General features: G+C 59.6%; 96 protein-coding genes and 1 rRNA gene (1 of these 97 running past the window's edge). 54 read left to right on the top strand and 43 right to left on the bottom strand.

Features of this window, described 5'->3' with window-relative positions:
- Positions 1-349: 349 nt before the first annotated feature.
- From DVK01_RS22275 to DVK01_RS13355, 8 genes are all read left to right on the top strand, one after another.
- Complete coding sequence (locus tag DVK01_RS22275) at positions 350-1738, top strand: DUF6498-containing protein (protein WP_199722344.1); 1389 nt, start codon at positions 350-352, stop codon at positions 1736-1738.
- Positions 1739-3277: 1539 nt separating this feature from the next.
- On the top strand, positions 3278-3616 hold the full coding sequence (locus DVK01_RS13390) for a hypothetical protein (protein WP_121537103.1): 339 nt from the start codon (positions 3278-3280) through the stop codon (positions 3614-3616).
- Positions 3617-3880: 264 nt separating this feature from the next.
- Positions 3881-5110, top strand: a complete 1230-nt coding sequence (locus DVK01_RS13385) for a hypothetical protein (protein ID WP_199722343.1) — start codon at positions 3881-3883, stop codon at positions 5108-5110.
- A 364-nt stretch (positions 5111-5474) separates the two neighbouring features.
- Entirely contained in the window at positions 5475-5639 is a 165-nt protein-coding gene (locus DVK01_RS21860; protein ID WP_158598767.1) for a hypothetical protein, read from the top strand.
- 492 nt (positions 5640-6131) lie between these two features.
- A complete protein-coding gene (locus tag DVK01_RS13375; RefSeq protein ID WP_121537099.1) occupies positions 6132-7067 on the top strand; it encodes an ABC transporter substrate-binding protein in 936 nt (311 codons plus the stop codon).
- A 1-nt stretch (position 7068) separates the two neighbouring features.
- Positions 7069-7893: an ABC transporter permease gene (locus DVK01_RS13370; protein WP_101351870.1), complete on the top strand. Its 825-nt coding sequence runs from the start codon at positions 7069-7071 to the stop codon at positions 7891-7893.
- Positions 7890-8654, top strand: a complete 765-nt coding sequence (locus DVK01_RS13365) for an ABC transporter ATP-binding protein (protein ID WP_121537097.1) — start codon at positions 7890-7892, stop codon at positions 8652-8654. The genes DVK01_RS13370 and DVK01_RS13365 overlap by 4 nt, the downstream gene beginning before the upstream one ends.
- Before the next feature lie 1076 nt (positions 8655-9730).
- Positions 9731-10174: a MaoC family dehydratase gene (locus DVK01_RS13355; protein ID WP_101351867.1), complete on the top strand. Its 444-nt coding sequence runs from the start codon at positions 9731-9733 to the stop codon at positions 10172-10174.
- Here the strand turns inward: DVK01_RS13355 and DVK01_RS13350 are convergent.
- From DVK01_RS13350 to DVK01_RS13330, 5 genes are all read right to left on the bottom strand, one after another.
- Positions 10125-11063, bottom strand: a complete 939-nt coding sequence (locus DVK01_RS13350) for a class I SAM-dependent methyltransferase (protein ID WP_101351866.1) — start codon at positions 11061-11063, stop codon at positions 10125-10127. The two genes, DVK01_RS13355 and DVK01_RS13350, sit on opposite strands and share 50 nt — an antisense overlap.
- Positions 11060-12127 carry a glycosyltransferase family 4 protein gene (locus tag DVK01_RS13345; RefSeq protein WP_121537095.1) on the bottom strand — a complete coding sequence of 356 codons (1068 nt, stop codon included), beginning with the start codon at positions 12125-12127 and terminating at the stop codon, positions 11060-11062. Before DVK01_RS13345 ends, DVK01_RS13350 begins: the two co-directional genes overlap by 4 nt.
- A complete protein-coding gene (locus tag DVK01_RS13340) occupies positions 12124-12501 on the bottom strand; it encodes a 6-carboxytetrahydropterin synthase (RefSeq protein ID WP_101351864.1) in 378 nt (125 codons plus the stop codon). Before DVK01_RS13340 ends, DVK01_RS13345 begins: the two co-directional genes overlap by 4 nt.
- A 39-nt stretch (positions 12502-12540) precedes the next feature.
- A complete protein-coding gene (locus tag DVK01_RS13335; RefSeq protein WP_101351863.1) occupies positions 12541-13521 on the bottom strand; it encodes a zinc-binding alcohol dehydrogenase in 981 nt (326 codons plus the stop codon).
- 131 nt (positions 13522-13652) lie between these two features.
- On the bottom strand, positions 13653-14522 hold the full coding sequence (locus tag DVK01_RS13330; protein WP_101351940.1) for a hypothetical protein: 870 nt from the start codon (positions 14520-14522) through the stop codon (positions 13653-13655).
- An 89-nt stretch (positions 14523-14611) separates the two neighbouring features.
- On the opposite strand from DVK01_RS13330, the gene DVK01_RS13325 reads away from it, so the two are divergent.
- From DVK01_RS13325 to DVK01_RS13310, 4 genes are read left to right on the top strand one after another with little or no spacing between them, the layout of a single operon-like run.
- Complete coding sequence (locus tag DVK01_RS13325) at positions 14612-16582, top strand: aldo/keto reductase (protein ID WP_101351862.1); 1971 nt, start codon at positions 14612-14614, stop codon at positions 16580-16582.
- Positions 16583-16631: 49 nt separating this feature from the next.
- A complete protein-coding gene (locus tag DVK01_RS13320; RefSeq protein ID WP_101351861.1) occupies positions 16632-17015 on the top strand; it encodes a hypothetical protein in 384 nt (127 codons plus the stop codon).
- Positions 17016-17060: 45 nt separating this feature from the next.
- Positions 17061-17834 carry a CDP-alcohol phosphatidyltransferase family protein gene (locus tag DVK01_RS13315; RefSeq protein ID WP_101351860.1) on the top strand — a complete coding sequence of 258 codons (774 nt, stop codon included), beginning with the start codon at positions 17061-17063 and terminating at the stop codon, positions 17832-17834.
- A gap of 25 nt (positions 17835-17859) precedes the next feature.
- A complete protein-coding gene (locus DVK01_RS13310) occupies positions 17860-18339 on the top strand; it encodes a metal-dependent hydrolase (RefSeq protein ID WP_101351859.1) in 480 nt (159 codons plus the stop codon).
- Between the two features lie 479 nt (positions 18340-18818).
- On the opposite strand, the gene DVK01_RS13305 is transcribed toward DVK01_RS13310, so the two are convergent.
- On the bottom strand, positions 18819-19271 hold the full coding sequence (locus DVK01_RS13305) for a pyridoxamine 5'-phosphate oxidase family protein (protein ID WP_101351858.1): 453 nt from the start codon (positions 19269-19271) through the stop codon (positions 18819-18821).
- A gap of 192 nt (positions 19272-19463) precedes the next feature.
- On the opposite strand from DVK01_RS13305, the gene DVK01_RS13300 reads away from it, so the two are divergent.
- Positions 19464-19688, top strand: a complete 225-nt coding sequence (locus DVK01_RS13300) for a hypothetical protein (RefSeq protein WP_101351939.1) — start codon at positions 19464-19466, stop codon at positions 19686-19688.
- A gap of 35 nt (positions 19689-19723) precedes the next feature.
- Here the strand turns inward: DVK01_RS13300 and DVK01_RS13295 are convergent, their stop codons facing one another.
- On the bottom strand, positions 19724-20155 hold the full coding sequence (locus DVK01_RS13295; RefSeq protein ID WP_121537093.1) for a DCC1-like thiol-disulfide oxidoreductase family protein: 432 nt from the start codon (positions 20153-20155) through the stop codon (positions 19724-19726).
- A 209-nt stretch (positions 20156-20364) separates the two neighbouring features.
- Here DVK01_RS13295 and DVK01_RS13290 point away from each other — a divergent pair, with 209 nt between their 5' ends.
- On the top strand, positions 20365-21663 hold the full coding sequence (locus tag DVK01_RS13290; RefSeq protein WP_121537091.1) for a DUF6498-containing protein: 1299 nt from the start codon (positions 20365-20367) through the stop codon (positions 21661-21663).
- 28 nt (positions 21664-21691) lie between these two features.
- Here DVK01_RS13290 and DVK01_RS22565 read toward each other — a convergent pair whose 3' ends face one another.
- Positions 21692-22318 carry a hypothetical protein gene (locus DVK01_RS22565; protein WP_233560798.1) on the bottom strand — a complete coding sequence of 209 codons (627 nt, stop codon included), beginning with the start codon at positions 22316-22318 and terminating at the stop codon, positions 21692-21694.
- A 6-nt stretch (positions 22319-22324) separates the two neighbouring features.
- Positions 22325-23515, bottom strand: coding sequence for a PQQ-binding-like beta-propeller repeat protein (locus tag DVK01_RS13280; protein WP_101351937.1), 1191 nt, complete (start codon positions 23513-23515; stop codon positions 22325-22327).
- Between the two features lie 230 nt (positions 23516-23745).
- On the opposite strand from DVK01_RS13280, the gene DVK01_RS13275 reads away from it, so the two are divergent.
- Together DVK01_RS13275 and DVK01_RS13270 are read left to right on the top strand one after the other, a co-directional pair.
- Complete coding sequence (locus DVK01_RS13275) at positions 23746-23958, top strand: hypothetical protein (protein WP_101351855.1); 213 nt, start codon at positions 23746-23748, stop codon at positions 23956-23958.
- Positions 23959-24019: 61 nt separating this feature from the next.
- Positions 24020-24283, top strand: coding sequence for an MTH865 family protein (locus tag DVK01_RS13270; RefSeq protein ID WP_101351854.1), 264 nt, complete (start codon positions 24020-24022; stop codon positions 24281-24283).
- 108 nt (positions 24284-24391) lie between these two features.
- Here the strand turns inward: DVK01_RS13270 and DVK01_RS13265 are convergent, their stop codons facing one another.
- Positions 24392-24589 carry a heavy-metal-associated domain-containing protein gene (locus DVK01_RS13265; protein WP_101351853.1) on the bottom strand — a complete coding sequence of 66 codons (198 nt, stop codon included), beginning with the start codon at positions 24587-24589 and terminating at the stop codon, positions 24392-24394.
- 189 nt (positions 24590-24778) lie between these two features.
- Here DVK01_RS13265 and DVK01_RS13260 point away from each other — a divergent pair, with 189 nt between their 5' ends.
- A complete protein-coding gene (locus DVK01_RS13260) occupies positions 24779-26692 on the top strand; it encodes a methyl-accepting chemotaxis protein (protein ID WP_101351852.1) in 1914 nt (637 codons plus the stop codon).
- Positions 26693-26766: 74 nt separating this feature from the next.
- Here DVK01_RS13260 and DVK01_RS13255 read toward each other — a convergent pair whose 3' ends face one another.
- Together DVK01_RS13255 and DVK01_RS13250 are read right to left on the bottom strand one after the other, a co-directional pair.
- The gene (locus DVK01_RS13255) at positions 26767-27201 is read right to left on the bottom strand and encodes a universal stress protein (RefSeq protein ID WP_101351851.1); all 435 of its coding nucleotides are present in this window, start codon (positions 27199-27201) and stop codon (positions 26767-26769) included.
- Positions 27202-27320: 119 nt separating this feature from the next.
- Positions 27321-28676 (bottom strand): sulfatase, encoded by a 1356-nt coding sequence (locus DVK01_RS13250; protein ID WP_121537087.1) that lies wholly within the window; start codon positions 28674-28676, stop codon positions 27321-27323.
- A gap of 320 nt (positions 28677-28996) precedes the next feature.
- Between DVK01_RS13250 and DVK01_RS13245 the strand changes: the two genes are divergently transcribed.
- Complete coding sequence (locus DVK01_RS13245; RefSeq protein ID WP_101351849.1) at positions 28997-29395, top strand: transcriptional regulator; 399 nt, start codon at positions 28997-28999, stop codon at positions 29393-29395.
- Positions 29396-29453: 58 nt separating this feature from the next.
- Here DVK01_RS13245 and DVK01_RS13240 read toward each other — a convergent pair whose 3' ends face one another.
- The gene (locus DVK01_RS13240; RefSeq protein ID WP_121537085.1) at positions 29454-30521 is read right to left on the bottom strand and encodes an NAD(P)/FAD-dependent oxidoreductase; all 1068 of its coding nucleotides are present in this window, start codon (positions 30519-30521) and stop codon (positions 29454-29456) included.
- 118 nt (positions 30522-30639) lie between these two features.
- Entirely contained in the window at positions 30640-31314 is a 675-nt protein-coding gene (locus DVK01_RS13235) for a ribonuclease HI family protein (RefSeq protein WP_121512742.1), read from the bottom strand.
- 158 nt (positions 31315-31472) lie between these two features.
- Here DVK01_RS13235 and DVK01_RS13230 point away from each other — a divergent pair, with 158 nt between their 5' ends.
- Both DVK01_RS13230 and DVK01_RS22270 read left to right on the top strand, forming a co-directional pair.
- Positions 31473-32681: a PQQ-dependent sugar dehydrogenase gene (locus DVK01_RS13230; RefSeq protein ID WP_101351846.1), complete on the top strand. Its 1209-nt coding sequence runs from the start codon at positions 31473-31475 to the stop codon at positions 32679-32681.
- 130 nt (positions 32682-32811) lie between these two features.
- On the top strand, positions 32812-32985 hold the full coding sequence (locus DVK01_RS22270) for a hypothetical protein (protein ID WP_199722341.1): 174 nt from the start codon (positions 32812-32814) through the stop codon (positions 32983-32985).
- Positions 32986-33085: 100 nt separating this feature from the next.
- Here DVK01_RS22270 and DVK01_RS13225 read toward each other — a convergent pair whose 3' ends face one another.
- Complete coding sequence (locus tag DVK01_RS13225; RefSeq protein ID WP_255410219.1) at positions 33086-33784, bottom strand: SDR family NAD(P)-dependent oxidoreductase; 699 nt, start codon at positions 33782-33784, stop codon at positions 33086-33088.
- 334 nt (positions 33785-34118) lie between these two features.
- Between DVK01_RS13225 and DVK01_RS13220 the strand changes: the two genes are divergently transcribed.
- Entirely contained in the window at positions 34119-35549 is a 1431-nt protein-coding gene (locus DVK01_RS13220) for an APC family permease (protein ID WP_101351844.1), read from the top strand.
- Positions 35550-35551: 2 nt separating this feature from the next.
- Complete coding sequence (locus DVK01_RS13215) at positions 35552-36286, top strand: universal stress protein (RefSeq protein ID WP_121512744.1); 735 nt, start codon at positions 35552-35554, stop codon at positions 36284-36286.
- 61 nt (positions 36287-36347) lie between these two features.
- On the opposite strand, the gene DVK01_RS13210 is transcribed toward DVK01_RS13215, so the two are convergent.
- Both DVK01_RS13210 and fmdA read right to left on the bottom strand, forming a co-directional pair.
- On the bottom strand, positions 36348-38018 hold the full coding sequence (locus tag DVK01_RS13210; RefSeq protein ID WP_233560797.1) for a TCP-1/cpn60 chaperonin family protein: 1671 nt from the start codon (positions 38016-38018) through the stop codon (positions 36348-36350).
- On the bottom strand, positions 37993-39267 hold the full coding sequence (fmdA, locus tag DVK01_RS13205; RefSeq protein ID WP_121512746.1) for a formamidase: 1275 nt from the start codon (positions 39265-39267) through the stop codon (positions 37993-37995). Before fmdA ends, DVK01_RS13210 begins: the two co-directional genes overlap by 26 nt.
- A 441-nt stretch (positions 39268-39708) precedes the next feature.
- Between fmdA and DVK01_RS13200 the strand changes: the two genes are divergently transcribed.
- Genes DVK01_RS13200 through DVK01_RS13190 form a run of 3 tightly spaced genes read left to right on the top strand, consistent with a single transcriptional unit; the run spans position 39709 to position 41577 of the window.
- Positions 39709-40386: an SCO family protein gene (locus DVK01_RS13200; protein WP_121537081.1), complete on the top strand. Its 678-nt coding sequence runs from the start codon at positions 39709-39711 to the stop codon at positions 40384-40386.
- Complete coding sequence (locus DVK01_RS13195) at positions 40383-40910, top strand: TlpA disulfide reductase family protein (protein WP_121512747.1); 528 nt, start codon at positions 40383-40385, stop codon at positions 40908-40910. Before DVK01_RS13200 ends, DVK01_RS13195 begins: the two co-directional genes overlap by 4 nt.
- A 1-nt stretch (position 40911) precedes the next feature.
- On the top strand, positions 40912-41577 hold the full coding sequence (locus DVK01_RS13190; protein ID WP_101351838.1) for a cytochrome c biogenesis CcdA family protein: 666 nt from the start codon (positions 40912-40914) through the stop codon (positions 41575-41577).
- Between the two features lie 187 nt (positions 41578-41764).
- On the opposite strand, the gene rrf is transcribed toward DVK01_RS13190, so the two are convergent.
- Positions 41765-41887 (bottom strand): 5S ribosomal RNA (gene rrf / locus DVK01_RS13185).
- A gap of 414 nt (positions 41888-42301) precedes the next feature.
- Complete coding sequence (locus tag DVK01_RS13180; protein WP_101351837.1) at positions 42302-43627, bottom strand: hypothetical protein; 1326 nt, start codon at positions 43625-43627, stop codon at positions 42302-42304.
- 446 nt (positions 43628-44073) lie between these two features.
- Here DVK01_RS13180 and DVK01_RS13175 point away from each other — a divergent pair, with 446 nt between their 5' ends.
- From DVK01_RS13175 to DVK01_RS13160, 4 genes are all read left to right on the top strand, one after another.
- Complete coding sequence (locus DVK01_RS13175; protein ID WP_121537079.1) at positions 44074-44820, top strand: ABC transporter ATP-binding protein; 747 nt, start codon at positions 44074-44076, stop codon at positions 44818-44820.
- Positions 44817-46250: a hypothetical protein gene (locus DVK01_RS13170; RefSeq protein WP_121537077.1), complete on the top strand. Its 1434-nt coding sequence runs from the start codon at positions 44817-44819 to the stop codon at positions 46248-46250. The genes DVK01_RS13175 and DVK01_RS13170 overlap by 4 nt, the downstream gene beginning before the upstream one ends.
- Before the next feature lie 163 nt (positions 46251-46413).
- Positions 46414-47232, top strand: a complete 819-nt coding sequence (locus DVK01_RS13165; RefSeq protein ID WP_121537075.1) for a hypothetical protein — start codon at positions 46414-46416, stop codon at positions 47230-47232.
- A 196-nt stretch (positions 47233-47428) separates the two neighbouring features.
- A complete protein-coding gene (locus DVK01_RS13160) occupies positions 47429-47980 on the top strand; it encodes a hypothetical protein (RefSeq protein ID WP_101351833.1) in 552 nt (183 codons plus the stop codon).
- A gap of 6 nt (positions 47981-47986) precedes the next feature.
- Here DVK01_RS13160 and DVK01_RS13155 read toward each other — a convergent pair whose 3' ends face one another.
- Positions 47987-48490, bottom strand: a complete 504-nt coding sequence (locus DVK01_RS13155) for a GbsR/MarR family transcriptional regulator (protein WP_101351832.1) — start codon at positions 48488-48490, stop codon at positions 47987-47989.
- 143 nt (positions 48491-48633) lie between these two features.
- On the opposite strand from DVK01_RS13155, the gene DVK01_RS13150 reads away from it, so the two are divergent.
- Positions 48634-48987 carry a transcriptional regulator gene (locus DVK01_RS13150; RefSeq protein ID WP_101351831.1) on the top strand — a complete coding sequence of 118 codons (354 nt, stop codon included), beginning with the start codon at positions 48634-48636 and terminating at the stop codon, positions 48985-48987.
- A gap of 119 nt (positions 48988-49106) precedes the next feature.
- Complete coding sequence (locus tag DVK01_RS13145; RefSeq protein WP_121537073.1) at positions 49107-49982, top strand: fructosamine kinase family protein; 876 nt, start codon at positions 49107-49109, stop codon at positions 49980-49982.
- Between the two features lie 42 nt (positions 49983-50024).
- Here the strand turns inward: DVK01_RS13145 and DVK01_RS13140 are convergent, their stop codons facing one another.
- The 3 genes from DVK01_RS13140 to DVK01_RS13130 form a co-directional block, all read right to left on the bottom strand.
- A complete protein-coding gene (locus DVK01_RS13140; RefSeq protein ID WP_101351829.1) occupies positions 50025-51404 on the bottom strand; it encodes a sugar porter family MFS transporter in 1380 nt (459 codons plus the stop codon).
- A gap of 149 nt (positions 51405-51553) precedes the next feature.
- A complete protein-coding gene (locus DVK01_RS13135) occupies positions 51554-52726 on the bottom strand; it encodes an ABC transporter substrate-binding protein (protein WP_121537071.1) in 1173 nt (390 codons plus the stop codon).
- Positions 52723-53763, bottom strand: a complete 1041-nt coding sequence (locus tag DVK01_RS13130; protein WP_342764905.1) for an ABC transporter substrate-binding protein — start codon at positions 53761-53763, stop codon at positions 52723-52725. Before DVK01_RS13130 ends, DVK01_RS13135 begins: the two co-directional genes overlap by 4 nt.
- Positions 53764-54349: 586 nt before the next feature.
- On the opposite strand from DVK01_RS13130, the gene DVK01_RS13125 reads away from it, so the two are divergent.
- The 3 genes from DVK01_RS13125 to DVK01_RS13115 all read left to right on the top strand — a co-directional run bounded on the left by DVK01_RS13125 (position 54350) and on the right by DVK01_RS13115 (position 59116).
- A complete protein-coding gene (locus DVK01_RS13125) occupies positions 54350-54823 on the top strand; it encodes an Lrp/AsnC family transcriptional regulator (protein ID WP_101351827.1) in 474 nt (157 codons plus the stop codon).
- Between the two features lie 410 nt (positions 54824-55233).
- Positions 55234-56721 (top strand): proton-conducting transporter membrane subunit, encoded by a 1488-nt coding sequence (locus DVK01_RS13120; RefSeq protein ID WP_101351826.1) that lies wholly within the window; start codon positions 55234-55236, stop codon positions 56719-56721.
- Positions 56711-59116 carry a DUF2309 domain-containing protein gene (locus DVK01_RS13115; RefSeq protein ID WP_121537067.1) on the top strand — a complete coding sequence of 802 codons (2406 nt, stop codon included), beginning with the start codon at positions 56711-56713 and terminating at the stop codon, positions 59114-59116. The genes DVK01_RS13120 and DVK01_RS13115 overlap by 11 nt, the downstream gene beginning before the upstream one ends.
- A gap of 226 nt (positions 59117-59342) precedes the next feature.
- Here DVK01_RS13115 and DVK01_RS13110 read toward each other — a convergent pair whose 3' ends face one another.
- Positions 59343-60347, bottom strand: coding sequence for a HEAT repeat domain-containing protein (locus DVK01_RS13110; RefSeq protein ID WP_121512760.1), 1005 nt, complete (start codon positions 60345-60347; stop codon positions 59343-59345).
- Between the two features lie 361 nt (positions 60348-60708).
- On the opposite strand from DVK01_RS13110, the gene DVK01_RS13105 reads away from it, so the two are divergent.
- Positions 60709-61230: an LUD domain-containing protein gene (locus DVK01_RS13105; RefSeq protein WP_101351823.1), complete on the top strand. Its 522-nt coding sequence runs from the start codon at positions 60709-60711 to the stop codon at positions 61228-61230.
- Between the two features lie 2 nt (positions 61231-61232).
- Positions 61233-63413, top strand: a complete 2181-nt coding sequence (locus tag DVK01_RS13100) for an LUD domain-containing protein (protein WP_101351822.1) — start codon at positions 61233-61235, stop codon at positions 63411-63413.
- A 209-nt stretch (positions 63414-63622) separates the two neighbouring features.
- Here the strand turns inward: DVK01_RS13100 and DVK01_RS13095 are convergent, their stop codons facing one another.
- From DVK01_RS13095 to DVK01_RS13085, 3 genes are all read right to left on the bottom strand, one after another.
- Entirely contained in the window at positions 63623-64972 is a 1350-nt protein-coding gene (locus DVK01_RS13095; protein ID WP_101351821.1) for a DUF362 domain-containing protein, read from the bottom strand.
- 126 nt (positions 64973-65098) lie between these two features.
- Complete coding sequence (locus DVK01_RS13090) at positions 65099-66433, bottom strand: glycerate kinase (protein ID WP_121512762.1); 1335 nt, start codon at positions 66431-66433, stop codon at positions 65099-65101.
- A 388-nt stretch (positions 66434-66821) separates the two neighbouring features.
- Positions 66822-67751, bottom strand: a complete 930-nt coding sequence (locus DVK01_RS13085; RefSeq protein WP_121537065.1) for an NAD-dependent epimerase/dehydratase family protein — start codon at positions 67749-67751, stop codon at positions 66822-66824.
- A gap of 349 nt (positions 67752-68100) precedes the next feature.
- On the opposite strand from DVK01_RS13085, the gene DVK01_RS13080 reads away from it, so the two are divergent.
- The 5 genes from DVK01_RS13080 to DVK01_RS13060 all read left to right on the top strand — a co-directional run bounded on the left by DVK01_RS13080 (position 68101) and on the right by DVK01_RS13060 (position 75114).
- Positions 68101-69420, top strand: coding sequence for a glycosyltransferase family 2 protein (locus DVK01_RS13080; protein ID WP_101351818.1), 1320 nt, complete (start codon positions 68101-68103; stop codon positions 69418-69420).
- Positions 69421-69639: 219 nt separating this feature from the next.
- Positions 69640-70920 (top strand): nucleotide sugar dehydrogenase, encoded by a 1281-nt coding sequence (locus DVK01_RS13075; protein ID WP_101351817.1) that lies wholly within the window; start codon positions 69640-69642, stop codon positions 70918-70920.
- A 163-nt stretch (positions 70921-71083) separates the two neighbouring features.
- Entirely contained in the window at positions 71084-72199 is a 1116-nt protein-coding gene (wecB, locus tag DVK01_RS13070) for a non-hydrolyzing UDP-N-acetylglucosamine 2-epimerase (RefSeq protein WP_121537063.1), read from the top strand.
- A gap of 292 nt (positions 72200-72491) precedes the next feature.
- On the top strand, positions 72492-73469 hold the full coding sequence (locus DVK01_RS13065) for a DUF1616 domain-containing protein (RefSeq protein WP_101351815.1): 978 nt from the start codon (positions 72492-72494) through the stop codon (positions 73467-73469).
- 436 nt (positions 73470-73905) lie between these two features.
- A complete protein-coding gene (locus DVK01_RS13060) occupies positions 73906-75114 on the top strand; it encodes a glycosyltransferase (RefSeq protein WP_121537061.1) in 1209 nt (402 codons plus the stop codon).
- A gap of 19 nt (positions 75115-75133) precedes the next feature.
- On the opposite strand, the gene DVK01_RS13055 is transcribed toward DVK01_RS13060, so the two are convergent.
- Both DVK01_RS13055 and DVK01_RS13045 read right to left on the bottom strand, forming a co-directional pair.
- Complete coding sequence (locus DVK01_RS13055; protein ID WP_121537059.1) at positions 75134-76351, bottom strand: glycosyltransferase family 4 protein; 1218 nt, start codon at positions 76349-76351, stop codon at positions 75134-75136.
- A gap of 901 nt (positions 76352-77252) precedes the next feature.
- Entirely contained in the window at positions 77253-78740 is a 1488-nt protein-coding gene (locus DVK01_RS13045) for a right-handed parallel beta-helix repeat-containing protein (RefSeq protein ID WP_121537057.1), read from the bottom strand.
- A gap of 384 nt (positions 78741-79124) precedes the next feature.
- Here DVK01_RS13045 and DVK01_RS13040 point away from each other — a divergent pair, with 384 nt between their 5' ends.
- The 3 genes from DVK01_RS13040 to DVK01_RS13030 all read left to right on the top strand — a co-directional run bounded on the left by DVK01_RS13040 (position 79125) and on the right by DVK01_RS13030 (position 83882).
- The gene (locus tag DVK01_RS13040; RefSeq protein ID WP_101351810.1) at positions 79125-80102 is read left to right on the top strand and encodes a glycosyltransferase; all 978 of its coding nucleotides are present in this window, start codon (positions 79125-79127) and stop codon (positions 80100-80102) included.
- 359 nt (positions 80103-80461) lie between these two features.
- Entirely contained in the window at positions 80462-82261 is a 1800-nt protein-coding gene (locus DVK01_RS13035; RefSeq protein WP_101351809.1) for a hypothetical protein, read from the top strand.
- A 250-nt stretch (positions 82262-82511) separates the two neighbouring features.
- Positions 82512-83882, top strand: coding sequence for a sulfatase (locus DVK01_RS13030; RefSeq protein ID WP_233562787.1), 1371 nt, complete (start codon positions 82512-82514; stop codon positions 83880-83882).
- Between the two features lie 68 nt (positions 83883-83950).
- Here the strand turns inward: DVK01_RS13030 and DVK01_RS13025 are convergent, their stop codons facing one another.
- Positions 83951-86437, bottom strand: a complete 2487-nt coding sequence (locus tag DVK01_RS13025) for a right-handed parallel beta-helix repeat-containing protein (RefSeq protein WP_101351808.1) — start codon at positions 86435-86437, stop codon at positions 83951-83953.
- Positions 86438-87441: 1004 nt separating this feature from the next.
- Between DVK01_RS13025 and DVK01_RS13015 the strand changes: the two genes are divergently transcribed.
- Both DVK01_RS13015 and DVK01_RS13010 read left to right on the top strand, forming a co-directional pair.
- The gene (locus DVK01_RS13015) at positions 87442-88692 is read left to right on the top strand and encodes a glycosyltransferase family 4 protein (RefSeq protein WP_121512776.1); all 1251 of its coding nucleotides are present in this window, start codon (positions 87442-87444) and stop codon (positions 88690-88692) included.
- Positions 88685-90568, top strand: coding sequence for a heparinase II/III family protein (locus tag DVK01_RS13010; protein ID WP_121537055.1), 1884 nt, complete (start codon positions 88685-88687; stop codon positions 90566-90568). The genes DVK01_RS13015 and DVK01_RS13010 overlap by 8 nt, the downstream gene beginning before the upstream one ends.
- Positions 90569-90748: 180 nt before the next feature.
- Here the strand turns inward: DVK01_RS13010 and DVK01_RS13005 are convergent, their stop codons facing one another.
- The 5 genes from DVK01_RS13005 to DVK01_RS12985 are packed head-to-tail and all read right to left on the bottom strand — an operon-like array spanning position 90749 to position 94766.
- The gene (locus tag DVK01_RS13005; RefSeq protein ID WP_121537053.1) at positions 90749-91183 is read right to left on the bottom strand and encodes a PTS fructose transporter subunit IIB; all 435 of its coding nucleotides are present in this window, start codon (positions 91181-91183) and stop codon (positions 90749-90751) included.
- Complete coding sequence (ptsP, locus tag DVK01_RS13000) at positions 91180-92859, bottom strand: phosphoenolpyruvate--protein phosphotransferase (RefSeq protein WP_121537051.1); 1680 nt, start codon at positions 92857-92859, stop codon at positions 91180-91182. Before ptsP ends, DVK01_RS13005 begins: the two co-directional genes overlap by 4 nt.
- On the bottom strand, positions 92852-93139 hold the full coding sequence (locus DVK01_RS12995) for an HPr family phosphocarrier protein (protein WP_101351802.1): 288 nt from the start codon (positions 93137-93139) through the stop codon (positions 92852-92854). The genes ptsP and DVK01_RS12995 overlap by 8 nt, the downstream gene beginning before the upstream one ends.
- Positions 93136-93612: a PTS sugar transporter subunit IIA gene (locus tag DVK01_RS12990; protein WP_101351801.1), complete on the bottom strand. Its 477-nt coding sequence runs from the start codon at positions 93610-93612 to the stop codon at positions 93136-93138. Before DVK01_RS12990 ends, DVK01_RS12995 begins: the two co-directional genes overlap by 4 nt.
- A gap of 14 nt (positions 93613-93626) precedes the next feature.
- The gene (locus DVK01_RS12985) at positions 93627-94766 is read right to left on the bottom strand and encodes a PTS fructose transporter subunit IIC (RefSeq protein WP_394337672.1); all 1140 of its coding nucleotides are present in this window, start codon (positions 94764-94766) and stop codon (positions 93627-93629) included.
- A gap of 244 nt (positions 94767-95010) precedes the next feature.
- On the opposite strand from DVK01_RS12985, the gene DVK01_RS12980 reads away from it, so the two are divergent.
- Entirely contained in the window at positions 95011-96969 is a 1959-nt protein-coding gene (locus DVK01_RS12980; protein WP_121537047.1) for an archaea-specific SMC-related protein, read from the top strand.
- A 23-nt stretch (positions 96970-96992) separates the two neighbouring features.
- On the opposite strand, the gene rdfA is transcribed toward DVK01_RS12980, so the two are convergent.
- On the bottom strand, positions 96993-97589 hold the full coding sequence (gene rdfA / locus DVK01_RS12975; RefSeq protein ID WP_101351798.1) for a rod-determining factor RdfA: 597 nt from the start codon (positions 97587-97589) through the stop codon (positions 96993-96995).
- Between the two features lie 296 nt (positions 97590-97885).
- Between rdfA and DVK01_RS12970 the strand changes: the two genes are divergently transcribed.
- From DVK01_RS12970 to DVK01_RS12960, 3 genes are all read left to right on the top strand, one after another.
- The gene (locus tag DVK01_RS12970) at positions 97886-98566 is read left to right on the top strand and encodes a hypothetical protein (RefSeq protein WP_232794562.1); all 681 of its coding nucleotides are present in this window, start codon (positions 97886-97888) and stop codon (positions 98564-98566) included.
- A complete protein-coding gene (locus tag DVK01_RS12965; protein WP_198560253.1) occupies positions 98559-99863 on the top strand; it encodes a hypothetical protein in 1305 nt (434 codons plus the stop codon). The genes DVK01_RS12970 and DVK01_RS12965 overlap by 8 nt, the downstream gene beginning before the upstream one ends.
- Before the next feature lie 327 nt (positions 99864-100190).
- Complete coding sequence (locus DVK01_RS12960) at positions 100191-100775, top strand: cyclodeaminase/cyclohydrolase family protein (protein WP_121537045.1); 585 nt, start codon at positions 100191-100193, stop codon at positions 100773-100775.
- On the opposite strand, the gene DVK01_RS12955 is transcribed toward DVK01_RS12960, so the two are convergent.
- A complete protein-coding gene (locus DVK01_RS12955) occupies positions 100776-102521 on the bottom strand; it encodes a formate--tetrahydrofolate ligase (protein ID WP_121537043.1) in 1746 nt (581 codons plus the stop codon).
- A gap of 200 nt (positions 102522-102721) precedes the next feature.
- Between DVK01_RS12955 and folP the strand changes: the two genes are divergently transcribed.
- Both folP and DVK01_RS12945 read left to right on the top strand, forming a co-directional pair.
- Complete coding sequence (gene folP / locus DVK01_RS12950; RefSeq protein ID WP_121537041.1) at positions 102722-105121, top strand: dihydropteroate synthase; 2400 nt, start codon at positions 102722-102724, stop codon at positions 105119-105121.
- A gap of 25 nt (positions 105122-105146) precedes the next feature.
- Complete coding sequence (locus DVK01_RS12945) at positions 105147-105380, top strand: hypothetical protein (RefSeq protein WP_101351794.1); 234 nt, start codon at positions 105147-105149, stop codon at positions 105378-105380.
- Between the two features lie 164 nt (positions 105381-105544).
- Here the strand turns inward: DVK01_RS12945 and DVK01_RS12940 are convergent, their stop codons facing one another.
- A complete protein-coding gene (locus tag DVK01_RS12940; RefSeq protein WP_232794561.1) occupies positions 105545-105976 on the bottom strand; it encodes a hypothetical protein in 432 nt (143 codons plus the stop codon).
- Positions 105977-106082: 106 nt separating this feature from the next.
- Here DVK01_RS12940 and DVK01_RS12935 point away from each other — a divergent pair, with 106 nt between their 5' ends.
- Entirely contained in the window at positions 106083-106691 is a 609-nt protein-coding gene (locus DVK01_RS12935) for a hypothetical protein (RefSeq protein WP_121537039.1), read from the top strand.
- A 58-nt stretch (positions 106692-106749) separates the two neighbouring features.
- Here the strand turns inward: DVK01_RS12935 and DVK01_RS12930 are convergent, their stop codons facing one another.
- Positions 106750-108510, bottom strand: coding sequence for a BCCT family transporter (locus tag DVK01_RS12930; RefSeq protein ID WP_101351792.1), 1761 nt, complete (start codon positions 108508-108510; stop codon positions 106750-106752).
- Between the two features lie 411 nt (positions 108511-108921).
- Between DVK01_RS12930 and DVK01_RS21855 the strand changes: the two genes are divergently transcribed.
- Complete coding sequence (locus DVK01_RS21855) at positions 108922-109083, top strand: hypothetical protein (protein ID WP_157829452.1); 162 nt, start codon at positions 108922-108924, stop codon at positions 109081-109083.
- A gap of 6 nt (positions 109084-109089) precedes the next feature.
- On the opposite strand, the gene DVK01_RS12925 is transcribed toward DVK01_RS21855, so the two are convergent.
- The 4 genes from DVK01_RS12925 to DVK01_RS12910 form a co-directional block, all read right to left on the bottom strand.
- Positions 109090-109533: a universal stress protein gene (locus tag DVK01_RS12925; protein ID WP_101351791.1), complete on the bottom strand. Its 444-nt coding sequence runs from the start codon at positions 109531-109533 to the stop codon at positions 109090-109092.
- Between the two features lie 90 nt (positions 109534-109623).
- Entirely contained in the window at positions 109624-110886 is a 1263-nt protein-coding gene (gene ilvA / locus DVK01_RS12920) for a threonine ammonia-lyase (protein ID WP_121537037.1), read from the bottom strand.
- Positions 110887-110940: 54 nt separating this feature from the next.
- Complete coding sequence (locus tag DVK01_RS12915) at positions 110941-113493, bottom strand: FAD-dependent oxidoreductase (protein WP_121537035.1); 2553 nt, start codon at positions 113491-113493, stop codon at positions 110941-110943.
- Between the two features lie 216 nt (positions 113494-113709).
- Positions 113710-115343 carry the 3' portion of an FAD-dependent oxidoreductase gene (locus tag DVK01_RS12910; protein ID WP_121537033.1) on the bottom strand. Its footprint extends 937 nt past the window's final position, so the window shows 1634 of its 2571 coding nt (coding positions 938-2571); its start codon lies off the right edge, out of view — the gene reads right to left on this strand; its stop codon occupies positions 113710-113712.

Below are 115343 nucleotides of genomic sequence, written 5' to 3'. Positions count from 1 at the left end.
AGCCGAACAGCACAAGAGGCACACCCGTGTATGAAATGGGGCTACACACGCGGCCCGCAGCTTACGAAAAGCAGTCAGCGATTCGGGTGTGCAATTCTGAAAAGTCGCCATAGCCACGCCGATGCTGAAACCCAGCAGGGAACGCCCAGAGGGTATGCGTGTTGAAACCACAGGGTCACACTTGGCCTGAAATCCTGTGGCGGGAGTGGTGTGGCTTCTGGCGATACCTTTTGTTCTCGACGGCCTCTCCGTACCGTACTGGCAGCGACCATACGGGTTCAGTTCAGCCGTGCTATCGAATTCGAAGTATGTTTGTTGTTCAGGTGTAACGATTTGAGTGCCACCAATCATGACCCAGCGGTTCCCGATTTTCGTCCGCGGTCTCGGTGTAATCGCTGCGAACTGTATTCCGCTGGTCGGAGTCACTGCCTGGGGCTGGGACCTCTGGCTATTACTCGTTGTCTACACAGCTGAGGCCGCCTTTTCAGTCCTCATCGCAGCGACGAAGGCCCTGTTCGCTGAGCAGGGATCTCCGGGACGTCCCGGACAGCACGAGCCGTTACATGAACTCCGGGAGAAACGCGGTAGTTTTCAGCTCTATTCGAATTTGCCACCGATTTATCCACGGAACATTCCTTTCGCGCTCACGGTGTTGGGGGTCTGGTTCGGATTCATCGGGCCGATCAGCCTTGTCTACCTCGTGACGCTCGGGCCGGCGATTCAGGTCTCAGTGGGCCTCGCTGTGAGCATCGCGGCGTTGCTGTTCTCACAGATCGAGGAGTTCGTGGTTGAGTACATCGGCACCGGTGAGTATCGCGACGTGTCTGCGCAGGAACTGATCCGGACACCGGCACAGTTGACCTTGGTACTGCTCTTTGTCGGGCTTCTCACGCTGGGTGGGTCCCGTGCCGGTCGTATAACGCTGCTAACGGGACTTGTCATCGGAAAAACACTCAGTTCGGTCTACCGGTTCTACGTGGAGCATTTCGGAGGGTCGCTTCTCGATGTGAATATAGACCTTTCAGATGACTTGCCCAGAAGCGAACCGCCACCGGAGCCAAAGATGCCTGAAGAGCCGGTCGAAGCCAGTGTTGTCGTCGACAAGAAGTCCGTAATACTGGGAAGTCTCAGCGCCGTCGGGTTCGCACTGGTCTCGCGGTTCACACTTCTCACTGTCGCGGCGCTTGTCGTCGCGCTACAGATCGGTCACCCGGTCTGGATCGGGCTGCTTTCGGTCGTACTTCTCTGTATTATCGGTGCTCGTATGCTGAGTTTCTACCTCCGCTACGGAACGATCGAGTACCAACGCCGGGGTGAGTTTCTGGTCGCTTACGACCGACTGTTGGAGTCACCGCAGTGGATTGCCACGGTCGGTCCGGGAACCGACTTTTCCGTTATTAACGCTATCGTCGACCGGCTTCGTGACACGGGCCGGTTACGGATCACTGGCGTTGATTCGGTCGACGGAGGTAGCGTGCAGTTCGGCCCGCTGTCTGATCTCGACGAAGCAATCAACACGCTACAGCTTCCAGTACACCAAACGGAACGGCCAGAGCGGGATCCAACGATCATCGCAGCTGCCGGCGGCCTGTTGCTCTTTTTTCTCGCAGTGCCAGCCGGGCTGTTTCTCGCCCCCGGAATCGACTCGGGAACAGCCTACGCTTCACTGGTTGTTATCGGACCGTTCGCCGTGATTCACGCTGGTATCTTGTTGTACGTCGCGCTGTCTCGGATCTGAGTGAGCGCCTTCGGCGAGCCATTGATCGACCGCTTTTCATGGCTACATTGACGTGGAGTCGTCGAAGCGAATTCGGTCGGAGTCAGCGGTTCGGGTACCAGACAGCTTGTCCGGGCGTATGATGCACCCATGTATCGTCGTCAAGCAGTTGTGGATCCCGCCATCGAAATCGCCCGTTAGAGTCATACGATATCGGTGGTTCAGTCTTCCGCGTCCGGAACTGCGTCCGCGCACAGGCTGCAAAAGCTCCCTGGTATCTTTTCCCTCGTGGTGTGAACGTATACTGTGTGAGAGTCGTCTCGGGACCGGTATTACTGGTGGCCTCAACAGTGAGACTATCTAACCCAGCGTCTTGGGGACTCATTCCGCTTATCTTCCCCGGGAAATCCGAAACGAAACGGATCCGGTCCGGTTTGTACGAGCTGGTATCGCTCTGGGTGGACCCGCCGTACACTGTGGCCTGCATATCGACAGAGACTACCGCTGGGTCAACATTAGCAGCCATCCGAAGGGTATCCCAGCGATCAAAGCCGCCGACATCGTTCACTCCGCGAATTCGTGACCGGCCGATGGTCGTGGCACCGTCAGGACCCTCCAACTCCAATGGCGCGGGACACTCCGGCAACGATGGTTCGAGCACTTCACTGACAGCCCACGGAAGGTCCCGCGGTAGCTCTGCACCGACGAATTTGTGTGTGTCCAGTCGGCCCTGTTTCGGGACAGCAGCGGCGATCCGGTCCGTTGGCCCCCACCCGTTCTGAGTGAAGCCGTACCGACGCTCACTGTCGGCGCACGCCTGCATAACGGTCCACTGCGCATCCGCGCCTGCCACGACAGCAGGGCGGCCGTCAGTGAGACAGTCGCGGACTTGCTGGACTTGGTCGTCCCCGGACGGGTACACACTCACGTCAGCACTGGCACCATCAGTGACAGATGAAACCGGCCCAGGGCCCGGGAAGTCGACTTCTTCAGCGACAAAAACGCGATATCCATCAAGCTCTCCAGCGGGCGGAGCCTCTGCTGCCGGTGAATTGTTCACAAGAGACCCACAACCAGCGAGGGAGACTCCCAGTCCAGTTCCAGCAACTGCGAGGAGAGCGCGGCGGGTACACGGGGGCATAGGTGTTAGTTCGGTTGTAGCTATGTTGATTTTTTCATACAGGCGGACGGGGCTTTCCCCCAGCCGGTCAGAGGCCACCTGTTTCGGATAATTCAGGGTGACTCGTTCGGCGTACTATGGTTCCGTTAGGACACTCTGTTCACCGTTCCTGACGGGTATGCTTCTTTTTGAAACGATCCGACGAAGGGTTCGGACTGAAGGCATTGAGGCGGTACGAATGTCACTGTCGCCTCACTGTCTAGGATATGTGAGTTGTCAGTGGCGGGCCACCGGGCTGAGAGCTATGGCGATGGTGCGGCGGATTTAATTCTCAGTGTGACTGTCTCACTATGAACGCTTAGCAAGAACTGGTCAGCCTGTCTGTGGCTGTTGTATACAGATTTCGTACCGTACTTGGTCCGGTAGCTGTAACTTGATGTATGCGCACCGCCCTCCGATACGCCATTTCAGCAGGCGTTGGACTGCTAATCACCGTTTTTGCAGTAGCGTTCGCCGCATCGGACCACCTGGTCATGCTTTCGCTTCTCCCACTGTACGGTGTGGTAACATCACTGATTTTGGCACATAAACAGCAGTGGCTCTCTCTTTCTCGTGGGCAGTCGAATCGGTCGGCGAGGAAACGCGGGGGTATTATCGGCGGCATTGGAGCATTTACTGGGTATTTGCTTCTCCAGGCATCAATCCCCGCCGGCCTCGCCGGGTACGGATTACTGCTTCTTGGGATGGCTGGGGCTATTGGCGACATGGACGGGGCCTGAGTCTGCTGTACTGACCGACTCGCCTGAACTACGCCTCCAAGATGGGCTGCTTTTCGCAGCCTACTACTGGGTCAGCTATGAGTGTGACGGGCCTGTCCTTTGGGCCGATTGAGACGCCGACAAGGTTGTATTTCGCCGCCACTGTTCGAAACACTTGCGAGTGATGTAACTGTCTTCCCGGCGAGCGTATTATTCGAAACAAGAACACAATCAGGCCGTGAAACCGTATTTTATATTCATCCAAGCAGTATCATATCCTAACAGATGTATCGGCTTACGAGAAAGCTATTCAGTTTGCGAGAGGTTGTGCGTGTAGTTGTTGTGGTGATACTAGTCACAGCGAGCGGCTGTAGTGCAATCGGGAGTTCATCCAGTGGGAGTGCGGAGCTACCATCAGAAGCTGAGGCAACAGAGCGCTACGCGTCGCTTGATACCGTCAACGCAACGGTAACGACAGTCCGAACCCGGAACGACAAAACAACAACAATCGTCACGCAAAAGCGAGAACGAGTTCGCTCATTTGCGTATTTTGAGCGGGTGATATCGGTTACTAAAACGAAGGAAACAAGACCACCCCGGGTTGGTGAAGGCGGATTTATTATTGCAAACGGGTCAAGGCTTGTGTCCTATGACCCGGAGTCGAATGAGCTCCACCGAATGTCGTTCCAGACCACTGATAGCGCTACGGAGACGACGTATCCAGAGCTTCTCGCCGCGGCCAAAAGTAACCGCCCTGTCTCGCAGCCGACGTCGACCCCGGGCATTTCGCCCCTGCCAGTAGTGCCACGCGAAGACGAGTCCGGAGAAAACAGTTCAGCTGCGTATCGTGGCGGGAACGTGACGGTCGTATATAATGGCACAGAAACGATTGCTGGGCGAGAAACCTATCGGTTAGAGATCGCGCCGGCCAATGAAGATATGTCGTTACGGTCACAGACGCTGTGGCTAGATACTGAGTTCCTGTTTCCGATCAAGCGCCAGACGTCGTTCGTTGCCAACGGTGATGACTACGAATACCTAGTCACGTATCGGAATGTAACGTTCAATCCGACGTTCGAGCCTGGAACGTTCCAGCTCGACCCGCAAGAGGTTCCGGATGATGCACAACAGGTCCAGTTCAATACGTACGAGTCACGAGCGGCGCTGGCCGACGCTGCGTCACTTCCAGTGCCGAACCCGAACATGCCGGCAGAATTCGAGTTAGACGTCGCGTCGCACCGCTCAACTGATCCAGAGGTAGCGATGCTCAGATATGAGTCTACGAGCACTGACACACACTACAGGATTGGAATTCTCAACGGGACACGGAACACGACTACAGGGACGCCCGTGCAAGTGGGTGAGTACGAAGCAAGGCAAACGCAGACAAACAGAACGGTCCGGATTAGTTGGTCGGTGAATCGCACCACCTATTATGTGAGCAGGTTCCCTGCCGACACGGCCGACGACAGCACGTTACTCCGTGTTGCACGCTCAGTTGCGAGGACTACATGACAGCCAATACCATCAGCCATGGTGCTCTGTCGGGCTTCTATTCTATTCACAATCCACAGCCAGCCGCTTGTATAGGACGGGGCACAGGTGTAGCTGAACGAGATGCCACTGAACGCGAGGTCAGAGGATCGTCGGTAACAGCAGTAACAGCTTTCCATAACTCGCGTGAAAAGCCCGTAGCTTTGAGGCCAACAGTTGTTCCGCACTGTGGGTTGAGTTGGTGCACGGCGTTCAAACAGTGTAGCCGGTGGCGCGTTTCTGGCTGATAAGATACATACTACTTGGAATCGAAGAGCGTCGCATGGGCAGTGTCGCGCGACAATTTTGGCTCATGGTTGTTCCCTCGCTGACTAGTCTTTCGACCATGGGCCTGCTCATTGTGCTTGCGCTCTTTCCAGACCGGCTGTTTACTATCAGCACTGCCGGGTACATCGCTACGGCTGCCGTTGCGTTCGTCTCACTCGGGATTCTCGTGTGGCAACTCAGCAGCAGTGAGCCCCAGAATGCTATCGAGCGGCCAGAGGAGTAAGAGAAGCGGAGACACTCTGTCCACCGGCCGGTCGACGATTTCGCCACGGACCTGTTAAGATCGGTGGGCAGCCGATCGACCGCGTCTTTCTGCAGCGTACTTCGGCAACTGGACTGCGATCCTGCGACGGAGCCCGTTAGTGGCGGGTCCCGCGAATACGCGGGTATATCGCCATCGCTGGTGACCGATTTGCACTCACCCGTGCCATAGAGTTCTGGGTGTAGCTAGAGGGGAATCACCGCTGCACACTCACAGAAATACGTCTACACTTGGTGTGGTTGTCTGTTATTCTCGGTTGGAAGGAAAGATTATATTAACTACTGTCCATTCATTTTAGGCATGCCTAATTTAGGCTGCCCTAATAATTCGAATCGGTCCGACGGGACACGTATCCAGAGTAGACGACGTTTCCTCACGGAAACCGGTGCAGCAGTCGGCGCAAGTACACTTACCGCCCTCTCTGGGTGTACGTCTCTGCTCAGTGGCAACTCCATGGACACCCTCAGCGTGGCATTCAAGCCACCGTTCCCGTTCCTCCAGTACCACGTAATGAAGCATCAGGGGTACTTTGAAGCGCTAGCTCCCGATATCGAGGCGACGAACTTCGCTAATGAGGGTCTCACCATCGTTTCAGCGTACTCTGACGGGGACATTGACCTCGCCTTCATGGGCATCACCCCTGCGATCAAGATGAAGAGTAAGGATGTCCCGGGGAAAGTCACAGCGGCCAATCACAAGAACGGGTTTGTCGTATTCGCTCACGAGGACTTTGCTGCTCTCTGGGATGAACACGGTGCCGACGCTTTCCGGGTCTTCCGTGAGGAAAACGGGCGGAAATTCAAATTCAGCACCTTCCCCAGGGGCAGTGTCGCGTTTATCCTTCTCCACTATTGGCTCCGCGAGGAACTTGGACTCTCCCCGGACCTTGTTGACATTGAACCGATGGCAGGTGGTAGCCCCGTCAAACGCTCGCTGCTCTCTGGGAACGTCGATGGCACTGTCATTATGGAGCCCATCCCGACTGCGCTTGAACAGAGAGGCGCACCCTTCGAGCGCATTACGTGGGCTGGCTCATTCATGTCCGGCCAGCCTGGCGGCATCATGTTCATGCACGACCGCCTCTGGAACGATCACCCGGACATCGCGAAGTCTGTTATTACCCAACATTCGCGTGCTACTGAAACCATCCAGGAACAGCCGGGCGTCGCTGCGAAGGCTGTGAGTAAGGCCAAAGGCGACAAACTCCCGACGAAGATTGCCCGGAAAGCCCTCACGTCGAAGGCCTCGAACTACATCAGCGACCCGGCACAGATTACAGAGAGTACGCAGCTTTTCGCTGCGCAGATGGAGGACCTCGGCCAGATCAATAGCGGAGTGTCTACCGACGAGATCTTCGAGCAGTCACTCTACGACGATATCGCCGAATAGGATGGCCACAGAATTTGACCCAGTAGCGGACTCATCCGGCATCCGCTCCCAGCCGACAACCACGATTGCGTTCGGCCGAGAATGGAATCTGACACGTCTGTGGTATGGATTCGTGGGAGCGGCTGGATTTCTGGCAGTCTGGTGGGCAGGGGGTCGTGAAGTTCCGTCGTACCTGTTGCCGACACCCAGCGAGGTGGCGGGCGCGCTGTGGACCGAGCTGGTTAGCGGCGAATTACTTGTTCATCTCGGAGAGAGTCTCCTCCACTACGTTCCCGGTGTCGCCGGTGGCGTTGTGGCTGGCGGTTTACTCGGCATCGGCATGGGCTGGAGTCTGGTCATTGACGCCGTCCTCACACCCATCGTGCGGGTGCTCCGGCCGATTCCACCATTGGCGTGGATCGTGTTCGCCATCATCTGGCTTGGACTTGGTCACACCGGTGCGGCCTTTATTGTGTTCATCGGTGCATTTTGGATTACGTTCTATAATGCGTACGAGGGGGTCGAGAACGCCTCGAACGAGCTAGTCGAGGTCGCTACGACACTGGGTGTCGATAGCAATCGTCGGCTGCTGTGGCGGGTCGTCATCCCGGATGCATTACCGGGGATTCTGACCGGAGTCCGTACGAGCGTTGGCCAGTGCTGGATGATGGTGATCGCAGCCGAATTGTTCGGTGCGCCCGGTGTCGGATACGAAATTATTACGAGCGCGAACAACCTCGCGATGGCGCGTAGCATCGCGTATATGCTGGTGATTAGTGTGGTGTTCCTGCTCAGCGACTGGGCCGTCCGGCGAGTTCGTGCCCACCTCCTCGACTGGCAACAATGAAAGACAGTACGGATACCGAAATCGCCATCCGCGGGGTCTCCAAGCAATACGAAAGGGAAGGCAGAGTTACGACAGCCCTCCGTGACGTGTCGCTGCGTGTCTCATCTGGCGAGTTCGTCACCGTGGTTGGCCCGTCAGGCTGCGGGAAGACCACACTTCTCAGGCTTGTAAGTGGACTGGAGCCACCAACAGACGGTGATATCACAGTTTCGGGGAAGCCGGTTCAAGGCCCTGACCCGAATCGGGGAACGGTGTTTCAGGAGTACCACCTGTTTCCGTGGCTGACAGTCCGAGAAAACGTCGCCTTCGGATTAGTGGAGCGGGGAGTGCCGGCTGCTGAGCGGCAGGAGCGAGTCCGAGAAATGCTAGCTATTATTGGATTGTCTGACTTTGCTGATGCATACCCGAAGGAACTCTCAGGTGGTATGAAACAGCGCGTCGGTCTTGCGCGCGCACTCGCTGTGGACCCAGCTATCCTCTTGTTGGACGAGCCCTTTGGCAGCGTGGATATGCAGACACGCCGACAACTCCAACGCGAACTGCTCGACATCTGGCGTGGCACCGATAAAACCGTGTTGTTCGTAACCCATGACATCGAGGAGGCCGTTGCGCTCTCGGACAGGATTGTCATCATGTCCGGCACGCCGGGGCGCGTTCGAGCAACGGTTTCAGTGGCGGAATCTCGGCCCCGTAACCGCAGTGCGCAGTGGTTCGTTGACCTCGTGGAAACACTGTTCGAGCGAATTGAATCGCAGACGTAGTTACTGACTGTGCCTTCTGCAGATGTCACGGTGGGGTTGGTAAACTCCCTGCTGACTGACCGTCTCAGTATCGCTGTATCATATCTCGGCGCCTCTCCCCGCTGGGACGATGTGTCTGCCCGGACCAGCGATGAGTAGTGCGCAGAACGATGCGATCTAATGTAGTTTGTCTGTCGCTGACGACACCACTCGACTAGTTCGGTTTGCGCTACACCGTTGGAGGACTGCTAAGAGCCGTTGTGTTGGCTTCCTTCCGTCCACGTGAGAGTGGCTTGCAGTTCCTCAACGGAGATCTCGTCGAGATGATGCACTGTCACTCACGACATTGAGCAAAAAGTTCTAGCAGTGACAATCGTCGCTGACAGCGACCGGACGCAACTGAGAATTTGCGACAGACGGGAACTCCGAATACCGCACCGAAGTAGAGTAGCTCACTGCCCAGCAAACCCTCTCTCCGCCTGTTCGGCAGATCCACGGGCAGAGAATGCCCGCAGTAACAGGTCGTGTTTGAACGCTACTGTCCCAGCGTGGGAATCCCCGCTTCAGCGCGGGAGGCTCTCAAGCAGGACGAGACGGCACATTCGTTCAGGGACGCGATGGAGTTACTCCCTCGTCAATCGTTATCCTGTCGTTTTGAACCTGGATGAAGATGGTTTGTTCAGGCTCATCAGAGACTGTGACAGCAGCGGTGGACTCCTGCTGTCTGTCGAGAACAGCCTTCACTTTGTAGCAGCCATTCCGTAGTAAGTTGACCGAACAACCCGACTGGCCCGACAGAAGCTGATAGTGTGCTGTATGACAACATTCTCCGTCATCGTATATCTCTATGTGGACATCACGCTTGGTGTCAGAGGCATTTCTGATGTGGAGGTCTTCGTGTGCTAAGCGCCACTCTTCACTGGTCGCCGAGAGGAGTGTACGACTGCTGGAGGGCATGTCGACATTGTATCTATGTTACAACTACAATATATATCTTATCTACATGTACCTCGCGCCATCTGTTCACACGCACAAACTCGGACTTTGCTAGTGCCGTCCACGTCGGATTTTTATTTGTGCATCATCTCCATAGTCATATGCAGTTTTACGAGGATATTTCGGTCGGTGACGTGCGAGAATCGGACGGATACACAGTGTCGAAATCTGAGATTGTGGACTTCGGCGAGAAGTACGACCCACAGCCGTTCCACACTGACGAGGAGGCAGCGAAGGACTCAGTATTCGGTGGGCTAGTCGCGTCTGGGTGGCAGACTGCCGCAATCTGTATGCGTCTTAACGTTGAGACCAGCGAGGACATCGCAACACAGGCTGGCGTCGGCGTCGACAATCTCCGCTGGCATCTACCGCTCCAACCCGGTGATACGCTCCGATTACGAACCGAAATCATCGACAAGCGACCCTCCGACAGTGATCCGAGTCGAGGATACCTCACCACTCGCCACGAAGGGCGCAATCAGGACGACGAACTGGTTATTTCATACGAGGCGACGGCCACGATTCGCCGGAAGACCGACGGGTGACGGCACGGCCCAGGAAGTCCAATTGGTGTGTGTGATACAGCAACTCAGCAGCAGCGACCTGCTCACGCCGGCCGGCCAGCCAGTCGGCGAGTCCCTCGAAGTCGCGACCGGCCACCTCGCCGACTGCATCCTCGATAGTGTCGAGAATGTATCGGAGGAAGTAGGCTTCGTCGGCCGGATAACTCCCGTCGATAGGTCGGACAACCCAGTCCGACCCGGCAACAGCTGAAAGCGTTGTGCCGTCGAGGCGCTGGAGGCGACCGAGCACGTCGCTGCCGGCGCGGCTGTCACCGCCCTGCTTCCCGTCCATGTGCTCGTGATAGAGTCGTTCGACCGTCCGGTCGGCCGGATGGCTCGGCTGGAAGCGGGTTGCCCCGTCGAATGTGAGCGGGAAGTAATACAGGCCACCCGGTGCGAGCGGATCGAGCAATGTCGGCAGCTCCCGCCGGTCGAGAATATCGAGCAGGGCTGCCCCAACGAGGAGGTCGTATTCGCCGTCAGTACCCGTCGCGTGCGCCACAGCATCGGCTTGCACCGCCTCAATCTCGACTCGCCGGTTTTCGCTGTCCAAGACGAGCGGCCCGTCTCTCACAGACATCTGCCGGTCAGCGGCCCAGTTCCGGATGTGGTCTGGCAAGCGAGCCACGTTCTCCGACTGGAGATCGACTGCGGTGTAGTGGACTTCGCCGGCAGGAAGCACGTCCCAGTCGAGGAAGCGGGCGAGCATCGTGCCGATACCAGCCCCGATTTCGAGGATGCGTAGCGGCCCGTCGCTGTCGGTCGCCCGGTCAGCCAACTGCTCGCGGAGCAGCTTGACCAGCCGGCGGTCCAGCGCGCGGTCGTCGACTGTCCGTTTTGCCCGGAGATATCGCTGGAACGATTTCGTCATGCTGGTCCCTCCGCAGGCTGAACGATAGCAGACAGCAGGCCGCGTACCCGTCCGACCGTCTCTTCCCAGTCCGGGTGTGCCTCGTAGCTCTGTCTCGCGGCCCACCCCATCTCGGCCAGGCGGTCGCGGTCGGTGGCGAACCGCTCCAGCTCACGAGCGACGGCTGCAGAGTCGTCCGGGTCGACGAGTGCCCCCGTTTCGCCGTCGGTTACGATGTCGGTCGCCCCGCCAGCCCGGGTGGCCAGCGCCGGGAGACCAAAGCTCATTCCCTCCAGATAGACGATGCCGAACCCCTCGTACCGGGATGGCACTGCCAAGACGTGGCTCGACCGGAGCGTGTGCTTTAGCTTGTCGTCCGCCAGTCGGCCCGTGAACGCTACGCAGTCATCCAGACCGTGTTCCTGGATGCGGTCTCGGACTGCATCGACGTGCCCGTCGTCGACGGCCCGACCGACCACCGTGATGTCGATGTCGGCGGCAGCGTCCGCCACACCCTCGACGAGCGTATCCAACCCCTTTCGAGGCGTGATGTTTCCGACGAAAACCACTCGCAGCGGCTCAGTAGTGGCCCGCTCCGCAACCGTGGCCCGGTCGATGTCCGGGGCGAAGCGGTCGCCGGCCGGCGGTGCGACGACGGTGTCGGCGGGGTTGACGCCGAGGTCCGAAACGACACGTCGGGTCGTGGCGCTGTTACAGACGACACCGTGGACCGTCCCGAGGTAGCGACGCTCTACCGCGCGATACAGCGGGGCGAGTCGGCTCGGCTCGCTTGCCCGCAGGTGGTGGACGATGCTGACAACCGGATATGGGAGGGTGCGGTTCGTGTGAACAAGCGATGGATGAGCGAGTTCGTCCTGTAACATAATGTCGACATCTACGTCCAGTTGTCGTCGGAGCTTGCGCGACCCGTTGTCGAGCAACCCACGGTGGTAGTTCCGCCAGGGAAGCTGGATACATTCGACGGTGTCGCCGGCCGCTCGAAGTCCCTTGACGAGTTTTCTATCGTATCGAAACCCGCCCGACTGCTCGTCGAGGCTCCCGTACAGGGTCAGGCCGACTCTCATACGGCGGCGTCGTAACTCGCAGCGGCGTCTTCGTCCTCCCAGACGGTGACCGATAGTTCAGTGACCGTCTCGTCGGTGACACGCGCGATGACGCGTTCGAAGATGACACGGGCAAACCGTTCCACGCTGGGATTATACTCCTCGAACTCTGGGAGGTCGTTGAGCAGTGTGTCCTGATACCGGTCAGCGAGTGACGACAAGGCTGTCTCGGCATTGTCGATGTCGACGATGTAGTCGAACTCGTTGAGCTCGGGGCCGCGGAAACACAGTTCCACCCGGTAGTGATGTGAATGCGGGTCTCCCTCTGGGCCCGGGTCCGGGACAGTGAGGTAGTGCTGTGCCACGAACTCGGTCCGGACCGTCGTCGCGTACATGCCCGAACAGACGGCCGGGACACACCTAAATCACGGGTGTCAGTTGTACGTCAACACCACCTGCACGGCGTCGTCTGGCCGGTTCGCCAGCAGTTGATATGCCTCGCCTGCACGTTCGATGTCGATTTCGTGTGTCAACAGCGCCGAGAGGTCAGTGTCGCTCAGCCACGACCGGACAACGTCCAGTCGGCGGTCCTTGTCCCAGCGGTCAGCGTGGTCCGGATCGATTCGGCTCACCTGACTGCTGCGTACGCGGATGTGGCTCCGATGGAAGTGGTGTCCGAGGTCCAGTGACACACCCTTCGAGCCGTACCACGACCCGACGATGACCTGACCCGCGTAGCCAGTGGCGTCGATAGCCCTGTCGAGGGCGGGTGGGTTTCCCGAGAGTTCGAACGTGATGTCGGCGTCAACATCACCGAGATTTCCGGGGGTGACCGAACGGTCTGCCCCGAGTGCTTCCGAGAGCCGACGACGGCTTGCACAGGGGTCGACTGTCACAAGTGACGCCAACGGAAAATCAGCCAGAAGTCCAGTGGTCAACAGTCCGACCGGCCCCTGGCCGAAGACGACCACCCGAGCGCCGATGCGCGGTCGAGCGTCCATCACGAAGTTAACGGCCGCCTCGACGTTCGGCATGAACACCGCCTGTTCCGGGGGTAACGTCGTGGGAATGAGCGACGACGGTTCTGCGAGAAAGTGGCTCTCGTGTGGATTAAACGCAAACACACGACGGTCGAGCCAGTTGTCGTCGACTTCAGCACCGATGGCGGTGACACGGCCGACTGCGGCGTAGCCGTACTGCAGTGGATACGAAAACGTCCCATCTAAGGCGTCGATTGTCTCGTCGGTCGCAAGTTCCGAATCGACCTCACCGCGGTACACTAACAGCTCCGTTCCGGGACTGATTCCTGAGAGTTCTGTTCGGACGCGGACCTGTGATGGTCCGGGGTCAGGCACTGCCTCCTCGTCGACCCTGACTGATTCCGCGCCGGTAAAGTACAGCGTTCTGGCAGACATTACACTGTCTCTTGGAAACGTGGATGGCCGGTGCCGATGTTTCGATGCCAACTCTTCTGGACGTGGCGACGGCTCCGGGAAGACACGTCTCCTATCCAGGCCTTCTCTGACTAAAAAGTATCTCCGATTGACTACAAATACCCCAGTGACTTCAGCCGGCAGCTGTCGCTCTCGGAACCATAGACGCGCGACACTGGAAGCGGTTCGGGTGGACGCAGGTCGGGCTCGCGCCCCCCGCCGTCGACGCCGTCGGTCTCGGCCCACGGCACCGCCAGTAAGGCAGGGACCGGCGTGTACATCGGATGGCCGTACAGCCCCCACTCCCCGAAGAGATTACCGTGATCGGCGGTGACGGCGAGGTGACCGTCGACGTTTTCGGCCAGTGCTTCTACTTCGCGGAGGACGTATCGGAGGTTCGCCTCGTATGCGTCCCAGACGCGGCCCGGCGAAATATCGCCACGGCGGAGCGCAACCCACGGATTTGCCGTGTTGCTGTGGTGGCCAGTGCGGGCCAGACCGCCGTCGCTGTCAAGCGGGTCGGGGACAAACGGGTGGTGTGGTTGCATGTAGTGGACGACCAGCCGCTCGGGGTTCAGCCGCCGGGCCAGTGCGATTGCCCGGTCGGTTACGGCTTCAGCCGGGACGGTGTTCAGATCCTCGTCCCACGCGTACTTCCAGACCTCGTCCAGTACGGCGAAGGCGTCGGCATCGAGGTACCTGTCGGTCCACGTATTGCCGGTGACCATGACGGTGTGAGATGTCTCTGGATGCCCGGGGAACGTGTTTTCGAGCCACTCCGAGGACGAACTCCCGACAGAGCGGACCGTCGAAACAGCGTTGAACAACTCGGTATCGGAGGCAACCGTCTGCAACAGGTCCGCGCGACAGGCGTCGAGGACGATGAGCACGTCCCAGTTGCGTTCATAGATGGTCGTTCCGTACGGAATCCACTGGCCCAGCGCCTGCAACGTTCGCAAGTACGCCGTGCCTAGCCGGCTCATCCCCGGTTCTGTCACGTCCGCTATTCGGTGGCGGCGACTAAAGTCCCACCGGCGGTATGATATATATGCGAGGACGCCTCCATTGGAGTGTGCAGTGTCTGTTCGTCGGTGCGGGCAGTATCGCGGCGGAGTACGCGGCCGAGCTGGCAGATAGCCCACTCTCGCTGGCGGGAGTCTGCGACCTCGACGGAGACCGGGCTGCGTCACTCGCCGGCGCGCACGGCTGTCCAGCGTTTACTGACCTCGATACCGCGCTCAGCGGCGTTGACGCGCCGCTGGTGGTGAACCTGACGAACCACGCCGCCCACGCACCGGTGACCCGAACGGCGCTGGAAGCAGGGCGACACGTTTACTCGCAGAAGCCGCTGGCGCTGGAAGAGACGGTGGCCGCGGAGCTACTGTCGCTAGCCGGTGATAAGGACTTGGCACTGGGCTGTGCCCCGGGGACGCCTGACGCGCCGTCGCAGCGTCGTGCTGGACGATTGCTTGCCGACGGTCGCATGGGGCCCGTTCAGCTGGGGTATGCCCACGCCCACGTCGGCCGTGTGACCGAATGGCACGACCGCCCCGATTCGTTTCTCTCTATCGGGCCGCTGTACGACGGCGGCGTCTACCCGCTCGCGCTGCTGGTCTCGTGGTTCGGCCCCGTCAAATCTGTTCAGTCCGCGACTGCACTCGATAGCTGGCCTGACCGGGAGCCAAAGCGGCCATCGGTCCCGAGCCATGTCGAGGCGATGCTTTCCTTTGCCGGCGGATTGACAGTCCGGCTGACCGCGAGCTTCTACGCGCCACACCGGAGCCGGGAGTTCTACGGACTCGAACTTCACGGCGACGACGGGTCAGTATACCTCCGTGGGACCGGCGCAATGGCCGACAGCCCCGAAGCCGTTCGCTACGGCCGATCTGGTCGCGAATACATCGACGCTCCCGCCCAGCACCCTACGCAACCGTACCGCTATCTCGACCCTGTGGAGTCGCTTGCGGCCAGTGTCAACCGTGGGTCTCCGTCCCGGAAGACTGGTCGCCGTGGTGCCCACATCGTCGCGGTCTGTAATGCGATTGAAACGGCTGCGGAGACGGGTGAGCCGGAAGTCGTGTCCGGACATGGGGTGTCGGCCGCCCCGCCGCCAGCGCCGACCGTCACTCCAGACAGCGCCCGAAGCAGTGGACGGGCGGGGGCGATTCGGCTACCCCCCGTCGGCTTTGGCTGTTCCCGCTACCGTGACGGAACGTACGTCGAGCGCGCGGACTCCATCGCGACGGCCCTCGACGCTGGCTATCGACTGCTCGACAGCGCCGAACTATACGGCAATGAACACCGTATCGGCCGCATTCTCGCCGCCCCGGGCGCACCCGACCGGCGTCGGGTGTTCCTGCTCGGGAAAGTCTGGCGCACGAACCACCGCCGGGAGCACATGGTGACGGCCTGTCGGGGCAGTCTCGACGAGCTCGGTGTCGACGCCTTCGACTGCTACGCGCTCCACTGGCCCGAGGCGTGGGCGCACCGCGGACCACTGGAACGCCTGGCCGAGAAACCGGTCGCGCGTCAGGAAGCGTTGACCTTCCCCGAGGATGATGGGGGCGACATCGAGACGGACTCGATTCCGCTCCAGCGCGCCTGGGAGAATCTGGAGGCACTCCACGAACGGGGCTGGGCGCGCACGCTCGGCCTCTGTAACGTCTCACAGACGCAACTGGAGACCGTTATCGAAACTGGGACTATCAGGCCGGCACTCGTCCAAATCGAACGCCATCCGTACCAGCCACGGACAGACATCGTCGAGTACTGCCACGAGCGCGGCATCAGAGTCGTGGCCCACTCGCCGCTGTCGGCTCCCGGATTGCTCGACGAGCCTGTCCTGACGGATATCGCAGAGGAGTACGGCCTTTCCTCGGCCGGTGTGGTGCTGGCGTGGAACGTCACACAGGGGGTCATTCCGATTCCGTCCAGTACGACACCGTCTCATATCGTCGAAAACCTCGTCGCAGCTGGGCAGCGACTCGACACAGAGACGTCTGCCCGCATCGAGGCACTTCAGCAACCGGATTTCGAGCGGTGAGCGGTGCAATTGGCAGTATGATTATGTGACTGAAACCCGAATCCAAAACATGACCGCGACGGAAACACAGGGACGTTCACTCGACGTAGCTTCGCTGGACAGCCGACACTGGCTCGGTATCGTGGCGGCACTGGTCTCGGCGGCGGTACACCTCCTGCTCGGTATCAGGCTGGCCCCCTCCGCTCTGGGTATCAGTTTCATCCTCGCGGGGCTTGGGTTTCTGGGTGGTGTCGCGCTGGTCGGCCTGGGGATTCGCCGTCGCCTCGTCTACGCCGCCGGTGTCCCGTTCACGGCCGTCCAGATCCTGCTGTGGTACTACGTCAATTTCGCCGCCGGACCGAAATCATTCCCGGCTGATGTCGGGACACTGGGTGCGGTCGACAAGGTCGCACAGCTTGTCCTGCTGGCAGTCCTCGTTGCGCTGTTGCGATGAGCTGTGCTACTGTGACGGCAGACAGACGGTACCGGGGAGGTGTCGATGGCCGAGCAACACGGTGACGGCGCAATCCCTGTCGAACTTTCGGTGATCGGCGGGTTCGTTATCGCTGGGATTGTCGGCGTGCTGTTCCCCGCAGACGCGATGACCCACTGGCTGTTCCACCCGGCGGTCGTCGCAGGCTGTTGCTGGGCCGGACAGCTCTGGTACGTCGGCCGAACGGTCAGTGTCACGCCGGCTACCGGTAACCCCTGGCGCTACACCTTTGGGATTGCAAACACGGTAACGCTACTTCGCGGTGGGCTTTATGCTGTCGTCGCTGGCTTTCTCGTGGTGCCGATGACGACCGAACTCGTCTGGGTCCCGGCGGTCTGCTACGGCGCTGGGGTTGTGCTCGATAGGCTCGATGGCACCGTCGCCCGAACCGTCGGCGAACAGACCCAGCTGGGCACGCGGTTAGACATGGCCTTCGACACGTTCGGGTTCGTGGTTGCACCGCTTGTCGCAGTTCTCTGGGGTCAGCTCCCCGCTCTGTATCTCTCACTATCGGCTGCTCGCTACGTCTACGTCGGCGGGATTCGCTGGCGGCGATACCGCAACCGACCCGTCTTTGAGCGGCCTGACAGCGATCTCGGGAAGTATCTCGCCGGCGTCCAAATGGTGTTTATTACCGCCTCGCTCGTCCCTACTGCGCCGACGGGACTGGTCTTCAGGCTCACACCGGTCGTCATTGCACCGTCGCTGATGGTGTTCCTCCGTGACTTCCTCGTCGCTAGCGGTCGACTTCCCCGTGAGTGGTTCGACCGGCAGCGTTGATACGTCTCTGTCCCTACCTCTTCGTATGCTCTTCCCGACACACCTGCTCGCGGCCGCGCTTCTGGGACGGCTGTCGCGGTTGTCGCCGCTGTGGCTTGTGGTCGGGACCGCACTTCCGGACGTGGTAGACAAGCCGCTAGCATCGGTCGGTGTCACGCCGCTGTATCACTCTATCGGCCACTCTGTACTGCTCGTGGTCGTGGCGCTCCCGCTGGCTTTCTCAGGCCGGACCGGACTGTCGGCGGCAGTTGGCTGGGCGCTACATCTCCTCCTCGATACTGTCCACGTCGTTCTCAACGGCCGCCCCGGCGATGCGGTCTTTCTGTTTTGGCCTGGTGTCACTCCCACGGACCCACTGGCGCTCCCACCGGGGTCGTTCTTCGTGTACTACCTCTGGAGTCCATCATTTTTCCTCGAAGTCGCGCTCTGGTTCACAACCGCTGGCCTGCTCGCCAGACACGCGATAAGAGAGGGCCGTGCTGGCTCCCAAAATCGGCTCGATTGAACCTTTCAGAGCTGTGGCGACTATAATACGGTGGCCCAGCCCCTGAAACGCTGCTCTATGGTGACTATCGACACAGTCCGACTGAATCAGTACACGATGACACACCAATTCAACTGGGCGGGTCCCGGTCGGCGGCACCCCGTCGCGTCTTAGCTTTCTACGCAGTCCGTACAGCGGCTTGCGCCGGGTAGCGAGGACCGACCACACTCTGTACACGCATCGAAGCCCGCGCTCGGGTTCTCCCGTGGGACTGAGAGCGTGTTCAGTGCTTTCCGCAATCGCTTCTTCATGTCATGACGTATTGCCATCGATTATTTTAATATTTGGGGTAAAAACGACAGAGACACTCTAGTACCTATAGAGCTGGCGATATAATTTACCGACTATGGCACATATCTGCGTATTTGTATACGTACAACTTTTCCATTTCCACGCTATCTCTTGCCTGTCCAGTCAATACAGGGCCGAGTGAGACCCAGTCACTGCTGTCCGACAGCGCGGCCTGACCGTTCTCGGATTTCTAATGCCCACACATTGGGATTTTCCTGCAGTTCGTACTCTGAGAGCAGATTTGACTGATACGCGTTAGCAGCGAGTGACTCACGTGCGGTGTCCCACTCGTCGATTTCGATGCGGTTGAGCGGTCCAGCGACGATTACACTCCGCCATGCACCGGCTGGACCGATGTCGAAGGTGGTAAAGCTCGCCACATCAGTCTGCTCCGCATACGTCTCTTTTCGGAGTTCGGTGGTTGCGCCCAGAAACACGAAGTAAAGGGTGTCCTCACCGTCGTACCCGAAGGATAGCGGTACGCCGTATGGCACTCCCTCGGCAGCCATCGACAGCACACCAACTCCGCTCTCGGCTAGCACCTCATCGATGACCGAATCTTTCACCTCTCCGCCCAGTAGGGGTTGGAACTCTGACGCCATGGCCAGAATGTGTTATTGAGGCTGAATTAATGCTGGAGAGGATTCTCAGGAACTCGGAATTGGGTTTTGAGTGCCGAACACGGGGAAATCAGGAGCACGGACCACCAGCATAACAAATAACAACCAACACCGACCGCTGCCATCTGCTACCCGATTGCGAGAGTTTGTTACCCGGCAGTCCGAATGGGTGACATGGCCATTGACCCACTGACAAACGATGACGTTCTGGCGGTCCTCAAAGACTGTGACGCGACTGCGGTCCCGACAGCACACATCTCTGCCCGCCTTTCGGCCCCGAAACCGTACGTCACGACACACCTCCAGCAACTGGCTCTGAAAGGCCTGGTGGGGTTCAACACACACAGGGGAGTTCGCCGCTGGCGGCTTACGACCGCTGCGAGAACGCCACGTGAGTAAGACACAGTAGCCCCTGGTGTCTGGTCGCGACTATCTCACGCGTCGGCGCGGATGTCCCGGTCAACGGCGTCTTCCGCAAGTGTGTCGAACCAGTCCCTGGCACCGCCTGTCAGCCGGTATCGCTCGTGGACATCGTCCGGTTCTCTCCCGCGCCCACTCGCCAGCCCAACGACGTGCGCGATTCTCTCATAGTTCTCTCTGACGAGCGAGCCGACGAGATCGGGAAGTCCGGCGCGACCGGCGAGCTCTTCGGCGGCTGCCCGCCCCGCATACACCCGTCTGGTCGGCCGGTCGACCAGTACCATCGCAAACGGCGGCTCGTCAAACTGGGCCGTCAGAAACGACTGGGCCGACTCGTCGTACCACGAGATCGCGCCGATATCGTCGACCTGTTCGAGGGCTTTCGCGGCCACCGAACAGTACGGACACTCGCCGTCGTAGATGAGTACAGAGCTAAAACGGGCCATGTCTATTCTAGGGGTCCTTGCCCCATATATCGTTGGATTGGGAGGGGATACGTAGTGTCAGCGGTCAGTTCGGACAGCGACGTGTCAGCCGTTGGTGCCAAGACCTGCCCCGACATAAGTTGATGTCGTGCACTGACTCCCGATCGTTGCTGGCGAGGGTGGCTGTGTAATCAGTTCGTTCAAACGTCAGTAGCTATCAGCACGGCATAATGCCCTCCACCAGACGGGTTCTCCGGACAGAGGATAGCCGTCGGACAGAGCTACTCGGCACCATCGCCTCGAATTCGCTCCCGATTGTTGGTGTTGCGTTCCTTGACTGGAGTGCAGCTGCACTGCTGTTTCTGTACTGGTTTGAGCTTGGCGTCGACTCGGTCTGGGCACTCGTTCGGGCAGTGTTCGCTGGCCGCCCGCCGACTATCGAGACTGGCACCCTACTTATCGGGCCACTGGCGGAACGACAGTTCGCCCTCTCTATCCCGCGAACCGATCTACGGGTCTATCTCACGACGGTAATCGCGCTTCCAGTGACCGTTCTCGTCCTGGCAGGAGTCTGGGTATTTACTGGGGCCCTGCTAATCGGTCCACTGCCGGAGCCCAGCACAGAGACGGTCTCTGGTGTGCTGCTGGCAACGGTCGGTATTTTCGTTCTGACGGGTGTGACAACGGTACGGAACTACTTCTACAACGGCGCGTACCGGAAACACAACTCGACGACGGCCTTTCGTGGCCTGTTACCGCGAATGGTAACTGTCTTTTTCGGGGGCATACTCACTCTGACGCTCATAACAGCGGCCACAGAGGGGCCTGAAGCAGAACTCGGCAGTCTTGACCCGACTGTCGTCGGACTGCCGATGGTACTCATGGTCGTCTGTTTCAAATTCACATCTGACCTCTTGGGTGTCTACAGCGACCGTCTCGCCGTCTATTTCAAGTCGTACGATCAGGACTACGGCTGGCAAACGGCCCCATCGAAAGCACGATCTATCGACGAGACGCTCGCTGAGGCATCTGAACGCCTTCGCCCGGTTCGCTGGGGACGGGTCATCGGCGGCCCCCTCCGGTTCCCACATCACCCGGGAAGCGTGTTTCTCTGCGCCATAGGACTCCTCGTTGCGGTCCTGTTTGCAATTGGGGGTGCGTGGGACATCGTTGCCGTGATTGTTGTCACAAGCGTTAGCATCCCGGTTCTCCTGTTATGTCTCGATCAGCTATTGCGATACGGGGCCATCGAATACCGAATCGACGCTGACAACGGTACGCTCATGGCATACGACCATCTGTTTGGCACGGCACTCTGGCGCATCGAATCGTGGGAGGAACAGCGCCTCCGCGTCGAGAAGACGCCTCTCGATTCGCTGTTCGGCACAGAGACGGTTACTATCGAACACGCTGAGGGCGAATACATACTGCCACATCTCTCTGATGCCGCCCCAGTTGTAGCGGTGTTTGACCGACAACCCGAGCGTTCAGATCAGATACTCCCCGGCCGGGCCAGCCTATTCGGATAAGTCGTCCGAGTGGCCTGTGAAGAGGTCGTCAGCTATCCGCTGAAGCGCTGTTGTCGGTCCACAGGTCATGGCCGACGACAAGCGCCATGGCACTCGTCAGTACGATCAACAGCAGTCTGCTAGCGGGTGAGAAGCCAACGCCTGCCACCGATAGACCGAGGGCCGCGGCGGCGAGTACTGGTGGGCCAGTGAGTGCAGCACCGAGTTGAGCGCTTTCGGACCGGAGGTAGCCAGCGCCCCAGCCGCCGAGGCCTATGATTATGAGCGGGATCGCAAGCGCCCAAATGAGGAAGGCGGTGAGTTCGCTCCCGATGTCGTTTGTGCCGGCTGTGGTGGACAACAGCGTCCCGAGCAAACAGGCCCCGGTCCCGAAGAGCGCCGCGAGTGCGAACGCGCCTTGCAGGCGTGACATTGAGCTCCTGTCACGCCTGAACAATGCGCCCAGACCGACGAACACCAGCGCGTTCGCGCTGATGATGAGTCCGGGTCTGAGCGTTCGCTGCACCCAGATTGCGCTGAACGTCGGTGGATTGAACACATACGAGTCTCCCGGCCGCGGAGTCGGCCAGAGTTCAAGCGGGACTGCGGTGATGAGCAGACAGACTGCACTCAGACCGAGGAGCGAACCAGCGATTCGATATACGCGACGCGACATAGCAGGTCACTCACCCCCAAGAGCCACGACAGTTCCATCCGGAGAGACGCCCACGACTCCGCCGTCGAGTACTGCCAGTGAGACAGCCCGGTACTCGACAGGATACTGCCACACTGCCTCACCAAAGCGCGTGGTGAACGCGGTGAGACCATTCTCGCGCTGGAACGTAAACACAGCATCAGCAGCCGCGGCAGTCACTGCGCCACCAAGGTTGATTTCCGAGCACCACCGGGGCGTCGGTGCGCCGTCATCGACGCGGTCGAAGGCGAACGTCGCACTGGAGGACTCACCGGGACGCTCAATTGCATACACGCTCTCTGGCGTCACGACCGGGAACTCAAGTGACCGCCTGTCGTCGAGCCGCCACTGCTCTGTTCCATCCGTGAGCGAACGGCCGAGCAGGTCACCGTACGTATCGCTCACATAGACCGTCCCATCGGACACAACAGGATATCCAGCAGGTCGATCTTCGTGTCGCCACTGGACCGCACCGGTTGCTGCGTCTACCGCCACTATCTGCTCACCGGCGGTAACAACGGTGCCGTCGGCCACGGCCAGCCTCGTTCCATCGACGTTTGCCGTCCACTGCCGGTGCCCGTCGTCGATAGCAAATCTCGCTACCCCAGCAGTCGTGGGAACGAACAGTCCATCATCAGTCACTGTCGGAACGCCTGCCCCCGCTGTGTCAGTGTTTCGCCACACAACAGCGCCGTCCGAAACGTCGAGCGCCGTGACACCGTCCGCCGTCGCAAGAAAGACACGGCCGTTGGCAATCACTGGCGGCGCTGCGCCGTCTCCAAAGTCGACCGCTGACGGAACTGTCGCCGGTGTGAGCGCACGCCGCCACTGTTCCGATCCGTCACGGAGCGACAGCGCGACGATGTCGGTCGAAGTCGCCAGCACGACAGTTCCGTCGGCGACGACGACCGCGCTTGCACTCGTGTCGTCACCGCCAGTAGTGGCTGCAGAAACATTTGCGTGCCATCTTACTGCCGGTGTCGTTGTTTCAAGCTGGACTGGTGCATAGCCCGTGTTTGCTGCATCGAACCGCGGTAAGGGCCACGACCCGTCGGGCAGCGTCTCGAAGCCGGGGTTGTCGATACCCGGTTCCACGGTATGCGATGGCTCTGGCACGCCGTCGTCGGGGCACGTCGACGAACAGCCAGCGACGCCGGCGACCGTTCCGGTGGCGACCACTCCGAGAAATGTCCGCCGCGATGTGGAGGGCATCAACTGCTCGTTCCGGTAGCTGCATGAAAAATGTTAATATAATATTTTTATAGACTGGTAATTTCGACCTGAATAACTATAACGGTTCACCCGTCCTCAGGCCAGTGGTCTGAGCGAAAGCGATTTTCTATGTATTCGACAGCTTATGCGGTGGGAAATCCAGCAAAGCTTAGTAAATCGTTCCCAATAGCGCTTCCATGGCGGAAACGACACTCGCTACGATAGACGAACTACTGGAGGGCACGCTGGATGACGTGGATGACCCCGACATCCGATACAAACTCAGAAGTGCGCGACAACTTCTGCAAGTCGTTCAACAGCGGCAGGATATCATGGATGAAGCTATCGAGACTGCGGTTGAAGATGAAGAAGTCCTGCAAAACCTCCGCGATCTCGGTTATACTGAGTAACGACACTGCACACCTGTTGGCACAGAACAAGCCTTTTGTCTCTCTCATCCAAGTCTCTGGCATGACAGCAGATACTGCCGAGCAACTCAGAGCTGAATTAGAGGCGGTCTTCACGAACGCAGACTATCCCGTCGAAGAACCGATGGAACTGGTGCCGGCCCTGCCGGACGGCCCAAGCACGACATTCGAGGCCGGTGACGTACGCGTCGGGGTGATGGACTTCGGCGCAGAGTACGCCGAGTATCAAGAGTATCCCTACGAGACGGCGGAGGCTCTCATCGATGACCTGATGACCGGGTTTCGGGAAGAAGGACTGTTCGACTGAGCCGGCCGTTCTTCACACCGCCTGACTGCGTGATGGGGATTTGCGACGCAGCAGTAGCAACCAAGCTGTATTGGTAACAGTTGCCAGAGCGTTTGCGACGGCACTGCCTCAGACCTTTGCGTCGTACCCCGCGTCCTCCACAGCGGCGATGAGTTGCTCTGTGCTGATATCGCCGTCGACAGACACCTGTTCGGCGTCGCTGTCGGCGTCAGCGCCTTCCACTCCAGCGAGCGCTTCGATAGCCTCTTCGACGGCCTGCTCACAGTGACCGCAACTCATTCCTTCAACGGCCAACGTCGTGGACATAACGATTACAACGACGAATGCACGGAACTTTTCGGTTACGGATTGGTTAGCAAATGATCAGCAAGTAGTCTCTCATGATCTACATATACTAACCAACAATAGTGAGTGTCTGTACGCTATCCGGGGTGAGACCATCAAATTTGATAATCTCATACATAGTACTATAATTTCTGAGCGTTTTCTGAGGGCATGGCTAATGGTAACTTGACAAGCATTGGGAACATCGGGGAGCAGGGCACCGCCGGCGGCGATGGTGGTTTTCTCTCGACCATCCCGGATGGGAGTTCAATTCCCGACGAGACGTGGCAGCGCCGCCACAAGTATTTCGTTCTCACAGTTCTTGCGCACATTCCGTTCCTGCTGGCGCTGGGACTTGTCGAGACGACGCAGAGTCCGATCATCGGCGCAACCATCCCCGCTGTGCCGACCGGACGGGTGTTGCTTCAGATCGGAATCATCGCTGGATTTGCTTTCGCTGCCGCTCTTCCACAACTCAGCCGCCGAGTGCGAACCGTGCTCGCGGTCACAGCCCTCGCGTTCTGTACCGGTACGCTCGTGCACTTCAGCGGCGGGTACATTGAGGCGCACTTCCACTTCTTCATCGCAATCGGGATCGCCGCGGTCTATGAAGACTGGATTCCGTTCGGCATTGGCATCGCGTACGTCGTCGCGAGTCACATCATCTTCGGCATCATCGACCCTACGTCGGTCTACAACCACACGGCAGCGCAACTGAACCCCATCGCCTGGGGCGCTGTCCACGGTGGGTTCGCCGCAATGCTGGCTCTCGCGCTGACGATTCACCTGAGTTCCATCGAGAAGTCTCGACAGAAGGCACAGACGGAGATTGAGCGCGCCCGCAAACGGGCCAACAAGATCGATAACCTCGAAGAAGAGCGGGCCGAAATCGAACAGCAGCGCGAGGAAGCGCAACGCCTCAGAGACGAAGCTGAGCAGGAGCGTGAAGAGGTCGCTGCGCTCAACAGCCATCTCGAACTGAAGGCCCAGACGTACAAGGATGCGATGGAAGAAGTAGCAGACGGCGACTTCACAACGCGCGTCGATGCAGACAGTATGAACGAGTCGATGGCTGAAATCGGCATCGCGTTCAACGGCATGGCGGACGAACTCGAAGCGACGCTCGGCGAGATTCAGTCGTTCGCAGCTGCCGTCGATAGGCAGGTCACGGAGTCTGATTCAGCACTGCAGGAGGTCGCAACGGCGAGCGATGGTGTAAGCGGTTCTATCCAACAGATAGCTGCCGGCGCTGATGAACAGCGGGGAATGGTCGAAGAGGCGAGCGCCGAGGTCTCGAACTTTTCAGCGGCGGTCGAAGAGATTGCCGCATCGGCTGATGAAGTCGCACAGACCTCTACCGAGACCGCAACAATCGCGACTGATGGGCAGTCGCTCGCCGAAGACACGTTAACTGATGCCCAAGACGTCAAGGCCTCGATCGATGAAACGGTGAAAACAGTGACCGAACTCGACGACCAGATGACAGAGATCGCGACAATAGTGGACTTCATCTCCGACATTGCGGAACAGACGAACATGCTGGCGCTGAACGCGAACATCGAAGCGGCCCGCGCGGGGAACTCCGGCACAGGAGATGCAGGCGACGGCTTCGCTGTTGTGGCTGATGAGGTCAAGACACTGGCCGACGAGACACAGGAATCTGCAGGCGATATTCGAACCCGAATCGAAAACATCCAGGACCAGACCGGCACTGTTGTCGGTCAGGTCGAACGGGCGAGTGAGCTGGTCGAAAAAGAGATCGAAGCCGTCGAGCGGTCCGTTACCGCGTTCGAGCGGGTTGCTGAGAACGCGGCGGAAACCGATACCGGTGTCCAGGAAATCAGTGACACGACTGATAGCCAGGCGGCGACCAGTGAGGGTGTTGTGTCGATGATCGATGAGGTGGCGGAGATCAGTGTCGAGTCTGCGGATGAAACGGAATCCGTGTCCGCGACGGTCGAAGAACAAACTGCCGCTATCACCGAAGTGAGCGACCGGATGGAGTCGCTGTCTGAGCAGGCCCAACAGCTCGAAACGCTGGTCGGGTCGTTCAGCGTCAGAACTGACGCTGCTCAGGCACAGTAACCAGAGTTGACCCAACTTTCCAGTTTCCGTCTGCACCAACTACCACCGTCTGTGGTCACCGACGAAACGTGCGCTTACTCTGACTCGGAGACGTCAACGGTCAGGACTGGCACGGACGACTTTGTGACGACCTTCTGTGCTGTGCTCCCGAGCATATTCTTTTCGTATTCGTCTGCCTGCGTTCCCATCGTGATCAGGTCAATGTCGGCGTCCGCAACATACGACACAATGCGGTCCGCTGGTTTGCCCCGCTGAATCGCTGTCGAGACTTCGATTCCGTCCTGTTCCAGCGTCTCTCGGACGGCCGATGTGGCCGCCTCGCCCTCCGCTCGCATGTTCTCCAGCACTTCGTCCTGCATCTCGTCGGCCATCGACAGGAACGCCCGGTCGTCGATGACATACAGCGCGTGGACGGTAACATCCCGTCCGTCGGCAATATCTACTGTGTGTTCCAGTACCTGTTTCATTGACGCACTTCCATCCGTTGGAACGAGAATATCGCTATACATCGTTCGTACAAATCAAGTTGTCACAAACATCCCTTTCGATTCTATCCAGACGTCCGAACTACAGTCGCAGTATCGCGAGCGCTGGTGCTGTTGTTCGGCCCGGTCCCGTTTGCACCCAGTCACAGATAGCCGAGTCGCTCCAACCGTGACTTGACGTCTATGTCGTCAAAGCCATCGACGTCGTATTCGGCCATTTCGTCTTCCCCGGCAGCGAGTTCGGTGATGTCGAGTGTCTCACTGTGGTCTGCGGAGTCAGCGACAACGTCGGCCGGCGGGCTGTCGATAGGGGTCCCGTCGCTGGGCTCGGACCGCCGACCACGCACGACTGCTTCGTACTCGTCATCCCCCCACGCTGCGCGCTTGTAGACGGTGTCGCCGGGGCCGTCTTGATACACGAGCGACGCAGACTGTCGGAAGCGGTCCGGTTCGTCAGTGTACTGTTCTGCGTACTCCGCTGTCTGCCCGGTCGGTGGTGCCTGATATGCAGTCGTCTGCCCGTTGGGTGCGACGAACAAGCCGGAGTCGTCCGCTTCGCCGTCGAAGGCAGCCAGCACGGCGTCGGGAAACCGCGCCAGCGTCGCCAGAGACTCGATTCGACGCCCCTCTGTCTGCCCCGGTCCGCTGACGACCAGTGGGACGTGAAACAGTTCCTCCTGTGTGCCCATGCCGTGCATAACGGCCGGTGGCTCAGTTGCTGCCTGTGGCGGTTCTCCGAACCCATCGCCGTGGTCCGACGTGATGACGACGAGCGTATCGTCCAGAACGCCACGCGCCTCTAGATCACCGACGACCTGCTCCAGAATGGCGTCGGTCTGTCGAATCGCTCCGTCGTACAGCGGTTCAAGCAGCTGTCCGACCCCCGCCGGGAGTTGCTCCCCGTAGACGCTCCACTCCCACTTGATGGGGAGTTCGTCGTGCACTGCCCAGTAAAACTCCGTGCCCCACTCGTCGTAGCCGTCGCGCGTCGCGTACGGCATGTGCGCATCCATCAGATTCAGACACGCAGCCCAGGGCTCCGGTTGTTCCTCAGTCCACTCCGTCAGCCTGTCAGCGTACCAGAACCCGTCGACACCGTTGCGGGTTTCGGACGGGTCGTCAACGTCTGTCGAATCAGGGCGCTCTGTAACGACGGTCTCGAAACTGTCGCTGAGTCCGGACGGATGAACCGTGAGATACGGGTTCTCGGTGAAGACACCGGTCTCGTAGCCTTCGTCGTGGAGGAAATCGAAGATGGTCTGGCCGGGTTCCAGCCGTTCGGTTATCCGGAGTGTGTGGCCCTCGGACGGCACGCCGGTGAACAGGCTCGTATGGGCCGGCAGCGACCAGCTCGCGGTCGTCCGTGCCTGCGTGTACACCGTCGCCTCACGAGCGAACTCTTCGAGGAAGGGCGTGGTCCTGCGTCGATGACCCAACAGCGAGGTGTTCGCCGCGCGTACGCAGTCGAGAACGACGAGTAACACGTTTGGCCGACCCATTGTCAGGCTTTAGAAGGTAGCCACGGCAAAAGTATGTTCTGTAATCGGGATTCTTACTGTCGTACTGGTGAGCCGTATCGACGCGTCCGTGGCATCGGCTCGCCGTCCAGAACCGGGTGCGTCCACGCCACCCGGCGGGACTGGTTGCGTACCAGTGAGCACGTGGTTCAGTTCTTCCCGCGTCAGCAACCGTCACCGCTACTCATACTGTTCGACGGGGTTTTATCGTCAAATAGGCGACGAATAAATAATCAACAGACAGTGTCCCAGACCCCCGCGGGGGTATATTTTATATGGGTCGACAGTCTGATGAGTAATACGTGGTCAAGTCAACGGTCCGGTTCCCCGAAGCGGTGATGGACTGCGTCGAGGAGATGGTCGAAGAGGGTGTCTTCTCGAACAAGTCCGAGTTTCAGCGCTTCGCCGTCGAGTACGTCCTTTCGGAGATCGAGGACTACGAACCCGAGATGGTTGATTTCGACGAACTCCAGAAAGAGGTCTTCCAGCACCAGCCGGTTTCCAGTCGGGCCGAGATGTCGCCGGAGATCAACGAGAACTTCTACGAGAACGCAGCGCGCGTCCGCCAGTTCGCGATTCGCGGCGACATCGAGACGGCAGAGGAGTACATCGACACTGCCTACCCCGTTACTGACCCTCGCTGCTTGCTCCTCGACGACTTGCTTGAATCCTATCGACAGCACGAAACCGACGACGAATAGGGTCCGGACCTGCTACTCCGTTGCCTCGCCGTATTTGATTGCGGTGTTCTCCGGAGCGTCAGTCGTCGTCAGCGCGGGCCCCCGGCGGTTTCTCCGAGCGTGGCCCGGCGGCGTGGCCCTCGTGGGCCAGCGCCGTCGCGAACAGGTCCTCGGAGACGGCAGGCACCTCTGTCTCTTCGACTGCGCCCGCTGACTCGATGTCGTCGGCTGAACGCGGGTACTTCCTGAGGTCTTTGTGGATAGCGATCCCCGCATCCGCCCCCTCGCCCATTGCGACCGGGATCTGGTTGTGGCCCGGCGTCAGGTCGCCGACGGCGTAGACCCCGGAAACACTGGTTGCGCCGTGGTCGTCGACAGCGACCGTCCCGTCATCGTTTCTCTCGAGCCCCAGTTCATCGGCCAGCTCCGCGTGGTAGTCCGACCCCAGCATCGGGAAGCCACCCTTGTACTCTCGAACGCTTCCGTCTTCGAATTCGTAGGCCGATAGCCAGCCGTTGTCGTCAGTTTGCTTCCCGGACAGCTCCGTCTCAACGATCTCGACCGGATGATTGTCGAGCATCGTCTGCGTCTCGTCGCTCCACTCGGGTTCCTCGCCACGAGTCAGGATGTCCACGTCGTCGGTGTAGTTCAGCATAATCATCGCGACGTGAGCCGCGGACTCGCCGGTGCCCATGACGAACACCGGTTCGCCGACGAACATGAACGCGTCACAGTGGAGACACCAGTGCAGTCCCTTCCCGGTCCGTGGCAGCGGCGGGTCCGGCCGCTCGTCGGCGAACCCGGTCGCCAGCACGACGCGCTTGACCACCAGTTCGTCGTCGCTCGTCGTCACGGTGAAACCGTCCTCCTCAGCGAGTGCGTCTACCGACTCGACAAAGCCCCGCTGGTAGGTGCCGCCGTAGTCCTGGACCTGCTCGCGGGCCGTCTCCAGGAACTCGTTGCCCGAAACGTCCTCGGTGACGCCAATGACGTTGTGCGTGTCGGTCATCATTGCAGCGCGGCCCCCACCGCGGTTGATAACAATTGTGTCCATCCCCAGTCGGGTGGTGTATAGCGCGCTCGTCAGCCCGGCCGGGCCACCGCCGACCACGGCCACATCGTAATCGTACTGCCCGTCAGTATACATTACCACAGCGTACGTGCTCAAGCAATAAAAACAGCAGAACGGCGGCGACCGGCGCGGCAATTTACCGCTGTCGAGTCACGCCCTGAGTGACGCAACGACAGGCTCGCTGGCACCTCTCTCATCCGGGGCCGAGGGCCGCGATGTCGGCCCCGACTGTCGCCTGTGCATCAGCCGGATTCGGATCACTGTCAGCCAGATGCGTCCACTCGTGGGCAGGCAGTGCCGACAGGTGGTCAGTGATTGCGGTGCTGTACGGAGTCGCTTTCACTGTGCTTTCGCTGTTGCCCCAGATATGGTTGATGACGGTCATCGAATCGATGCGTATCTCGACGGAATCGGGGTTACACCGCGTAGCCAGCGCCTGCAGTCCGAGGTGGAGTGCGGCGTATTCGGCGACGTTGTTGTTCGTCCGGGAACCGACCGGTCGGCCGAGCCGGGCAATCGGCGTCTCGTCCGCCTGAATCACGGCACCGGCACCCGCCGGCCCGTTACTGTGCGCGCTGCCGTCCACATAGAGGACGACCTGTGACACGGCGGCACTGGCCGCCTCCCGCTGTGTCGAAGGTGGGTCGGATTCGAGGAGGTCGTCGACTACAGTCCGTATCTCGGCAGCGGATGTTTCCGGGTCGAACATGCCACCGTAGCCGGCAACGGCAGCATTGATTGCATCGATAGCGGGGGTGAGTTCGTATCGATACAGTGCAAGCAGCTTGTCGACCCGCGTCGCAAGCGGCGAGAGCGGTTCCGCCGGGAGACGCTCTCTGTCTCTCGCCGGCGCATCGTGGCGGTCCATCAGTGACACGTAGCCGCGGGCGGGTAAAAGACACTTCGCCGTGACAGGCCCAGGATAGCCAGAGGCGTACCGTGAGTACTGGCTGTTGAGCGAGTCATTTTCCCCGTGGGCCAATCAGGACCGCAGTTAACAGTACTGAGACCGTAGTCGTGACCACGATGGACAGACGGACATTCCTTGCTGCGAGCGGGCTTACGGTCGCGGGAACAGTGACTGGCTGTAGTGCCGCCAGTAACGACCAGCAAGGTGACGGCGCGACAACGACGGACTCCGGACAGAGAGACATGGAGGCGACTGGTGTGGCTGTCGAGACCGTCGCCGACGGACTCGAATCGCCATGGAGCGTCACGCCGCTGCCTGACGGCTCACGGCTGGTGGTCACAGAGCGCGTTGGTCGCGTGGTGCTGGTCAACCCGGCGGACGGTACAGTCACACCGGTCAATAACGCACCGTCGGTGTATGCACGCGGACAGGGCGGGATGCTGGATACGGCGCTCCATCCCGACTTTCCGAACCCGTCGTGGGTGTATTTGACATATTCGAAAGCCAACGACAGCGGTCAGTCGGCCACGCATCTGGGCCGTGGTCGCCTGAATGTTGCTGCTGGCCAGTTCGAGGAATTCGAACAACTGCACGTCGCAGAGCCGTTTGTCGACTCTGACGGCCATTTCGGGTCCCGCGTCGTGTTCGGCCCTGACGGACTGGTGTACCTGACTGTCGGCGACAGACAGTTCAAGAACTTCGGGCCCGACCACGTCGCACAGGACCGGACGAACGAACTCGGGACGACGCTTCGCCTGACGCCTTCGGGCGGGATTCCCAATGCGAACCCGTTCACTGCCGACCCGGAGGCAGTCGATTCGATATTCAGCTACGGCCACCGCAACGCACAGGGAATGACCGTGCATCCCGACACCGGCGCTATCTGGCAGGCCGAGTTCGGCGAACAGGACGGCGACGAAATCAACATCGTCGAACGGGGCGGCAACTACGGCTGGCCGGTCGCCGACGAGGGCTGTACCTACGGCAGCGGCGAGCCAATCGGCGTGAGCCACGCGGAGCGTGACGATGTTATTGCCCCGGTGTATTCGTGGGAGTGTGGGTCAGGTGGGTTCCCGCCCAGCGGCACGACTTTCTACACCGGCGATGCCTTCTCCGAGTGGACCGGCGACCTGCTCGTCAGTGGGCTGGCGTCGCAGTACCTCGCCCGGTTCACTGTTACTGGGCGAACGGTCGAGGAAGCGACGCCGCTCCTTGCCGACCGAGGGTGGCGAATCCGCGATGTCGCAGTCGAGCCAGATACCGGATACATTCTCGCGGCAATTGACGCACCGGACGCACCTATCGTGCGACTCCGCCCCGCCTGAATCGGGTGTGTCGGTGATAACTGGTATGGCCCGTTACCGTCTCATACCCCGAACCGAACGCTCATCCATTACACCCGGTTAGCGAGTCCCGGATCGCGCCATTTTTGCTTCTGAACCCGCTACACTGGCTGTGAATCAGACTGCGATTCTGCATGCCGCGTTCGGAGTACTGATAGTCGCCGGGTTCCTCGTTTCGGCACCACTGAGCTATGGCTTGTACGGGCTGGGTGCTGTGTGTTTCATCGCCGGCATCGTGCTCGCCCGGCAAGATAGCGATGAGCCAGAAGCCGCTGACAGCGCTTGATTTCGGAACTCCTGCGACGACCGGTCGGGACTGTAGCGATTGCCGGACTCTCGCCGCACCAATATATGCTATGAGGGGACACCGATTGGTGTCTACCCGGTCACGCTTCCTGTAGTCGACCACCGTCGACGGCCACGTTCTGGCCGGAAATGTACGCAGCCGCATCACTACAGAAGAACAGAATCGGTGCCGCGACATCCTCAAACGTGGCCGCCCGCCCACGCGGGAACTCCGAGACATCCACGACAGTGTTCTCGACCGCGAATGGCGACACGGCGTTGACCGTAATCCCGTCGTCCTGCGTATCATATGCCACTGTTCGCGTGAACTGCAGGACTGCCTTCTTTGCTGCGAAGTACGGGAAGTTCATCGGGACTGCCCTGTCATCACGGGCATCTGCCACGCCGAAGTTGATAATCCGTCCCCAGCCGGCTGCGCGCATTGATGGGAGCGCTCGCTGCGAACACAGATACGTCGAGAATAGACACCCCGCAACGGCGGTTCGCCACTCATCGAGGGACAGCTCGTCCCACCGCCCCTGCGGGAGCGGACCTACTGCGTTGACCAAGATATCGACATCACCTAGTTCCGACTCACAGTCCGAGAACAGCGAATCAACGGCGTCGGGCTCCGTTACGTCGCCTTCTACCGTGGTTGCCTCGACGCCGTGATTCCGTGCGGTGGCTGCTGTCTCCGCCGCTGCCTCTTCGCTCGTCCGGTAGTGCACGGCGACATCGGCACCGGCGGCCGCTAACTCAAGGAGCATCTCACGACCGACCCGCTTTGCAGACCCTGTCACGAGAGCAGTACGCCCGTCTAGCTCCGGCTGAATTGCTACCACCTGTCGATGTATGGCGGGAAACATCAAAAGTATGAGGGGAAGTTCGCGGAAAGATGGAGTTCACTGTGCCAGCAGCCGCTCTCGGACACATGGCTATGGTAGCCATTGAAAATCAACACACATCTGATCGCACGATGGCAGTGCGATCAGTGTGTAAATCGTTTCAATTATTACTACAGGCTTCCTTGCGTACGGAGTCCTGTGGGAACGGATTTTTCGTGACGCTATCGCCTGCGAGTCGGCCATGCATCCTGCCGGCGGTTTTATCAGATCGGTGGGAATATTCTGTCACATGCCTGAACAGCCTGTTGATGTCGGCCCAGGGGGCGAGAACGTCGCCGGTGAGGCACCCGCCGCAGAGCCAGAAGCCGTCACCGACGACGCAATCCTCCACGACGACGATGTGGAACTCGAACGGACTATCGGGCTTATCGGCGGGCTGGCAATCGGGATCGGGACGATGATCGGGGCCGGTATCTTCGTTTTTCCAGGGCTAGCGGCCGCCAACGCTGGACTGGCAGCGACGCTCTCATTCGCAATCGGTGGGCTGATCGCGCTGCTCGTGGCGCTTCCGACCTCCGAACTCGCCACCGCGATGCCACGGAGCGGTGGCGGGTACTACTTCATCTCACGGAGTATGGGGACGGCGTATGGCGCGATAGTGGGTCTCGGACTGTGGCTCGGGCTGATGTTCGCCTCGGCGTTCTATCTGGTCGGACTTGGTCACTACGCGAGCGCCGTGTTCGCTGAACTCAATATTGCGCTCCCGGCTGACCCGGTCATCGGTATCGGGCTGCTGTTTGGGGCTGTACTGACGGCACTGAGTATCGGTGGCACGGAAAATACGGCAAAGCTCCAGAACATGGTAGTGGGGGTCCTCCTCGCGGTGCTTACAGTGTTTCTCTCCTACGGTGTCCTTGACGCCGTGGGCGTGTTCGGTGGCGGCACCGTTCCGGAGCAGTTCTTCTCCAGAGGGTACTTCCCGGTGTTGACGACCGCTGCGCTCGTGTTCACGTCGTATCTGGGGTTCGCTCAGGTCGCCACTGTCGCGGGCGAAATCAAACAGCCGGGTCGGAATCTCCCACTGGCGATGGTGGGCTCAGTCCTGATCGTCACTGTGTTTTACGTTGTCACGATTTTCGTTGCGACCAGCTCGTTCGGCGCGGAACGTCTGGGGGAGTTCGGGGAGACAGCGATGGTCGAAGTCGCCCGTGACTTCCTCGGGTTGCCCGGGGCGGTCGCGATACTGGGTGCCGGACTGCTGGCGACGTTTTCCAGCGCGAACGCGTCGATTCTCAGTGCTTCGCGGGCAGTCTACGCGCTGAGCCGCGATGCATTGCTCCCCAGAAAGGCGAGCAAGGTCAACCTCAGGTACGGCACACCACACGTCGCGTTGCTCGCTGCTGGCGGACCGATACTGGTCCTTGTCGGGACTGGCCGGGTCGAACTCCTCGCGGAAGTCGCTTCGTTCCTCCATTTGATCATGTACGGGCTGATGTGCGTTGCGCTGATCGTGTTGCGCCGTCGCAATCCCGATTGGTACTCGCCCAGCTATCGAGTGCCGGCCTATCCGGTGGTTCCGGCCGTAGGTGCGCTCGCGAGTTTCGGACTGATCGCCTTTATGCAGCCCGCGTCAATCGGCATCGGCATCGTGGTCATGCTCACCTCGTACCTCTGGTACCGTTATTACGCTGGGGACGTGACGCTAAAGGGAGATCTCTGAGTATGACGGACCGACAATCGATACTCGTCCCGATTCGCGTTCTTGCGGGAGAATCGGTCCCGGAGGGCGTCCCCGAACTGCTCGCCCATTCGCACGTCGTCCTGTTGGGGTATCACGTCATCCCGGAGCAGACTGCGCCCGGACAGGCGCGGCTGCAGTTCGAAGACCGGGCCACAGAACGACTCGATGAATACGAGGAGATATTCGAGAGCGCCGGGGCCACCGTCGAACGTCGGCTGGTGTTCACTCACGACGGCCAGAAAACCATCGACCGCATGATTGCCGAGCACGACTGCATGGCCGTTCTCGTTCCGAACGCCACGGGACCAGTCAATGACGTGCTGGTCCCGGTCCGCGGGGCCGTGGGGGTCGACCGGCTTGCCCGCGTCGTCGCGAGTGTGTTCGGAGCGATGGATGCTGACGTGACGTTGTATCACGTTGCGGCTGCAGACACGACGGACGACGATGTTCGGACGCTCCTCGGTGGAATCACGGACCGTCTGGTGGAGTTCGGGATGGAGCCGTCGACTATCGAGACGCGAATCGACCGCGGTCGGGACCCCCTTGACGCAATTGTAGACGTGGCCAATTCGTTTGACACGGTCGTGATGGGGGAAACCGACCCATCCCTGACGACGTTTGTGTTCGGGATGCCAGCCAAGCAGGTCGCCAACCGGTTTCTCGGGCCGGTGTTCATCGTCCAGCGTGAACGCGCCTCAGCGGATAAAGACGGATAAATTACCCTGCTTCAGCCTCCAATCGGCTGGCTAGTTGTGTGCCTGTACTCCTGTCATGCTCTCAGTGCCCCACTGCCCACGGATAGCCACCTCTCGCTGCGTGGGTGTGGTCGTGTTCATTAGTGGTGCTGCGCCCGTCTTCGGTAGTCCGCACAATGTCGTCGACCCGGAGGATCTGTGTCACGACAGCGACTGCCCGCTGCAGTGCACTCGTGAATACCGTTGATGGTTCCAGAACACCTGCTGCAATCATATCCCGGGGATAACCATCGGAGCCGACACCGATCGCCTCTGCGCCGGCGTCGTGTCGTTGCTTTATGCCTGTCAGTGTGTTCAGTGGGTCCGTGCCCGCGTTTGTGGCCAGCGTCCGTGGGATGGCTTCCAGTGCGGTTCCGAACCCTTCGAAGACGAGCTGTGTTCGGTCCGGTATACCACTGGACAGAGCGGCGAGGTCCATTGCCAGCGCGGTCGGCACTGCACCTCCACCCGGCACGAACGCGCCATCGTCGAGTGTGACGCGGGTGACATCGATACAGTCTGCCGCGATGCGGCGGACCTCGTCTGCAACGTGTGGCGTACCGCCACGGAGCAGTAGTGTTGCGCGTTGTTCTTCGGGACAGCCCTGTAGCGTGAGCGTCTGGGAGGTCCCGACCGTACGCTCCGTGACCGACGCAACAGTGCCAGTGGTGTCCGCAGTAAGCTCGTCGACGGCCATCACTGGCGTGCTCCCTGTCGCTCGGGCAATGACATCAAACTCGTCTCGTCGAGTTCGCTCGACGGGGAGCACGCCTCGCTGGACGAGCGCGGTCCTGACCGCTTCGTCGATGGATTTCTGACAGAACAGGACGGTCGCACCTGACTGCACCACCTGCGCTATGAGTTCTGTCCTCCGGTCCTGTTCGTGAGCCTGAAAGGCGCTCCGCTGTGTCGTGTCTTGCAGCTCCACTGACTCGATGTGGTTCGGTTCCTCGATGCCAATTTCGGCGTCGACCATCCCGATAGTCGGCTCGTCGTGCGTTTGGATGCTCGGGTGACTGAGGGCTTCGAGAGATGTCGATGATGTCTCTAGGTCGACCACCACCCCGTCGAGACAGACGGACTCACGGAGTTCGCCGCCGGGGTAGGACTTGAGCGTGAGCCGCGATGTGTCGAACTCGACCGCCTGCAACGCACTGAGGGCCAGTTCGCCGAACCGCTCGGTCGAAGTGTCGTCCCATCGTCCCGTGACGGCGGTCTTCGCAATCTGTGCCAGTCGGTCATCGTGCCGACTGTACACGCTACGTTCGTATTGCTCAAGATGGTCAAGAGCGGTCTCGGCAGCCCTGACGTAGCCGTCGATGATTGTCGTTGGATGAAGTCCGTCCGAACGAAGCGCTGCAGCCTCCTCAAGCAGTGCGCCGACCAGCACAACTGTTGTCGTCGTCCCGTCCCCGACAGCACTGTCCTGTGCAGTCGCGGCCTGTTCGACCAGCCGACCGACGGGATGCGTGATATCTATCCACTCGATGATTTTCGACCCGTCGTTCGTGACGATGACCGTCCCGTTTTCGCCGACGACCATCTTGTCCAGCCCGCTGGGCCCGAGTGTCGTTCGGATTGTGTCAGCGAGTTTACCTGCGGCGGTCAGTGCGGGGTCTGGCTCGTCAGTACCGTCGTCAGTCGTCTCTCCCAACATCAGTGTCGACAGCGGGAGCTGTCTGGGTCCCTCATTGCAGTGGGTCGTCAGTGACACAGATGTCACCGCGGTCAGCGCTATTGTGTTCGATACCCTCTGGGGACGCGTCGAACTCGAACGCGCCCGTCGGGAGCGCCAGCGTCGAGCAGGCGTTTGGCACGTCCACGACGCCGCTCTGGCGGCCCTCGACGGGGACGGTGCCGAGGATGTGCAGGGCCTGCTGGCCGGTGTAGCCGAACTGCTTGAGGTAGTCGATGGCCTGAAGACAGGCCCGCCGGTAGGCGGTGTGGGAGTCGATGTACTTCTGCTCGCCGTCCTCCGTGACTGAGTAGCCACAGAAGGTGACGTAGTCCTCGAAGTTCGGTCCGCGATGGCCCGGCTCGAAGATGGGGTGGTCGACGCCGAACTTCTCCATCCCGTCTTTCACGAGGTCGAATTCGAGATCGACGTAGGCGGCCATCTCGATAGCGCCACAGAAGGATATCTCGCCGTCGCCCTGCGAGGCGTGGAAGTCGCCGATGCCGAACTTCGCGCCATCGACGTAGACTGGGAAGTACACCGTCGAGCCGATGGAGAGGTCCTTGATGTCGTGGTTCCCGCCGTGTTCCCGGGGCGGAACGGTTCGGGCCGCGACCTCCGCCGCCTCCTCGGCATCATCGGGGTTCATCTCGCCCATGAGCGCGCCGTCGGGCGTTGGCGGGTTCGCCACGCCGGGCTCTTCCTCACCGGTCGGATGGTTCGGGATCGACTCGGGGTCCTCGGCGTGTTTGTCGATGAGTTCCTGCTCGCGTTCGTTCCACGCTTCAAGCAGTTCCTCGCTGGGTGCACAGCCTGCGAGGCCGGGATGAATCTTCCCCTCGTATTCGACATCGGGGATGTGGCGCGATGATACCGTGTAGCCGTCGATGTCCCAGATGGACTTTGCCGCCTTGGGGAAGTGGTCGGTCAGGAAGCCGCCGCCGTTCTGCTGGGAGAACGTCCCAGTGAAACCGAACTCCGAGCGGTCGTTGAGCGGCCCCATGTCGTGGAACTCGACTTTCAGCAGGTCGCCCGGCTCGGCACCGTTTACGTGGACGGGACCCGCGAGATAGTGGACCTGCGAGAGGTCCACGTCACGGACCTCGTTGGCGTCGTCATTGTCCGTTATCTGTCCGCCGGTCCAGTCTAGGGCCTCGAGTCGCATGCTCTCGCCGGGGTCCGCTTCGACGACCGCCGGGATATCCGGGTGCCACCGATTGAACGGATTCGCGCCCGGCTGTTCATCTGGCGCACTGTCGACATCTACCTCGAACTTCGTTTCTGGCATTACGGCTACAGTATCGGATAGATTACACATAAGTGTTCGGACGATTGATATTTAGAACGTACAGTTTCAGACGAGAGTCAACAGTATCCAAATACGTAGTTCCGATAGACAACCACATATCAGTAGAGAACAGTGATATAAGTGTACATAAGACAAATAAAAATTCAATCAGCCGTCCAGTTAGTTTTGGTTATATTAGATGTGGATATCCCATGATTGTTGATAATCTCACCCACCCCATCACGCAGCAGATTGGTAGTGTCCTGACCTATTAAGCACGCAGGATTATATGAACTCAGCCGGAGCTGAAAACAGCCGCAGACTGGGAACTCTGTAGCATTGCTACACACTCACAGCCAGAGTTCACACGAACGCCGGCGAACGGCTGTTTACGAGAGTCACACCAGATTCTCCAAATATTCGAGGGCACAAGCACCGTGTATGCGCCGACGGACGGTTCTCAAGTCGACGGGTGCGGTTGGAACAATTGTCGGAGTCCCCGGGTGTCTTGGCGGTAGTCGCTTCGGCGATTCGAACCCAGATGTCGTCCTCGAAGAGCCCGACCGGGAGTTCGAGAGCAGCGACGTTCCGTATCCCGCCTGGGGTGAGCAAATCCCGGACGTACGTGTCGCCACACCGACCGAGGCACGCAAGGTCCCGTTGCGAGACATTGAAACGCCGACTCTCCTCACGTTTTTTTACAGCCACTGCCAGACTGTGTGTCCAGTTCTCATCTCGACGCAGCGAAACATCCAGAGCCACGCACAGAACAACGGCTATGCGGATTCGGTCACGTTCCTCCCGATGACATTCGACCCCGTCCGTGATACCGCAAAACGACTCGCGGCGTATGCTGACAAGATGAACGTCAACGTTGATAGCGAGAACTGGCAGTTCCTTCGACCAGCGTCGAAGCAGCGAGCCAAGGCTATCATACAGGACCAGTTCGGAGTCATGTTCCAGCGGACTACACCCAAGGACATGGATATGTACATGTTCACGCACACAGCCCTGACCCTACTGGTCAACGCTGATGGGTTCGTCGAGCGTGCGTATCGCTCGAAGTCACCGGACGTAGAGAGTATTATTGCCGACCTGAAGACGGTGAGAAACGCGTGAACCGTCGGCAGGTCGTCGCGGCGATAACCGGGCTCGGCCTCTCTGGCGGGAGTCTCTGGGTTGCCCAGAATGGCCTGTCGGGTATCCAGCCGCGGCACGCGAAACAGCTTCCGGTCCGTGTGGAAACCCTCGGTGCACGCGGCTCGTCAGCAGGCGAGACACGCGTGCCGACGCCGGGAACCGTCACAGTGGTCGACCTGTTCGCCACGTGGTGTGCGCCCTGTGACGACCAGCTCAAGATTCTCGACGCGATCCGACCTGAGTACGCCGACGTGTCATTCGTCTCAGTGACGAACGAACGGCCGAGTGAAAATCTGACGAGGGCAGACATCAGCGAATGGTGGAATCGCAACGGCGGTGCCTGGACTGTCGGACTGGACCCCGGAAGCGAACTGCTGGCGGCGTTCGGGGCGGACGGACTTCCGTACATCGCGATTGTCGACGAGAACGGTATCGTCCAGTTCGGTCACAGCGGGCTTGCCGATGAAAAAACGCTTCGAGACGAACTTGACGCGCTGGTGTAAGATGGCTGGCGTTGCTGTACTCGGGACACTCGTGTTCGCCGCGAGCGCCGGCGTCGGGACGTTCTTCGCCCCGTGTGCGTTCCCGCTTCTCCCGGGGTACGTCGGATATTACATGCGCGAAAGTGACGGGAATGTCGGTATGCTGCCACCCGCAACTGCCGCTGCTGGCGGAGCCTTTGTCGCGCTCACCCTCGTTGCGCTGCTCGTCCTCGCTCTCGGGCAGCCACTAAAGAACGCACTCCCGATACTCGAACCGGTGATCGGACTCGCTCTGGCCGTGTTCGGCGTTGCGATGCTCCTGAACCGCGAGCCCGAACTCCACGTCCCGCTGCCACAGCGACCAGCGTCAGTAACTGGATTCGGCGTGTTTGGGGCTGTGTATGCAATCGCCGCAGCCGGCTGTGTCGTGCCGCTGTTCTTCGGCGTAGTCACCCAGGCGCTTGCACTGCCAGTTCACGTGAGCGCTCTCGTTCTAGCGGCATACGCGCTCGGGGTCGCGCTTCCGCTTGTCGGCGTGACACTCCTTGCAGGCGTTGGCATCGGCATCTGGCGCACTTTTGGCAAGTACCTGCAACGGATACACCAGATCGCAGCCGTCGTGATGATACTCGCCGGCGGCGGGCAGATTTACCTCTCAGTGTTCGAACTGGGCGTGGTGTCGCTTTAATCGAGCGACTGTTGACCCCTGGCGGATGACGGATTGTTCGCTGTTCTTAGCATCGACAGCGACAGGGCAACGATTCGGCTGTAAATACTTCGAGATGCACCAGGGAATCTGTCTGTGAGTGCGCGATAACTCCGAGGCTGAGCTACAGCAACGTCGTCGCTCCTCGGAACGTAAGAAGCGGTATGAATGGTGGCGGCGAACCGGATTTCCCAGAGGCTCGCGCACTCCAGTACTCCCCGGAACGCTGGTGGGCTTATCTTCCGTGTTCGGGATGGGTACGGGAGGCAACCCCACCGCGGTGGCCGCCTATACTATAACTCTACCAGCTACGCTTATAAGAGTGGCTACTTGATGACGGGAGTCGTTGGATCACAATCTGACACATTGTCTCAATGGCACAGATTCAAGCAGCACGGGTTACGTCCAGCACATCCGGAATCGAAACTATGGAAATGGCGGCCGCCAAAGTGCGGGACGTGTGGGTTTCACCGTTGCTTTTCAGACCGCTGGTTCCACTGTTTGAGATAGGTGGCGGATTCGGTGTTGCTAGTGGGACCGCTGGACTCGCCGCGAGTGCACTCATACTCTGTGGAGCTATGCAGTCCCGGGGAGAACGCCGAGAGGTGCAGTCCAGTTACAGTCGCTGGTGCTAGTGCCGTTGCCCTCTGCCGAATCCACTCCCCTGAGAGCGCCACCAGTTCAATTGACCGATGTGTTCCACCGGTCAGCGGGACGTTTGCGGAACACCGAGCGAGACTCCAGCGAGGAATATCGGGAGACCGGCGATCACAACGGCAGCGGCACTGGCCGTGACAACGGGGATGAAAAGCACGCCCAGTCCATACGGCGCAGGGAGTACCGGGAGAACCGGTAGCATCGACAGCACGAACCCGATAGCGGCCGTCTTCACTGCTAACCGACGGTTCCCATGGCCGACTGCGTATCCGGCCGGGAAAAGGACAAACGCGGGTCCAAGAACCAGCAGCGTTGTCACCGGGGGCGTGGAACCGTCACTGACGACCATCGGAGCCGCCGCTATCGTCGCTCCCAGCGCGATGCCTGCGCCGACTACTGTGCCGACGACGACCGTCCGATAGCTCGTCTGCTCACGGATACGTCGCCGTGACAGGGCTATTCCACAGACGAACAGTGCAGTGCCACCGCCGAACAGCGGTGCTGCTGTGCCGCCCAGCCGTAACACGCCTATCGCTCCGAGAAGCGACAGGGAAGCCGATAGCGCGCCGACACCGGCGAATACAATGCCGACGGAGTCCCGTACTCCTTTGAACTCCCAGTCAAGCCAGGCAACACCCCCGGCGGCAGCGCCAATCAAGAGGGTAAATACCGCTGTGGGGAGGGTGATGTATGCGAGTGCCTTCACCGCCATCACGGGACCGAGAAGTGCTCCGAGCGCAAGGAGACTCAACAGCGGCCCGACAGCCGTCTCACGGGGGACAAAGGTCACGATACGTCCATCGTTGAGTTCGGTCAGTGTCATCCGCTGTCCGTCGTCTGAGACGGTTGCACCGTCGATGGGCCGCTCGACTCGCATCCCGTCGGGTGCAACGACGACGAGTCGGTCAGCACCGAGGCCATCGAGGTTTCGATACCCGTAGGCCTCGGTAAACTCACCCGTTCGGACCGCCCCGCCGACGGACTGCTCGGCGAAGTCAGGCTCGCGGTAGCGCAGCGTTATGACGCCATCGCCAGAAACGTTCGCGCCCAGAAGTTCGGTATCCCACATCGCTCTGTCGGCGATAGCGGTTCGGAGACTCTCGTTTGTCCGGAGACGTGCAGCCGCCTCTGTGCCAGACAGGCGGTTGTGGACGACCCACGTTGCGGTTCCGTTGTTGTGGACGGTGACGGTGGCGTTGCTGTGAGTGACTGCGACCGAAATACCGTGTGACTCGGCTGTTGATGCAAACGAGTCACCGCAGGCGTCACATAGCGGCCTCGGCGGCGGTGCTGCGCCAGCAGGCACAGCGATACAGAGGAGCGACGTACAGACCAGACAGAGGAGAGCAAGGTGGTGGCGTCGATGCGGGGCCATGTAATCTACCTATCCTGTCATATGTTAAGAGATGTCGATTACTTAAAGAATAGTTATACCAACACGGACAGCGGGCGACACTGGGACCAATACATCTCGGTTCAGTGAACTGTGCGGTACATATTTCGCCGGCTCTGCCAGCCGTGGTCTCCCATCCTCGGTGTCGGTGTAGCGGCCGAGCGAAGTGGCCGCCGCTTGGGCGTCGTCGATTGGGTCTGACGCCCGCGCCATTATAGGATGCGTACAGCGCGTACTATCGAAGCCGCTGTCGCGTTCGCGGTCACTCGTCAGGAACGCGATTTCGCCGTTGGTGGAGGCGAGACCGCAGGACACAGAGTCGGCGATTTCGGTGTATGTGTCGGCCAAGCTGTTGTTAGTGTATCTGGACTGCCCTTCTACAGTATAACAACTTATACCGACACAACCACGATGGTAGGCAGAACGCCGTGACAGCAATCGAGATCGAGTCGCTCCGGAAGTCTTACGGCGACATGACCGCGATAGCGAACCTCTCGCTGAGCGTCGACGAGGGCGAGTTCTTCGGACTGCTCGGGCCGAACGGGGCCGGTAAGACAACGACGATGGAGATACTCACCGGGCAGCTCAGTCCGGACAGTGGACAGACTGCGGTACTCGGTGCCGACCCGGCAACCCAGCCGACGTCGGTCCGCGAACGGGCAGGGATTCTTCCTGAAAAGGAGTCACCGCCGAGTTTCATGACGCCACGTGAGTACTTCGATTTCGTCGGTGCTATCCGGGATATGCCGGGCGACGTGGTGGCAGCGCGGACCGCGTCCTGGGCCGACCGGCTCGGCTTTACCGCGAAACTCGACACGCTGTCCTCGGACCTGTCGCGGGGCCAACAGCAGAAAGTGATGATCGCCGGCGCGTTCTTCCACGAGCCAGCTGTCGTGTTCATCGACGAACCGCTGGCGAACCTCGACCCGATCGTTCAAGAGCGGGTCAAGCGGTTCCTGCGCTCCTACCGGGACGCCGGCAATACGATTATCCTCACGACACACGACGTAGATGTCGCTGCCGAACTCTGTTCACGGGTTGGCATCATGTACGGCGGCAACCTCGTCGCTGATGTCAGGCCGGCGGAACTCGACGCTGATGTGACGCTCCTCGACGTATTTCTGGACACTGTCGACGCAACAGTGGACCGGGAGAAGCAACCTGCTGGTACATGAGTGACGGACGGGTGCGCAGGGTGTTCGTCGAGATGGTCCGCGAGGAGTGGCGACTCCATAGCCGGCTCTTCGGCGGCAGTCACTTCTCCCTGTTTCCGGTGTTCATTTGCCTGCTCGTTGGGGGCGCAGCCAAGCTGCTGTCCGTTACCGGGACCGAGCCGCGAACCGTCTTCGCCGGCCTCCACGCACTGGTATTTGTTTTCGGACTCCACACGGGGTCGATCGGCTTTGTGGGACGTGATGCTCTCCAGAACCTTCTCGGTGACGTGACGCTGCTGGTGTTCTCTGCCCGCACACTCCCGCTCTCGCAGAACACGCTGCTGGGCCTGTTCGTCGTCAAGGACAGTGTCTACTACGCGGTGCTGTTTCTGCTACCAATCTCTCTCGGAACGGTGCTTGCAGTGCGAGGGGCTGCTGGGCCTCTCCTCGTCGCCAAGACTGTCTCCCTTCTGTGGACGACACTGGCACTGATGTTCGTCTTGGGAATGGGAACGACGATTGCAGGTCTCGGCCTCGCTGGGCGCGGCGTTCCCGGGCTGGCGCTGCTTGCGGCCCCACTCGCCGCTGTCGGTGCAGCGGCAGTCAGTGGTGTTACTATCGTTTCCTATACCCCCTACGGCCTGTTTCTGGCCCAGACACCCCTGCGGGTCGGCACGACAGCTCTCGGTATCGGCGGCGTCTTTCTGCTGGGTGCAGCCACTTTCGATGCGACCGCGCCTGACCCTGCTCAAACAGTCGAACCAGCGTTTCGCGCGTGGTGGCAACGGTTCGGTGACCCAGTTGCGACGAAGAGCCTGCTCGACATCCACCGGAGTGCAGGCGGGTTCGGAAAAGTCCTCTTTTCAGCGGCGGTGCTGTTCGGCGTTACTGCTGCACTGGTCGATTTCGCCGGACAGATCACGGGTGTACAGCCGTCGACTGGTATCTCCTTCAGTGCGATTCTCGGGCTCTCGGGATTCACGACCTACAACTGGCTCACCCAGTCCGACGACGTGAGCCTGTATTTCGCCCAGCCACTCTCTGTGAGAGCCGTTTTCGCGGGGAAATTCCGGGCGTTTCTCCTGCTCGGCCCGCTGGTCGGACTTGCGTTCTACGGGCTTGCACTCGTCTGGCGTGGCGGGCCGGCTGCTGAGGCCGCCGTCGGGGCTGTCTTGCTTGTCGGCGTCGCCTGCTACATCTTCGGCACCACCGTCTACCTCACCGGTCTCTCTCCGAACGAGTTCCTTTTCGACACGGCCCTGTTCGCTGTCTTCGGCGTAGCGATGGTCCTCCCGCTGGTCCCGGTCCTCATCGTCGGGTTCGCCGTCTCGCCGGTGTCTGGCAGCCTGCTGGCCGTGCTCGGTGGGTCTGGCGGCGTCTTGGGTGCTGTCGGTGTCGGCCTGTACCGTCGGTCGGTACCGAAGTGGTCGACGCGGTATCAACAGTCGTGAGTGGTCGTTTGCGTTCGTCCACATCGCCTCCAGCACCGACCCGGTCTTCATCGGGGTTCTCGTTGCCTGTGTAGCGTAATCCGGCTACGATTCCCCGAACGAACAGCAACGGTTGTACTGCGCTTTTCGAATAGCTTTTCTTGATCAGTAGTGGCACTGGGGTATGGACCGTCGTACCGCGAGGCTGCTCAACGGTGCGCTAGCGCTGTGCTGTCTCGTGCTTGTGCTCGCCGCTGTGTATCCGGTCACGACCGCAGAATCGCACTCGACGCAACCGGTCGATGAACGATTCACTGTGCCCGAGGTCGATGACTACCGGGCGACGGGAGCGATTGTCGCGGATGGTGAGACAGCGCTCAAATTTGAGGGCGCTGTGACTGCTGACGGCGGGCGCTACCTGTTCATCGACGAGGGTGGTGTCCGAACCGAACAGTTTCAGGCGTCGCCTGGCGCTCCGGTCTACAGTCGTCTCGTTGTCGAGGATGTCGGTAGTACTGACCGCCGACGAGAGCAGATACAGCGCGATACCGATCGGAAACTCATCAGGGAGAGCCGAACTGAGGGCGATGTCACGTTCATTATTAAGCAGAATGCAAGCGATCTGAGGACCGATGTCTCGGGAGCGGCATCTGTCGTTGTCAGGAGCTTGTACGTTGTCGGATACCAGCAGGACATCGATCCCTCTCAGGAAGCGACTGTCTACAAGCCAGAAAACGGCTGGTACGAAGGACGCGAACCGTACCATATTACCGGGGCCACAGGGCAAGTGCGAACCGTCAGTGACACGACTGGCGTTCGCTCCGCGGAAGTTAGGTGGGACCAGACGGGATCAGCGGGGACGTATGCAGAACTCGCGCTGGTCAGACTAACGGGCGATGCGCCGACAACGTACGACATCTCCGTCGAGTTCAAGTCGGGCGAGCCGACAGTGCGTCGACCGGCGTGGGTCACCGCGGTCAAAGCCGGATCCGAGGACCGATAGTCACAGGGGAACTGTCCTGTACGAACTCTGTGGAGCCGTCACCTCTCGGCGAACTGTCTGCAAGTGACAATGACACGCTGTAGCGTCCAGCGGTGCAGGAAGCATTGTCGGAAGGTGCGTTCTCTGGGCTGATAGTGTCACGTCTGCCGCGTATACGGTCGGTTTTTATTGCTTCCCCTGTGAACGCCAGGACAGAATGGCATCCTACGACGCGTTTGACTCCGCTGTCGAAATTAATGGGCAAACGGTACTCACGATAGTTGAGGAGGCGATGGGGAAGTTCTCAGACGAGTACCGGGACCGCGCGCTGACGGCGCTCGCTTCGGAGGGAATCACCGAACCGGCGGCCGACGAGTGGTATCCCCAGCAGGCCTGGCTGAACGCGTTCGAAATAATTGCTGACGACCTGCAGCCGCACGTCCTCGACCGACTGGGCGAGCAGATCCCTCGTGTCGCCGACTGGCCCAACGACTTTGACACTGTCCCAGAGGCTCTCACGTCGATAGACGAGGCCTATCAGCGAAACCACCGTGGCGGCGACATCGGACACTACCGCTTTGAATCCGTTGGCGAGCGGACCGGCGAGGTGACGTGTGAGAATCCGTATCCGTGCCCGTTCGACCGCGGTCTCATCAGGGGCGTCGCCCAGCAGTACGCCCCGGTCGACGCGTTCGTCTTCCTCGAAGAAACGGGTGAAACGTGTCGTCGGAACGGAGAGGATGCGTGTACCTATACGGTCTACTGGTAGGGGTGACTACCGCTCGTAGGTCGCAAGTGCTTCGCGGAGTTCGGCGGCCGAGTACTCCGACACGAGCTGTACGATCTCCTCCAGATCTTCATACGTCTCGCGGAGATTGCGAACGCGCTCTTCCTCGCGAGTATCTGCCGCTACCTGCTCTTCCGCCCGGCGGATGGTTCTGAGCGTCGTCTGGACCTCCCGCTGGACGTATTGCTGGAACACGTCCTGTAGGATGAACCAGATTTCACGTTCAGCCTCGAACCGGACTCGTCTGCCGCCTCCCGTCGACGACCGGCGGTGGATGAGCCCGAGACGCGACAGCGTCCGTGTGACGTTACTGACCGTCGATTTCGCGTAGCCCGTCTGGTCGACGAGTTCCGGGATTGAGAGCGGATCTGATGCGAAGTACAGCACGCCGTAGATGCGCCCGGCACTTCGGCTGAGACCGTACACTTCGGCTGATTGCTCCATCGATTCGATGACGCGTTCCCGTGCCACCGAACTGTCAGCATCACTCATGCATCCGAGTCGCCTGCCCTGTTTGTCGCGTGTCCTGCCGTGTCATATCTCCGGCTATTGCTTTCGTAAGTATTAAATTGTTTGATTGGTTTGTTCGGATTGGACCGAACAAACAAAAACGTCCGTCGCTACTCCAACAATCAATGGCAAGTGCTTTTCCCCACCACCCACCGGTTGACTATGCACCCCGTGAGCAGACGAGCGTCGTAGTCAACGGTACCGAACCGACTGACGTTCTTCAGATCCTCTCGTCCGAAGCCGCTCAGGAGATACTTGGGGCAGTCAGAGATGAGCCGCGGACCGCATCGGACATCGCCGACGCGGTCGACCGCTCGCTCCAGAGCGTCTCCTATCACCTCGACCGGCTCTGTGAAGCTGACCTCATCGAACCCGCCGAGACGTGGTACTCGGAGAAGGGGACAGAGATGACAGTGTACGCCCTCGCCACGGAACGGCTTGTCGTGCAGTTCGGTGATAGCGCTGACCGCTCCGTGTAGTGTCCAGCGGCTTCACGGACTGCCTGCACCCGAAGCTTGCAGTCAGACTTGGCTGGCGTTGTTTTCGCCGCAGAGACTGAGACAAACAGACCTATTGGAACGGTTCTCGTACGTCGAATATGGGCGAAGGGACGGGCACGGAACGACCGAAGGCGACAGTGCTACAGCGGGTATCGAGCGTATTGGACGCCGATGCTCACGACGTGACGGAACTCGACGGCGGAGAAGTCGGGTCGGTCTACCACGTCTCGTTTCACGACCGGCCTGACGTGGCGGTGAAAGTTGACGACTCGCCGCTTGGAATCGAAGCAGCAATGCTTCAGTATCTCACCCGTACCACATCCCTCCCCGTTCCGGAAGTCCTCCACGTCGAACCGAACCTGCTCGTACTATCGTTCATCCGTGGAGACGGCCGATTCAGTGAACGGGCCGAGCGCGACCTCGCGCGCCACGTCGCGTCTCTCCACGATATCTCTGCCGATGCGTTCGGCTTTCAGTTCGACACCCTCTCTGGGCCGTTCAGGCAGCCGAATCCGTGGACCGGTTCGTGGGTCCATTTCTTCCGCGAGCAACGGGTACTCCCGTTTGCGAGGGCCGCGCGGAACGACGGCACCTTGCCAGCCGCCGAGTTCGACCGGGTGCAGCAACTGGCGGACACACTCGATGCTCGGCTCGTCGAGCCGGCCTCGCCGTCGCTGTTGCACGGCGACATCCATCCCGGCAACACTGTGGTGGCAGACGGAACTGTTCGGGCCGTCCTTGATCCGGCGATATATTTCGGCCACGCCGAAGTTGACCTGGCGTACGTCGACCGACTGGATTCGATCGGTGCTGCCTTCTACGACGAATATCGCCGCCACCGTGATATCTCCGCCGAGTACTTCGAAAAGCGACGCGACGTGTACGTCGCCTTCCACGCGCTGGAGAACGTCCGGTTTTTCGGCGACGACGGACTCCCGAGGCTCGACAGTGCGTTAGATCGTCTCGGTCTCTAAAAGCCACAGACAGCAGCACAGCCTACCGTTCCGATGGCCGCTTCAGTCAGTCAGCGAGATGTTCTGCCGGAGGTCGTCTTCGATTGCCTCCAGCGTCCGCCCCTTGGTTTCGGGGACGGTGCGGTAGACAAACACCAGTCCCGCGAGGCTGCAGAGGCCGAACAGCCAGAACGTCGCTGAGGTTCCGACGCTGTCAGTCAGGACAGGGAACGTCAGCGAGACGAGGAGATTCGCACCCCAGTTGGCGACTGTAACGACGCCCATCGCCGACCCGCGAACGGAAAGCGGGTATATCTCCGATATCAGGAGCCAGAAGACCGGGCCGAGGCCAATGGCGAAAAAGGACACGAACAGCATCAGACTGATTGTGGCGATGATGCCGAGGCCCCCGCTAAGACCGGGGAGGTAGAACACGGTACCGAGGACGGCGAGAGTTGCAACCATGCCACCGACACCGACAAGGAGCAGTCGACGCCGGCCGACACGGTCGACGAGCATGATCGCCACGACAGTCATCACGACGTTTATCGTCCCGATTCCAACTGTCGCGAGGATCGATGCCACGTTTCCGAGGCCGGTAGATTCGAGAATCGTCGGAGCGTAGTAAATGACGGCGTTGATACCGGTGATCTGCTGGAACACGGCGAGTCCGAGTCCGACAACCAGCGCGGGGCGGAGCCACGATGCCAGCAGATCCCGAACGCCGGTTTCGGCCTGTGTTTCGACGGTCTCTTGGATCTCGTCGAGTTCCTGCTCGACGCCGCCGGACCGCGTTCGGTTGAGCACGGCTCTGGCTTCGTCTTCCCGCCCGTGTTCGAAGAGCCAGCGCGGGCTCTCGGGCATCTTCAGAATCCCGATAGCAAGCACAACGGCGGGGACCATTCCGGCACCGAGCATCCAGCGCCACGCGCCCGCGTCGGCGAACGCGTAATTGACGAAATACGAGAGCAGGATACCGGTCGTCACCATGAGCTGATTGAGCGAGGTGAGTCCACCGCGAATATGCGGCGGTGCAATCTCTGAGATGTAGAGCGGCCCGACGATCGACGCGAAGCCGATAGCGACGCCGTCGATAAGCCGCCCGGCGACGAGGACGGGAACGGTCGGCGCGACGGCCATCGTGAACGAGCCGACGAAGAACACGATGGCTGCAATGAGGATGAGTCGGCGGCGACCGAGGCGGTCGGCTAACTGGCCACCCACGGCCGCACCGGCCGCGGCCCCGGCCATCGCACCACTGACGATGATCCCTTCGACGAGCGGCGACATGACGAACGAGTCCTGAATGAACAGGAACGCGCCCGAGATGATCCCGGTGTCGAACCCGAACAACAGTCCGTTCAGCGCGGCTAACGCGGAGACGACGTAGACGAACCGGTCGCCGTCACCGCGGAGAACGTTCCGTATGGTAGCTGTGGACATCTATGTAAAATTGAACTCGAATCTGTGTAAAAGTCTTTTCAAGTCTATTCGCACGACGGCGGGGCCGCGGGTGCGACCTGTCTTCATCACGATACTGATATTCAGCTACGCCCGACTGAGCATAGTTCCGCGATGACCGGAGAGTCCGATTACTCAGCTGGTCCCTCTGTGATAATCTCCGCGAGGTGCTCCCGGTCGAACAGGTGCGCCTCTGTAAATTCGTCAGGGAAGTAGGCCTTCGCGTACCGTTCAATCATGAATAGGTTGTGCAGCGGGCCGGTGTAGATCGGGCCGCCACGAAACACCCTGTCGTTCTGGACGGCCCGCAACTGGCTGCCCACTTCGTGGTCTTTCATGTACGCGAGAACCGAGTTCTCGAACTCCTCGCGGGTCTTCCCTTCTCGGTGATACCGCAGCAGGAGTGAGTCCGGGTCTATCTCTAACAGCGCCTCGTAATCAAGCGATTCCGAGCCGGAGTACCCCTCGACTCCGGTATCGGCAAAGGCGTCGGAAATCCCGAGCGTTTGGAAGTGTTCTTTATTTGCCCCGTTTCCGTTGATTCGATACGGCGTGAACTCCTCCGGTTCCTCGCCAGCGAACACCAGAGCGGCGTTTGGCCGATCTGCTGGTGCCGGGAGCCGAGCCTGCACCGTTTCGACCATCTCGTCATGTATCGAGCGGATTGCCTCGAAACGGGCCTGCTCCTGAACCATCTCAGCTACCTTCTCGAAAGCCTCGTACAGGCTGTAGTATCGGTAGTCGTGCCAGTCGTCGGTCCGCCGGAAGATGAGGTTCCCGAGAAACGGTGCGACGTTCTCGCGAATCTCCGTGAGGTCAGACTGATCCCACGCCCCGAGCCAGTCGATAAGCGCGTTCGGATCGATGAGGTGCAGGTCTGCGTCCATCTCGTAGAACGGTTCTTTCGAGACGCCGTCGTTCCAGAGCTGTGTGAGCCCGTCGAGGTCAATAGACACTCCATCTAACTCCTCGTAGTGTAGCGTCTTGTACCGCCCACGGTACCAGATTGACTGTACTGCGTCACCGTGACCGAGCGCGACCAGCATATCGATGTAGTCGGCGGTGAACGGGGCGATTGTCTCGGGTACAGTCTCGAATTCGACGGTGCCGACCGGCTCCATGGTAACGGTATACGATTCCGTCTCGGTTGTGGCGGGCGTCCCTCTGTGCTCGGTTGCAGTGGGTTCTGAGACAGCATCGCTGGCACACCCGGCGAGCAAACTGCCGCCCGCAATCAGCCCAGCACCCTTGATATAGTCTCTGCGTGTCGACCGTTCACGCGGCGTTTTCCCGGTGTCAGTCACTGTTCCTCACCCGTGATTATGTCAGCGACCCGCTGGCGATCGAACAGCTGTTCCTCGGCGGGAATTTCGGGGTATGGCTCGCCGTCGACATAGCCCGGCCACTCACCGAACTGGTCGGGATACAGTTGTTTCGCAGTCATTTCAGTCTGGAACAGGTTCAGGATCGGACCCTGCCGACGGGCACCCTGAGCGTATATCCGCCCTTCTTGCACGGCAGTCATTTTTCTCAGTACCTCGTCGTCTGCCAGTTGTGACCGAATGTCGTCGAGATTGTGGTACTCCGTCATCGGCCCGAGGACAAGCAACACGTCCGGATCAGCATCAAGAAGCAATTCGGAATCGAGCGTGATATTCCGCCCGTCGTCGCCGTACCCGTTACCGACGGCATCGGCTAAGGCATCGGTCGCACCGAGCGGGCGGGTGTGGGCAGCATAGTAGCCCGGATGGTTCATCTTGTAGCCCCAGATTTTCTCGCCGGATGTGGAAAACAGGACCAGGGCCGCACTCGGCCGGTCATTCTCCGAGGGAAGGCCCGCGTTGATAGTTTGCATCATCGAATCGCGGACGGATCTGAACTCCCCATATCGCTCCCGTGCCCGAAAGACCGCCGCGAGCTTTCCGAAGATTTCCCAAAGTGTGTAGTATTCGTACGCATCGGCCCAGCCTGATGGCGGGTCCTGCTGCGTGCCGCTGAGTGTGTTCCCGAACCACGGGCCAACGTTCGAGCCGATCTCCTGGATGCTGTCGTTGTCCCACCCCTCGGCCGTCGCAACCTTCGCTGGGTCAGCTATGTGTACATCGCTGTCGAGTTCGTACAGTTTCTCCTTCGACGGTGGCCACGAAGAGTACAGACCCTCCCAATCGGTTGAGACGCCCTCCAGTCGATGGAGGAACTTCTGATACAGCGACTGGTGGTATTCGGGCGCGTGCATCGCGTTGATTGCATCACCTCGACCGAGTGCGACCAGCATGTCTACGTGGTGGCCCAGTATCGTGAACACGTTCTGGGGAACCGCATCAAACTCGACGGTCCCCATGGGTGACATTGTAACAGAATAACCGTCGTCGCCCGTCGTCGGGTCGGCTGTTGCGGACGACTGCCCTTCTGAGTCTGTCTGGGCCGGGGTTGATTCTGCGCCGGACTGATCTACACAGCCCGCTAGCAAACCGCCAGCTACCGCTGCGCCGCCGTACTTCATGTAGTCACGTCTCGTCGGGGATCTGTGAGCCGTCTCGTCTTTCGACATAAATATTAGGGCAGCCTAAAAATACATAACTGCTTCGGATTTTAGGTGGGCCTGAAAATCGGGGCACTGCCGTGGGTTTCACTCGATTATCTCGACGAGACATCCGATGGGGACGCCGTCAAGCATACGCTTGTATCCGAATCGACGATGAGGTGATAGTTGCTTCAGATTCGGGAGAGCGTGCGTGATCGGACTGTTCGCACTGGGGTCACATCTGTTTCTCGGCGTCGCAATTCTTCGCTGCAAACGGAGTCAAGCCCGACCTATCGACTGACAGCGCAAGCGCGGTCGAACCCCCGGCTGTATTGCTGCCAGCCACAACAGCGGTATCGGGGAACGTACAACAGTAAAGTGTCCTTGCTGTTGACACACTAGTATGGCCGACGAGGAAATCGACGACGTGGATAGAGCGATTCTGTACGCATTACAGGAGGACGCTCGAAATATGTCGTCCGGGGACATCGCAGAGCGAACCGATACGTCCGACAGCACCGTCCGCAAGCGCATCAACCATCTGGAGTCGAGGGAAGTCATCAAAGGCTACAGCGCTGATGTCGACTATCAGCAGGCTGGCTACCCGCTCCGGATGCTGCTTTACTGCACCGCGTCGATTCCCGACCGGGGCGATTTAATCCCGAAAATCCTCGATATTGACGGCGTTGTCTCGGTACAAGAACTGGTCACCGGCGAGGAGAACCTCCTCGTGACGGCTGTCGGCGAATCGGATAGCGATATCACCCCAGTTGCGCAGGCACTTCTCGATATGGGCCTGACAGTAGCCGACGAAGTTCTCGTCCGAAGCCACGAGACCACGCCCTTCGGTAAGTTCGATTCCGAGTCCGAGAGCTAGCTGAGAACGGTGGTGCTTTTGCGGGGCCGTTGGCCGGACGACTGCGTCTCTATCGACGTGACTGCCTCGTCTTTTGTAAGGTCTTGTTTTCGAACGGCCACGACGAACAAACTGGTAATCTCGACACCTTCCATACTCAATTAGTCCTCAGCAGTTGATTCCATGCGTCCGTGTGTACGGCCCTTTTTCGAAGAAACTTGTCGATTCAGGCCACGAGACGCCTGTTTCCTACCGTGATGGTGGTTTCGGCTGAGCACCAACGAGTAAACATAATGTTCTATAATACACTTTTTCAGGAACAAATTGGTAGTATAGAAGGATTTAATAACCAGTCCGTTCGCACTATGGGTGAAGACAGCCAGAATCGGTCAATCACAGTCCGTGATTGCCGTGATTGGTAACGAACAACGATGTCAGGACACAACTCATCGAAAACGGTCGGATCACTCCCGGACACGACGGCAGACTCGCCGCTCGTGCCCGTCGCACTCACATGGCTCGTGTGGTCGATGTTTGCCGCGAGCATTGCTGTGCTTGCCGTCCGGGTCCGAACCGGGTTCGCATGGGAGATACCCGGTGCGGTCGCCATTGATGGGTTGACCGTTCTGATGTGGGTGGTCGTCACCTTCTTCAGCGGTATCGTTCACAGCTACTCGCGCCGCTATCTGGCGGGGAGTCGCGTCAAGACGCCCTTTTTCGCCACCGTGTTCGGCTTCACAGTGGTCGTGATGGGGCTGGTCGCGGCTGACCACCTCGCCCTGTTCGGAGCGCTGTGGCTTGCCATGGGGCTGTTGATGGCGAAGCTCATCGGTATCGCCAGCGGCTGGGCCCAGGCACAGGCGGCTGCCACGGTCGCGCGGAAATACTTCGTCGCCAGCAGCGCGCTTCTCACCGTCGCGCTAACGGCACTGTGGTGGACGACCGGTGCCACATCAGTCTCTGGAATCACGGCGGCCGCCGACTCACTCGGTGGTCCGGTGTGGCTGGCCGCCGCGGGCGCACTCGTGCTCGCGGCGATGATTCAGTCCGCCCTGATTCCGTTCCACGGCTGGCTCCTCTCTTCGATGACCGCTCCGACGCCTGCTTCGGCACTGATGCATGCCGGGTTTGTCAACGCTGGCGGCATTCTATTGACTCGCTTCGCGCCGGTCATCACCGTTGACACCGCGCTCATGCTCGCAATCGTCGGTGTCGGCGGTGCCAGCGCCATCGGCGGGAAACTCCTGAAATCAGTTCAGACGGACATCAAGGGCAAGCTCGGCTGTTCGACGGTCGGCCAGATGGGCTTTATGATCATGCAGGCCGGCCTCGGCTTCTTCGGGGCTGCTATCACCCACCTCATCCTGCACGGGTTCTACAAGGCCTATCAGTTCCTCAGTGCCGGCGGACAGGTCGAACACACGAGCCCGAGCGAAGGAACGCCGCATACGCTCGGGACGACAGCGAGCATCGTTGGCGTCATCGGTACGCTGCTGACCGGACTCGCCGGCGGCGCGGTGTTTGCACTGTTAACAGGCAAAGGAATGACGGTCGACAGTGGGCTCTTGCTGACCTTCTTCGTGGTGTTCACGACGCTGCACGCGGCCCGCAACGCCGTCCAGCAGACCTCGCTTCCGACGGTGGCGCGCTACGGGGCCGTTCCGGTGGTTTTCTTCCCGGCCATCGTCGTCTACGCCGCAGTTTACACGGGCGTCTCGGGACTCATGCCTGTCAGCCCTGCAACGACGGAACTGACGCTACTACACGGCATCATTGCCGTCGTCTTCGTCGGCATTTACACCGCTATCGAGACCGGGGTCCACGAGCGCAGCCAGCGCCTCTACGTGGCGTTGCTGAACGCTGGCCAACCGGCAGCCGACACTGTGCTGACCACGACGGAGGACTACAATGAGTACTGAATCCACCATCCACGACAGTATCGACACCGCAGCAACCACCGTCGGCTCCCTCTGGCCCATCCACTCGTTCGTGACGGCAAACCCACTCGCGGGGTTCGAGGACCGGCCGTTCAGTGAGGCGGTCGCGCAAGCGTCCGAACTGCTGGGCGGCCGTGGCTACCCCAGCGCGGAGACGTTCCGTGCGGCGCTGGAGCGCGGCCAGATAGACCCGGAGATTCTCGACGCGGAACTCTCCGAAGCCGGCTACGAAAGCGACCCCGAGATACTGCTCGACCGGCTGGCAGAAGTGACCGATGCCGCGGACAGTGACTCCGACACTGCTCCGGACCGCGTCGACCAAGTGTTGACAAAATGGCTGTCGGCGTTCCTCGACGAGGGGAGCGCCCACTGGTCGATGCCGAACCGCGAAGCGGGGTTCTACACCGCCTTCCGTGGGATGGCCGAACACGACGGCGAGATTCCCGACGAGGGAATTATCACTGCCCTGCCGGAGACGCCGACCGAGACCATCGAAACGGTGCTCGCGTCGTACCCGGAGAGTCAGTGGGTGCACATCTTCGAGGAGCAACTGGCTGCCCTCCCGGGCTGGACGGGACTCATCAAGCAGCGTGCCGACGACGAGAACGAGTGGCAGTCGGCGTGCCCGATTACGCTTGCGGGATACCTCGCGGCGCGTCTGGCGCTGCTGGATGCTGTCGGTGCTGATATCGCTCCCTCGAACGACAGCATCGACCCGGACCCGGCCGCCGAACTCGCCGGAGCGTTCCTGCGTGCCTGGGAGGCGACCTATCGCGGCGACCTCGTCGAAACCGTCGCCACGGAGAGCCAGTCACTCGCCGACAGCGACAGTTCGGGTCGTCCGGACGCCCAGCTTGTCTTCTGCATTGACACTCGCTCAGAACTCATCCGCCGTCATCTCGAGGCCGTGGGCGACTACGAAACCCACGGGTACGCTGGTTTCTTCGGTATTCCGATGGAGTACCAGGGCTACGACACTGACGTGTCGGTCGATGCCTGCCCGCCGATTCTTGACCCCCAGCACCACGTCACCGACGTTCCGACCGACAGCGAGACCCAGAAGAGCTACGACCGCTTATCCGGCATCCGTGAGACTGCCGACGAAATTGTCGAGACGCTGGAGGCCAACGCCGCCACGGCCTACGGTTTCGTCGAGACTGCCGGGAGCGGGTACGGCCTCGCACTCGCGGCTCGAACGCTTGTCCCCGGGCGCGTGCAGGACCTGTTTGACGCGGCTGGGCGCTCGGTGCCCGACGACCACGAGTTCTGCGACCCGCTCGTCCACCACCAGCACACCTACACCGGTGACTTGCCCGTCGGGCTGACCACCGATGAGAAAGTCGAGTACGCCGCCACCGCGTTCGACCTGATGGGCTGGGAGACGTTCAGTCGCCTCGTCGTCTTCACCGGCCACGCCAGTGAAACAACCAACAATCCATACGATTCGAGTCTGGACTGTGGTGCCTGCGCCGGCAACCCCGGCGGCCCGAACGCCCGCGTGCTGGCTGAAATCTGCAACGACGAGGAGGTCAGGGCCGCGCTCCGCGACCGCGGATTCGAGATCCCTGCCGATACCGTCTTCCTCGCTGGTGAACACAACACGACGACCGCTGAGGTGGACCTGTACGACAGCGATGTCCCCGAGAGCCACGCTGATGACCTCGCGCAGTTGCGTGCCGACCTCGCGACGACCCGCGAGAACGCGGCTGCCGAGCGTGCCGAATCGATGGGCGTCGACGGTGCGTCGGGAGTCAGCGAAACGGAACGCCGCGCCGCCGACTGGGCCGAGACCCGCCCCGAGTGGGGTCTGGCTGGCAATGCTGGCTTCGTTATCGGTCCCCGCGAACTGACGAGCGGTGTCGACCTCGACGGCCGCGCCTTCCTCCACTCTTATGACTGGTCGACTGACCCCGACGGTGAAGCGCTCGAAGCAATACTCACCGGTCCAATGGTCGTCACGCAGTGGATCAACACCCAGTACTACTTCTCGACGGTCGACAACGCTGTCTACGGCAGCGGGTCGAAAGTGACCCACAACCCCGTTGGCAACGTCGGTGTCTACCAGGGCAACGGCGGTGACCTGATGACCGGCCTGCCGCTACAGTCGCTCATGGCTGCTGACGACGATCCGTACCACCAGCCGCTCCGTCTCTCGACGGTCATCCACGCGCCGGTCGACCGCGTCACCGACGTGCTCGCTGACCACGCTGAGCTGGCAGACCTGCTGGACAACAACTGGCTCGCTCTCACAGTCGTCGACCCAACGCAGGCCCACCGTGCCTTCGAGTACGAGCATGACTTGGAGTGGTCGCCAGTGTCTGCCCTGCCCGAGGCCGATGTTGCGGAGTCGACCTCGCCCGCGGCCGCGGACGACTAACCCGGGTGCGAATAGGCGGCCTCCGGACGCCATAGGCCGTCGATGCTTCGAAAGCGCTACTCTCACGCTGCGTTCTCTGGTCCGGTCAGCGGCTCAAAAATCACACTCAATTTATATACAGACCGTCTATATGCTATTCGATTTGAAGTAAGTAGTAATATATCCGACTGAGATGACCGTATACAGCGGGGCCGTTCTGTGGAAACTGCAGTAATCCGACCGTCCTTCACAGCGGGGTGCCACAGCTTGGGCAGAGCGGGGGGCCGGAATCGGGGAGTGAGAGTCCGCAATGTGGGCACTCGCCATCATCTCCCGACGTACGGATTTCTGAGACAATGTCGGCTGTTTGCGTGCGAATCGTCTCTTTCGTGGCTACTTCGTCATATGCACTGTCAAGCTCTTCCCCACGGGACTGGGATAGAGCGAGCTGCGCTCGCTCTGCGACAAACTCGTGGTCGTCGGTGAGTGCGTCGAGCCGGTCGTGTGGGAACGACGCCAGATCAGCAGTGCCGGCGAGCAAACCTAGCGCTTCGGCTGCCCGCCCACGAACGTATCTGCTTTCGTCTTCGAGACCTGATATGAGTTCTTCACTGGCGTCTGTAAGCCGTTCGGGACACTCAGTACCGATGACGACGAGTGCCGTGCTCAGGTGATATCGAACCAGTTCGTCGTCCACGTGGAGATGCTCGGCGAGTGAATCGACCTGATACCGGAGTCTGTCGGGACTACCCAGGGCGATGTAGGACAGGGCCTTCGCCAATTTCTCTCGTACCTCTGGTTCGTCGAACTCCAGACCGATACGCAGGTCTGCTACGACCTCCGGCGAGACGACGGCGTCGGGATGGTCGACGGCGACGTAGCCCAGCGCCTCCGCACACCGTGCACGGACGTAGTAGAACTCCGATTCGTCCGCAAGTCGCTCGGCAAGCGTCGGGACGACGGGAACCACGCTGTCCGGCGCGCCCTCACTGACTGCGACGAACAACTTCGCTGTCGTGAGTCGTGTCGGCCGCTCACTGCCCTGTAAGAACTCAGTGAGCGACGGCAGGACGCCGCCGAACAGTTCGGGGTGGCCCTCGGCAGCCGCTTTGAGTGACTGCAAGCACGTCTGCTGGGTCGCTGGTTCGGCCCTCGAAAGACCCTCAAGCGCTGTTCGTGCGTCAGCTTCTTTCCCCTCTTCTAGTAATGTCGCAACCTTTGTCTCTGGAGGTACGCCGGGTGGGTTATCCATCGATCCGTTGTCGGTGTTTCTCACAGAACCCACAAAGTCCCTTGCCTCCCGGTCGTTGTTCGACACAAACACAACCGATCACTGTTGCAACTGCTATGACGAGATTGATAGACTGCCTAGTGACGGAAGTGGCAGATATACATCCATATATTCGAATTATTATCTAAGAGTGTCGAATTTGGATATAAAATCTGGAAGGAATGTAAATAATAGCAGTAAATGGAATCAGGATACCAGATATAATATAAAAACACTATCCAGTTCGGGAGGGAAGGTGAACGGTGATCGACCACGCCTGCTGGGCCGTCGTCTCTTTCAGACAAAAATTAAATGATGATGTAGGTTTTCGGTTCGCGTATAGATGGAAAGCAAACGCGCTTCGTTCGAGGGGTCGCTCGAAGCACTGGGCGTGTCAGTTTCCAGCACACCCGAGTCTGAACTTGAAGCCGCTGTCACGGAGGCAGTCACGGAGCCGGCAGTCGGGATCGGGCTTGACGAGACGGTCGGGGACGAGGCGTTTTCTCTCGCAGAGACGCCGGTAACAGTCGATCCGACGCCGGTCGGGCTTCGCGAGGCGACCACCGGCGTAACCGGTGCCGAACTCGGTGTCGGCGACTACGGCTCACTCGTCCTCACGATGACCGAACAGGCCAGTGAACTCGTGAGCCTGTTCGTTGAGCGCCATGTGGCTATTCTTCACGAGGAAGACATCCAGCCAGATATGGACGCAGCTGTGGCAGAACTGGACGAGCGGTTTACCGAAACGAACGGGAGCGCGATCATCGCAACAGGACCGAGCGCGACAGCCGATATGGGCGCGCTCGTCAAAGGCGCACATGGGCCTAAGGAGGTCCACGTCATCATCGTCGAGGAGGCGGCCTGACAATGGCGACTGCCGACGAAATCCGCGAACTGATGCGGACCGAAGGGGCAGCAATCGCGGAGAACACGCAGGGGTTCAACGCGGGGCGCTATGACTCTGTCGGGGACCTGGAGGACTACGAGGACCTCAAGCGAGCAGCCCGCAGTATCAAGGAGGACGCAATCGCGGAGCTACCGGAGCTTCTCGACCAGCTCACGGAGACCGTCGAAGCGAACGGCGGGACAGTGTACATCGCCGACGACGCTGCTGACGCGAACGAGTACATCCGCGAGGTAGCCGACGAGCGAGCGGCTGACCGGGTCGTCAAGAGCAAGTCGATGACCAGCGAGGAGATCGAGGTCAACGAAGCGCTCGAAGCGGATGGCGTGGACGTGGTCGAGACGGACCTCGGCGAGTGGGTGTTGCAGGTCGCCGACGAAGCCCCGTCACACATCGTCGCTCCCGCGATTCACAAGTCACGGGAGAGCATCGCTACGCTGTTCAACGAGCGGTTCGACCCCGACGAACCACTGGAGACGGCCGAGGAACTGACCCATTTCGCTCGCGAGAAACTCGGCGAGCAGATTACCGACGCGGAAGTCGGTATCACCGGTGCGAACTTCATCGCAGCCGACACCGGGACGATGGCGCTGGTCACCAGTGAAGGGAACGCTCGCAAGACGGTGGCTGCGACCGACACGCACGTCGCTGTCGCTGGCGTCGAGAAGGTGATTCCGACAGTTGCGGACCTCCACCCGTTCATCGAACTCATCGGTCGGTCGGGCACCGGTCAGGACATCACGTCGTACGTCTCCTTGCTGACCCCGCCAGTTGACACGCCGGTCGTCGATTTCACGGACGACGAAACGCCGCTGTCGGAATTCGACTCCGAACGCGACTTCCACCTCGTACTTATCGACAACGGCCGACTTGAGATGCGAGACGACGAACAGCTCCGGGAGACGCTGTACTGTATCCGGTGTTCCGCCTGTTCGAACTCCTGTGCAAACTTCCAGAGCGTTGGCGGCCACGCCTTCGGCGGGGAGACGTATTCGGGCGGTATTGCGACGGGCTGGGAAGCCGGCATCGAAGGGCTGGACGTGGCCGAGGAGTTCAACGACCTCTGTACCGGGTGTACGCGCTGCGTAAACGCCTGCCCGGTTGGCATCGACATTCCGTGGATCAACACCGTGGTCCGGGATCGGATCAACCGCGACAAGGACACCCCCGGTGAGTGGCTCGTCGACGGCCTCACCCCCGACGAGGAGGACGACGGTGCCCCCTTGCAGAAACGCTTCTTCGGAAACTTTGAGACCGTGGCGAAACTCGGCAGCGCCACCGCGCCGGTGTCGAACTGGCTGGCCGATACGACACTCGCCCGACAGACGATGTCACGAGTCCTGGGTATCGACCCGCGGCGGGACCTGCCAACGTTCGAACGGGAGACGCTCGTCGACTGGGCCGCTGCTCGTGACTCACAGGTCGATGATCCCGAGCGCCGGGCAGTGCTGTACCCGGACCTGTACACGAACCACGTCCAGGTCGAGCGCGGGAAAGCCGCGGTAAAGGTCCTCGAATCGCTTGGCGTCGATGTGGTGGTTCCACCGGCTCCGTCTAGCGGCCGCGCGCCGTTTTCTCAGGGGATGGTTGCGACGGCGACAGACCACGCCGAACGGGTCACAGAGGCTCTGGCCCCCCACATCCAAGACGGCCGCGACGTGGTCGTTATTGAGCCGAGTGACCATGCGATGTTCACACGGGAGTACGAACGCCTCATCGACGAGTCGGCGTTCGCTGACATCGCGGCGAACAGCTACGAGGTGTTCGAGTACGTGTTCGGCCTGCTCGACAACGGGGCGGCCGTCGATTCACTCTCTACCGTAGAGGGGGCCGAAATCGCGTACCACAGCCACTGCCAGCAGCGGACACTCGGGCTCGAAGCTCATACCGTCGCTGTGCTCGAGGAGTGTGGGTACGATGTCGTCACATCTGATGTGGAGTGTTGTGGCATGGCCGGGAGCTTCGGGTATAAGTCCGACTACTACGAACTGAGCATGGATGTCGGAGACAGACTCCGGACACAACTACGAGACGACGGCGTACAGGACCGGCCCGTTGTCGCCAGCGGAACCTCGTGTCTGGAGCAGATCGACGCTCTGCTTGAGCGGCAGCCGAGCCACCCTATTGAGCTCTTGGCGACGTAACCTTTTTTACGGTTTGCGTGCGCGAGCCAGCACAATCACCTAACGCGTGTACGCCCGTTATTTACCCCGTTTTTATAGCCTTCCGTGAGGCAGGCCCGTGTGTCGCTTGGCCTTCACGGTCTGAGATATCGTGTAAGTGTCGCCGCGATAAAACATAGCCCACCCCGCCTACGCTCTGCAATACACGTGTACAGGTCTGCTACCGGCAGCTACTCGCGGAGCGGCGGCGCGACGAGCTGTCCGGTATCAAACTCAATCGGTGACGGCTCTTCGATGACACGGAGGTCAGCACGGTCGCGTGCGGCCTCGACCAGCGCTGGCGAGGCGTAGAGCCGGTGAAGGTGCATCGTATCAGCTGCACGGAGGACACGAACGGTTTCGGTGTCGACGACGCCTATCGTCGACAGCGCAGCGACGATGCCGGCGCGGTCGGTTTCGACCACTGGCGGCAGCTTCACTCCACGAATAGTGCTTGCAGTGAGTGCGTTGATAAGCGACGTTTGCGCGTCGAGTTCTGCGACGACATCTTCGTGAACGACATCCGCGGAACCGACACCCATCGCGTTCCCGTGTGTCTTTTCGGTCAGCCCGCGTGTGAAGATGCGCTTGATGTCTGGCGTCTCCGGAGCCGGTTCGTTTATCGAAAACGGTCGGCGACCGATAACGTTCGTGTCCAGTCCCTGACCGCTGATTTCTTTCCCCTGGCGGTCGAATATCACGAGGTCGAGGTCCCCGAACGGGAGTGTCGGCATCAGTTCGTAGGCAGTCTCTAACAGCTCCGCCTCGCGGTCGAGGAACCCACTCGGCGGCACACCCTCTATCAGCGTCGTCTCGTCGTGCTGGTCCTCAACGATTGCGACGCCGCCGACAATGGGCAACTCGTCGAGTAACTGGCCGGTAATCTCTGGAATCATCCGCCGGAACGACCAGTCGACAGCCCACTTGTGAGCAATCTGTGCGCCGCGTTGCTTGCCCATCCCGATGACCAGCATCTTCGAGAGCCCGCTTTCGACGGGACCGTCGAAATCCGTGTGCGGCTTGACGCGGTTGATGGGGATGATTGCATCAGCCGCCACAGCGGTATCGTCGGCGACGACAGGCACATCCCGGTCTGGTGTCCGTCCGACCTCGACAACATCCATCGTCGACCGGATTTCACAGCCTATTGCCGACTCTGTCACGCCCAGCTCGTTCAGCATCGTTCGCTGGCCCTCGCCGGTCGCGCCACCGTGACTCCCCATGGCTGGGAAGACGAATGGCTTGTAGCCGGCATCAGACACTGCTTCAACGACGCCGGCGACGATAGTGGGAAGGTTCGCGATACCGCGACTACCGACGCCAAGCGCGACCTCGCCGCCTGCAGGTACCTCGGCAAAAGATAGTGACTCGACTGCCCGCGCTGCGTGTACTGCGACGTCGTCCGGCGCTATCGGGTCTGTCTCCCAGTTCTGTTCGATGACGCCGAGTTCGGGGAGCGGCGGGTCGCCACAGGCATCGACGATCGTCTCTTCCGGGACGGAGAGGGCGTCCGCCGCGACCTGTTGATCAGGTGCGTTCATGCACGGCATATCAGCCCGTCTGCTGATAAACGTGACCCACGGATCGAACGGTGGCTGCCACATCCTCCGTGATACAACGGTCCGGTAGTACCACCTAAGAGTAGCCACCGCGTACCTGTGCCGCCGTTACTCGGTTGCCTCTGGAACAACGAGCACAATCACGTCGTTGACGTTCGTCCCGGTCGGTCCGGTTTCAACTGTCGCCTCGAGTTCTGAGAGGTGCGAGCCGGCATCATTTGCGAGCAGCGCGTCGCGGGCTCGTTCGCGGTCCTCGATGATGCTCGTATCAGCGATAGCTCCAGCCACGTCTGAACTTCCGTCTTCGCCATCAGTGTCGACGGCAGCGATGACTGCGTCGCCGTCGTGGGCCAGTGCCCCCGAAAGGACGAATTCCTGATTGGGGCCGCCCTGTCCGCCATCTCCCCTGACCGTGACAGTCGTCTCACCACCGGCAAGGAGGACTGCTGGCGGTTCGACCGGTGTGCCAGTCGCTGTCGCTTCTTCGGCGATAGCGACGAGCGGCTTCGCTACCTCACAGGCCTCGCCGCGCAGCCGAGACGTGAGGACCAATGGTTCGTAGCTGGCCTCCCGTGCGACAGCAGCGGCGGCGTCAAGTGCAGTTGCGTTGTCCGCGATGAGATGGTTCGTAACACGGTCGAAGACTGAATCGTCGGGGAACGGTGTCTCCGGTCGTCGGCCATCTTGCCCGGCTTCAAGATGGTCGTGAACGGCTGGCGGCGGCGCGAGGCCGTATCGTTCGAACACATCGATCGCATCTCCATACGTGGTTTCGTCCGGGACTGACGGACCGCTACCGATGGTCGAGAGGTCGTTTCCGACGACATCGCTGACTAGTACCCCGGCAACAGTAGCGGGAGCCGCGCGCCGTGCTATCTGTCCACCCTTCAGGTCTGAGAGGTGCTTCCGGACCGCATTAATCTCCGTAATCGGAACGCCACCACTGAGGAGTCTATCGGTCGTTGTCTGGAGGTCGTTCAGTGTCAGGTCCCCGGCCGGAGCCGATAGCAGCGCGCTGGCTCCACCAGTCAGGACAAATAAGATGAGCGTGTCCGTGTCGGCTTCATCGACTGTCTCTAGTATCTCAGTCGTCGCCGCGACGTTCTTGTCCGACGGTAACGGGTGGTCTCCCATCGAACTCTGGACGGTTTGAGTGTCGACGGCCTGCTTGGAGAGGATGTGGCCGCCGCTGAGGCTGTCGCCGAGCATAGACTCAAGTGCCCGTGTCACGCCGCCGACGGCTTTCCCACCGCCGATAACGATAACATCGGTATACTCGGCAAGTTCGTAGGTCGTTCCGGCGATTGTCAGCGTCTCGCCGTCGCGGCTGACAGCCGATTTGGTGGCGGCCGTGGGTGCAGCCGCGTCCACAGCAGCTTCGAGACAGTCGAGTGCCACCTCGTGTGCAGCGCTGGCAGCCAGTGCGCTCCGGTTATGAATCATACGACTGATTCCGTCCGAATCGGTAAAAAATCCCCCGCAGAAACGGTGCTCAGTGGTGCTGCCAGAAGCCGCTTCTAGTCTGGAGGCAGTGCAGGCACTGTGCGTGACCCGTTAGATGGCTCCACAGCGTACCGCACTGCCGTGTCTGCCAGTACTGAGTGAAAATGTAGACAGGCAACAGCACGGCTGTTCTCGTTTTCGAATGAGTTGGTCAGGTCAGTGTTAGACGCTATTTTATATCAGTATGCCTTGGTTATATCATCGCTGTGTGTACAAGTGATGACTTCGTGACGCAAAAAGCCATTTCGCTACTATCGGGAGCAAAAAATGGCCTGAATGAGACTATTGCCCCGCATTTGCAATATCCGTTAGCAGCAACAGGAGGTGCCTATTCGCCTTCAGCGTTGAGCGTTGACTCAAGCCCTTCTCGGAGAGATACGGTCGGTTCATATCCGAGCAGTGTGCGTGCGTCACTGAGGTCCGCTTCGCTCTCTCTGATATCACCCACCCGCTCGGAGACGTGTTCAATTGCCACATCCGTTCCAACGACGTCCCGGACGGTTTCGGCGAGTTCGTTGATACTAATGCTTCGCCCAGTTCCGATGTTGAACGGCCTGCCGGTCGCATCTGTCGTGGCTGCGAGCAGGTTGGCCCGGACGACATCATCGACGTGAACGAAATCACGCGTCTGCTTTCCGTCACCTTCGACTGTGAGCGGGTTACCGGCCTGCGCCTGACGGATGAACGTGCCGATGACACCAGCGTATTCCCCGTCCAGTCCACGCGGCCCATAGACGTTAAAGTACCGTAGCGGGACTGTCGGCAGACCGTACTGCTCTGTATAAAACCGCGCATACTGCTCGCCGAGATGCTTCTCGATTCCGTACGGAGTGCGTGGATCAGCCGGTTCCGCTTCCGTAATTGGGACCGTATCGGGGGTACCGTATACGGCGGCACTGGAGGCGAGTACGACCCGCGCATCCTGTCGTCGAGCGCAGTCGAACACGGAGACAGTTGCCGACCCATTAAGTTCGTGACAGGCGACCGGCTGCTCAACCGACTGTGGAACACTAACCATTGCGGCCTCATGAAAAACTACGTCAACGTCATTCATCGCCTCGTCAAGCGTTCCCTTTTTTCGTATATCACCCTCAACGACGGTTACATCGGCTGGGAGATTGGCACGCCGTCCCGTTGAAAAGTCATCGAGGACCCGCACATCGTTCTCCTCCGCTAGCGCTGACGTAAGATGGCTCCCAATGAATCCACCCCCTCCGGTAACTAACACCCGACAATTGTGGATCTCATTCGTCGACATGCTACCCGAACGGGGGGTTTTCATGGGTTAAGTTATTCGTAGACATACGCCTCGGTTCATAAGCGACTAATCTTTGGATCACAGGGCATGTGCCGAGCGAACGCCCGGTGAGACCATAGCGGCCACGTATCGTGTCCTCACGTCAGTCCGTACTTTGTTACCAGCTTTTTGCGAATAATACAGGATTGGCGCAATCTCGGAAAGCTGGGAATAACAATATGATAACTCGTTCACAGCAGAGCATAACGGAATCCACTATTCGCCACAATGACACCACTAAACGTACCGGAGCGTGTGGACGATCACACCGGACGACCGCAATTGAGTGCGGTTCCGGAGTGGAACTGAGATGTCGGATAGAATACAGCAATCGCCCGCTAGTGACAGCACACGCGAGGTTTCAAAGAACTTGCCCGCCGTTGGGTTAGTCGCAACCGAGTCGAACGCAGAGTGGATTGCGGCTGAGATTCTTCGTATACACTCACGGGCACACCAGGCAATTGTCACGGCTGCAGTTGATGCTGATCTTCAGGCACTCACTTTTGCCCGATGGCTCGATGCAGAAGTGGTTCTCCCCTCTGGAAACTGGGCTGAGGCCGATTCCCCCCGCGAGCGCCTGCAGCTGTTCGCCAAGGAAGCTGGGTATCCAGGCCTTCTCTACCATGGTGAGGAGGATGGGTCAGTTAATCTCCCGGCAAGCCGGGACGCCCTGAAAGAGACCGAGAAATTCACCGTCGACGCCCAACTTGAACCCGTCACCGAGGCGGATCCGACTGTCATGGTCGGAATTCCGGCATACAACGAGGCGGCAACGATTGGTACGGTGGTGGAGTCTGCCAAGAACTATGCAGACAGCGTTCTGGTGGTCGACGACGGGAGTACTGACGACACTGTCGAAGTCGCATCGGCGGCGGGCGCGACAGTGTACGAGCACGACCGTAACGTCGGGTATGGTGGTGCCCTCAACAGTATTTTTGACCAGGCTGACCGGGGTGATGCCGACTACCTGGTCATCCTTGATGCTGATGGGCAACACGATCCCAGTGATATCCCGGACTTGATCGAACAGCAACAGGAGTCGGGAGCCGAAGTCGTTATTGGAAATCGGTTCGATGAGGACGCAGACACCGAGATGCCGTTGTATCGGCGGTTTGGTCTGTTTGCGGTGAATCTCATGACTAATCTCAGCCTCGGAATCCTCAGACCGACCAAGCAGATCAGCGACACACAGAGCGGGTTCCGTGCGTATAGTACAGAGGCGATAAGCTCACTCGCTGAAGACAACTCAATCGGCGACCACATGGATGCAAGCACCAATATTCTCTATCACGCACACTCGAACGGCTACCAAGTCGTAGAGGTCCCAACGACGATAGATTACGACGTGGAGGCTTCTAACAACCTTGGCCCAGTTGAGCATGGACTCACCCTCGTTGGTAACATTATTCGGACAGTTGAGCGAGAGCACCCTATCATGTTGCTTGGTGTGCCCGGAGTATCCTGCGTTCTGGTCGGATTTGCGTTCACCTACTTCACGATGTTCAATTATCTTCAGTCCGGGAGCTTTCCGCTTGGATATGCTCTGGCTAGCACCACTTTCACAATCATTGGGATCCTCGCATCTTTCACCGGAATTATTCTTCACTCCTTGGAATTATACCGGAAATAGCCGGCGGCTCAGTAGTTGATTGGCCATATTAGGTGGTCCAGACACACTTATCAGGTCTGGGTTTACTATGGTGTTATCTCTATTACCAGAAACAACTTCTGCATAACAAAGGCTAATCTATATGATTCGTAAGTCAATGCGAAGCGAATCAACATCAGACTATCTAGCACGGCGACAGCGTGGCGAGTCAATAACGAAACGACCGAGGGCACAGAGAGCATGAGTATCTGCGTCCATGGGCTCGGCTATATCGGGCTCGCGACTGCATCGCTGTTCGCCAACGCAGGTACTGATGTCACTGGTTTCGATGTTGACGAAGGTGTAATCGATCGCCTCAACGAGGGAAACCCGAACGTCAGCGAGCCTGAACTTGAATCGTACATTCAGGATGCACTGGAGTCCAATCTAACGCCGAGCCGCCGTCCCCAACCCGCTGATGTACATATTATCTGTGTTCCAACCCCGTACGACGAACTGAACGACGGGGCGGACCTGACATACGTGAAAGATGCCGGACGGAACGTGGCAGACGTTCTCAGATCGGGCGACACCGTGGTGCTGGAATCAACAGTACCGCCGGGCACAACGACCGGAATCTTGGCACCGATCCTGTCACAAGACGACTTCGATATCGGTGAGGATGTACACCTGGGGTACACGCCTGAGACGGTGATGCCAGGGAATACGCTCACAGAACTCCGAACCAACGATCGAATCGTTGGTGGTGTTGATGAGGCCTCAGTCAGTGCCATCAAATCGCTTTATCAACCACTCACCTCAGGAGAGATACATGTCGCCGCAGACCCAACGACCGCCGAGTTCGTGAAGCTAGCACAAAACGCCGAACGAAACGTCAGTATCGCATATGCCAACACGCTTGCGCTCCTCGCAGAGAACTACGGCATCGATGTTCGGTCTGCAATTTCGCTCGCGAACAACCATCCACGGGTTGATATTTTGAGCCCTGGTCCGGGCGTGGGTGGGCACTGCCTTCCTGTCGACCCACATTTCCTGAGCGATGGGTCTGGTGCTACAGAGCTAATCGATATCGCGAGCCGAGTCAACAGCAGGATGCCCGAACACGTCGTCAGAATACTCGAAGATGCCATCGGCTCACTCGAAGACAAGACTGTGGCCGTCCTTGGAATCACGTACAAGGGCAACGTCAGCGACACTCGCAATTCTCCGGGATTGGAAATAGCCAAACTGCTCGGGACTGTCACAGTGGATACACGCCCGGCCATGGATGGGGGTTGGGACGAGGGATCAGTCACGATTCACGACCCGCGGGCAACGGACTCCAGATTACAGCTAGTGCCACTCGATGTAGCAGTTGACGGCGCTGACGCGGTGATATTCGGGGCTGCACACGATGAGTTTGCAGCGCTCGACCCAGAGGACATCAGGTCGAAGATGGCAGGCCGGACTGTGGTTGATCCAGTTGATGTCATCGACACGGCGCAATGGACTGAGCACGGATTCGATGTCCGGACACTCTGAGTTAGTGCTCCGAATAGCCGTCTGTCAGAAACAATTCTCCCACTGGCAATCAACAACGGCGTAGGAGGCCTATAACAAATCTTATCGGCTACTCACGGAATCGCTATGAAACTGAGTGGGTGGACTCCCACCGGACGTTCAATTACCGGAATCGTGAGCAACAATGACTGACAACACCGTTGGGTTTGTGCTTGGAACGCGCCCAGAGATTATCAAGTTAGCCCCGGTAATCAAAGAGTGTCACCGGCGTGGCGTCGGTACACACATCGTCCACACTGGACAGCATTACTCAGACTCGCTTGATACTGTCTTTTTCCGACAGCTCGGGTTATCACCGCCAGATGTGAACCTCGAAGTCGGATCTGACGATCACGGGGCGCAGACTGGTGCGATGCTCACTGGTATCGAAGAAGAACTTCAAGCCACTGAGCCCACAGTGGTGTTTGTCCAGGGAGACACGAACTCCACCCTTGCGGGCGCACTCGCGGGGAGCAAGATGGATGTCGACGTGGCTCACGTCGAAGCAGGACTTCGAAGTTTCGATGACGAAATGCCCGAAGAGACGAACCGCGTCATCATTGATCACATCGCTGACCATTTGTTCCCACCAACCGCCGAAACAGCAACGTTACTCCGAGATGAGGGGATTCCCGAGGACCGTATCACAGTCACTGGAAATACGATTGTCGACGCAGTCGAGACCTTTGACGATGATGCTGCAACCAGCAGTCAGATTCTGAGTGAGCTCGGCGTTTCAGAAGGGCAGTTCGACCTCTTGACCGCTCACCGAGCGGAAACAGTCGATGACCGGGAAGCGTTCGAGCGGATTCTCAGCGGCGTCGCACGAGCAAGCGCTCAAGCGAAACGAGAAGTCATCTACCCGATTCATCCCCGAGCGAAGGACCGCCTCGAAGAGTTCGGTATTGCAGTTCCCGACCAAATTCGTCTTATCGAGCCACTGGATTTCTTTGATTTCCTCAGATTAGAGAGCACAGCGGACCTGGTGTTCACCGACTCAGGTGGTGTGCAGGAGGAGAGCAGCATCCTCGGGACACCGTGTGTGACGCTTAGGTATGGAACTGAACGCCCTGAGACAGCATTTGTTGGTGCGAACTGTGTTGCCGGCCGGAAACCGAGTAGCATCACCGCGGCAGCGACACAAATGCGCGGAAAGGCCGGGGACTGGAACACGCCTTTCGGAGATGGGACAGCCGCCGTTCAGATTCTCGATGCAGTCCCGGAACTCCCCGCAAGAGAAACAGTCACGGCCCCCGAGTGACCAGAGCCGGCAAGCACTGTCTCTCGATAGTGAGTCTATTCTTAAGCCCGAATTGACTGGTCCCCGATGATTCGCTTGGCTGGGGATAGACGGATCCCGACTCAATTGCGTACAACTGGACGCCCACGCTCTGGACAGTTGCTTTCCAAGTGGCAGTTCATCAACTGACAACAGTCTCCTTGCCATCCAGTGAGCAAATTGGGAGGCCAGATTACGGACGATAATCTTTGATCTGACTGTCTACACTGGTAGTAACTGTCTAATTTTATTACTTCACTCTCATCAAGCGATAATGGCTACTGATGCAGATGCGAACATCGAGACGGAGGCGTTCCCGATCGACCTTCTGCTGATCGGACTCCTTGGCCTCTGGCATCTCGCCACTGTCCAAGGGTATATCGGACAGTCTCCCGCAAGAGTTGTTTTGGGGTTGGTGGCGGTGCTTATCGCGCCGGGATACGCTTTGACCGCGCTTCTATTCCCGCGTGGTTCCGCCGAGTCAGATGGATCGTTTGATAACTGGGGGGGACGAATCTCTACAGGCGAACGATGTGTCCTTGCAGTTGGAACCAGTGTCTGTATTGTCCCGCTATTGGGGCTAGGAGTAGTCTTGATTTCGCCGGGTGAGACTACCGGACCGTACCAACTCTCTATCGGCGTAACGACTGTCGTTCTCACGATTGCTGCAGCGATTCGACGGCTGCGAGTGCCAGCTGACGAGTCTTTCAGTCCCTTACGTTGGATGACAACCGTCCGGAGCAAGGCGTCTCGACCACCGGTTAGAAGTGTTCCGATGCTACGGACGTTGCTTGTATTAGGGCTTCTTCTCTCCGGTACCGGGATCGGTTACGCGGCCATATCGACTGACCGGGGTGAACAGTTTACGGAGTTTGCGCTGGTAACTGAATCCGACAACGGAGAGCCCATTGCGTCTGAGTATCCGTCAGAGATGGCACTCGGCAGTTCCCGGACTGTTCAGGTCACCATCGGCAATCATGAGGGACAAGAGCTAAATTATACAGTGGTAGTCATCGCTCAGAGAATCAAGAACGGCAGTGTCCTAGCTACCGCGCAGATAGGTCGGTTCAGGAGCCGCGTTGCGGCTGGTGAAACTCTTAATCGATCGCACGAAATGTCTCCCACGCTGGTTGGAGAGGATATCCGGGTTTCATACCTTCTCTATCGGAACGAAGCCCCGGTTGGATCGAACCCTCGCCCCGAGAACGCGTACCGACGTACGCATATCTGGGTTAGCGTTACCAGTACCTGACGGCAGCGGTTCACACTTTGTAATGACGTATCAACCGTGCACACCTTTATGACGCCTTCATTTGATGATCCTGATCTGCCTTGGGGCTATCACAATGAATCTCTCAAATTGTGAAAATTTTATATGAAGCTAACAAGCCTGACGAGTTAGAGCTGACGTCCCCAGTTTCCTGTTTGGTAGAGGTCAGGATTGACCGCAGCGCAGTACAGGTACCACTACGAGCAGGCTTCGTACGTGTAATGCCCGCTAGCAGGGGCAGACTACATATTGGACTGTACAATGAGTCTCGTAAGATTTTCTTACCGTCTGTTCCTTCCAACCCGCTCTATCGTTCTGTCCATCTCATCTGCTCACCTGAACAGGCGGGGTCATGTTGTGGAATTCAATTTCGGAACCCAGTGACTAACAAAGACTATCTGACGGGATCAGTACGACAATGTACGAGTCGACGCTTTCAGATGGGGCCGGTTCTGCTGTCTCGACAGTACCCAAGCAAAACAATGTAACCACGATGGACGGTGACCGACCACTGCTGGCATTTTTCATTCCAGATCTCTCCGTTGGCGGTGCAGAGCAGGTCGCAATCACAATCGCGAACGGACTGGTCACCCGAGGATACGACATTGATCTTCTCTTGTCACGGGCGAGCGGTGAGCTTCGGTCGGAATTATCCGGACAGGTGTCTATCGTCGAACTGCCACCATCGAAGACGCCTGTGGTCGGGGTGGCCGCGCACCTACCGTTTCTGGCCACATATTTAAATAAACGAAAGCCAGCAGCGTTGTTTCCCCATCTTGAACACCCCAGCATTGTCTCACTCGCCATCAATCGGTTCCTCAGCGCCGATACTGCAGTGATTCCGACGCAACACTCCGTGTTCGGACACGACGTTGAGGCGACACCGAAAGACCAGATCGTCAGACGGATCGTTCCCAGACTTTACCCCGCATCAGATCAGATAATCAGTGTTTCCGAAGGCGTCGCGGATAGCCTCGTCGATAGAACACCAGTCGACCGATCAGACATTTCTGTCCTACACAACCCTGTGGATGTCGAACAGATTCGTGGTCGGGCCAGACAACCAGTCGAGCACGAGTGGGTAGAAAACGATGAGCGAGATGTCGTCCTATTCGTTGGGCGACACGCACGGCAAAAGAATCTCGATGGATGGGTCCATGCGTTCGAGAAAGTAGTCAACAGGAACCCCAATGCGCGTGCAGTCATTGCGGGTAAAGGACCGTGCAGAGCGCAAGTTCAGACGACAGTTGAGCAGTTGGGGTTATCAGATGTGGTGTCTCTTCCCGGATTCGTCGATAACCCGTATCGGTACATGACAAAGTCAGATGTGTTTCTCCTCTCGTCCCAGTATGAGGGATTACCGACGGTATTAATCGAGTGTTTGGCGGTTGGGTGCCCGGTCGTGTCGACAGACTGTCCAAGCGGCCCCAGAGAGATCCTCTCTGATGGGGAGCATGGTACACTTATCCCAATAGACGACACGGATGGATTGGCCAACGCAGTCTGTGACACGCTTGCTGACCCGCCTGATTCTGACCGGTTGCGGTCCCGCGCTGATGACTTCTCGCCGAAACCCGTGTTTGATGAGTACGAACGTTTCCTCGAAAAGCACGTCTTCACAGCTTAACAGCACTACCTGCCAGGCATTAGCCTAAGATTTCAGCTGCGGGGAGTTGGCCGTCATTGATGATTGTTTCGTGCAGGTTCGCAAGTCGTTGCCCGTGTGCCTCCCACGTCCAGCCCTTCGATACTAACCGTTCCTTTCCGTTTGTTCCCATTCGTTCTCGTTCTTTTGAATTACCGATGAGACTGTTCAGAGCGGTAGCAAGCGCATCGGAGTCTTTTTTTGGGATCAAGAGACCCGTCTCCTCGTCTACAACTTGTTCTGGGATACCGGACACAGCAGAGGCGACAACCGCTGTTTCGCTGGCCATCGACTCGTATATAGTGTTCGGCCGGCCTTCTGCGTGGCTCGGGAGCATGAAAATGTCTGCAGCAGCGAACCATCGACGAAGGCCCAGTGGCGGAACTTCCCAGAGAACTCGATAGTTCTCGTGATGGCTAGCTTTGAGTTCGGCGAGGAGTTCTGTGCGGAGATCACCGTAATGACCGACGAACACAAAGGCTACGTCGTCGTTACGAATGTTATCCAGAGCCTCACAAATTTCGCGGATCCCTTTCCGTTCCGTATACCCGCCACAGAACATGACAAGCGTAGTATCTTGGTCGATTCCTAGTTCCTGTCGAATCGTTGCCTCGTTATCCGTTGGATACCGTGACGGATCCGCACCGTTGGGGAGTACAGTGGCTTTCGGGGTTTCGGTAATATTGTTGGCAATTCGTGCGAGTGATTCACTCACGCAAAAGATCCCATCCGCGTAATCGAGAGTCTCTCTGATCTTCCGTCGGCTTATCTGTGAGAGATTGTAGAAGTTATTCAAAATTTTTCCACGTCCCATGACTGTCAACGGGATATCGTTGCTCCTGCAGTACGGAACCAGCCCGTAACCATCGTAATGGATGTGACCAGCGTGACAGATATCTGGCGTCTCAAAGTTCGATGAGACATATTTCGGAAGCATTTCCGAAAACGACTTCGACGATAATGTGTATTTGAATAGTTTTTGTGGCAGCAAATAAAGGAACCTTGGATAGTGGACCTCATGAGAGCTGTACTCATGTCGACTCGGGATATCACTGAACTCGGAATAGGGGCCGATCGGGGGCGCTCTCGGACGAGGGGTAACAACATCTAGACTAGCGTCTCTCGCACTGAGCGCTTTGATAGAGCGGAAGTTGAACAGCCCCATGTAGGGATTAAAGGGGTCTGGGTGGTTCATCGCACTTACGACCGCATCGTACATGAATGCTGACTAGAAATGCGCCTCATTAAGTATGCATCGGGTACTGGTGTTCTCTTTGACGCATGGTTTAGAAGACAGACAATAACAAATAAAATTATAGCTATCTTGGATGTGCTGTTCACTTTGGGATGCTACGCTCTTGGGGGAAACTATCGCGCTAAAGTCATCCTTGAACTGGCAATTATAGATGAGTTTGACGCGTAGGGGCCTAACTGTTACTTTATTCAGAATACATATGTTGAGCCACCAATTTCTGCGGATGGTCGGTCGAAAACAGGATCTTCTCGGGTTATATGCACCCCAATATATGCTATGGAACCCTACAGATTCTACGTCAACCCGATATGTGGCTGTCGAGGTGCAGGTCTTCAATCCAGAGCTCAGAGGAACCCTTCCATCCACAAGTAGTGCTAACATTCCACGTTTTGTTATTATACTTTTGATATATAAGCGCAGTGACGGTCAAAGCTACGCGATGTATTCGGTCTAACATTTGAACTGATTCTTCGCTATGAAAGAACAGGCATCACACGTCTAAAGAGGACATACACAAGCAGTATCCAGCCGAGCCATTTAGCCCATCGAAGACCGTGGGTCCACCTCATATCTGCCTTCGGCGAAACTAGGAGTACGCTCAGGACTAGAAACCACAGGAAGGCGATGACATAGTAGACACTGAATGCCGTAAACCCGACCCACCACATCGCCAGCGAAAGCGATACCAGCACGCTGATATAAATCAGCAGAAACCGGCGGAGTCGAGGCTCTGTGTCCGATTTCGGTGATGCGAGAGTCAATCGTCTGATACCTGTGTCTGGTCCATTCATGATTGAGATGTCTGATAGTTACGGTGAATCCCTGTTCGGTGACTGGCAGTGAGTTTCAGTGCAGGCATACTAGATCACCTCCATACCACTGAGTGTGACGCAGTGTTGATTCCGACAGTCGATGGCGACGGTACTGATGGCTCGAACGGTGCTTGCCCCTTCGCATCCGTTTCGACCGTGAGGTCAGCTGTGTTGCCGAGCCCTCCCTGATTATTGTTCCGTGCCAAGGTCTGGATAGTGCCATTTGATGAGCTCAGATCGAACACCATGCCATTGCACTCATGGACTGAGAGCCGGTCGATATCGATATCCGAGAACCATCCAGAATCCCGGTCTCTGATAACTTCATCGTCTTCTCGTATGTTCGTTTTAATGATTGCTATCATATCTCCCTCGATAGTCATTTCGTCAATCCGACACTGGAGCGCGTAGTCTGTCATATTTGTCGTAACAACGTCATTAAGACGTACTGTCGGTGGGGTGTCCGCTCGGGAAGCTATACGCTGAATGAACTGTCGCCCATCAAACTCGTGTCCGGGGATGTCATCAAGCTTCGCTTCGAGCGAGGGAGTGTTCGCGCGGTGGAAGACACGACGGACATCCAACAGGGATGCGGCACTCAATTTACAAAAATTCGCACCAGTACCAGTCACATAGCAGTTTCTGACAGATATCTCGCCGGCGTTAAATCGGACATCGATGGCGCTTCCAGAACAATCGATGAATCGAGAGTTCGTCACTCTGAGGGGATTGCCTTTGCTCGCGTGGGTGGTGATGTGGTGGCCGACGTGTCCGCCATCCGAATAATTGTGGTCGGCGATGGCATTGTCTTCGAATGTACACCGGTTGACGGTCCGTAGCACATCCCGTCCAAGGATAGCCTCTTGATACCAGCCGCGGATATGAGCGTTCGATAGGTGGAGATCACCGTCGCCACCGACTTTGATACATCTTGATCCGCCACCAGCACCGCGGAGGTTCGGGAGGTTCTCATAGTTTCCATTGAGCCGGACATCCCTAACAACGACCGTACCGTGGTCCACATCGTCCATATAGCGGAAGCCGGTCTGTACCGGGTGTGAATCGGCCTGAAGTCGTTCTGTAATAGCGAGTTCCGAGGCCTGTGGGCCGGCTCCATAGATTGAGATGCCGGGTGGCATATCCCCGTCGACACCGATCCGATTAAATGGTTCGTACTGCGCTGCTCTACGGCCAATGTAGTACGTTCCCTCTGGGACGTAAATAGACCCGTGAGCACCAGCCGCTTGAGCAGCAGTTTGGAGGGCCTTCAGATTCCTCTCTGCGGCCTCAATACTCGGATCGCCCGGGTTCGGTTTCGCACCGTGCGCCCTGATGTTCTCCCCGCTCGTCTCTGGCTTATGTTCCTGATCTGGTTTTGCCTCCGGCGTGCCTTTGACACTAGCCAGTGGCTCCTCACTGGGCCCGGTAAACCGACCCCCAAACACTTGATGGGCAACACCACCGGTGACCGCGGCTGATCCGAGGAGGGCAAGGAGCTTCCGTCGGCCTATCTGCGACGCCAACCCTGAGTCATCAGTCATTGTTTTTGTACGTGTAAATCAAGTCATGTATCGTCGGAGGGCAGATCACTTGATGCGATCCCAGTAAGCATACCCACATATGCTGTGATTGATAGCATTGTTATTCCCTTCTTAACCTATTCTGGTATCTATTGACGGGAGTAACATAATCCATCAGACGGCACACCTCTAGTTACCCCGTCGACTCCGGTATTGATATGTTTTTCAGGCGTGTATCTGACTACTGGTCGGGACGTTGTCCAGACTTCGAGGGGAGTTTCTTCAGGAAGAGAGGGCGACCGGGTGGTACCAGCGATATGTCCAGCCGATGACTTGCGGTTTGGGAGCACGAGTAGGTGCCGAATAGTGAACACTGTCGGTCCCGACTCCCAATACCGAAGCCACATGAATGAGTCCGTGGACACGGAAGGAGGGACAACGCCGCTCGTGAGCGCAATCATTCCGACGTACGGCCGGAACGAACGGTTATCGAGCGCCATCCAGAGTGTTCTAGAGCAGACGTACGACAACATTGAGTTGCTCGTCGTCGATGACGCATCTCCGACTCCTGTCAGAGAAACGCTGGACTCATTCGATCCGACGGTGGGCAACTCGTTTCGGATCCTCCGTCACGACAAGAACCGAGGAGCGAACGCTGCCAGGAATACGGGTATTAGAGCCGCCGACGGCCGGTACGTCGCATTTCTGGACGATGACGACCAGTGGGACGAGACGAAGATTACAAAGCAGGTGCAAGCATTTCAGGAGTCTGGCTCGGAGACCGGTGTTGTGTACACCGGCGTTCGGAAGGACGGGCCAGAGGGCACGACAGTGTCGACACCAGTCGCATCGGGCGACGTAATGACGGACCTCCTGACCGGCACGAACTTCGGTCAGTTCTCGTCGGTTATGGTCGATACGACGGTCATAGAAACTGCAGGATTACCCGACGAGAGATTGCCTGCCTGGCAAGACCGCGAGTGGTTCTTCCGCCTAGCACAGCACGCCCACTTCCAGCCAGTTCGGGAGACGCTGACGTACCGTCAGACCGGACTCCCCGACAGCATTACGAAAAAGTTTGAAGAGAAGCGAGACGTGGCCTATCCACTGCTCATCTCGAAACATGACTGGGTTGCGGCGGAGTACGGACTCTACTATGAGCGGATGTTCGTAGCCACAATGCGTCGCTCGCTGGCACGGTCTGCGGTTAGAGCCGACCGTTACAGGGAGGCCAGGAAGTACTTTTTCTTATCCGCGCTCGCGAATCCGTTGTACTGGTCAGTGTATCCGCATTTGGTTGCGTCGCTCGGTGGGAGATGGTCTTATGAATCGATTGCCTCTCTCCGACAGAAGGTAACTAACGGTCCCGCTTCCGGCACCTAAACTCTCCTGGCTTCCAGCATGACAGCGACGACGTACCATCGGGAAACCGGACACTGTGGCATCGGCTCAACTGAACCGCTGTTGTCGTTTTCATTCCCACCGTGGAGTGATAGTGAGATAGACCATGTCACAGTCAGTCAAGTAGGCACACCGGACAGGAGCGGAACCGTCACGGACGGACCGCAGATTCTTCCGGCGGCCCTGTGGAGACAGCTAAATGATCGCATAACAATGTATACAATTCGGAAAGGGGAAGATATGCAAGCCCGATCAAGTGAAGGATCATCTGATGCTCTTGATCAACATTACTCTCGCTCGACGATGTGGTTCTTCCAGCGAAATCTCAGGAGGCGACACCGATGAGCCGAACCCGGCATCTTGAACTACTTACGCTCCTCGGGACAGGGCTACTCATGGTTGCGGTCGCAGTCGTTTCTACGGTGCCATCGGCAACCAAGTATGAAATATCCATCTACGGGGCTCTCCCGTCGTATTTTTGGGTCTCGATCGTCGGTGCGCTGTTCGTGGGCGGCCTTGTTATACTCTTGAGCGCGGCTGAGCGCGCGGATACGACGTGGCGACCGGCACTCGCGCTCATGATTCTCTCTAATTTAGTCCTCTTTCTCATGCCGTTCCTGCGTGGGTATCAGATGTATGGGCGTGAAGACCCTATGTCACATCTCGGGTATATCCGCGATTTTGTTGTCACCGGCGAGATCGGCGCCAACATCTACCCGCCAGCCCACGTTCTGGCTGTCACTGTTTCCGATGCGACGGGTCTTGGCTGGATGACGGTCGTGATGGTGCTGTCTCCCATGTTTTCTCTGCTATATTACGGAGCGATGTTCTATCTGTTGCGGACCGTGTTCGACTCCCGACAAGAGATGCTCTTTGGACTCCCGTTCGTCATGCTCCCTGTGCTTCGATTCGCACATCTCGGGTTCCGCCCCTTTGCACTGAGTGTTATGCTGATACCGTTCTCGCTGTACCTTCTTTTCAAGAGTGATCAAAGCGCCGCACCTGCAACCCGAACCGCTTTCGTGATCGCACTCTTCGCACAGACATTCTATCACCCGCTAACTGCGCTTTTTGTCATCGGGACATTCGTCCTATATCGCGGGAGCAATCACGTTCCGGGTATGGGCGGTCCACTCCCCACAACGAAAAATCTCTTTTCGCTCTCAGTAGCATTGTTTGCGGTTTGGTACACGCAGTACGCGGGTATCCTTCTGCGCTTCAAGCGGATCTACACCACTCTGTTCGGTGTCGATCAAGGGGAACCGCCGGTGGCCGCTTATCAGCAAACTATTCAAGAATCTTCACCGGCATTAATCGATATTCTTCGAGTGATACTGTTCAAGTATGGCGTAGAATTCATGCTGTTTGGGCTCGGGTTCACATTTACCGTCGCTGTAGCTGCTCTGGTCTGGAAAGGTCGATATGTCCCAACACCACACCTCGGCCTGTTTACCGGGGCGGTGGTCGTATTCAGCTTTGGAGGATTGTTATTCCTAGTCTCGGACCTCATCGTCCCGCCGAACCGACCATTCCAGATCGCTAAGATCGGCGCTATCATATTGGTCGGACAGCTGTTGTATGTCAGCTGGAGAAAGGTCGACTGGAGCGAGAGACGGATCGGACGGACTGTAGGGTTCTGGCCGACAGCTGTGGTAGTTCTCCTACTGCTCGCAAGCCTTTCCACATTCAGCGTGTATAAATCGCCGCTGAGTTCTGAACGGAATCCACAGGTAACCGAGATGGAAATTGAGGGGAGCGCATGGCTGATGGGCCACGGCGAGGCCACCGAAAATCTCGACCGCTTCGGGATCACCTTTCATCGACATCACGACTACCGGAACGGTGTTCAGACAGCGGATAACTTCGACGAAGGGACACCGCCGAGTCATTTCAATTACACCACCCGACAGTATCTCGGGAGTAGTTACGACTCCGACCACTACCTTACAATCACACGGAAGGGCCGGATCACGTATCCAGAGCTTTTCCCGGGCTATCGTGACCGATGGCGATACACACCCGGTGATTTCGATCAACTCGAACGGGACCAGACAGTCAACCGACTGTACGACAACGGCGATTATACGCAATATCTCGTTAATGCTACCGCGAATGACGGAACGACGGCGAGTCCGAACTGATGTCACACTGATCAGAACTCCGACATCTGGAACAGGTAGTCGAGTAGTTCTGTGAGATATTGATTCATAATCCGTATCAAGTGGGGATAACGTCGGAGTTGGCGTGTTACTCGGTTAGGGAACGTATAATTATTTCCTTGAATGTTGCTAAACTACCCATGTCGAATCCAAATTGGATACACACGAGAGACTATTTGATGAAACGCGAACGGGTTCGATTTGTGGGATATAACTCCGGCCAGTGGAGGGAATGGCAATGAAAAATATCGTTTTCATTACCGTCGATTCACTGCGTGCTGACTATGTTTCCGGGCAGAAGGCTCCTGACTCGCTCGAAACGCTTCCGCAGATGACCGAAGAGTGGCTCACGTGCTCCACTGCATACGCGAATGCGCCATACACGAAGCAATCGTTTCTCTCGATTCTGAGCGGGAGCTATCCCTGGACGTTCGAATCAGCGGAGACTGGCTTCGATCCGGACCGAGTGCATATTGCGGAGCGGTTGTCCGAAGAGGGGTACGCCACAGGTGGCTTTCACTCGAACACGTATCTAAGCCCGACATACAACTACGATAGAGGGTTCGACTATTATCTGGGTCGTGACAGTGGAGGAGATGGGGACACAGACTCCAAGCTCACGTCTCTGTTCAACACGGCCGTGGAACGGGCTGTCGCTACCGAGCAACTCTCAGATCTCGTTTTTTGGACGTACCAGAACGCCGGTAAGCGGCTGGGGATTCAGCTTGGTAGTAACCTCTACAAGCCGGCCGAAGAGTTGAATCAGCATATCGTCAACTGGACCAAACAGCAGTCTAAACCCGTCTTCGTATGGGCACATTACATGGATGTGCATAATCCGTACTATCCTCACGAGGGGACAGTCAGTGAAGGAATCAGCCGGAGACGGGCAGTAAAACTATTTCATAAAGTTAACCAACAACGGTCCGAGGCCGCCGAGAGCGATATAAATTCCCTTGAGCGTCTGTATCGTGGTGAAATAGAGTATTTCGACCGGCAGCTTGGGAACCTGCTAGAGCGACTCGACGAGACGCTCGGTCTCGAAGAGACACTCCTTGTGTTCACGTCGGACCATGGCGAAGCGTTCAACGAGAAGGGACTTGTTTTTCATCCGGGAAGCGCTCTCTATGAGGAGAACGTTCATGTTCCAATGATGATTGATGGACCTGAGATTAGCGGTGGGGAGATAGAGACCCCGGTTTCACATGTCGATCTAGTCCCGACGATACTGAAAAGAGCCGGTATCGAGGCACCAGAGTCAGTCGACGGACGAGATATCGCCGGACCAAATTTTGATGCTACCAGCGACCGTATCGCATTCACGGAGAGCTACGACCACGACGACGGCGGACTAATGGGAACTGACGGAGAGTATAAGCTCATCAGGGATCTGGAGACGGGTGAGGAGATTTTTTGCAGGCGCCACTCCGAACCGGAAAAGATCAACCAACCAGACGACATTGAGTCTGTCGCATACGACAGGCTGGCCGGGGCTTTAGACGACCACATTCAGTCGGTAGCAAACGCCGAAGTTACAGCTACTGAGAGCGAAATTTCCGAAAACGTCCGACTCCAACTCCGCAAACTCGGCTACAAAGAGTGACAAACCGTTCGACGATTGAATCGTAACTTCGCCCCACAGACAGGGAGATGAATAACACGGAGCGGGAGCTACAGCGGTTCGCTCAGACTATCTACCTGATTCTCGACGTCATTCACTGTGATCCGAAGTTCGTCGACTTGGCCGCGGTCTCGCAATCGGTGCGTGTAACTGTCCTGTTTCCCGCTGACACGGGTGCTATCGGCAGCCACCACTGTTCCCTGAGAGAGGAGCGTCGTGACGACCATATCGAGGTCCCCATCGGCGTCCGTAACGGTCCAGTCAACATCGAATCGTGACCAGTCATCAGTATTCGTTCGGTTCACTTCGACGGCTTCGATCTTCGGGGGGCTCAAAGCCGTCCCGTTGTCTACGGTTACGGTGGCCGAGGCAGTGGCGTCGTTTCCGGCGGAGTCGGTCACACGCGCTTCGAGTCGGTAGTCGCCCCCGTCAACTCCTGTCGTGTCCCACGTGTCCTCGAAATACCCAGTCTCAGCGTTGTATGTGGCCGTATTCCAGCTAGCGTCGCCGAGGCGGTGTTCTACAGTCAGTGCGTCTGCCGCATCTTCCTCGTCGTTTGCTGCGATCTGTACCGTCACCTCGCCACTCGCTACCTCACCATCAGTCGGCGTTGCCCAGGATACAGACGGCGTCGTATCTGTCGTCTCGGAGCCAAGGAATTGAGCGGTGGCACCGCCAGTCACGGCACTGAACACGTCCGTTTCGACGGGTTGCGGGTCGAACGACCCCAGCCCAACCCAGCCGTCAGCGTGGTCGCTGTCAGTCTCGACAACATCCCACTCGGTTGGTTCGTCCGTCCCAGCAGGCCACACCTTCGCTTTCAGCTCGGACCCCTCGGCACGGAACCGCCTGTAGAAGTATTCATTCTCCTGTGGCGTGCCGAATCGGGCAATCGTTCTCACGTTCCCGTCAGTGTATTTACCCAGACGGAACGCGTCTGCACGGTCTTCGACCTCTATCCAGTAGCCGTTGGCATTACCGTCAACCGTCGAGCCACGGAGATACACCCGTGCGTGGAACCCGTATTCTGTCTCCGCAGCGAACGATGGAACTCGAAACTTATCTAGTACCTCAACGTCCGCCGGTCGGCCGACATTGTCCGCGGAAATAGCGTATCGGGTACGGTTCCCGTCAGTGTTCTCGAAGGCGAGAGCAGAGTTTCCTGCGAACTGCGATCCGGTGTCGACACTCCAATCACTCGTGGAACTGGACCACTGCGGTGTCCAGTGATCGAACAACGGTGGCTCTGAGGTAGTGGTCGTTTCCTGCCCAGAGTCATCGGACGCCGAGTTGATACCGACATCGGAAGCAGTCGGCACATCGGGTGTGAGCGGGTCGGCACCCTGCTCGTCAGCCTCAATCGTAATAGCGCCGGTGTCGCCGAGACCGCCGTTCCTATCACGCGCGAGTGTCTTGATAGCCCCGTCCGAGTCCTGCGTGCCGAACAATTCCCGCTCGCAGTTGTGCACTGACACGCGGTCGAGAGCCACATCGGAGAAATGCGCCCCGTCACGGTCACGGAACACTTCGTCAGCTAGCTCGAACGTTGCGTTGTGAATCGCAAAATTGTCACCCTGAAGATTCAGTTGTCCGGCGGCGGCCTGAATAGCGTATCCCATGTGGTCTCTGGTTTCGACATTCTCGAGATACACTGTCGGTACACCGCCGGTGCGGTCGGACAGCCTGTTGATGAAACAGCGGCCATAAAAATTCTCGCCCGACTTCTCATCAAGTTTGGATTCGAGCGAAGGCGTGTTGGCGCGATGGTATACTCGTCGGACATCGAACAGCGAGGAGGCGCTCAACTTACACAGGTTGGCACCCGTCCCTGTCACGTAACAGTCTCGCATCCGTATCTCGCCAGTGTTAAACCGGACATCGATTGCGCTCCCGGAACAGTCGATGAAATGGGAGTTCGTCACTGTGAGAGGGTTGCCCTCGCTCGCATGAGTGGTGATGTGGTGACCGATGTGTCCGCCACCCGAATAATTGTGGTCCGCAATGGCGTTATCTTCAAACGTACACCGGTCGACGGTCCGTAGCACGTCCCGGCCAAGGATAGCCTCTTGATACCAGCCGCGGATATGCGCATTCGAGAAATGTACATCTCCACTGCCAGCGATATTCATACATCTAGAACCCCCGCCAGCACCGCGAAGGTCCGGTAGATTCTCGTAGTTCCCATCCAGCCGTATATCACGGATTGTGACCGTGCCATGATCGGCACCATCGTCGTAGTAAAATCCTGTCTGGATCGGGTGGGATGACGCGTCGGTGTGCCTGCTCACCCCTAGCGCTGACCGCTCTGGACCGGCCCCGGTGATTGATATGCCGGCGGGCTCCTGCCCACCGAACTCAAAGAACGAAGACCGACTGTCACGAGCGAAATAAAACGTTCCCTCTGGGACGTAAATTTCGCCACCGTCGCCAGTAGCATTTGCCGCGTCAAGCACTGCCTTCCAGTTACGTTTCGCCGCATCGAACGAAGGGTCGTCCGGGTTCGCCACCGCACCGTGCTCGGTTATGTCTTCAGTCATAGCGCGTACTCACTGAAATCAGTCATATACTGCGTCTGCTGAGACGATGCGGTTGCAGCGACGCTGTTCGCACCGACAAGTGCGGCGACTGTGACAGCACCCGCTTTGAGATATGCCCTGCGGTTAATCGTACCTTGTTGGCCCCCGTCAAGTGATTTGTTCCGCCCGTTCTTTCCGTCCGCTTCTTCAGTTAATGACTTATTACTTTGCTCCGATTCGGTATTCATCACACTCACCGCTGGTGTAGGTCCCGTATTTACTGATGCTACCAGTCAAAGTGAGTTTGACCCATTTTAATTACCAACTAAAGATATTTACAGGCAGTTAGCTTATCTTAAGTTAATAATACATGATAGGAGTAAGAGTATCCTACCTTGAGGCAAGATATCGTATAGCGTGGTTGATCCGCATCTTGAGCACAGGACGCTATACTCAGCCGTATAGAGAGACTACTTCAGTCAGACACCAAATTTGACTCGTATGGAACAGCACGATACCGATCACGGACATACGGAAACTGTGGTTTTGACGGTTACGACTGTAATCTGACTTATTTTAGCCATCCAGTGTCGCGGGAGTGAGATTCATTAATCATGACTATTTTTGAGGCCGTTACAGACTGGTCTATATGGCATACAGAGTCCACGAATAATCTGTCCTGAACGTCTCATACTCTGTTTCTGAGGCTCTTTGTTTGAGAGACAGGTCAGGATAGTTTATTATAATACAGATTGGTACTTTGACCATATTTTGATCTATCAGCACACTTTATTCAAGATCGAGAATCCCTAATAAGTCAATATATACCGATTCAATAGTGTACATAACGGATTCAGGTTCGGAGCACCACAAGAGTATCAAACGTATACTAATACTCCCGTCATGGGTACAGTGCAACGATTCGATGTTGATGAGTAGCGATAGGCGATCGGGCACTGGACCGTCGTCAAAATCGAGGGCGGAACATCTGAGAGTGGGCCGAGCGATGTACACATTTCACGACGATGACGACTGACTGTGTCATCGTCTCTCAGCGGTATCCCCCTGAAAAGGGCGGCAATGCATCCAGAATCCACGACACAGCCGTCAATCTCGGTGACGACTTTGACGTGACCGTTCTGGCACCGTGCCTCTGTTACCCACCGGGAAACTTCGAACGGACTTGGAAGCGCAAACAGACAGACCGCGATAAGGGTGTGGTCGTCCACCGCCTGTGGACGTGGCAGCCACAGAGGGAGAACCCCTCTCTGCTTCGTCGACTTCCCTACTACCTGATATTCGCACTGCATGCGGCTCTCTGGCTAGTCTTGAATTTCCGGCAGTACGACGTTGTCATGACATCTACGCCACCGATCTCCACTGGGTTCCCCGGACTCGTGGCTGCTGCCATTGGAACTCCCTGGGTAATCGATGTCCGCGACCTGTGGATTGAGAACTCAATCGCCCTTGGATACATTTCAGCAGATAGTCCCCTAGTAACAGCCGGCCGCGCGTTCCAGCGCCTCGCGCTGCACTCCGCCGACTGCATTACAGTAACGACTGAGACGCTTGGAGAAGCAGTCGCTGACACGTACGGTAGCGAACTCAGGGACCGGGTTCAAGTCGTCCCGAACGGTGTTGACATCACCCGGTTTTCCTCCGTATCGTCCCCTGAAAACGGCGGCTCGCGAATCGTTTACACCGGTAATATCGGGAGTGCACAGGCACTCGAACCGTGTATCCGGGCAATGCAACACATTTCAAGCGACGATGCAGTGCTTCAGTTAGTCGGCGACGGTGACGAGGTGTCTCGGCTCAAAGATGTGACAGACCGACTTGGGCTTGAAGACCGCGTAGAGTTTGTCGGGCTGGTGGACCGTGAGCGAATCCCGGAGATCCTTGATACTGCAACTATCGGATTGGCTCCAATAAAAGACAGTCCGGAACTGGACTACGCAATACCCACGAAGCTCTACGAGTACATGGCGTGCTCGCTACCCGTTGTCGTCACCGGAAGAGGGGAAATAAAGCGGTTCGCAACGGATACAGAGGCAGGGATTCACACAGAACCCACTCCCGAGAGCATTGGGGCAGCAATTGACAGTCTTCTCGAAAACCCCGACAAGCGAGTGGCGATGGGTCGAGACGGACACAGAGTCGTCTCCGAATCATACGATCGGCAGGCCATCGCGGGTCGACTCGGCGAGGTGTTTCGAACATTGACAACAGGCGAACAACTGGAATCGTACACAGCCCCAGAACCTGAGCATGACTGAGTCCCTGCAGACGCTTCCCAAAGCGGTCAGATTGTACGGACACACGCTCACACAGTTGGAGCCTGCTCAGGTACTCGGGATGGTTGAGCGAACGACTCGTAACTCCGTACTCACACGACTCCCGCTGGACTTCGACGCACAATACGACGCGGCGATTCCTCAAGCCCTCTCAGTGGCAACCACTCCGGTCAAAACGGACCTTCGCCTGCTTCGGCCAGAACTTTCAGAGACGACCGTCGAGATGTTCCAGCAACGGAGCCGTCGGGCGGCCGGTGGTAATCTGACATTCCTCAACAGAACCATACAGCTACGGTCGCCAGACCAACTCAACTGGTTTGACGACCGGTTCGACGACTATCCGCTGCTCTGGCCGCTGAAACTATACGCGTTCGAACCGCTTCGATGGGCGGCGCTGGGGTTCACAGACCCACAGTCGGCCCCCGATAGGGTTGTCGATGTGTTCGACCAGTGGGTGCGGGACTGGACGGATAGTATCGAGATCGGCCAGCCGGGGTACCTTCGAGACGTATGGACGCCGTGGGCAGTGTCACTCCGCATTCAAACACTCACACGATACCTCGCGTGGCGGACTGGAGGCACCCGGAAAGACGTTCCAGAAAAACTCATCGAGGCCCTTGCCAGAGAAATATATCGGAATTCGCTCTTCCTCGAAAACCATATCGAAGGTGATGTCGGCGGGAATCACCTCGTCGAGAACGGGCTCGCACTGCTCATGAGCGGGCTCACTTTCCCGGATTCTGATACGTCCTGGGTTTCGGAGGGGCTCTCTATACTCGGTCGTATGGGGGCTAAGCAGTTTCTTTCTGACGGTGGCCATTATGAACGGTCGCCGATGTATCATGCAATCGTGACAACGCGGTTCGTGACAGCGTGCGCCGTGCTGGCAGCCAGTGATCGCTCACTCCCCAACTGGCTGACAGCGATGACGACGCAGGCCGTAGCGTATCTGCGGTTCCTCTGTCCCCCAGACGAACGGCTTCCGCTCTGCAACGACGCCGTGTTCGGTCAGGCGCTTCCGCTTGCCGACTGTTTGAGGTACGCTGCTGCCGCCGGATTCGAGTCGAGTGACCGTCCCGCCCCGGCATGCAATCCAGCGAGTGGAGAAACAGGGTACTACTGGCTCAATACAGACCATGGGCGTCTGTTAGTTGACGGCGGCCCGGTCGGGCCTTCGCATTTACCCGGTCACTCTCACAACGACCTGCTGAGTATCTTGCTCTGGGTCGGTGGACAGCGTGTGCTTACAGATACCGGTGTATATGATTATGCCAGCGACGACCGCAGACAGTACGTCAGAGGTGTCGCTGGCCACAATACGGTACAGGTTGGCAACACCGAGCCGATAGAGATCGGTGGAAAGTATCTGATGGGGGCGCGGACGGAACCGACGGTACAGTACGAAGGGACAGACCCGGCGGTTTTCGATGGCCACTACGTGACGAACCCACATTCGCCAGCGTCGTATCAACACACCAGGAAAATTGTAGCGGCAGATGACTGGTGGCTTGTCCGCGATACACTCCGCGGGCCTGATACTGAGACCGAGCCGTGCATCTCCCGTCTCCATTTCCACCCGGATATTGCTATCACAATCGACGAGTCCGGGACAGTACGAGCATCCCACCGGGCAGTGGCCGACGATGAGCCGCCCTTGCTGAGCGTTCACCCACTGGGTACAAACGACGTTCGCACTACGACAACCGAATACTTCCCCGAATTTGGCGTCGCTCGGGAGCGACAGACCGTGGAGTTTCGGGTCGGTCCGGAGTCAGGAACAACAGTTCTGGGTTATCTTCTTGCCCCAAGAAACGGCGGTAGGGATAGATGTGACTCCGCTGGTGAAGGTGAGGAATAACCACCAGCGAGCCAAAACCACCGGCCCCTCGAGAAGGACTGGGTTGGACATTGCAACTGATGCGTACTCCGGCGTTTGAGATCGTGATCTCAACTCTCAGATTAGCTCCGTTCGTGAAAGTGGGTAAATCCGCTATGGCAGTTCGATGAATCGCCTACGTTAGCGGGGTATACCTCCGACTCAACTGAACAGACGCTTCAACCGAGCCACGAGACTCTTCGAACGGTCACCACCACGACGGCGCTGCTGAGTAGAATCGGTACTCGTGGACTCGGATCCATCTACATCGGACCCAGTGTCCGATGCGTCGCTGTCAGCAGCCGCAAGCGCATCAGCGATCATGCCTTCGGCGTCGTTAACGGCGTCTTTGACTGTGCCTTTAATTAGCGGGATACCGCCGAACCGGTCCTGGCTGACCGACGTGTCCGAGGCGATGATGGCGGCGTCGGCGGATTCGATGTCCGTTTCGGAGAGTTCGTTCTCCGCACCCATCGCTCCCTGTACTTCTACCTTAATATCGTGACCCTGTTCTTCGGCTGTCTGTTCAAGATTCTCAGCTGCCATCTGACTGTGTGCGATACCAGTCGGACAGGAGGTGACTGCGACGAGTTTCATGTGTCTAGTGTGGTGTGGACTTCGCTTCGCGTTGCGGCGAGTCGGGCGCGGTCCGCACGCTCACTCGCGGTGCTGTACTCGGTGTCGCTGACGGCCGTCTTGACCTCCGGAATCGTCACGGCGCTCATGCTGAGTTCGTCAAGGCCGAGACCGACAAGAAGCTCGGTTAAGTCGGGATCGCCGGCCATCTCGCCACACATTCCGACCCAGGCGTCTTCTTCGTGGGCTGCGGTAACTGTCCGATGGATTGCCCGGAGGACGCCCGGATGCGAAGGGTCGTGTAAGTCACCGACGCGCTCGTTCTCTCGGTCAGCGGCCATCACGTACTGTGTGAGGTCGTTCGTTCCGATAGAGAGGAAATCGACTCGCGCCGCGAGTTCGCCGGCCATGAATGCGGCGCTCGGTGTTTCGATCATGACGCCGACTTCGACATCAACGGCGTCGGACTTTTCAATATCAGCCGCTGCCGTGTCCAGCGCGTCGAGTGCAGCGTCGAGTTCGGGAACCGTAGCGACCATCGGAAACATGATGGCGAGGTCCCCGGCGCCGTCCGCAGCAGCACGCAGAAGTGCACGGAGTTGCGTGGCGAAAAGGTCCGAATCCGGGCCGAGCGAGCGCCGGATTCCCCGTTCACCGAGGAATGGGTTTTCCTCATCTGGCTGGTCGAGATACGGAATCTGCTTGTCGCCACCGATATCCAGCGTCCGGACGACGACGCGCCCATCCGGGAACGTGTCGAGTGTCTCACGGATGGCCTCGTACTGCTCGTCTTCAGACGGCGGCGTCTCCCGGTCGAGGAAGAGAAATTCGGTCCGGTAGAGGCCAACGCCGTCAGCCCCTCGTTCTACTGCGGGCTTCAGTTCCGCCGGCTGGCCGATATTTGCCGCCACTTCGACGTGTCGCCCGTCAGTGGTTTCGACGGACGCATCGACGACAGCGGCTCCCGAGTCGCTTGCCGCGGCCGCTCGCTCGGAGTCGTCAGGGGCGACCAGCACTTCGCCGCTATCGCCGTCGATCACCACTTCTGTTCCGTCTTCGATGGCTTCGAGCGCTTCTCCGACACCGACAACGGCCGGGAGGGCCAGCGAGCGGGCGAAAATCGACGCGTGCGATGTCCGTCCGCCCGTGACTGTAGCGAAGCCGGCCACGCGGTCCGGGTCGAGCTGTGCCGTGTCGCTGGGTGTCAACCGTTCGGCGAGGACGACACTGCCGTCGGGCAAGTCACCGAGGTCGACCCGTTCCCCATCCGTCAACAGACGGAGGAGGCGGTCACGCACGTCTCGAAGGTCGTCCGCACGCTCGGCCATTCGGCCGTCCATCCCTTCGAACTGCTCGATATGTTCGCCGAACGCGGCGTCCACGGCGTTCGGGGCGGGCTGGCCCTCGCCGATCATCGTCTCGACGGCCTCCTCGATAGTCGGGTCTTCGAGGAACTGGATATGCGCGTCGAACACTGCGGCTTCGTCTTCACCAACGCGTTCGGCAGTCGCTTCGCGCTCGGACGCTAGTTCCTCGCGAGCGGTGTCGACGGCGTTGGCGAATCGCCGGCCTTCTGCCTCGGGGTCGACTTTCACGTCGTCAGGGTCCGGGAGCGAGATGTCGCGGCCGTACCAGACAACCGTCCCGACCCCGGAGCGCGGCGTGGCACCGGTCCCGTGGAGTGTGCGGTCAGCCATCGTCAGTGTCCAGTTCCCCCTCTGGTGTTGTTAGTATTCGCTCCAGCTCGTCAAGTACGGCTTCTGCGTCCGGGCCGTCGGCGACCAGTTTGATGTCGTCGCCCTGTCCGACACCGAGGCTGGTGATGGCGATCATACTCGCTGCCTGGACAAGGTCACCATCCGGACGCCCAGCCGAGACCTCCGCCTCGTGATCGTTGACGGCCTGGACGAACGCTGACGCCGGCCGGGCATGCAACCCCGCCTCCGGAACAACCGTTACAGTTCGTTCGACCGTCATGCGATGGCCTCCCGAAGCGTGTCCTGAACGGTCGCTTCGTCCTCCGCCGCGTGGAGCCGGTCCCGGACGTCGTCGTGCATCAGAGCCCGCGAGAGCGAGCTGAGGATGTCGAGGTGCTCCTCCCCACCGGCCTCCGGGACAAGGATCATGAAGATGAGCGTCGCGGGTTCGCCGTCCATGGAACCGAAGTCGATTCCCTCCTCGGAGCGAGCGAACGCGAGCGAGGGCTGACTCACAGCGTCAGTCTTCGCGTGTGGAATCCCGATCCCCATGCCGACGCCCGTTGTCGTCTCCGATTCGCGCTCCAGCAGTGCTTCGAGTGCGCGCTCGCGGTCCTCGACTCTGCCGCCGTCCACCAGCAGGTCAAGCAGGGACTCGATACACGCTTCCTTCTCTGCCGGCGGCTCGGACAGCGAGATGTGGTTCGCCGGAATCAGTTCTTCGATGTCGTCCGCTGAGATTGCATCTGTCATTGTCGTCAGTCTAGTTAGTCGTCCGACGGTTGTGTACTGCTCGCCTCTGCCCCGGTGTCGACACGGTCTTCGAAGTCCGGCTTGATAACCGTAGCAACAACCGCTGTCACAAGCGAGCCCAGCAGGATGCTGCCCAGGAAGGCGAGTGGCTGATTCGACAGCAGGACCACGAAGATACCGCCGTGGGGCGCGGGCATCGTGACGCCGAGGGCCATCGATGTCGCACCGCCGACAGCGCTACCGGCCACGATAGCCGGGATGACACGCAGCGGGTCCGCGGCTGCATACGGAATCGCGCCCTCAGTGATAAACGAGAGGCCGAGCACGATACCGCTTTTCCCGTTCTCGTACATCTCGGCCGCGTACTTGTGGGGCGCGATGAAGTTCGAGAGCGCGAGGCCGATTGGCGGAATCATCCCGCCGATCATCACTGCGGCCATCGGAGCGTAGATTTCCTCGGTGATGAGCCCGGTGGCGAACACGTACGCGACCTTGTTTACTGGGCCACCCATATCGAAGGCCATCATCCCCCCGAGGATGAGGCCGACGACGATAGCCTGACCGCCCTGCATCGACTGCAGGAAGGAGGTCAGAGCCTCGTTAGCGAGTGCGACGGGAACGCCCAGCACGAACAGCATCAGCGGCGTCAGAACTGCCATCGTCGCGACTGGGATGAGCAACACCGGCATCATTGGTTGAATGAACTCGGGAACGTCGAGATTCTTGAAGAAGCGCGCGACGTACCCGGCCAGCAGCCCAGCGACGATGGCGCCGAGATAGCCGGCACCGGCTTCGCCGCCGGAGATGCCGATTACTGTCGCCGCTTCGGCGACGACGTTCCCTTGCTGGAGGATGTATGCCAGCAGGAATCCCGGGGCGAGTCCGGGGCGGTCCGCGATGGCGTACGCGATGTAGCCGCCCAGAATGGGCACCATAATTGTCAGTCCGGCCACGCCGATCTGTGCCAGGAACCAGCCCGCCGAGCCGGTATTCCCGAACACTGCCTGTGTGTCCCCTATCGCGTACGCGACCGCGAGGAAAATCCCCCCGATAGTTACGAAGGGAATCATGAACGATACGCCCGTCATCAGGTCCTCCTTGACGGAGGTCACGTGAGCGCGAAGCGCACTCTCAGCCTGGTGTTGATCTGTCATGGTCAACGACATCGACAGCTACGCCGATTGGGTGATATAAAGATACACGTTTGAGCGTGTTATTTATCGAATCTGCTCGATATATGGATATAGGCGATTGTTTCTGCACGGAAATAGGTCTGAGGATTCGGTTGAATAACAGGCATATGCTTGTTAGCCACTTCCATCTATTAGGGTCAATGTCTGGATGGTCGGTGCCACGCGCGTCATAGTGCTTATGCCCGTAACTCGCTCACACCGAAACATGGGTTCACTCTCGGTATCTGGGGAAGTGGCGACCGTCACCGTCGAGAAGATAGGGGGCATCGACGAGACGACAGTCGAGGTCCCGCCAGGGGTGACGGTGCTCCAGGGCCGGAACGCGACGAATCGGACCTCGTTCCTGCAGGCAGTGGTGGCCGCTCACGGGAGCGAGTGGGCAAGCGTCAAAGGTGACGCTGATCAGGGGCACATCGAGTTCTCACTGGGAGGTGAGACGTACACCCGAACACTGACCAGAACCGACGACGGGGTTGTCGGGTCGGGCATCGGTCTTCTCACGGACCCGACTGTTGCGGACCTGTTCGCGTTCCTGCTCGAAGACAACGAGGCCAGGCGGGCTGTCGAGCGGGGTGATAACCTCCGAGAGATTATCATGCGACCCGTCGATGTGGCGTCTATCCACCGACAGATACGTGCGGCCGAGCAGCGCAAGGAGGAGATCGACGAGGAACTCGATCGTATCGCGTCGCTCAAGCGTGAGCTTCCCGACCTAGAACGCCAGCAGGCGGATCTACGCGAGGAAATTGCCGAGACGAGAGACGAACTCAAGCGTGTCGAAGGACGCATCGACGAGCGGGACGTCGATTTCCAGACGACACAGAAAAACAGGGACGAACTCGAGACTGCTCTCGATGAACTCCAAGCGACTCGGTCCGAACTGAAACGCGTCCGCGAGGATATTCAGTCAGAACAGGAGAGCATTGCGGCGTTACGCAACGAGCGAGGCAACCTCGCAGTCGAACGGTCCGGGCTCCCAGACTCACCAGATGACCGACTCGAATCCCTAGATGCAGACATCGAACGACTTCGGGAACGGGAGCGTGAACTCTCAGAGTACACCACCCAACTGCAGAACGTCATCGAGTTCAACGAAGAACTGCTATCCGGCGAACACCGGGAAATAACTGATGCCATCGACGCAAAGCCCGAGAGCGTAGGTGACATCACGGAACAGTTGTACAAGGGATCAAAGACGACCTGCTGGACCTGTGGCTCGCGAGTGAAGCCGGCCCGTATCGAGTCGACACTCCAGAGTATGCGCGACCACCTTCAGGAGACGATCACAGAGATTGACGATGTCGAAGACAACCTTGACGAACTAACCGACCAGCGTGACGAAATTTCGGAGACACGCGCGCGAGCACGAGAACTCACGGAGACAATTACGGAGGTCGATGCCGAAATCGAGCGCCGGCAGTCGGACGTAGCGGACCTCCGAGAGCGACGCGACAACCTTTCGGCCCGCGTCGAGGAACTGGAGGACCGGGTGACGACGCTCCGGACCGAGGAGTTCGACGAAGTGCTGGACCTCCATACGGAGGCGAACGAACTGGAACTGAAACTGGACCGCCTCGAATCAGAGCGGGACGAGGTGAGCGAGGAGATCGCCGACATCGAGTCAGAAATCCGTCGGAACGACGAACTAGCCGACCGACGGGAAGAGGTAGTCGACGAGCTGATCGACCTCCGGTCGCGTATCGACCGGCTCGAAGCCGAGGCGACCGACCAGTTCAACGAGAAGATGGCCGACTTGCTCGACATTCTCGGTTACGGGAACATCGAACGTATCTGGCTCGAACGGACCGACACGCCCGACGGCCCGGTCGTCGGCGGCGACGACGGCGTCACGGGGTCGACGTTCACCCTCCACGTCGTCAGGAGCACCGACGGAGGGACGGTGTACGAGGACACGGTCGGCCACCTGAGCGAGAGCGAGCGCGAGGTGACCGGGCTCGTGTTCGCGCTCGCCGGCTACCTCGTCCACGACGTGTACGAAGAGGTCCCGTTCATGCTGTTGGACTCGCTTGAGGCAATCGACGCGGAGCGCATCGCCGCCCTCGTGGAGTACTTCGCGGAGTTCCCCACCTACCTCGTCGTCGCGTTGCTCCCTGAGGACGCGCAGGCGCTCCCCGAGGAGTACACCCGGATTACCGACATCTAAGGGACTGGGTACGGCCGGGGACGCTACCGGCAGTTACAGCCGCCGCGGTCGAGGAGGTCGCTGATGCTGTGGCGCGTCCCGCAGTCCTGACAGCGGATGTCGATGCTGACGAACACGCGGTACTCGCCGACGGTGAGCCTGTCGGCGGTCTGCAGTCTGTCGACCGTGTCTCGGACGATGGTCTCGACCCGGCTGCGGAGGCGGTCGATGGTGTCACGCTCGCGCTCTACCTGCTCGGTCTCGCGGTCGGGGTCGTAGCTCGCCCCGCGAACCTCCGTCAGGTAGTAGCGAATCGCCTGGTAGGTGACGAACTCCTCTTCCAGCCGTTCGACGTCGATGCCGGCCCGTTCGAGCCGGTTCCGGGCTTCGACCCGCTTGCCCGCGCTGACGTCATCGGCCGTCAGGAGGCGATAGAAGTTCGCCGGTTCACCGTCGACCACGTCCATCCCCGCGTCGCGTATCGCGGCCACGAGCAGGGCCCGGTTGAACCGGTCAGCTAGGTCACGGAGGCTCTGGCGCTCCTGACCGTCGCCGAGCCAGGCCCGTTCCAGCTCCGAACCCATCGACTCCAGACCGTACGTTTCGATTAGCCGTCCGACTTTGGACTGCGCCGACCCCATTACCGCCGAAACGCGGCGGCCCGGTTTAGCCGTTGTGTTGCGTCTCCGCGTCCGTCGGTACCGGGCAGTCGGCTCACCGGGTGGGGCCGCGACGCAAACAGTAGCCACAGAACCCGCAAATTGTAAATTATCAATGCCGAATCCAAGCGTAAATCTTCCGAAGATGTATTTATATCTACAGTGTCCGGTGTAGAATATCGACATCGGTTCAGCGCTCCAGCTATCTAACACGACCTGGTCGCTGTCAGTCTACCACGAGGATTTTATACCTGACAGCGCAAGCGGGAAGTTGCACAATGGTCCCCTTCACCCGACGTGCCCTCCTCCACAGCGCCTGCGGGCTGGCGACGCTGTTTGCCGGCTGTAGCGGGCTGTTCGAGGGCGGCACCGGCTCGACACGCACGCCGACCGAACGCAACGACGCGGCCGGTCCGAGGGCCGGCTCGGTAGCCGACCCGGACACGGTCGTCGCCCGCGTCGACGCCGACCGGAAACCGGTCTGGCTCGACGACGAACGACCGACCGAAAGCCGACGCAGAGACCGGTTGCAGTCCGAGGTTATCGACACCGCGGCGAACGCCGACCGGCTCGGCATCGCTGAAACCGTGGACCGGGAGCCAATCGAGAGTTTCCTTGCCGAGACCGACTTCGAGACCGAGACAATATACCTCCAGAACGTGAACATCGAGGAGTGTTTCCGGCTGTCGCTCTGTAGAGTCCAGTGGTCGCCGGACAGGATTTCGACCGACTACGGGCGGGTGAGCCGTCCCTACGACGAACGCTGTACGGCGGGCGAGACGGTGTACGCGGCGTGGTTCATCCGCATCCCGCAGGCGCTCGACGCCGACGAGGTCACTACGTTCTCCTCCTCTATCGGGGGCAGCGGCTGTGACGGCCCACAGATGGGTGCCGAAAGCGAAGGTGTCGGCGGGTCTGGACAGAGCAGCGTCGGTCCGGTGGTGAGCGAGCATGACTGACGATACGTCCGGGACGAGTGGAAACCGCGCGGTGATGACTCGCCGCGGGATGCTCGCGCTGGCCGGGGCCAGCGCCATCGCCGGCTGTGGCAGTTTCGGTACCACCGGGAGCGAGCCGACTATCGACGCCTACGACCTGCCCGACGTCCGCCGCAACGAGGAGCTTGAGTCACCGGTGCCCCCGTCGGTCCCGGTCGACGTCGCGGCGAGTCACTTCGAGGCCGCGCGCGAGCGGGTCCGCTCGCTCCTGGCGACGCTGCCGACGCCGCTTGGCCCCGACGAGATCCCGAACGGCCACGTTCGCCAACATCTGACCGACGCCGCCAGCACCGCCTCTGACGGCCTCGACGAGGCGCGGACGGCCCGAACGGAGTTGGTGGCGCTTCGAGAGCTCCGGTCGGCGCGCGAACACGCCCGCTACGCCGCTGCGGGCTGGAGCGTCGCCGACCGCGGTCGCACTGACGCCCCCTTCCGGGAGGAACACAGCCAGACGGTGTTGGCGGCCCGGGAAGCCATGCAGGCACACGAGTACGTCGGGACCGACCCGGTGCGCGCGGCGCTGGTCCACGCCCGCATCGAGACCGCACTCCAGCGGGCCAACGAGACGGACGGGAGGCCCAGAGCGGACTCGGAGCTGCTGGCGGTGGCCGAATGGGGCGAGCGGGCCGAGTCGGCGCAGGCGTATCTCGACGACGCCCGCCACCTGGGGTCGCAGTTCGAGGCCGCGCTCCCGGATGATTCCGGGACGCTGGAGCCGGTACTGACCGCTGGGGCCCAGACGTTGCTCGCGGCCGTCCGGGACCGGCGGGAGGACCTGCCGCCGGAAGGGACGGCCGGCGACCGCACGCCGGGGCGGATGGTCCTCGAAGACCTCCGCTGGGAGGCCGAGAACGGCACCAGCGGCCTCTCGGAGGCTATCGGGCCGGCGAGCGCCGTCGTCGACGCGACCGGTCGGCTCGCCCGGTTCCGGGCGCTCGAACGCATGGAGACGCGTCGGGAGGCCGGCGAACTCGCCCGCCCGACGGACGCGGCGGCGGTCCGGGACATCAGACGGACGGCACGCGACGCGCTCACGGCGGCCCTCGAATCGAGTGCCCCACGGGAACTGGTCCGGACGGTGCTGGTCGACGCCGGCTACGAAGTCATGAGCGCGGACCGCTACCTGTCCGAGCACCGAGGGGAGGTTTCGGCGTCCGCGCTCGACAGAAGCGTCGCGGGCTACTGGCACGCGACGGCGCTGGCCCGAGCAGCACCGCCGGCCGCACGGCAGGCCGTGCAAGCGCTCCAGTCCGACTGACGCGACAGCGTGGTCGGCGGCCGGAACCACAACGTAAGCTCACGCTGACAGTTTGTGGAAATCACAATGTTACCACTGTTATTTCAGCGACGGAGTAGTGGAAGCGGGAGGCAACAGCCGTCACGAGTGACTTGTGAGCGGCGCAAAACTCGTCATATCCCGTCACTTATATATTGGGTCCGGCGACCGGACGGGACCGTTAGACGGCTGAACCAACGGGGGCCGTCTCCGTCGGGACCGCGCCCGGCGAAACCGTTAGACGCCTGCGCCGGGACCACAGAGCATGGACAGTCGAACGCGACGGACCGGCGATTCCGGGCGAGACACATGATTGCGGACCAGTCCATCGGCGAGTTCCTCGACGCCGTGGCGTCGGAACGGGTGACGCCCAGCGGCGGGGCCGTCGCCGCTGTCGGCGGGGCGATGGGGGCGGCGCTGTGCGAGATGACCTGTGTTCACACCGTTCACGGTGGCGGGTCAGACACGGTGGAACTGTCGGCCGTGCGGGACATCCTGGCGGATAGGCGGGCGCGGTTGCTCGCGCTCGCCGACGAGGACGCCGCAGCGGTCGACGCAGTCAAGGCCGCGTTCGCGTCGGGCGACGACGCACGGGTTCAGGCGGCGCTGGAGCGGTCGACGACGGTCCCGATGGAGACCGCCGAGGCGTGTCTGGACGTGGTCGAACACGCCGTCACCGTGACGGCGGCGGGCACGCCGGTCGCCGTCCCGGACGCGGCCGTCGGGGCGCTGCTCGCGCACGCGGCGCTGGAGGGGTCAGTGTCGACGGTGCGGGCGAACCTCGACGGGCTAGCCGACGAAGCCGTCGTCGGAGAAATGGAGCGGCGAGCAGCCGAAGCGGAAGCGGCCGGCGAGGCGGCACTTAGCGCGGTTCGGGCGAGCGCGGGGGAGTAGTCAGAACAGCCCGGAGATGTTGCCGTCCTCGTCGATGTCCATGTCGGCCGCGGCCGGCCGAGCCGGCAGGCCGGGCATCGTGAGCGCGTCGGCCGTGAGCGCGACGAGGAAGCCGGCCCCGGCAGAGGGGTACACCTCGCTGATTTCGAGTTCCCAATCCTCCGGCGCGCCCTTCCGGCTGGCGTCGTCGCTCAGCGAGTGGAACGTCTTGGACATGACGACGGGGTAGTCGTCGAACCCAAGCTCGTTCATCTGCTCGATGTCGTCGAGCGCGCCGCCGGTGTATTTCACGTCGTCAGCACCGTAGATTTCGGTCGCGACGGTGTGTATCTTCTCTTTGATGGAGTCCTCGTCGTCGTACAGCATCCGGAACTCGTCCTCGTCGCTCTCCTCGGTCGCCTCGATGACGTTCTCCGCGAGGTCGACGCCGCCCTCGCTCCCGTCAGAAAAGACGTTTGACTCGGCGGCACGGACCCCGAGGTCCTCCCGGCAGTGGTCCAGCACGGCCTGAATCTCCGCGTCGGTGTCGTCCGGGAAGCGGTTGACCGAGACGACGACCGGGACGCCGAACTTCTGGAGGTTCCGGGCGTGCTTGTCGAGGTTCGAGAAGCCGGCCTCGACGGCGTCGACGCCGGCCGCGTCGATTTCGTCGTAGTCGACCGGCCACTGGTCGAGGCCGTGGTACTTGAGCGCACGAACGGAAGCCACGAGCACGACCGCGTTCGGCGTCATATCGCCCTTTCGACAGACCACGTCCATGAACTTCTCGGCCCCGAGGTCGGAGCCGAAGCCGGCCTCGGTGACGAGGTAGTCGCCCATGCCGAAAGCGGTTTTATCCGCGACCAGGGAGTTGGTTCCGTGGGCGATGTTGGCGAAGGGGCCGCCGTGGACCAGCGCGGGCGTCCCCTCAATAGTCTGGACGACATTGGGTTTGATGGCGTCACGGAGCAACATCGTGGCCGGGCCGGTCGCCTCGATGTCGTCGACGGTGACCGGGTCGCCGGCCTCGTCGTAGGCGACGATGATGCGGCTGACCCGCTCTTTGAGGTCGCCGATGTCGGTGGCCAGACAGAGGACCGCCATCAGCCCGGAGGCAGCCGTCAGGATGAAACTGTCCTCCCGCGGGGTCCCGCCGGTCTTGCCGCCGAGGCCGACGACCGTCTCCCGGAGCGCGCGGTCGTTCATGTCGATGGCCCGCGGCCACGCGACGTTGTTGATGTCGATGTCGAGGTCGTCGCCCTGCGATATCTTCGCATCGAGCATCGCAGCGATGAGGTTGTGCGCGGAAGTGAGTGCGTGGAGGTCGCCGGTGAAGTGGAGGTTTATGTCCTCCATTGGAAGCACCTGCGACCGGCCGCCGCCCGCGGCACCGCCCTTGACGCCGAACACGGGGCCGAGCGACGGTTCTCGGATGGCGATCATCGCCTCTTCGCCGACGTGATTGAGCGTCTGGCCGAGGCCGACAGTCGTTACTGTCTTCCCCTCGCCTTTCGGCGTCGGCGTCATTCCGGTTACCAGAACGAGATTCTGTTCCTTGTTCTCGGCCTGTTCGCGGAGGCGCTCAATCGCGTGTTGTTTGACTTTCGCGGTGTATTCGCCGAAGTACTGGAGGTCGTCGAGACCGAGTCCCCACGGCTCGACCAGCTCCCAGATCGGCTCCATGTCGGTCGACTGGGCGATATCGTAGTCCGTGGGAATCGGCTCCTGACTCTCTTCGGTCGAAGATTGCTCGTCCTGTGAAGACATCTCTACTTACCCTTCCCTGCACCGTCGTAATAATGTTAGTGAACCTGACACTACCGGAATAGGATGTGTTCGAGACGCCGCCGACGGCCGACGACGACACATCGTGTTCCTCCGCTTACCGGAGTAGGTCCGAACCGACGGCGGGCGGAAAAGTCCCCCGTGGCGATACATTAATCATGCCACCGCCGACCAGTTATGGTATGGAGTACCACGAGTCGGCGGACTACTTGCAGTCGTTACAGCGTCGTCGGCCCAAGTTGGGAACCGATACGACGGCGCGGATGCTTTCACATCTCGGTGACCCGGACGACAGTTTCGATAGCGTGCAGATTGCCGGGTCGAACGGAAAGGGAAGCACCGCCCGGATGACCGAAAGCGTGCTCAGGGCCGCCGGGCTAGATGTCGGTCTGTTCACCTCGCCAGGATTGAACGGCTTCCGGGAGCAGATTACGGTCAACGGCGGTCGGGTACCGAAAGAACGGGTAACGGAGTTCGTCGAGCAGATCGAGCCCTGTATCGACCAACTGGCTGCCGAGGAGGACAAGCCGACGCATTTCGAGGTACTCACCGCGCTAGCGCTGTATCACTTCGATGTCGAGGATGTCGATGTGGCGGTGCTGGAAGTCGGCATCGGTGGCCGATACGATGCCACGAGCGCGGTCGATCCCGTCGCAAGCGCCGTCACCAGCATCAGTTTAGAACACACCGACCTGCTCGGCGACACAGTCGAAGAAATCGCCCGTGACAAAGCGCAGGTCGCGCCGCGGGACGCCCCGCTCGTGACAGGAACGACCGGGGCCGCACTCGATGCGATTCAGGAGATTACCGATACCATCACCGTCGGCGACGACGAGGCCGATGTCACCGCTGTCGAGAACGGCATGCGCTCGGCCGTCGAGAACCGCATCTCACTCACTGGGCCGGACTGGGCTCTCGAATCGAACCTCAAGCTACTCGGACAGCATCAAGCAGAGAACGCCGGTGTCGCAGCGACGCTGGCCCGACAACTCATCGGCGTAGACACCGAAACCGTCTCCGAAGGACTGCGGGCTGCAACCTTACCGGGCCGGTTCGAAATCCGGTCGACCGACCCGATGGTGGTCCTCGATGGGTCCCACAACCCCGGTGCGATGGAGACGCTGACGGCACTCATCGAGCGATACGAGTACGACGACCTCCATGTGGTCTTCGCCGCGATGAGCGACAAGGAGTACGAGCGGATGATTGGGGCGCTGCCGGCGGTCGAGACGGCCTTTACCGCGCGACCGGAAGTCAACCGAGCCGCGAGCACCAAATCACTCGCTGCGGCGTTTGAGGGGCAAGCGACTCGGGTACAGCAGGCCGAGTCCGTTCCAGAAGCCACCGAACGAGCGATAGCTACGGCCGACGCGGATGATTTCGTCCTCGTGGCCGGCTCACTATATGCAGTTGCCGAAGCACGGGACCGCTGGAGCCGGCTCGTTGTTCCAAAGGAGAACCTCCAGCAAGCATCTACGGGAGAAGCTGATGGAGTCAAAAGTGTGCCAGAGATCCGCCAGCGGGTACTTTCGGTCACGTTGCGGCGCGACCAGGCAGGCGTCGTCACGCAGGCGTTCGAGGACTGCGGTGGCACCTGCACCCGTTCGACTGTCGGGATGCCGGAGAAGCTCGTCGACACGACCCTGTCGGGGACGCCGCGACAGTTCCGACAGCTCACTGACCGACTGGCCTCTGCAGGACTGGGGCTTGGCCGACTGGCCACGCAACTCGAAGACGCGCTAGCTGACAGATCGTTCCCGCCGCCGTTCGACACTGATGCAGCAGCCGTGATGGGGATTCTCAACGTCACGCCGGACAGTTTCTACGACGGTGGCGAGTACAATCGTCGCGACCTCGCTATCAGTCATGCGGAACAGATGATCGAATCTGGGGCGGATATCGTCGACATCGGCGGCGAGAGTACGCGCCCCGGGGCGGAGCCGGTGACCGTCGAAACAGAGATCGACCGCGTAGTACCGGTTATCGAGGCCGTTTCGTCGCTCGATGCGACTGTCTCTGTAGATACCCGGAAAGCTGCCGTCGCTGACGCGGCGCTGGATGCCGGGGCCGACATCGTCAACGACGTGTCGGGACTGTCGGACCCCGAGATGCGGTTCGTGGTAGCTGACCACGACGCGTCCGTTGTCCTGATGCACAGTCTGTCCGCGCCAGTGGATCCGGGTCGAACTGTCACATACGACGATGTCGTCGATGACGTGCTTCGAGAGCTCACAGAACAGGTACTGCTCGCCGAGCAGGCCGGTATTGACCGCGAGCAGGTTATCGTCGACCCCGGCTGTGGGTTCGGAAAGAATGCCGCCGAATCGTTCGAACTCGTCGACCGGCTCCACGAGTTCCACGCGCTCGGCTGTCCGGTGCTGGTCGGGCACTCTCGGAAGTCGATGTTTGCCGATATGAGCGACGCAGGAGCGGACAGGCTGCCGCCGACGCTGGCAACAACGGCACTTGCCGCCGAGCGTGGGGCTGACGCCGTCAGAGTTCACGATGTCTCCGAGAACAACGCCGTCCTCAAGACGGTTTCAGCGACGGCGGCTCGACCGTCCCAGCTTCGACAACAGTGATACCTGTGCAGCCCCAACAGCAGCCATGGGACAGTTTCCGGTTCAGATCGGCTCGGGCCTGCTTGAGTCCGTCGGGCAGGTGGCAGCAGTCGCTGGGACCGTTGTTCTTCTACTGATACTCGTTGGTCTGGGTGCCTTCGCGTACAAGAGCCTCGTCGGAGACGGAATCCGCTGGCCCGACGAGCGGGACGAAATGGACAGTGACGATGACGACGGCGTCGTACAGGGTAGCCGTGATGACGACTGGAAGTATTACTGACGGCAGACCCCCAACTCACGCGTCAGAGCTGGACAGCACCCCGGCCGTGATTCCGTAGTCGTGTCGCAGTAGCGCACGGTTCGCCCACGACAGCACACCGGCTGGTGCACCCAGCCTCGGCAGATAAGCAAGGCAAGTGCCTCGGGGCTTGCCCCCGAGGCGGTTCACTCGGCACTGTGGTCGTATGAGTGTTCGAACTCCCAGTGGTACCGACAGTCTGTACAGGTTGCCCACTCGGGGATATCGAACCGCTCGGGATGTCGCTGGCCGTGTTCCATCCGGCCTCGACAGACAGGACACGTGAGATACAGGAGTTTGAGGTCGGCGAACTCGTCGTGGCGGTACTCGCCGACGCACCGCGGACAGTCGATGCTGTCACGCGCGTTGTGCTGGAAGATTTCCGACTCACATCGCGGGCACTCAATCGTTGCTGGCGGCCGTCTCGCCCACCCGCTGTCACCGTCGTACGTCGTCGTCGCCGTGTCCATGCTCGACAGCCTGAACTTGTTCGGACCGTCACCCCGCCGGAGTGGGGCGGCGATCCGCTCCCCGAGCCATACGAGCTTCGAGAACAGAATCGCGAGCCATCCAGACACTATCTTATGGTACGTATTCTGATGGCTTAAATTTCCGGGCAGCGCCGACGCTGACCCGGTACTGTGCGGTCGATAGGTTTTCACGGCGACCCACAGTATGTGTGGTATGGCTTTCGACGCCGTTGTCGATATCGCGCCGACCGTCATGGGGCTTGTAGCAACTGCTGGAGAGTGCGTCGTAGGACAACTGGAGCCCAGCGTTGCCGCCGAGCTATCCAGGCCACTTCGCGGGCTCGTCTCCTTTATTCTCGTTGTCGTGTCCGGTGCGGTGATACTCCGACTGCGGCGGGCTTCTGTCGCCGATTCTATCGACGCGATATCGGCCAGCCCGGCGACCGCCGTCCTCTACGGCATCGCCGGATACGTGATATTCGGGATCGTCGGTCTCTACGGGGCCACAACCTTGGCGCGCCTCAGTGTCGCCGGCGGTGTATTCGTCCGTCTCGTCGTCCTCGCCAGTAGCGCCGTTTTCTTGTTTCTCACCGGCTTCGGGTTCCTCGTCGTCGGGACGCTCCTGACTGAACTCCTGTACCACCGTCAGCCGTCGCACGGGCTACTCATCGGCGCGTCTCTCAGTGCACTCACCTGGGTCCTGTTGTCACCTGCCGGCAGTATCGTCTCCAGTCTCGGCATCGCCGCGTTCGGAATCGGCGGCTCTGTGCGGGTCTGGATACACTCCGAACGAACGGTCGAGACAGAAGTCGACCCACGCTGACACTCTTCGTTCGAACTGTCGTTGCGGGTCGCCTGGAAAACGTCGAAAAGAGAGTTCGTCAGTCGGTCCCTGTCGCAGCGTCGTCGCTCCGTTCGGAGATATCCGTCACCATCTCGTCGCCAGCGGTCACGATGTCCATGTCTTCCCGTTCGGAGAGGTCCTGGATGGTTTCCGCAAACTCCTCGGACTCGAGTATCTGGTACTCGTTGTCGAGCCCCAGATACACCGTGTAACACATCAGACACAGGATGAGCGCGAACGGGAGTCCCGTCGTGATTGCGGCCGTCTGGAGCGCCGTCAGTCCGCCACCGATGAGCAGGATAGATGCGACAAGTCCCTCGGTGACGGCCCAGAAGATCCGTTGCGTTCGTGGAACATCGTGCTTACCGCCCGAGGTCAGGTGGTCAATGACCAGTGACCCGGAGTCCGACGACGTGACGAAGAACGTGATGACCAGCAGGGTCGCGAGCAGTCCGCTGACGACACCGAGCGGGAACTGCTCCAGCAGGGCGAACATCGCGACGGTCTGGCCGACCTCGTTGTAGGTCGCTATCGCCTGCCCGTTTCCTACGAGCGAATTGAACATCGCGCTGCCGCCGAACACCGACAGCCAGAGCGTCGAGAACAGCGACGGAAGGAACAGCACGCCCAGGACAAACTCCCGAACGGACCGACCCTTCGAAATGCGCGCGATGAACATTCCGACGAACGGCGACCACGCGATCCACCAGCCCCAGTAGAACACGGTCCAGGCGGTGGGGGTGCCGTTCGCGGCTTCGTTGAGCGTCCCGGTGAAGAACCCGAGCGCAAGGATGTTTCCGAAGTACGCGCCGAGTCCCTCGACCCACGTCCCGAAAATGTACACCGTGGGACCCACGATAGCGAGGAACCCGAGAAGCGCGAACATCAGGTAGAGGTTGAGCGTGCTCAGGCGTTTGACCCCACCGTCGAGCCCTGCCGCAACTGAGAGCGTCGCGATGAGCGTGATACCGGCGATGAGCGCGACCTGCGGCCAAGTCCCTGTCGGGACACTCACCGCACCGAGCATGTCCCCGCCGACGTAGGACAGTCCCGTATTGACCTGGGCAACACCGAGTCCCAGCGAGGTCGACAGCCCGAACAGCGTCGCGAACACCGTCACGAGGTCGATGACATGGCCCGGCCAGCCGTAGATTCGCTCACCAAGGAGGGGCCAGAATATCGACCGGAAGGTAAGCGGGAGCCCGCGGTTGAACGAGAAAAACGCGAGGCCCAGTCCAACCAGCCCGTACACCGCCCACGGGTGAAAGCCCCAGTGGAAGAACGTCTGTGCCATCGCGGCGGACGCTGCCGCACCGGTTCCGGCTTCGGCTCCGAAGAAACTCGGCGGGTTCTGGAAGTAGTACAGCGGTTCCGAGACGCTGAAGAACATGAGGCCGATGCCCATGCCGGCGCTGAATAGCATCGCCATCCAGGAGAAGTCGCTGAACTCCTTCTCGGCCTCGACGCCGCCGATCTTTATTTTACCGTACTTGCTGAACGCGAAGTACAGCAATGTGACGATGAACACGTTCACCGCCAGCAGGTAGAACCAGCCGAAGGTGTCCCCGATGGTATTGAACAGCCACGTGTACGCGGAGGCTGCTGTGTCGCCGAGCAGTATCGTCACTGCGATGAACAGCGCAATTATCGCCAGTGCCACCGGGAAGACAACTGGATGGATGTCGAAGCCAGCCGCCTGAATGTTCGTATCACCGGGCTCGCGGTCGGACTCCGGATGGAACAGCTCTACCTGGAGCCCGTCCGACATTTCGCCGGCTTGTTCGTCACTATCTGCCATACGTTACCCCTCTCGAACGTGGTACTGGTCTGTGGAGTCTCATTGTCGTAGTCTCGGTCTTGCTCTGTCACGGTCCGCTGCTACCATCATGCCAGCGATGTCCCAGCGATGGGCGTCTACAGCGTTCGCATCCTGTTTGGCTCTCTGTGCTCGCTTGCGGGCACCGTGTGCCCGCGGGGCTATTGTCGACGTATTTTATGTGCTACTGAGTCTCATACATATACACTAATGCAACTCTAATAAAACTTCACGTTAAACACCAATATATAACGGATTGAAGGCTTGTACTGCTGTGGCTTCGGAGACATCTACACTATCTAGTATATTGAGGTTTGGTACTTCCCGGTGAGCCGGTCACCAATCGCGTTCCCTGGTGGGTGTCTTTATTTCGGAATCCCGCCTATCGTCGCTATGGCACGACTTCTGGCGACGGGAGCGGCCGCGGTGGCAGCACTGCTGATGGGCGTCGGTCTCATCGGGATGACAGCTGGCGACTTTCGACTCGCAGGGTTTAGCTTCCTCAGTGCGAGTCTGGTTATCTACATCCGTGAGACACGGATAAAAAGCGCGTAACGGGTGTCAGATATCGTTAACGCTCATCCGCTGGCTGATGACTGGCACGCTCGACGTTCTGACCACCTTGTCCGTCGTCCCGCCGAGGAGGTTCCCGAGTTTCCCGCGGAACGCTGACCCCAGAACGATTGCGTCCATTCCTTCGTCTTCGGCGAACTCCACGATTTCTTCGCTTGGCGCCCCGGTTTTGAAATGTGTCTCGTAGTCGACGCCGTGTTCTTCAGCAACAGTCCCGAGACTCGCCAGCACCTCCTCGCCGTAGTTGCGATACTCCTCGCGCATCTCCTCCTCGTCATCCCTGAGTGCGAGCGCGCGCGGTGTCCCCGGGAGGTCGATGACATACAATGCATGCACTGTCGAGTCGAGCGCAGCAGCGAGTTCGATGCCGTGTTCTGCCCCTCTCCTGGCCTCGTCGCTGCCGTCGTACGGGACGAGTATGTGGTCGTACATGGTAGCTGACTCATGTGTATTTCCCACACACACCTGTTATAGGTTTCCCCGCTTATGACGCGAGCCGTCTGTCTGAACGCCGATGCCGGCTTACAGTGCGTCGTTCTGGGCCTTGCGTGCCACGTTGTCGACGGGATAGCCCGCGTCACGAATCGCGGTGATGATCGTCTGTGCGTGCTCTGCACCGCTTGTCTCGACGTTGAACACGAGGTAGGCCTCCCCGATTTCGAGATTCTCGACGGACCGTTCGTGCCGGACATCGTGGATATTGGCCCCCTGTCTGGCGATGACACCCGATATTTCCTCCATCACGCCCGGCTGATCGTTGATGCGGACCCGGAGCTGCAGGAGCTGTTGGCGCTCTGTGAGCGCGTGGATGAGAACCTCACGCATCTGTGTCATGTCGAGGTTCCCGCCACAGAGTAGCGGCATCACCGTCTCCCCGGACACGTCGAGGCCGTCGCTCAGCACAGCGGCCACCGAGGCGGCCCCGGCGCCTTCGACGACCTGTTTGGCCCGTTCCATCAGCAGGAGAATCGCCTGTGCGATATCGGTGTCCGAAACTGTCACGACCTCGTCTACGTTCGCCTCGATTATGCCGAGCGTCGTCTCCGAGATACCGCCGGTGGCGATACCGTCGGCGATAGTGTCGACTTCGTCAAGCACGACCGGTATCCCCTTGTCGAGGCTCTCGTGGACCGTCTCCGCACCGGTCGCCTGAACGCCGACGACACGCGTCTCGGGCGAGAGGTGTTTGATAGCAGTCGAGACACCGCTGATGAGACCACCGCCACCGATTGGAACGACAACCGTGTCGACGTCGGGGCAGTCGTGGTACATCTCCGTGCCGAGGGTCCCCTGTCCGGCGATGATGTCCAGGTCGTCGTAGGCGTGGACGAACTCGGCGTCGGCTTCCTCGACGACGGCCTTGGCGTGAGACATCGTCTCCTGAAAGTCGTTGCCGACCAGTTCGACGCTCGCGCCGTAGCCTCTGGTGGCGTCAATCTTCGCCTGTGGTGCGTTCTCCGGCATGAAAATCGTCGCCTCCGCCCCGCATTTCGTCGCGGCGAGGGCGACGCCCTGAGCGTGGTTGCCAGCGCTGGCGGCGACGAATGACTCTACGCCGTCGGCGACATCCTGTGAGATTTTGTTGTACGCGCCTCTGGTTTTAAACGACCCAGTCCACTGGAGATGCTCCATCTTCAGGTGTACCTCAGCGTCGACGAACCCGCCGAGAGACGTACTCCGCTCGACCGGCGTCTTTTTTACGACTGTGTCGTCATCCAGTCGTTCGCGGGCTCGTTCGATGTCTGCGTACGTGACGGGCAGCATGTCCGATTCTGTTTGTGTCATAATTGGTATCGTTTCGGAGCGTCTGTCAAAGTTGTTGGGTCGTGTGCTGTCCCGCTATCTGATGATTCGCTCGCGGGTCGGATCGAACAGCGGCTCGTCACGCACCGTCGCGTCGTATGTCTCGCCCTCGCACTGTATCTGAACCGACGTTCCGGCTTCGGCGTGTTCGGTCGGGACGTACGTGTAGGCGATCGACTCGTCGATACTGTAGCCGTAGTTCCCGGCCTGCACGTAGCCGAGTGTCTCACCGTCTTTCAGGACTGGTCGACCGCTTAGCATGATATCTGTCGAGTCGTCGAGCGTGACCGGGGTAATTTTGCTGTCGATACCCGCCTCGCGTGCGGTTTCCAGAGCTGCCTTGCCGATGAACTCGGTGTCCATGTCGACGGCGAAGGGCAGCCCGGCCTCGAAGGGGTTCGAGTCCGTGTCGATGTCCGTCCCCCAGAGGCGGTAGCCTTTCTCTAATCGCATGGAACTGAGCGCGCCGCCGCCCATCGGCCGAACGCCGAGGTCCTCGCCGGCGTCCTGTAACGTCTCCCAGAGGCGCTGGCCGTACTCCGTCGGCGCCCACAGCTCCCAGCCGAGTTCGCCGACATAGGAGACCCGCAGGGCGATGACCGGCACGTCGCCAACGTACATTTGCTTGGCCCGGAAGTACGGGAAGCCGTCGTTGGTCACGTCCGCGTCGGTACATCGCTGGAGGAGGAGTCGGGCGTTCGGCCCCCAGAGACCGATTGTCGACTTCGCGCCCTCCTCGACGTGGACCGACACCGTCGCGGGAGCCTCGTCTTCCAAGTGACCGCCGTGGATGCCGGGGGAGTTCCCGCCGCCGGTCGTCACCATGAACTCCTCGTCGTCAAGTTTGACGACCGTGATGTCCGCGAGAATGCCACCGCCCTCGTTCAACAGCAGCGAGTAGCGGACCTGCCCGACGTCGAGATCCATGTCGTTGCTACAGACCCGCTGGAGGAACGCCTGGCTCCCCTCGCCTTCGACCATGATCGAACTGAACGTCGTCATGTCGAACATCGACACCTTGTCGCGGGTGTGGAGATGCTCCGCAGCCTCGATTTTCGAGCGGTTGATGCCCTGCCAGCCGTCCTGGTCGGGAATCCGGTCCTCGTATCTTTCGACTAAGTCGGCGTTCGACTCGTACCACTGTGGCGTCTCCCAGCCGCCGCTCTGGTAGAACTCCGCACCGAGTTCTTTTTGCTGGTGGTAGAACGGACTCGTCCGAAGTCCCCGGTGGTCGTCGGGCTGCCACCGCGGCTCGACGATGCTGTACACCTGCTCGTAGCGCTTGGCCCCGCGGTCGACAAAGTAGTCCTTCTCGCCGGCGTGGGGTTCGAACCGCCGGACGTGGATGCCGCCAGTGTCGACCGGACCGGACGGCAGCCGCGGAACGCCGTTCTCCATCCACTCGGCGAGGATGCGGCCGTAGCCGCCGGAGTGGGTCCACCAGATAGCCAGTCCGGTCCAGAGGCCGTCGACCTGCGCTGTCTCGCCAACGGCGGGCATCCCATCAGGTGTAAAGACGAAAATCCCGTTCTCGGTGGCTTCGTATTCCACGTCCTGTGTCGCCGGGAGCAGTTCGTCGAAGGCCTGCTTGGCCGATTTGTCCCGCCCGCGGTGGGTCGGCGTCTCCCAGTGTTCCTTCGTGAACCCCCTGACCGAAGCCTGGTGTTCCTCGGAGTTTTTCCCCATCGCCTCGGGGTCGACTGAGAGTGGCTCGTGGTTGTACGACCCCATCCCGAGCGCGTCGCCGTGGGTCCGGAAGTACAGCGAGTGGTCCTGGTCGCGGCCGACCGGCCGGTGTGGCCCCTCGCTCATGTACTCCGCGATGGAGCGGTCACCCGGTACGTCCAGCCCGGTCGTGTTGTCGCCGACCGAGGTCTCGGCGTCGGCGAGTTCGTCCATCGGTTCGGTGACAACGTACTGGTGTTCGACCGGCGCGATTGGCAGGTCCAGCCCGGCCAGTTGGCCAGTCTGGTAGCCCCAGTTGTTCGTCGCGATGACCGCTCGCTCGCAGTCGATTCGCCCCTGATCGGTCTCGACCGCGTTGATTTCGCCGCCCGACACGTCCAGGTCGGTGACCTCCGTGTTCCCGTAGAACGACGCCGAAGAGTTTTCCATATACCACTGGAGCGCGGCGATACCGTCGACGCGCCCGTCGGTCGGGGAGTAGTAGCCACCGAGAATTTCGTCCTCGTCGACCAGCGGGAGGTGGTCGGTGACTTCTTCGGGCGAGAGCAGTTGCGGCTCCGGCAGTCCGTACGACGTCGCCCACTCAACGCGCCGACGGAGGAAGTCCATGCGCTCCTCGCTCCGGGCCACTTCGATGCCACCGACCTCGTCGTAGACGCCAGCATCGGAGAGCAGTCGGCTGGTGTAGTGCGCCGTCTTCGTCTGTATTTTCGACGGCGACGTCTGGAACATGATGCCGGGCGCGTGGACTGATGACCCGCCGGTGACCGGGAGCGGTCCCTGGTCGATGACGACAACGTCCTCCGCGCCGAGTTCCGTCAGGTGATACGCGACGCTACACCCGACGGCCCCGGCACCGATAACAACAGTATCCGCCCGAGACGGGGGAGTCTCTGTGCTCATGTATCTCGTTTGGGACTGTTTCTGTCACAATCTTAAATACACCGGTGGGGAGAACCACGCAAAGAGGAGATTTCCGGGTAGAGCGGCACAGTGTCGATTATTCGGCCGGTATCTGAGCGTCTGTTGTCCGTCGCAAACAGGGAGTAAACGGCCAGTCGGACTGAACCACAGCGTGTTACAATCCCGATAGAATCAGCGGCGGGTCGGAGGTTGCTCTCAGACGAGCGGCTCCTCGCGGACCGTCGCGTCGTATCGCTCCCCTTCGTAGAGGATTTCGACGCTGGTTCCGGGTTCAGCGTACTCCGGCGGCAGGTACGTGTAGGCGACACACGCGCCTTCAGTGTAGCCGTACTCGGCGCTGTGGAGATAGCCGATGGTCTCGTCACCGTCGAGGACTGGCTTGTTGTCCAACACGACGGCGTCCTCATCATCGAGGGTCAGACAGGCGACCTTGTGGTCGATGTTGTCGCCGTCGGCGGCCGCCGCGACCGCCTCCTTGCCGATGAAGTCGGTTTCGAGGTCGACGGCCCAGCCGAGGCCGGCCTCGTAGGGGTTGTGCTCCGTGTGGAGGTCCTTCCCCCAGAGCCGGAAGCCTTTCTCGATGCGGAGCGAATCGAGCGCGCCGTTGCCGTACGGGCGGATGCCGTACTCCTCGCCGGCCTCCATGATGTGCTCCCAGAGGCGTTCGCCGTACTCAGAGGGCGTGTACAGCTCCCAGCCGAGTTCGCCCGCATAGGAGACGCGGAGCGCAGTGACGGGGATGTTCTCGACGAAGAACTGCTGGCTCGTGAAAAAGGGGAAGGCGTCGTCCGAGAGGTCGACGTCGGTGACCTTCGAGAGGACCTTCCGGGCGTTCGGGCCGGTACAGACCATCGCCGCCAGGTTCGATGTTACGTCGTTGACGACCACGTCGTCGGGGGATTGCTCGCGCACCCACGCGACGTGGTTGTTCCCGACCTCGCGGCCGGTCGTCAGCAGGAGGTAGCGGTCCTCATCGGTCCGGGTGACCGTGATGTCGGCCCGGACGCCGCCGCCCTCGTTGCACATCAGCGTGTACTTCACGTCGCCCACGTCGATGTCCATGTCGTTCGTACAGAGGTACTGGACGAACTCACCGGCGTCGCTCCCGATGACCTCCATCTTATTGAACGATGTCATGTCGTGGAGACCGACGTTGTTCCGGACGTTCAGCGCCTCCGCGCCCTCGATTGGCGACCAGTACTTCGCCTCCCAGCCCTCGCGGTCGGGGATCCGGTCACCGTACTCCGCCAGCAGGTCGGCGTTGGAGTCGAACCAGTGTGGCTCCTCCCAGCCGGCCTCAGCCCACAGTTCGGCGTCGTACTCCTTGTGTGTGTGGTACATCGGGGTCCGACGGATGTCCCGCTGTTTGTCGGTCCAGACCCACTTGGGGTGCATGATGTTGTAGACGATGCGGTACTCCTCGCCGCCGATGTCCCGAGCGAAGTCCCAACTGCCCTCGTGCTCGTCGAAGCGGTTCACGTCGCAGTGGGCGAGGTCAATCGGGCCGTCAGGGAGGCGCGGGACGCCGTGTTCCATCCACTCGGCGAGGGCCTTGCCGGCACCGCCGGCGTGCGTGACCCAGATGGCCGCCGCCGTCCAGAGACCGTCGTACTCCTGGACCGGTCCCATCACGGGGAGGCCGTTGGGCGACTCCGCAAACATGCCGTTGTACTTGTGTTCGAGTTCCTTGCCGGCCGTCGCGGGCAACAGCTCGTCGCTGGCCTGGCGCGGGGCCTTGTCCGGCCGGTCCGGGTGGGTCGCGTTGTTCATGTGGTAGTCGGTGAACTCGTGGACCGATCCCTGCTCGCCGTCGGGGTCGTTCCCGCCGA

Source organism: Haloarcula sp. Atlit-120R (genome assembly GCF_003665885.1).
GTDB lineage: Archaea > Halobacteriota > Halobacteria > Halobacteriales > Haloarculaceae > Haloarcula > Haloarcula taiwanensis.
The sequence above is the reverse complement of the archived record's forward strand: the minus strand, read 5'-3'. Positions and strand labels throughout refer to the sequence as shown.

Coding starts and splice junctions, on each gene's coding strand:
- DVK01_RS13060 (WP_121537061.1), top strand. CDS start 73,906: ATGTACGAGTCGACGCTTTCAGATGGGGCCGGTTCTGCTGTCTCGACA.
- DVK01_RS13250 (WP_121537087.1), bottom strand. CDS start 28,676: ATGGGTCGGCCAAACGTGTTACTCGTCGTTCTCGACTGCGTACGCGCG.
- DVK01_RS13320 (WP_101351861.1), top strand. CDS start 16,632: ATGACCGCGACGGAAACACAGGGACGTTCACTCGACGTAGCTTCGCTG.
- DVK01_RS13335 (WP_101351863.1), bottom strand. CDS start 13,521: ATGTCTGCCAGAACGCTGTACTTTACCGGCGCGGAATCAGTCAGGGTC.
- DVK01_RS13170 (WP_121537077.1), top strand. CDS start 44,817: ATGAGTGACGGACGGGTGCGCAGGGTGTTCGTCGAGATGGTCCGCGAG.
- DVK01_RS13100 (WP_101351822.1), top strand. CDS start 61,233: ATGGCGACTGCCGACGAAATCCGCGAACTGATGCGGACCGAAGGGGCA.
- DVK01_RS13005 (WP_121537053.1), bottom strand. CDS start 91,183: ATGAAACTCGTCGCAGTCACCTCCTGTCCGACTGGTATCGCACACAGT.
- DVK01_RS13055 (WP_121537059.1), bottom strand. CDS start 76,351: ATGTACGATGCGGTCGTAAGTGCGATGAACCACCCAGACCCCTTTAAT.
- DVK01_RS13045 (WP_121537057.1), bottom strand. CDS start 78,740: ATGACTGATGACTCAGGGTTGGCGTCGCAGATAGGCCGACGGAAGCTC.
- DVK01_RS13290 (WP_121537091.1), top strand. CDS start 20,365: ATGCCCTCCACCAGACGGGTTCTCCGGACAGAGGATAGCCGTCGGACA.
- DVK01_RS13105 (WP_101351823.1), top strand. CDS start 60,709: ATGGAAAGCAAACGCGCTTCGTTCGAGGGGTCGCTCGAAGCACTGGGC.
- DVK01_RS12945 (WP_101351794.1), top strand. CDS start 105,147: ATGGGACAGTTTCCGGTTCAGATCGGCTCGGGCCTGCTTGAGTCCGTC.
- DVK01_RS12965 (WP_198560253.1), top strand. CDS start 98,559: ATGACTGACGATACGTCCGGGACGAGTGGAAACCGCGCGGTGATGACT.
- DVK01_RS13160 (WP_101351833.1), top strand. CDS start 47,429: ATGGCATCCTACGACGCGTTTGACTCCGCTGTCGAAATTAATGGGCAA.
- DVK01_RS12925 (WP_101351791.1), bottom strand. CDS start 109,533: ATGTACGACCACATACTCGTCCCGTACGACGGCAGCGACGAGGCCAGG.
- DVK01_RS13190 (WP_101351838.1), top strand. CDS start 40,912: ATGGCTGGCGTTGCTGTACTCGGGACACTCGTGTTCGCCGCGAGCGCC.
- DVK01_RS13270 (WP_101351854.1), top strand. CDS start 24,020: ATGACAGCAGATACTGCCGAGCAACTCAGAGCTGAATTAGAGGCGGTC.
- DVK01_RS13030 (WP_233562787.1), top strand. CDS start 82,512: ATGGCAATGAAAAATATCGTTTTCATTACCGTCGATTCACTGCGTGCT.
- DVK01_RS12960 (WP_121537045.1), top strand. CDS start 100,191: ATGATTGCGGACCAGTCCATCGGCGAGTTCCTCGACGCCGTGGCGTCG.
- DVK01_RS13125 (WP_101351827.1), top strand. CDS start 54,350: ATGGCCGACGAGGAAATCGACGACGTGGATAGAGCGATTCTGTACGCA.
- DVK01_RS12930 (WP_101351792.1), bottom strand. CDS start 108,510: ATGGCAGATAGTGACGAACAAGCCGGCGAAATGTCGGACGGGCTCCAG.
- DVK01_RS21860 (WP_158598767.1), top strand. CDS start 5,475: ATGGGCCTGCTCATTGTGCTTGCGCTCTTTCCAGACCGGCTGTTTACT.
- DVK01_RS13220 (WP_101351844.1), top strand. CDS start 34,119: ATGCCTGAACAGCCTGTTGATGTCGGCCCAGGGGGCGAGAACGTCGCC.
- DVK01_RS13075 (WP_101351817.1), top strand. CDS start 69,640: ATGAGTATCTGCGTCCATGGGCTCGGCTATATCGGGCTCGCGACTGCA.
- DVK01_RS13295 (WP_121537093.1), bottom strand. CDS start 20,155: ATGGCCCGTTTTAGCTCTGTACTCATCTACGACGGCGAGTGTCCGTAC.
- DVK01_RS13350 (WP_101351866.1), bottom strand. CDS start 11,063: ATGACGAAATCGTTCCAGCGATATCTCCGGGCAAAACGGACAGTCGAC.
- DVK01_RS13390 (WP_121537103.1), top strand. CDS start 3,278: ATGCGCACCGCCCTCCGATACGCCATTTCAGCAGGCGTTGGACTGCTA.
- wecB (WP_121537063.1), top strand. CDS start 71,084: ATGACTGACAACACCGTTGGGTTTGTGCTTGGAACGCGCCCAGAGATT.
- DVK01_RS13300 (WP_101351939.1), top strand. CDS start 19,464: ATGGCCATTGACCCACTGACAAACGATGACGTTCTGGCGGTCCTCAAA.
- DVK01_RS13065 (WP_101351815.1), top strand. CDS start 72,492: ATGGCTACTGATGCAGATGCGAACATCGAGACGGAGGCGTTCCCGATC.
- DVK01_RS13090 (WP_121512762.1), bottom strand. CDS start 66,433: ATGATTCATAACCGGAGCGCACTGGCTGCCAGCGCTGCACACGAGGTG.
- ilvA (WP_121537037.1), bottom strand. CDS start 110,886: ATGACACAAACAGAATCGGACATGCTGCCCGTCACGTACGCAGACATC.
- DVK01_RS13255 (WP_101351851.1), bottom strand. CDS start 27,201: ATGTATAGCGATATTCTCGTTCCAACGGATGGAAGTGCGTCAATGAAA.
- DVK01_RS13025 (WP_101351808.1), bottom strand. CDS start 86,437: ATGACTGAAGACATAACCGAGCACGGTGCGGTGGCGAACCCGGACGAC.
- DVK01_RS12915 (WP_121537035.1), bottom strand. CDS start 113,493: ATGAGCACAGAGACTCCCCCGTCTCGGGCGGATACTGTTGTTATCGGT.
- DVK01_RS13340 (WP_101351864.1), bottom strand. CDS start 12,501: ATGTACGCGACGACGGTCCGGACCGAGTTCGTGGCACAGCACTACCTC.
- DVK01_RS13260 (WP_101351852.1), top strand. CDS start 24,779: ATGGCTAATGGTAACTTGACAAGCATTGGGAACATCGGGGAGCAGGGC.
- DVK01_RS13015 (WP_121512776.1), top strand. CDS start 87,442: ATGACGACTGACTGTGTCATCGTCTCTCAGCGGTATCCCCCTGAAAAG.
- DVK01_RS13310 (WP_101351859.1), top strand. CDS start 17,860: ATGCTCTTCCCGACACACCTGCTCGCGGCCGCGCTTCTGGGACGGCTG.
- DVK01_RS13215 (WP_121512744.1), top strand. CDS start 35,552: ATGACGGACCGACAATCGATACTCGTCCCGATTCGCGTTCTTGCGGGA.
- DVK01_RS13180 (WP_101351837.1), bottom strand. CDS start 43,627: ATGGCCCCGCATCGACGCCACCACCTTGCTCTCCTCTGTCTGGTCTGT.
- DVK01_RS13345 (WP_121537095.1), bottom strand. CDS start 12,127: ATGAGAGTCGGCCTGACCCTGTACGGGAGCCTCGACGAGCAGTCGGGC.
- DVK01_RS13040 (WP_101351810.1), top strand. CDS start 79,125: ATGAATGAGTCCGTGGACACGGAAGGAGGGACAACGCCGCTCGTGAGC.
- DVK01_RS12935 (WP_121537039.1), top strand. CDS start 106,083: ATGGCTTTCGACGCCGTTGTCGATATCGCGCCGACCGTCATGGGGCTT.
- DVK01_RS13130 (WP_342764905.1), bottom strand. CDS start 53,763: ATGGGGACCGTCGAGTTTGATGCGGTTCCCCAGAACGTGTTCACGATA.
- DVK01_RS13095 (WP_101351821.1), bottom strand. CDS start 64,972: ATGAACGCACCTGATCAACAGGTCGCGGCGGACGCCCTCTCCGTCCCG.
- DVK01_RS22275 (WP_199722344.1), top strand. CDS start 350: ATGACCCAGCGGTTCCCGATTTTCGTCCGCGGTCTCGGTGTAATCGCT.
- DVK01_RS13275 (WP_101351855.1), top strand. CDS start 23,746: ATGGCGGAAACGACACTCGCTACGATAGACGAACTACTGGAGGGCACG.
- DVK01_RS13155 (WP_101351832.1), bottom strand. CDS start 48,490: ATGAGTGATGCTGACAGTTCGGTGGCACGGGAACGCGTCATCGAATCG.
- DVK01_RS13355 (WP_101351867.1), top strand. CDS start 9,731: ATGCAGTTTTACGAGGATATTTCGGTCGGTGACGTGCGAGAATCGGAC.
- folP (WP_121537041.1), top strand. CDS start 102,722: ATGGAGTACCACGAGTCGGCGGACTACTTGCAGTCGTTACAGCGTCGT.
- DVK01_RS13235 (WP_121512742.1), bottom strand. CDS start 31,314: ATGGACCGCCACGATGCGCCGGCGAGAGACAGAGAGCGTCTCCCGGCG.
- DVK01_RS21855 (WP_157829452.1), top strand. CDS start 108,922: ATGGCACGACTTCTGGCGACGGGAGCGGCCGCGGTGGCAGCACTGCTG.
- ptsP (WP_121537051.1), bottom strand. CDS start 92,859: ATGGCTGACCGCACACTCCACGGGACCGGTGCCACGCCGCGCTCCGGG.
- DVK01_RS13240 (WP_121537085.1), bottom strand. CDS start 30,521: ATGTATACTGACGGGCAGTACGATTACGATGTGGCCGTGGTCGGCGGT.
- fmdA (WP_121512746.1), bottom strand. CDS start 39,267: ATGCCAGAAACGAAGTTCGAGGTAGATGTCGACAGTGCGCCAGATGAA.
- DVK01_RS13150 (WP_101351831.1), top strand. CDS start 48,634: ATGGCAAGTGCTTTTCCCCACCACCCACCGGTTGACTATGCACCCCGT.
- DVK01_RS13140 (WP_101351829.1), bottom strand. CDS start 51,404: ATGTCCACAGCTACCATACGGAACGTTCTCCGCGGTGACGGCGACCGG.
- DVK01_RS13110 (WP_121512760.1), bottom strand. CDS start 60,347: ATGGATAACCCACCCGGCGTACCTCCAGAGACAAAGGTTGCGACATTA.
- DVK01_RS13265 (WP_101351853.1), bottom strand. CDS start 24,589: ATGTCCACGACGTTGGCCGTTGAAGGAATGAGTTGCGGTCACTGTGAG.
- DVK01_RS13315 (WP_101351860.1), top strand. CDS start 17,061: ATGGCCGAGCAACACGGTGACGGCGCAATCCCTGTCGAACTTTCGGTG.
- DVK01_RS12980 (WP_121537047.1), top strand. CDS start 95,011: ATGGGTTCACTCTCGGTATCTGGGGAAGTGGCGACCGTCACCGTCGAG.
- DVK01_RS22565 (WP_233560798.1), bottom strand. CDS start 22,318: ATGTCGCGTCGCGTATATCGAATCGCTGGTTCGCTCCTCGGTCTGAGT.
- DVK01_RS12985 (WP_394337672.1), bottom strand. CDS start 94,766: ATGACAGATCAACACCAGGCTGAGAGTGCGCTTCGCGCTCACGTGACC.
- DVK01_RS13120 (WP_101351826.1), top strand. CDS start 55,234: ATGTCAGGACACAACTCATCGAAAACGGTCGGATCACTCCCGGACACG.
- DVK01_RS13080 (WP_101351818.1), top strand. CDS start 68,101: ATGTCGGATAGAATACAGCAATCGCCCGCTAGTGACAGCACACGCGAG.
- DVK01_RS13010 (WP_121537055.1), top strand. CDS start 88,685: ATGACTGAGTCCCTGCAGACGCTTCCCAAAGCGGTCAGATTGTACGGA.
- DVK01_RS13200 (WP_121537081.1), top strand. CDS start 39,709: ATGCGCCGACGGACGGTTCTCAAGTCGACGGGTGCGGTTGGAACAATT.
- DVK01_RS13330 (WP_101351940.1), bottom strand. CDS start 14,522: ATGAGCCGGCTAGGCACGGCGTACTTGCGAACGTTGCAGGCGCTGGGC.
- DVK01_RS12995 (WP_101351802.1), bottom strand. CDS start 93,139: ATGACGGTCGAACGAACTGTAACGGTTGTTCCGGAGGCGGGGTTGCAT.
- DVK01_RS13035 (WP_101351809.1), top strand. CDS start 80,462: ATGAGCCGAACCCGGCATCTTGAACTACTTACGCTCCTCGGGACAGGG.
- DVK01_RS13365 (WP_121537097.1), top strand. CDS start 7,890: ATGAAAGACAGTACGGATACCGAAATCGCCATCCGCGGGGTCTCCAAG.
- DVK01_RS13305 (WP_101351858.1), bottom strand. CDS start 19,271: ATGGCGTCAGAGTTCCAACCCCTACTGGGCGGAGAGGTGAAAGATTCG.
- DVK01_RS13370 (WP_101351870.1), top strand. CDS start 7,069: ATGGCCACAGAATTTGACCCAGTAGCGGACTCATCCGGCATCCGCTCC.
- DVK01_RS13165 (WP_121537075.1), top strand. CDS start 46,414: ATGGACCGTCGTACCGCGAGGCTGCTCAACGGTGCGCTAGCGCTGTGC.
- DVK01_RS13385 (WP_199722343.1), top strand. CDS start 3,881: ATGTATCGGCTTACGAGAAAGCTATTCAGTTTGCGAGAGGTTGTGCGT.
- DVK01_RS12970 (WP_232794562.1), top strand. CDS start 97,886: ATGGTCCCCTTCACCCGACGTGCCCTCCTCCACAGCGCCTGCGGGCTG.
- DVK01_RS13115 (WP_121537067.1), top strand. CDS start 56,711: ATGAGTACTGAATCCACCATCCACGACAGTATCGACACCGCAGCAACC.
- DVK01_RS13375 (WP_121537099.1), top strand. CDS start 6,132: ATGGACACCCTCAGCGTGGCATTCAAGCCACCGTTCCCGTTCCTCCAG.
- DVK01_RS13085 (WP_121537065.1), bottom strand. CDS start 67,751: ATGTCGACGAATGAGATCCACAATTGTCGGGTGTTAGTTACCGGAGGG.
- DVK01_RS12990 (WP_101351801.1), bottom strand. CDS start 93,612: ATGACAGATGCAATCTCAGCGGACGACATCGAAGAACTGATTCCGGCG.
- DVK01_RS13230 (WP_101351846.1), top strand. CDS start 31,473: ATGGACAGACGGACATTCCTTGCTGCGAGCGGGCTTACGGTCGCGGGA.
- DVK01_RS12955 (WP_121537043.1), bottom strand. CDS start 102,521: ATGTCTTCACAGGACGAGCAATCTTCGACCGAAGAGAGTCAGGAGCCG.
- DVK01_RS13145 (WP_121537073.1), top strand. CDS start 49,107: ATGGGCGAAGGGACGGGCACGGAACGACCGAAGGCGACAGTGCTACAG.
- rdfA (WP_101351798.1), bottom strand. CDS start 97,589: ATGGGGTCGGCGCAGTCCAAAGTCGGACGGCTAATCGAAACGTACGGT.